General features: G+C 68.0%; 92 protein-coding genes and 1 tRNA gene (2 of these 93 running past the window's edge). 57 read left to right on the top strand and 36 right to left on the bottom strand.

The window, feature by feature from the left end; all coding sequences use genetic code 11:
* The 4 genes from IDM46_RS12835 to IDM46_RS12820 form a co-directional block, all read left to right on the top strand.
* Window positions 1–998, top strand: the 3' portion of a protein-coding gene (locus tag IDM46_RS12835; RefSeq protein ID WP_185115985.1) for an MMPL family transporter. It extends 1,330 nt beyond the left edge of the window; the window shows 998 of its 2,328 coding nt (coding positions 1,331–2,328); the start codon falls outside the window, past its left edge; its stop codon occupies window positions 996–998.
* Window positions 999–1,042: 44 nt separating this feature from the next.
* Window positions 1,043–1,444: a phosphotransferase gene (locus IDM46_RS12830; protein ID WP_185116103.1), complete on the top strand. Its 402-nt coding sequence runs from the start codon at window positions 1,043–1,045 to the stop codon at window positions 1,442–1,444.
* 7 nt (window positions 1,445–1,451) lie between these two features.
* Window positions 1,452–2,192, top strand: a complete 741-nt coding sequence (fabG, locus tag IDM46_RS12825; protein WP_185115984.1) for a 3-oxoacyl-ACP reductase FabG — start codon at window positions 1,452–1,454, stop codon at window positions 2,190–2,192.
* 96 nt (window positions 2,193–2,288) lie between these two features.
* A complete protein-coding gene (locus IDM46_RS12820) occupies window positions 2,289–2,765 on the top strand; it encodes a hypothetical protein (RefSeq protein ID WP_185115983.1) in 477 nt (158 codons plus the stop codon).
* A 51-nt stretch (window positions 2,766–2,816) separates the two neighbouring features.
* On the opposite strand, the gene IDM46_RS12815 is transcribed toward IDM46_RS12820, so the two are convergent.
* The 8 genes from IDM46_RS12815 to IDM46_RS12780 all read right to left on the bottom strand — a co-directional run bounded on the left by IDM46_RS12815 (window position 2,817) and on the right by IDM46_RS12780 (window position 13,607).
* A complete protein-coding gene (locus tag IDM46_RS12815) occupies window positions 2,817–4,088 on the bottom strand; it encodes a cation:proton antiporter (protein ID WP_185115982.1) in 1,272 nt (423 codons plus the stop codon).
* A gap of 21 nt (window positions 4,089–4,109) precedes the next feature.
* Window positions 4,110–5,729 (bottom strand): FAD-dependent oxidoreductase, encoded by a 1,620-nt coding sequence (locus IDM46_RS12810; protein ID WP_185115981.1) that lies wholly within the window; start codon window positions 5,727–5,729, stop codon window positions 4,110–4,112.
* Entirely contained in the window at window positions 5,729–6,562 is an 834-nt protein-coding gene (locus IDM46_RS12805) for a glycosyltransferase family 2 protein (RefSeq protein ID WP_185115980.1), read from the bottom strand. The genes IDM46_RS12810 and IDM46_RS12805 overlap by 1 nt, the downstream gene beginning before the upstream one ends.
* Window positions 6,555–7,340, bottom strand: coding sequence for a beta-ketoacyl synthase chain length factor (locus IDM46_RS12800; RefSeq protein ID WP_185115979.1), 786 nt, complete (start codon window positions 7,338–7,340; stop codon window positions 6,555–6,557). The genes IDM46_RS12805 and IDM46_RS12800 overlap by 8 nt, the downstream gene beginning before the upstream one ends.
* Window positions 7,337–8,533, bottom strand: a complete 1,197-nt coding sequence (locus IDM46_RS12795) for a beta-ketoacyl-[acyl-carrier-protein] synthase family protein (RefSeq protein ID WP_185116102.1) — start codon at window positions 8,531–8,533, stop codon at window positions 7,337–7,339. The genes IDM46_RS12800 and IDM46_RS12795 overlap by 4 nt, the downstream gene beginning before the upstream one ends.
* 130 nt (window positions 8,534–8,663) lie before the next feature.
* Window positions 8,664–10,457 (bottom strand): DUF885 domain-containing protein, encoded by a 1,794-nt coding sequence (locus tag IDM46_RS12790; protein ID WP_185115978.1) that lies wholly within the window; start codon window positions 10,455–10,457, stop codon window positions 8,664–8,666.
* A gap of 84 nt (window positions 10,458–10,541) precedes the next feature.
* Entirely contained in the window at window positions 10,542–12,797 is a 2,256-nt protein-coding gene (locus IDM46_RS12785; RefSeq protein WP_185116101.1) for a DPP IV N-terminal domain-containing protein, read from the bottom strand.
* 108 nt (window positions 12,798–12,905) lie between these two features.
* Entirely contained in the window at window positions 12,906–13,607 is a 702-nt protein-coding gene (locus tag IDM46_RS12780; RefSeq protein ID WP_185115977.1) for a glutathione binding-like protein, read from the bottom strand.
* 187 nt (window positions 13,608–13,794) lie between these two features.
* Here IDM46_RS12780 and IDM46_RS12775 point away from each other — a divergent pair, with 187 nt between their 5' ends.
* The 3 genes from IDM46_RS12775 to uvrD all read left to right on the top strand — a co-directional run bounded on the left by IDM46_RS12775 (window position 13,795) and on the right by uvrD (window position 19,743).
* Window positions 13,795–14,427: a TIGR00645 family protein gene (locus tag IDM46_RS12775; protein WP_185115976.1), complete on the top strand. Its 633-nt coding sequence runs from the start codon at window positions 13,795–13,797 to the stop codon at window positions 14,425–14,427.
* A gap of 126 nt (window positions 14,428–14,553) precedes the next feature.
* Entirely contained in the window at window positions 14,554–17,553 is a 3,000-nt protein-coding gene (locus tag IDM46_RS12770) for an EAL domain-containing protein (protein ID WP_185115975.1), read from the top strand.
* A gap of 9 nt (window positions 17,554–17,562) precedes the next feature.
* The gene (gene uvrD, locus IDM46_RS12765; protein ID WP_185115974.1) at window positions 17,563–19,743 is read left to right on the top strand and encodes a DNA helicase II; all 2,181 of its coding nucleotides are present in this window, start codon (window positions 17,563–17,565) and stop codon (window positions 19,741–19,743) included.
* A 30-nt stretch (window positions 19,744–19,773) separates the two neighbouring features.
* Here the strand turns inward: uvrD and IDM46_RS12760 are convergent, their stop codons facing one another.
* The 4 genes from IDM46_RS12760 to IDM46_RS12745 all read right to left on the bottom strand — a co-directional run bounded on the left by IDM46_RS12760 (window position 19,774) and on the right by IDM46_RS12745 (window position 21,733).
* The gene (locus IDM46_RS12760) at window positions 19,774–20,019 is read right to left on the bottom strand and encodes a hypothetical protein (protein ID WP_182824300.1); all 246 of its coding nucleotides are present in this window, start codon (window positions 20,017–20,019) and stop codon (window positions 19,774–19,776) included.
* Between the two features lie 81 nt (window positions 20,020–20,100).
* Window positions 20,101–20,673 carry a manganese efflux pump MntP family protein gene (locus IDM46_RS12755; protein WP_182824302.1) on the bottom strand — a complete coding sequence of 191 codons (573 nt, stop codon included), beginning with the start codon at window positions 20,671–20,673 and terminating at the stop codon, window positions 20,101–20,103.
* A gap of 86 nt (window positions 20,674–20,759) precedes the next feature.
* Window positions 20,760–21,458: a DUF502 domain-containing protein gene (locus IDM46_RS12750; protein WP_220486627.1), complete on the bottom strand. Its 699-nt coding sequence runs from the start codon at window positions 21,456–21,458 to the stop codon at window positions 20,760–20,762.
* A complete protein-coding gene (locus tag IDM46_RS12745) occupies window positions 21,449–21,733 on the bottom strand; it encodes a DUF2782 domain-containing protein (RefSeq protein ID WP_182824304.1) in 285 nt (94 codons plus the stop codon). Before IDM46_RS12745 ends, IDM46_RS12750 begins: the two co-directional genes overlap by 10 nt.
* A 71-nt stretch (window positions 21,734–21,804) precedes the next feature.
* Here IDM46_RS12745 and polA point away from each other — a divergent pair, with 71 nt between their 5' ends.
* The 3 genes from polA to IDM46_RS12730 all read left to right on the top strand — a co-directional run bounded on the left by polA (window position 21,805) and on the right by IDM46_RS12730 (window position 26,462).
* Window positions 21,805–24,564 (top strand): DNA polymerase I, encoded by a 2,760-nt coding sequence (gene polA, locus IDM46_RS12740; RefSeq protein ID WP_185115973.1) that lies wholly within the window; start codon window positions 21,805–21,807, stop codon window positions 24,562–24,564.
* Between the two features lie 289 nt (window positions 24,565–24,853).
* A complete protein-coding gene (gene glk / locus IDM46_RS12735; protein ID WP_185115972.1) occupies window positions 24,854–25,864 on the top strand; it encodes a glucokinase in 1,011 nt (336 codons plus the stop codon).
* A 112-nt stretch (window positions 25,865–25,976) separates the two neighbouring features.
* On the top strand, window positions 25,977–26,462 hold the full coding sequence (locus IDM46_RS12730) for a YetF domain-containing protein (RefSeq protein ID WP_182824311.1): 486 nt from the start codon (window positions 25,977–25,979) through the stop codon (window positions 26,460–26,462).
* Window positions 26,463–26,499: 37 nt separating this feature from the next.
* Here IDM46_RS12730 and hemF read toward each other — a convergent pair whose 3' ends face one another.
* Together hemF and IDM46_RS12720 are read right to left on the bottom strand one after the other, a co-directional pair.
* The gene (gene hemF / locus IDM46_RS12725) at window positions 26,500–27,432 is read right to left on the bottom strand and encodes an oxygen-dependent coproporphyrinogen oxidase (protein ID WP_185115971.1); all 933 of its coding nucleotides are present in this window, start codon (window positions 27,430–27,432) and stop codon (window positions 26,500–26,502) included.
* Window positions 27,433–27,463: 31 nt separating this feature from the next.
* Window positions 27,464–29,854 carry a S9 family peptidase gene (locus tag IDM46_RS12720; protein WP_185115970.1) on the bottom strand — a complete coding sequence of 797 codons (2,391 nt, stop codon included), beginning with the start codon at window positions 29,852–29,854 and terminating at the stop codon, window positions 27,464–27,466.
* Window positions 29,855–30,018: 164 nt separating this feature from the next.
* On the opposite strand from IDM46_RS12720, the gene IDM46_RS12715 reads away from it, so the two are divergent.
* The 4 genes from IDM46_RS12715 (at window position 30,019) to IDM46_RS12700 (ending at window position 36,128) form a co-directional block, all read left to right on the top strand.
* Complete coding sequence (locus IDM46_RS12715) at window positions 30,019–31,428, top strand: cytochrome ubiquinol oxidase subunit I (RefSeq protein ID WP_185115969.1); 1,410 nt, start codon at window positions 30,019–30,021, stop codon at window positions 31,426–31,428.
* Window positions 31,425–32,438, top strand: coding sequence for a cytochrome d ubiquinol oxidase subunit II (gene cydB / locus IDM46_RS12710; RefSeq protein WP_185115968.1), 1,014 nt, complete (start codon window positions 31,425–31,427; stop codon window positions 32,436–32,438). Before IDM46_RS12715 ends, cydB begins: the two co-directional genes overlap by 4 nt.
* A 137-nt stretch (window positions 32,439–32,575) precedes the next feature.
* A complete protein-coding gene (locus IDM46_RS12705; protein ID WP_182824321.1) occupies window positions 32,576–32,848 on the top strand; it encodes a YcgL domain-containing protein in 273 nt (90 codons plus the stop codon).
* Complete coding sequence (locus IDM46_RS12700; RefSeq protein WP_185115967.1) at window positions 32,841–36,128, top strand: ankyrin repeat domain-containing protein; 3,288 nt, start codon at window positions 32,841–32,843, stop codon at window positions 36,126–36,128. Before IDM46_RS12705 ends, IDM46_RS12700 begins: the two co-directional genes overlap by 8 nt.
* 30 nt (window positions 36,129–36,158) lie before the next feature.
* Here the strand turns inward: IDM46_RS12700 and IDM46_RS12695 are convergent, their stop codons facing one another.
* On the bottom strand, window positions 36,159–38,228 hold the full coding sequence (locus tag IDM46_RS12695) for a PQQ-dependent sugar dehydrogenase (protein WP_185115966.1): 2,070 nt from the start codon (window positions 38,226–38,228) through the stop codon (window positions 36,159–36,161).
* Window positions 38,229–38,379: 151 nt separating this feature from the next.
* On the opposite strand from IDM46_RS12695, the gene IDM46_RS12690 reads away from it, so the two are divergent.
* The gene (locus IDM46_RS12690) at window positions 38,380–39,225 is read left to right on the top strand and encodes a hypothetical protein (RefSeq protein ID WP_185115965.1); all 846 of its coding nucleotides are present in this window, start codon (window positions 38,380–38,382) and stop codon (window positions 39,223–39,225) included.
* A 111-nt stretch (window positions 39,226–39,336) separates the two neighbouring features.
* Here the strand turns inward: IDM46_RS12690 and rho are convergent, their stop codons facing one another.
* Window positions 39,337–41,160, bottom strand: a complete 1,824-nt coding sequence (rho, locus tag IDM46_RS12685) for a transcription termination factor Rho (protein WP_343203856.1) — start codon at window positions 41,158–41,160, stop codon at window positions 39,337–39,339.
* Between the two features lie 151 nt (window positions 41,161–41,311).
* A complete protein-coding gene (gene trxA, locus IDM46_RS12680) occupies window positions 41,312–41,638 on the bottom strand; it encodes a thioredoxin (RefSeq protein WP_182824331.1) in 327 nt (108 codons plus the stop codon).
* A gap of 200 nt (window positions 41,639–41,838) precedes the next feature.
* Here trxA and rhlB point away from each other — a divergent pair, with 200 nt between their 5' ends.
* The 7 genes from rhlB to rpoH all read left to right on the top strand — a co-directional run bounded on the left by rhlB (window position 41,839) and on the right by rpoH (window position 48,683).
* Complete coding sequence (rhlB, locus tag IDM46_RS12675) at window positions 41,839–43,674, top strand: ATP-dependent RNA helicase RhlB (RefSeq protein ID WP_185115964.1); 1,836 nt, start codon at window positions 41,839–41,841, stop codon at window positions 43,672–43,674.
* A gap of 104 nt (window positions 43,675–43,778) precedes the next feature.
* Window positions 43,779–44,468, top strand: a complete 690-nt coding sequence (locus IDM46_RS12670) for an ATP-binding cassette domain-containing protein (RefSeq protein ID WP_182824335.1) — start codon at window positions 43,779–43,781, stop codon at window positions 44,466–44,468.
* Entirely contained in the window at window positions 44,461–45,411 is a 951-nt protein-coding gene (gene ftsX, locus IDM46_RS12665) for a permease-like cell division protein FtsX (RefSeq protein WP_185115963.1), read from the top strand. Before IDM46_RS12670 ends, ftsX begins: the two co-directional genes overlap by 8 nt.
* Window positions 45,411–46,259, top strand: coding sequence for a response regulator (locus IDM46_RS12660; RefSeq protein WP_182824339.1), 849 nt, complete (start codon window positions 45,411–45,413; stop codon window positions 46,257–46,259). Before ftsX ends, IDM46_RS12660 begins: the two co-directional genes overlap by 1 nt.
* On the top strand, window positions 46,256–46,963 hold the full coding sequence (gene ung / locus IDM46_RS12655) for a uracil-DNA glycosylase (protein WP_185115962.1): 708 nt from the start codon (window positions 46,256–46,258) through the stop codon (window positions 46,961–46,963). Before IDM46_RS12660 ends, ung begins: the two co-directional genes overlap by 4 nt.
* Entirely contained in the window at window positions 46,960–47,652 is a 693-nt protein-coding gene (locus IDM46_RS12650; RefSeq protein ID WP_185115961.1) for a sulfotransferase family 2 domain-containing protein, read from the top strand. Before ung ends, IDM46_RS12650 begins: the two co-directional genes overlap by 4 nt.
* 152 nt (window positions 47,653–47,804) lie before the next feature.
* The gene (gene rpoH, locus IDM46_RS12645) at window positions 47,805–48,683 is read left to right on the top strand and encodes an RNA polymerase sigma factor RpoH (protein WP_185115960.1); all 879 of its coding nucleotides are present in this window, start codon (window positions 47,805–47,807) and stop codon (window positions 48,681–48,683) included.
* A gap of 49 nt (window positions 48,684–48,732) precedes the next feature.
* Here rpoH and zupT read toward each other — a convergent pair whose 3' ends face one another.
* On the bottom strand, window positions 48,733–49,539 hold the full coding sequence (gene zupT, locus IDM46_RS12640) for a zinc transporter ZupT (protein WP_185115959.1): 807 nt from the start codon (window positions 49,537–49,539) through the stop codon (window positions 48,733–48,735).
* 122 nt (window positions 49,540–49,661) lie between these two features.
* Between zupT and IDM46_RS12635 the strand changes: the two genes are divergently transcribed.
* Window positions 49,662–50,552 (top strand): NYN domain-containing protein, encoded by an 891-nt coding sequence (locus tag IDM46_RS12635; protein ID WP_185115958.1) that lies wholly within the window; start codon window positions 49,662–49,664, stop codon window positions 50,550–50,552.
* Between the two features lie 63 nt (window positions 50,553–50,615).
* Here the strand turns inward: IDM46_RS12635 and IDM46_RS12630 are convergent, their stop codons facing one another.
* Entirely contained in the window at window positions 50,616–52,823 is a 2,208-nt protein-coding gene (locus tag IDM46_RS12630; RefSeq protein WP_185115957.1) for a primosomal protein N', read from the bottom strand.
* 441 nt (window positions 52,824–53,264) lie between these two features.
* Here IDM46_RS12630 and IDM46_RS12625 point away from each other — a divergent pair, with 441 nt between their 5' ends.
* Window positions 53,265–54,254, top strand: coding sequence for a hypothetical protein (locus IDM46_RS12625; RefSeq protein ID WP_185115956.1), 990 nt, complete (start codon window positions 53,265–53,267; stop codon window positions 54,252–54,254).
* The gene (locus tag IDM46_RS12620) at window positions 54,241–54,885 is read left to right on the top strand and encodes a DUF3106 domain-containing protein (protein ID WP_185115955.1); all 645 of its coding nucleotides are present in this window, start codon (window positions 54,241–54,243) and stop codon (window positions 54,883–54,885) included. Before IDM46_RS12625 ends, IDM46_RS12620 begins: the two co-directional genes overlap by 14 nt.
* A gap of 7 nt (window positions 54,886–54,892) precedes the next feature.
* On the opposite strand, the gene IDM46_RS12615 is transcribed toward IDM46_RS12620, so the two are convergent.
* Window positions 54,893–56,083 carry a DUF3667 domain-containing protein gene (locus IDM46_RS12615; protein ID WP_185115954.1) on the bottom strand — a complete coding sequence of 397 codons (1,191 nt, stop codon included), beginning with the start codon at window positions 56,081–56,083 and terminating at the stop codon, window positions 54,893–54,895.
* A 116-nt stretch (window positions 56,084–56,199) separates the two neighbouring features.
* Between IDM46_RS12615 and IDM46_RS12610 the strand changes: the two genes are divergently transcribed.
* From IDM46_RS12610 to IDM46_RS12570, 9 genes are all read left to right on the top strand, one after another.
* Complete coding sequence (locus tag IDM46_RS12610) at window positions 56,200–57,576, top strand: MATE family efflux transporter (RefSeq protein ID WP_182824360.1); 1,377 nt, start codon at window positions 56,200–56,202, stop codon at window positions 57,574–57,576.
* A 63-nt stretch (window positions 57,577–57,639) separates the two neighbouring features.
* On the top strand, window positions 57,640–59,535 hold the full coding sequence (gene sppA, locus IDM46_RS12605; protein WP_185115953.1) for a signal peptide peptidase SppA: 1,896 nt from the start codon (window positions 57,640–57,642) through the stop codon (window positions 59,533–59,535).
* A gap of 5 nt (window positions 59,536–59,540) precedes the next feature.
* Entirely contained in the window at window positions 59,541–60,317 is a 777-nt protein-coding gene (locus IDM46_RS12600) for an SDR family oxidoreductase (RefSeq protein WP_182825250.1), read from the top strand.
* 152 nt (window positions 60,318–60,469) lie between these two features.
* Window positions 60,470–60,886 carry a DUF2170 family protein gene (locus tag IDM46_RS12595; protein WP_185115952.1) on the top strand — a complete coding sequence of 139 codons (417 nt, stop codon included), beginning with the start codon at window positions 60,470–60,472 and terminating at the stop codon, window positions 60,884–60,886.
* On the top strand, window positions 60,883–61,650 hold the full coding sequence (locus IDM46_RS12590) for a PspA/IM30 family protein (protein ID WP_185115951.1): 768 nt from the start codon (window positions 60,883–60,885) through the stop codon (window positions 61,648–61,650). Before IDM46_RS12595 ends, IDM46_RS12590 begins: the two co-directional genes overlap by 4 nt.
* Before the next feature lie 14 nt (window positions 61,651–61,664).
* The gene (locus IDM46_RS12585) at window positions 61,665–62,333 is read left to right on the top strand and encodes a DUF2491 family protein (protein WP_182825252.1); all 669 of its coding nucleotides are present in this window, start codon (window positions 61,665–61,667) and stop codon (window positions 62,331–62,333) included.
* A gap of 31 nt (window positions 62,334–62,364) precedes the next feature.
* The gene (locus IDM46_RS12580; protein ID WP_185115950.1) at window positions 62,365–62,772 is read left to right on the top strand and encodes a DUF350 domain-containing protein; all 408 of its coding nucleotides are present in this window, start codon (window positions 62,365–62,367) and stop codon (window positions 62,770–62,772) included.
* Window positions 62,773–62,782: 10 nt separating this feature from the next.
* Entirely contained in the window at window positions 62,783–63,331 is a 549-nt protein-coding gene (locus tag IDM46_RS12575; RefSeq protein WP_185115949.1) for a DUF1190 domain-containing protein, read from the top strand.
* Between the two features lies 1 nt (window position 63,332).
* Entirely contained in the window at window positions 63,333–64,541 is a 1,209-nt protein-coding gene (locus IDM46_RS12570; RefSeq protein ID WP_185115948.1) for a glutathionylspermidine synthase family protein, read from the top strand.
* Between the two features lie 47 nt (window positions 64,542–64,588).
* Here IDM46_RS12570 and IDM46_RS12565 read toward each other — a convergent pair whose 3' ends face one another.
* From IDM46_RS12565 to IDM46_RS12535, 7 genes are all read right to left on the bottom strand, one after another.
* On the bottom strand, window positions 64,589–65,263 hold the full coding sequence (locus tag IDM46_RS12565; RefSeq protein ID WP_185115947.1) for a DUF4124 domain-containing protein: 675 nt from the start codon (window positions 65,261–65,263) through the stop codon (window positions 64,589–64,591).
* Window positions 65,263–66,012, bottom strand: a complete 750-nt coding sequence (locus tag IDM46_RS12560) for a DUF4124 domain-containing protein (RefSeq protein ID WP_182824376.1) — start codon at window positions 66,010–66,012, stop codon at window positions 65,263–65,265. Before IDM46_RS12560 ends, IDM46_RS12565 begins: the two co-directional genes overlap by 1 nt.
* A gap of 108 nt (window positions 66,013–66,120) precedes the next feature.
* A complete protein-coding gene (locus tag IDM46_RS12555) occupies window positions 66,121–66,684 on the bottom strand; it encodes a Sua5/YciO/YrdC/YwlC family protein (RefSeq protein ID WP_185115946.1) in 564 nt (187 codons plus the stop codon).
* Between the two features lie 21 nt (window positions 66,685–66,705).
* Complete coding sequence (locus IDM46_RS12550) at window positions 66,706–69,276, bottom strand: DNA topoisomerase I (RefSeq protein ID WP_185115945.1); 2,571 nt, start codon at window positions 69,274–69,276, stop codon at window positions 66,706–66,708.
* Between the two features lie 168 nt (window positions 69,277–69,444).
* Complete coding sequence (locus tag IDM46_RS12545) at window positions 69,445–69,918, bottom strand: DUF494 family protein (protein WP_185115944.1); 474 nt, start codon at window positions 69,916–69,918, stop codon at window positions 69,445–69,447.
* A gap of 27 nt (window positions 69,919–69,945) precedes the next feature.
* On the bottom strand, window positions 69,946–71,094 hold the full coding sequence (gene dprA, locus IDM46_RS12540) for a DNA-processing protein DprA (protein ID WP_185115943.1): 1,149 nt from the start codon (window positions 71,092–71,094) through the stop codon (window positions 69,946–69,948).
* Between the two features lie 77 nt (window positions 71,095–71,171).
* Window positions 71,172–72,287 (bottom strand): LysM domain-containing protein, encoded by a 1,116-nt coding sequence (locus IDM46_RS12535; protein WP_182824385.1) that lies wholly within the window; start codon window positions 72,285–72,287, stop codon window positions 71,172–71,174.
* Window positions 72,288–72,478: 191 nt separating this feature from the next.
* On the opposite strand from IDM46_RS12535, the gene def reads away from it, so the two are divergent.
* From def to rsmB, 3 genes are read left to right on the top strand one after another with little or no spacing between them, the layout of a single operon-like run.
* Window positions 72,479–72,994, top strand: a complete 516-nt coding sequence (gene def, locus IDM46_RS12530; RefSeq protein WP_182824387.1) for a peptide deformylase — start codon at window positions 72,479–72,481, stop codon at window positions 72,992–72,994.
* A gap of 3 nt (window positions 72,995–72,997) precedes the next feature.
* A complete protein-coding gene (gene fmt, locus IDM46_RS12525; RefSeq protein WP_185115942.1) occupies window positions 72,998–73,915 on the top strand; it encodes a methionyl-tRNA formyltransferase in 918 nt (305 codons plus the stop codon).
* Complete coding sequence (rsmB, locus tag IDM46_RS12520; protein WP_182824391.1) at window positions 73,912–75,204, top strand: 16S rRNA (cytosine(967)-C(5))-methyltransferase RsmB; 1,293 nt, start codon at window positions 73,912–73,914, stop codon at window positions 75,202–75,204. Before fmt ends, rsmB begins: the two co-directional genes overlap by 4 nt.
* Before the next feature lie 23 nt (window positions 75,205–75,227).
* Here rsmB and IDM46_RS12515 read toward each other — a convergent pair whose 3' ends face one another.
* The gene (locus IDM46_RS12515) at window positions 75,228–76,001 is read right to left on the bottom strand and encodes an FkbM family methyltransferase (RefSeq protein WP_182824392.1); all 774 of its coding nucleotides are present in this window, start codon (window positions 75,999–76,001) and stop codon (window positions 75,228–75,230) included.
* A gap of 172 nt (window positions 76,002–76,173) precedes the next feature.
* Between IDM46_RS12515 and IDM46_RS12510 the strand changes: the two genes are divergently transcribed.
* From IDM46_RS12510 to IDM46_RS12500, 3 genes are read left to right on the top strand one after another with little or no spacing between them, the layout of a single operon-like run.
* Entirely contained in the window at window positions 76,174–76,941 is a 768-nt protein-coding gene (locus IDM46_RS12510; protein WP_182824394.1) for a glycosyltransferase family 25 protein, read from the top strand.
* A gap of 31 nt (window positions 76,942–76,972) precedes the next feature.
* Window positions 76,973–77,788, top strand: coding sequence for a glycosyltransferase family 2 protein (locus IDM46_RS12505; RefSeq protein WP_182824396.1), 816 nt, complete (start codon window positions 76,973–76,975; stop codon window positions 77,786–77,788).
* Window positions 77,789–77,824: 36 nt separating this feature from the next.
* Window positions 77,825–78,862: a CDP-glycerol glycerophosphotransferase family protein gene (locus IDM46_RS12500; protein WP_182824398.1), complete on the top strand. Its 1,038-nt coding sequence runs from the start codon at window positions 77,825–77,827 to the stop codon at window positions 78,860–78,862.
* Between the two features lie 4 nt (window positions 78,863–78,866).
* Here the strand turns inward: IDM46_RS12500 and IDM46_RS12495 are convergent, their stop codons facing one another.
* Genes IDM46_RS12495 through IDM46_RS12485 form a run of 3 tightly spaced genes read right to left on the bottom strand, consistent with a single transcriptional unit; the run spans window position 78,867 to window position 81,773 of the window.
* Window positions 78,867–80,354: a PH domain-containing protein gene (locus IDM46_RS12495; RefSeq protein ID WP_185115941.1), complete on the bottom strand. Its 1,488-nt coding sequence runs from the start codon at window positions 80,352–80,354 to the stop codon at window positions 78,867–78,869.
* On the bottom strand, window positions 80,341–80,856 hold the full coding sequence (locus IDM46_RS12490) for a PH domain-containing protein (protein WP_223877976.1): 516 nt from the start codon (window positions 80,854–80,856) through the stop codon (window positions 80,341–80,343). Before IDM46_RS12490 ends, IDM46_RS12495 begins: the two co-directional genes overlap by 14 nt.
* Window positions 80,853–81,773, bottom strand: coding sequence for a lauroyl acyltransferase (locus IDM46_RS12485; RefSeq protein ID WP_185115940.1), 921 nt, complete (start codon window positions 81,771–81,773; stop codon window positions 80,853–80,855). The genes IDM46_RS12490 and IDM46_RS12485 overlap by 4 nt, the downstream gene beginning before the upstream one ends.
* A gap of 47 nt (window positions 81,774–81,820) precedes the next feature.
* Between IDM46_RS12485 and dtd the strand changes: the two genes are divergently transcribed.
* The 14 genes from dtd to IDM46_RS12415 all read left to right on the top strand — a co-directional run bounded on the left by dtd (window position 81,821) and on the right by IDM46_RS12415 (window position 109,087).
* Entirely contained in the window at window positions 81,821–82,261 is a 441-nt protein-coding gene (dtd, locus tag IDM46_RS12480) for a D-aminoacyl-tRNA deacylase (protein WP_185115939.1), read from the top strand.
* 55 nt (window positions 82,262–82,316) lie between these two features.
* Window positions 82,317–84,185: an RNA polymerase sigma factor RpoD gene (gene rpoD, locus IDM46_RS12475; RefSeq protein WP_185115938.1), complete on the top strand. Its 1,869-nt coding sequence runs from the start codon at window positions 82,317–82,319 to the stop codon at window positions 84,183–84,185.
* A 117-nt stretch (window positions 84,186–84,302) separates the two neighbouring features.
* Window positions 84,303–85,691: an MBL fold metallo-hydrolase gene (locus tag IDM46_RS12470; RefSeq protein ID WP_185115937.1), complete on the top strand. Its 1,389-nt coding sequence runs from the start codon at window positions 84,303–84,305 to the stop codon at window positions 85,689–85,691.
* Between the two features lie 169 nt (window positions 85,692–85,860).
* Complete coding sequence (locus tag IDM46_RS12465; protein WP_182824411.1) at window positions 85,861–86,241, top strand: hypothetical protein; 381 nt, start codon at window positions 85,861–85,863, stop codon at window positions 86,239–86,241.
* Window positions 86,242–86,374: 133 nt separating this feature from the next.
* Window positions 86,375–86,450 (top strand) — tRNA-Ile (locus IDM46_RS12460).
* 178 nt (window positions 86,451–86,628) lie between these two features.
* The gene (locus IDM46_RS12455; protein WP_185115936.1) at window positions 86,629–87,840 is read left to right on the top strand and encodes an integrase arm-type DNA-binding domain-containing protein; all 1,212 of its coding nucleotides are present in this window, start codon (window positions 86,629–86,631) and stop codon (window positions 87,838–87,840) included.
* 243 nt (window positions 87,841–88,083) lie between these two features.
* On the top strand, window positions 88,084–89,298 hold the full coding sequence (locus tag IDM46_RS12450) for a patatin-like phospholipase family protein (protein WP_221441891.1): 1,215 nt from the start codon (window positions 88,084–88,086) through the stop codon (window positions 89,296–89,298).
* 49 nt (window positions 89,299–89,347) lie between these two features.
* Window positions 89,348–90,502, top strand: a complete 1,155-nt coding sequence (locus tag IDM46_RS12445; protein ID WP_185115934.1) for a caspase family protein — start codon at window positions 89,348–89,350, stop codon at window positions 90,500–90,502.
* Window positions 90,499–92,115 (top strand): hypothetical protein, encoded by a 1,617-nt coding sequence (locus IDM46_RS12440; RefSeq protein ID WP_185115933.1) that lies wholly within the window; start codon window positions 90,499–90,501, stop codon window positions 92,113–92,115. The genes IDM46_RS12445 and IDM46_RS12440 overlap by 4 nt, the downstream gene beginning before the upstream one ends.
* Window positions 92,108–93,190, top strand: a complete 1,083-nt coding sequence (locus tag IDM46_RS12435; protein ID WP_185115932.1) for an MBL fold metallo-hydrolase — start codon at window positions 92,108–92,110, stop codon at window positions 93,188–93,190. Before IDM46_RS12440 ends, IDM46_RS12435 begins: the two co-directional genes overlap by 8 nt.
* A 393-nt stretch (window positions 93,191–93,583) precedes the next feature.
* Window positions 93,584–94,063, top strand: coding sequence for an SLATT domain-containing protein (locus tag IDM46_RS12430; protein WP_185115931.1), 480 nt, complete (start codon window positions 93,584–93,586; stop codon window positions 94,061–94,063).
* Between the two features lie 1,097 nt (window positions 94,064–95,160).
* Window positions 95,161–95,415 carry a hypothetical protein gene (locus IDM46_RS12425; protein WP_185115930.1) on the top strand — a complete coding sequence of 85 codons (255 nt, stop codon included), beginning with the start codon at window positions 95,161–95,163 and terminating at the stop codon, window positions 95,413–95,415.
* Between the two features lie 77 nt (window positions 95,416–95,492).
* Window positions 95,493–102,854: a hypothetical protein gene (locus IDM46_RS12420; protein ID WP_185115929.1), complete on the top strand. Its 7,362-nt coding sequence runs from the start codon at window positions 95,493–95,495 to the stop codon at window positions 102,852–102,854.
* Window positions 102,851–109,087, top strand: a complete 6,237-nt coding sequence (locus tag IDM46_RS12415) for a hypothetical protein (RefSeq protein WP_185115928.1) — start codon at window positions 102,851–102,853, stop codon at window positions 109,085–109,087. The genes IDM46_RS12420 and IDM46_RS12415 overlap by 4 nt, the downstream gene beginning before the upstream one ends.
* 311 nt (window positions 109,088–109,398) lie before the next feature.
* Here the strand turns inward: IDM46_RS12415 and IDM46_RS12410 are convergent, their stop codons facing one another.
* The 5 genes from IDM46_RS12410 to IDM46_RS12390 all read right to left on the bottom strand — a co-directional run bounded on the left by IDM46_RS12410 (window position 109,399) and on the right by IDM46_RS12390 (window position 112,475).
* The gene (locus IDM46_RS12410; RefSeq protein ID WP_185115927.1) at window positions 109,399–109,782 is read right to left on the bottom strand and encodes a hypothetical protein; all 384 of its coding nucleotides are present in this window, start codon (window positions 109,780–109,782) and stop codon (window positions 109,399–109,401) included.
* A gap of 642 nt (window positions 109,783–110,424) precedes the next feature.
* Window positions 110,425–111,204, bottom strand: a complete 780-nt coding sequence (locus IDM46_RS12405) for a hypothetical protein (RefSeq protein ID WP_185115926.1) — start codon at window positions 111,202–111,204, stop codon at window positions 110,425–110,427.
* A 169-nt stretch (window positions 111,205–111,373) separates the two neighbouring features.
* Window positions 111,374–111,742, bottom strand: a complete 369-nt coding sequence (locus tag IDM46_RS12400; RefSeq protein WP_185115925.1) for a hypothetical protein — start codon at window positions 111,740–111,742, stop codon at window positions 111,374–111,376.
* On the bottom strand, window positions 111,739–112,182 hold the full coding sequence (locus tag IDM46_RS12395; RefSeq protein WP_185115924.1) for a hypothetical protein: 444 nt from the start codon (window positions 112,180–112,182) through the stop codon (window positions 111,739–111,741). The genes IDM46_RS12400 and IDM46_RS12395 overlap by 4 nt, the downstream gene beginning before the upstream one ends.
* Before the next feature lie 23 nt (window positions 112,183–112,205).
* Window positions 112,206–112,475: a hypothetical protein gene (locus IDM46_RS12390; RefSeq protein WP_185115923.1), complete on the bottom strand. Its 270-nt coding sequence runs from the start codon at window positions 112,473–112,475 to the stop codon at window positions 112,206–112,208.
* Window positions 112,476–112,566: 91 nt separating this feature from the next.
* On the opposite strand from IDM46_RS12390, the gene IDM46_RS12385 reads away from it, so the two are divergent.
* The 3 genes from IDM46_RS12385 to IDM46_RS12375 form a co-directional block, all read left to right on the top strand.
* Window positions 112,567–112,779, top strand: a complete 213-nt coding sequence (locus IDM46_RS12385; protein ID WP_191073337.1) for a hypothetical protein — start codon at window positions 112,567–112,569, stop codon at window positions 112,777–112,779.
* On the top strand, window positions 112,776–113,894 hold the full coding sequence (locus tag IDM46_RS12380; protein ID WP_185115922.1) for a hypothetical protein: 1,119 nt from the start codon (window positions 112,776–112,778) through the stop codon (window positions 113,892–113,894). Before IDM46_RS12385 ends, IDM46_RS12380 begins: the two co-directional genes overlap by 4 nt.
* Window positions 113,895–114,338: 444 nt before the next feature.
* Window positions 114,339–115,343, top strand: partial view of a tetratricopeptide repeat protein gene (locus IDM46_RS12375; RefSeq protein ID WP_185115921.1) — the start only. It continues 1,821 nt past the right edge of the window; the window shows 1,005 of its 2,826 coding nt (coding positions 1–1,005); it begins with the start codon at window positions 114,339–114,341; its stop codon lies off the right edge, out of view.

The raw sequence follows: 115,343 nt of genomic DNA, 5'->3' as shown, positions 1-115,343 counted from the left end.
TGACGCCGGTGCCCGATGACGCAATGGCGCTCGACACCCGGCTGCGCGACGAGCTCGGCGCACCCGACGTGCGCTACGTGCTGGTGTTGCGCGGCGCCGATGGCGATGCCGCGCTGGCCGCGGCCGAAGCCATCCACCCGCGGCTGGATGCGCTGGTGGCGTCGGGTGCGATCGACGGCTACGACAGCGCGGCGCGTTACCTGCCGTCCGCGGCCACGCAGCGCGCACGCCAGGCGCGCCTGCCGGACCCGCCCACGCTGCAGGCCGCGCTGGCGACCGCGCTGCGGGATTCGCCGTTCCGCGAGGACGCCTTTGCGCCGTTCCTGGCCGATGTCGAACACGCACGCACCGCGCCACCGCTGCGCGCCGCCGACCTGCGCGGTACGCCGTTGGCTGGCAGCGTGGACGGCCTGCTGCTGGAAGGCGAAGCCGGCGCCACGGCGCTGGTGTCGCTGAGCGGCCTGGCCGATCCGGCCGCCGTGGCGCGCGTGGCGGCCGACGCCGGCGGCGAGCTGCTCGACATGAAGGCCGCGTCCGAATCGCTGGTCGCCGAGTACCGCGGCCGCGTGCTGGCCGCGCTGGCGATCGCCGCGCTGCTGCTCGCGGCGACGGTGTGGATCGCGCTGCGCTCGCCCAGGCGCGTCATACGCGTGCTGCTGCCGATGGCGCTGACCACGCTGGTGGTGCTGGCGGTGCTGCGCGGTCTGGGCGTGGAACTCAACCTGTTCCACCTGGTGGCGCTGATCCTCGCCGCCGGCCTTGGCCTCGATTACGCGCTGTTCTTCGAGCATGCCGGTGACGACCGCGCCGACCAGCTGCGCACCCTGCACGCGGTGGTGGTGTGCAGCCTGATGACCCTGCTGGTGTTCAGCCTGCTGGCGCTGTCGTCGATCCCGGTGCTGCGCGCGATCGGCAGCACGGTCGCGCTCGGCGTGCTGTCCAACTTCGTGCTTGCGTTGCTGGTGTCGCGCCACGCGCCGGCGGAGGCGCGCCGGTGATCACGCGCCAGGAGATCCTCGCGCTCATCCCGCACCAGGGCGCCATGTGCCTGTGGGACGAAGTGCTCGACTTCGACGCCACCCGCATCCGCCTGCGCGCCGGCAACCACCGCGATCCCGCGCATCCGCTGCGCAGCGGCGACATGCTGCGCGCGGTGCACCTGTGCGAGTACGGCGCGCAGGCGATGGCGGTGCACGGCGGCCTGCGCGCGCGCGCATCCTGTGGCGATGCCGCGCGCGCCGGCATGCTGGTCGCGCTGCGCGGCGTGGAGCTCCACTGCGCCCGCATCGATCACCTGGCCGGCGCGCTGGAGTGCGAGGCCGAGCTGCTGATGGAAGGCGAGGCCAGCCAGCAGTACGCGTTCCGCATCCACCATGCCGGCGTGCTGCTGGCCGAGGGGCGCGCGGCGGTGATGCTCGCGGACGCCGCGGCGATGCCGCGATAATCCGCGCATGAACACATCCAACCACGCTCCACGTCGCGCGCTGGTCACCGGCGGCAGCGGCGACCTCGGCGGCGCGATCTGCCGGCAGCTGGCCGCGGCCGGCCTGCACGTGGTCGTGCACGGCAATGCCAACCTCGCGCGTGCGCAGGCGGTGGCGGATGCGATCCGAGAAGCAGGCGGCAGTGCCGACGCGGTCGCCTTCGACGTTGCCGACGGCGACGCCACGCGCGCCGCGATCGACGGCCTGCTCGCCGGCGGCCCCGTCCAGGTGCTGGTCAACAACGCCGGCATCCACGACGACGCACCGATGGCGGGCATGTCCGACGCGCAGTGGAAGCGCGTCATCGACGTCTCGCTGCACGGCTTCTTCCACGTCACCCAGCCGCTGCTGCTGCCCATGGCGCGGACGCGCTGGGGGCGCATCGTCAGCGTGTCGAGCGTCGCCGCGGTGCTCGGCAACCGTGGCCAGGCCAACTACGCCGCGGCCAAGGCCGCCCTGCATGGCGCGTCGAAATCGCTGGCGCGCGAGATGGCGTCGCGCAACATCACCGTCAACGTGGTCGCGCCGGGCGTGATCGCGGGACGCATGGCCGAGGCCGCGTTCGCGCCGGAGCTGGTAAAGCAGATGGTGCCCGCGGGACGTGCCGGTACCCCGGACGAAGTGGCGGCGGTGATCGCATTCCTGTGCTCGGAGGCGGCCAGCTACGTCACCGGCCAGGTGATCGGCGTCAACGGCGGCATGGGCTGAGCGACGGAGGCCGGCGACCGCATCCTGCGGCCCGCTGACGCAGGGTTCATCATCGCCGGCGGATGATTTCCATCCATCGCCCGCGCAGGTGCCGCCATGACCGCCACACACGCATTCCGCTTCGCCGCTGCCAGCGCCGTGTTGCTGCTGGCCGGCTGCGCGTCCTCGCACATCCTCACCGGCACGCCGCGCGCGCCGATCGATCCCGCCCAGGTCCGCGTGTACTACGGCGCGCCGCCGGTGGCGTTCGAGGAGGTCGCGATCCTGGAAACCAGCAGTGGGGCATTGACCTACGGCGAGCAGAACAAGACCAATGCGGTGCTGCGCAAGCTGCGCGAGGAGGCCGCATCGCTGGGCGCCAACGGCATCCTGTTCCAGGGCACCGCCGACGGCCATGGCGGCAGGGGCGTGAGCGTGGGCGCCGGCGGCGGGCGTTTCGGTGGCAGCAGCCACACCAGCGCCGGGATCGGAGTCAGCATCAGTCCGCGCCAGAAGCTGGGCCGCGGCGTGGCGATCTACGTGCCAAACCCGCCGCCGCTGCAGGCGCCGGTGGCACCGACCCCCGCGCCCTGACCAGCGCATCGTGACCAGCGCGCCCTGACCGGCGTGCGCTGACCGACGGGATCAGCCGGGGGTCGACCGGTCCGCCACCGGCACCGTGCCATCAGCGGCAATGGACGGGGCGCGCCGCCCCAGCGACAGGCTGAGCAGTGGCCCGGTCATGACGGTGGTCAGGATGGCCATGACCAGCAGCATGGTGAACAGGTCCGGGCCGATGATGCCGGCGTCGAGGCCGACCTTCATCACGATGAGTTCCATCAGCGCCCGCGCGTTCATCAGCGATCCCACCGCGAAGCTCTCGCGCCAGCCGTGGCCGGAAAGTCGCGCGCCGATCGCCCCGCCCAGCACCTTGCCGAGCACCGCGACTGCCAGGATCAGCGCCATCGCGCCGAGGCCCGCACCCACGAACGCGTCACGGGTGGTGTTGAGCCCGGCCAGGGCAAAGAAGATCGGCATCAGTACCACGATCGCCAGGTACTCCACGCGGTCGATCAGCGACCTCAGCAGGCGATCGTCTCGCGGCAGGCACGCACCGAACAGGAACGCGCCGAAGACCGCGTGCACGCCCAGCCATTCGGTGACCGCGGCGCAGGCGAAGGCGCCGATCAGCAGCGCCGCCAGCACCATCAGCGACGGCACGCCATCGGCGGCGTGGGTGCGCAGCAGCCAGCCGTACAGCGGACGCAGCACGCCGAACACCAGTACCGCCATCAGCGCCAGGCCAACCGTGGTGCGGATGAATCCGGCATAGCCGTCGCCGGCACCGACCATGGCCACCACCAGCGCCAGCATCACCCAGGCCAGCACGTCGGCGATCGCCGCGCCGCTCAGCGCCAGCCGACCGAGTGGCGTGTGGGTCATGGCGCGTTCCTTCAGGATGCGCGCCAGGATCGGGAAGGCGGTGATCGACATCGCCGCCGCCATGAACAGTGCGAAGGGGAAGAACCCGACGCCCGGCGGGGCGTAGGCGTGCAGCCAGGGCGCGGCGGCGAAGCCGAGCGCCATCGGTACCAGCACGCTGGCTACGCCTACAAGGCCCGCGGAACGCAGCTGCGCACGCACGCCATTGGGTGCGCGCAACTCCACGCCGACGATGAACATGAACAACACCAGCCCGAGCTCGGCGAGCGAGGACAGGCCCGGGAGCGACTCCCGCGCGAACACCACCGCGTGGATGTCAGGAAACCAGGCGCCGAACACGATCGGCCCCAGCAGCAGGCCGGCCGCCATCTCGCCGATCACCGGCGGCTGGCCCACATGGCGCAGCAGCAGGCCGCAGGCGCGCGCGGTGGCGAGGATGATCACGAGCTGCAGGAGCAGGGGGCTGTGGTGCATGGTGGTCCTGGGATGCGGAGATCAGGCGGCGCCGTACCAGGCGGGTGCGAGCAGCGTTTCGCCGGCGGGTGACGGCGCCAGCAGCGCCTGCAGGCCATGGTCGCCGATGCCGGGATGCGAGCGCCGCGCCTGCGCGAGGATCTCCGCGGCCAGCTCGCCCATGCGCTCGATGTTGGCGGCGATGCGCGCGTCGAACGCGGCGTCGTCGAGCTGGTCGCACAGGCTGCGGTTGAGTTCGCGGAACCAGTCGATCAGGTACTGGTCGAGCTGGCGTCCGGGGCCGGCCGTCGCCGCCGGGCCGTTGCGCTCGCCCCACTCGCGCAGCAGCGGCTGCAGCGCGGCGTTGAGCGCGCTGCAGCGCTCGAACAACGGGCGCAGCCGCGCATACATCGGGATGTCGGCGATGCGCCCGGCGAAGAACACCGGCGCCAGCAGCGCCCAGTAGAAGGTGTAGTCCCAGATCACCTTGACCGGCATCACCTGCTCGTCGCCGAACAGCGGGTACTGGTCCTGGTAGAGCGTCATGGTATTGGCATAGAACGAGAAATACAGCTGCTCGTACAGCTTGGCGTGCTGCATGAACGCATCGCCCGCGCGGTCGCGCACCACCAGGTCGGTGATGTAGCTGTTGGCGATGGCGATGAAGTCGCTGCCGGGCGAGTAGAACGGATCCAGGAACAGGCCCGCCTCGCCGGTCAGCGCCCAGCGCTCGCCGAACACCTGGCGGCAGCCGTGCGAGAAATGGCGCAGGAAGCGGAAGTCCATCAGCGCGTTGCCGGCCGCATCCAGCGAATCGGCGACGCGTGGCTGGTGGCGGCGCAGCCAGTCCATCGCCTTGGCGTGGGTGTCCATGCCGTCGAGCGGATGCATGCCGGCGTCGCAGACGATGCCCAGCGAGTGCGCGCCCGAGGCCAGCGGGATCAGCCAGAACCAGTAGCCCGGGCCGCACATGTGGTTGGTCGAGCGCCAGCGGTCGGGCGGCGTGCAACGCGCGCGCCATTCGGGATCGTCGGACCAGTCGTTCGGGTCGATGATGCCGTCCACGCGCCACCAGGCGGCGTTGGCGTCATGGCCGTTGGCTTCGGCCAGGCCCAGCTGGCGCTTGAGGATCGCCGCGCGGCCGCTGGCGTCGACCACCCAGCGCGCGTGCAGCGAGTGCGTGTCGCTGCCGGTGGTCCAGGTGATGCGGTGGTCGCCGTCGCCTTCGCCCAGTGCCACCGTGCGCACCATGGCGCCATCGCGGAAATCGACGCCCAGCGCGCCCGCGCGCTCGCCAAGCATGTTTTCGAAGCGGCCGCGGTCGATCTGCCAGGAGGGCGTCGGCAACAGCTGGCTGACGCCGATTTCGGTGCAGCGGTCGATGTCGCGGCGCCCGTCGGAGAAGAAGAACCGGAAGCCGAACTTGCGGATCTGCGCCGCGTCGAGGTGCTCGCGCAGGCCCAGGGTCTCGGCGAAATAGTGCGCGCCGATCTCCACGGTCGACTCGCCGACCTTGAACGCGGCCTCCGGCGCCGGGTGGCTGCGCCGTTCCAGCACCGTGACCGAAAGGCCTGGATCCGCCTGGCGCAGCTGCAGCGCGAGTGTCAGCCCGGCCAGCCCTCCGCCGAGGATGGCGACGTCGACACGCGCTGCATCAGCCATCAGTGACGGCCTCCGGTTGTGCCGGCGCCTTCGGGCGCCAGCGGGGGAAGGGGGTCGCCGGCCACGTCATCGATCACCGGCGGCTGGCGCCGGGTCCGTGCGTATCTTGCGAGGAGATCACCGGGCTCGAGCACCTGCCGCGCCACGTGCGAGGTGATCGCCCAGAGGTCGCGCACCAGGCGGAAATGGCTCTTGCGGAACGCGAGCGGTGCATCGGCGGCCGCATAGCGCGTCTCGATGGGCACCGCGACGACCCGGGCGCCGCTGCGCGCGGCCGACACCAGCATCTGCGCCTCGAACACGAAGCCTTCGCCTGGCACGTCGGGCAGGGTGAACACCGCGCGCGGGTACAGGCGCTGGCCGCTCTGGCTGTCGACCACGCGGAAGCCGCAGGCCCAGCCCAGGCCCCAGTCGCCGAAGTCGTTGCCGATGCGCCGGTGCAGCGGCTGCGCTGCGCGCTTGCGCAGCCGCGCCCCGACGATCACGCAGCCCGGGTGGCGGTTGGCGGCAGCGATCAGGCGCGGGATGTCGGCGGCGTCGTGCTGGCCGTCGCCATCCATGGTCAACACCGCCAGCGCGCCCTGGCGCGCGGCTTCGGCGAACCCCGCGCGCAGCGCCGCGCCCTTCCCCATGCGCCGCGCATGGCGCAGCACCGTGACCGGCAGGTCGGCGATGCGGTCCACCGTGCCGTCGTCGGAGCCGTCGTCGACCAGGATCACACGCGCGGCCTGCGCCAGCGCACCCTCCACCACCTCGCGGATGCGCAGCGCCTCGTTGAGCGCGGGCACCACGATCGCGACGTTGTCGCGGCCCAGCCGTGACGGATCAGCCATGCGCCAGCTCCACGCGCAGCACGCGCCCGCCGCCGGCGTCCAGCACCACCAGGTCGCCGCCGGTGGCCAGCGCATCAAACAGCGGCAGCATCGGCGCCATCGCATTGCCGGCACCGCGCTGCGCGAGCGCGCCGCGGCTCGCGGGCGCCGTGCCGTCGGTGAGGGTGGCGCGCAGGCGCGTGCCCGGTGCATCGCCGTTGTCGGTCGACAGCACCAGCGCGGCACCCAGCAGGCCTTCGCTGCGCGATACCTGGCCGAGCGGCCCGACATCGGAGGTGTCGTAGGCGACCAGCAGCACCGCCGGATCGCCGCACGCCAGCTGGGAAAGTGCTTCCAGCAGGCCCTGCGCGAAGCTGGCGCGGTAGGCGGTGAGCGCCGTGGCCGGGTGCAGGCAGCCGGCGCCGATGGTCCAGTAGCCCGCGGCCGCGTTGTGCACGGAATTGTGGAAGCGCGTGGGCGACAACGCGCGCGGGTCGCTGACCAGCGTCGCGCACATGTAGTCGGTGATGCCGAGGTCACCGTGGGTGGAGGTGAACACCGAGGGCAGGTCGGCGGGAGCGCGACCGGCGGCATCGCAGGCGGCCTGCGCCACATCGAGGGCCACGGCGACCGACGGTGGCGCGCGGCGACGCTCGTTGGGCGCCAGCAGCCGTGCGACCGGCTTTCCGCCTTCCGCGCCGAGCGTGCCGGTGGCGGCGTGGGTGACGGCATCGGCCCAGCTCGGCAGCCCGTCCAGCCAGAAGCCGATGCCCTCGATGCGCGCGACGAGCGTACTCATGCGCGGCCGAAGACCAGTGCGCTGTTGTTGCCGCCGAAGCCGAAGGAATTGTTCATGGCGTAGCGGATGGTCGTGTCCTCGGCATTGTCGAAGCGTATCTGCGCGCCGCAGGCCTCGTCATGCAGGGTGCTGTGCAGGATGCCGGGCAGCAGGCCGTGCTCGAGCGCGAGCAGCGCGAACACCGACTCGACGATGCCCGCGGCGCCGAGCGTGTGCCCGGTCCAGCCCTTGGTGGAACTGGCGTGCAGGCTGTCGGGGAACAGCGCCGCGACCGCGCGTGCCTCGATGGTGTCGTTGGCCGGCGTGGAGGTGCCGTGCAGGTTGAGGTAACCGACCTCGCGGGCGGCGATGCCCGCGCGCGCCAGCGCATCGCGCATCGCCAGGCTGGCGCCCAGGCCGTCGGGATGCGGCGACGACATGTGGTGGGCGTCGCTGGATTCGCCGTAGCCGCGCAGCTGCAGGCCGCCGTGGCCGGCGGTGGCGCGCTCGAGCAGGGCGAAGCCGCCGGCCTCGCCCAGCGACAGGCCGTCGCGGTCGCGGTCGAACGGCCGGCACGGCGCCGACGACACCAGGCCGAGTGCGTTGAAGCCGAACAGCACGCTGCCGCACAGGGTGTCCACGCCGCCGACCAGGGCGGCATCCACGACCCCGGCGTTGAGCAGGCGCGCCGCCTGCGCGAACACCTTGGCGCTCGACGAACAGGCGGTGGCCACGGTCACGCAGGGGCCGCGCAGGCCGGTGGCGACGCGCACGAAGTCGCCGGGCGAATGCGGGGTATGCACGATCGGGCGCGTGAGGTCGGGCGGAAAGCGCGCCACGCCGTCCGCGCCGGTTTCAAGCCGCGCGTAGCCGTCTTCGGTCGCGCCGATGCTGGCGGTCGACGTGCCGATGACCACCGCCACGCGCTCCGCGCCATGGCGCGTGCGCGCGGCCGCCACCGCGTCGAGCAGGCCGTCGGCCTGCAGCGCCATCCACGCCAGCCGGTTGTTGCGGCAGTCCCATTCCGCCAGGGCCTTGGGCAGCGGCGCGTCCTCGAGGCCGTCGACCCGACCGATCCACGTCGGCAGCGGGTCGCGGCCGAAGTCGTTGGGCCGCAGCCCGCTGCGCCGTCCGCGCAGCGCCGCTTCCTGCGCGGCGCGGCCACGGCCGAGCGCGGTGGTGGCGGTGTAGGCGGTGATGGCCAGCGCCGGGATGGGCGACAGGGACTGCGATGGCGACACGGCGGGGGCTCGCGGACGGAAAGTCGCCGAGTATATCCACGCGCCCTGCAACGGCAGTGCGCAGGGGGCCCGTCCCCCGCGGCGCGGGGGGCGGGGTTCAGGACTATTTGCCGGCGTGGGCGGGGATGAATTGGGTGCGCACCGCGTCCGCCAGCTGATCCGGCGGCAGCAGGCCCTGGTCGAGCAGGAAGTTGTTGAACGCCAGGCGGTCGAAGCGCTTGCCCAGCGCCAGTTCGGTCTCCATGCGCAGCTCGAGGATGCGCGTGTAGCCGTAGAAGTAGGCGCCGGCCTGGCCGGGGGAGTTGAAGGTGTAGCGGTCGATCTCCTGGCGGGCCATCGCCGGCGACAGCACCACGTCGTCGAGCAGCAGGCGGTTGGCGCGTTCGCGGTCGATCAGGCCGAGGTTGAGCATCGGGTCGAGCATCGCCCGCGCCGCACGCATCAGCCGGAACTGCAGGGCGATCAGCTGCCCGTCGATCGGCTCATGCGGCACCATCTCGGCTTCCGCGTACAGCGCCCAGCCTTCGACGTTGACGGAGTTGAACGCAAACAGCGTGCGCGCCAGCGAAATGCCGCGCTCGACCATCGCGGTGAACTGCAGCTCGTGCCCGGGGCGGCCCTCGTGCGCGCTCAGCGTCCAGGCGACAGATGGATAGTTGAAGTCGTCATAGGCGGCCTCGGGACCCAGCGCCGGGTTGCCCAGCGGCAGCACGAACGTGCCCTGCTGCCCGGTGTTGCCGACCAGCGGCGCCGGCCGGAAGTGCGGCGCCGGCTGCGCGGCGCTTTCCGCCGGCGTACCCAGGCGCATCTGCATCGGGCGGTTGGGCACGTCGACGATGCCGTGCTCGCGGATGATCGGGTCGATGGCGTCGATCGCCACGCGGTACTCGCGCTCCAGCGCATCGTTGGGGATCACGTCGCGCTTCAGGGCGCGGATCACCTCGCGGTAGTCGCTGGCCGCGATGCCCTTCTCCTTCGCCACCAGCGTTGCGAGCTGCTGCATCATCGCCCGCGTTTCCATGAACTCCAGCTGCGCGCGCTGCACCAGCACCAGCGGGTCGATGTCGATGCCGACCTGGCGCAGGCGCTCGGCGTAGAGCTCCGGCGGCAGCTTCGTCTCGGTGCGCGCCTTCGGCAGTACGTCGGCACGTACCCAGGCGGCATAGGCTTTCGACTGCGCGTCGAGCGCCGCCAGTGACTCGTCCACGCCGTCGATGCCGTACTCGGCGAACTGCGCGCGGATCCCGGCGGCGTAGGTATCGACGTTCTGCAGCGCCTGTTCGACCTCGAGCTTCGTGGGGCGCAGCAGCGACGCGTCGCCGGCGCGCTCCTCGTAGCGCTGGCGGGCCTGGACCATCACCGGGGTGCTGCCTGGGGCCAGGCCCACGTAACGCGCCAGGCGCTCGCGGGCGTGTGCCTGGCGCTCGGCGGGGACCTGCTTCGAGAGCAGGCCGTTGATGCCCTGGAACACCAGCTGCGGCGCGTCGGCGAACGGCAACACCATCCGCTCCTGCAGCGTGCTGCTGGCGATCGCTTCGTCCGCGGCGCGGATCATGATCGCCAGGTCCTGGCGGACGTTGGCGTCGCGCTCCAGTTCCAGGCGGCGCTGCAGTTCGGCGCGCGCGGTGGCGGTGGCGGCGCGGAAGCGCGCGCCGTTGTCGGGGCCGAGGTCCGCGGTGAGCGTATCCAGGCCGGGAATGCCGAAGAACGAGAAACCCTCGGGCGCGAACTTCGCCTGGGCGTCGATCAGCACCTGCGCATGCTCGTTGCTGCGCGTCACCCAGGCCGGCGTTGCCGCGGTCGCCTTGGCCGGCGCGGGCGCGGGCGCGGGTGCCTGGGCGTAGGCAGTGGCCGGCGCGGCCAGCGCGAGCATGATGGCGAGGGCGAGGGTCTTCATGGCGGCGTGGATCCGTGCTGGAGAAGCGGCGACGCTAACCCCCGCTGCCGCGACCCGCAACGGGCCGCAGGTCATGGGTCCGTGTCAGGGTGCGAGGCACTTGCCGAGGAAACGCTCGGCCAGCCGGTAGCGATGCAGCGCATCGGCACCGCGCAGGCCGTGCTTGGCGCCGGGGTAGGTCATCAGCTCGAAGCGCGTGCCGCGCTTCTGCAGCGCCGACATCAGGCCGGTGGCGTTGCTGAAGAGCACGTTGTCATCGGCCATGCCGTGCACCAGCAGCAGCGCGTCGTCGCGGATGCCATCGAGGTGGGTGAACACGCTGGCGTGGCGGTAGCCGTCGACGTTGGCGTCCGGCAGGTCCATGTAGCGCTCGGTGTAATGGGTGTCGTACAGCGCCCAGTCGGCCACCGGCGCGCCGGCAATGCCGCAGCGGAAGTCGTCGGGCGCCTGGCCCAGGAGCATCAGCGTCATGTAGCCGCCGTTCGACCAGCCGTGCACGCCGATGCGCGCGCCATCCACCCAGGGCTGTGCGCGCAGCCAGGCCACGCCGGCGCGCTGGTCGGCCACTTCCACCGTGCCCTGCCTGCCGTACAGCGCGCCGCCGAAGTCGCGCCCGCGCCGCGGCGTGCCGCGGTTGTCGAGCGAGAACACCACGTAGCCCTGCTGCGCGAGGTACTGGTTGAAGAACGCATCGGCGCGGCCCGGCCAGGCGTCGAGCACGGTCTGCGCGGCGGGGCCGCCGTACACGAACACCACCACCGGGTACTGCCGGGCCGGGTCGAAACCGGCGGGCTTGACCACGCTGTAGTGCAGCGGCGTGCGACCGTCGGCCGCGGTGAGCGTGCCGAATTCGGTGGCCAGGTGCGCGGCGCGGTACGGCGCGTACGCATGCGCGGGATCGGCGAGGTCGTTGTCGACCAGCGCGGCGACCAGGCTGCCGTCGGCGCGGTGCAGGTCCATGCGCGGCGGCGTGCGCGTGTTCGACCAGCTGTCGACGTAGACGCTGGCGTTGCGCGCGAAGCTGATGGCGTGCGTACCCGGCTGCGAGCCGAGCGCCACGATGTCGCCGCCCGCCAGCGGCACGGCATACAGCGCCGACTGCGTGGGCGACGCGCGCCCGGCGATGAAGTACGCCAGGCCCTTGTCCTCGTCGACTGCGGCCAGGCGGTCCACCGGCCAGTCGCCGCGGGTCAGCTGCTGCATCGACCGGCCGTCCTCGGACGCGATGTACAGGTGCTCGAAGCCGTCTCGCTCCGACGACCACAGGAAACGTCCGTCGCGCAGGAAGCGCAGGCTGTCGTGCAGCGGCACCCAGGTCTTTGCGGTCTCGGTGGCCAGGGTGCGCTGGCGGCCACTGGCGAGCGTGGTTTCCACCAGCTCCAGCCGGCGCTGGTTGCGCGACTGGCGCTGGAAGGTCAGGCGCTCGGGGTCGCGCCAGTCGACGCGCGCGAGGTAGATGTCGGGGTCGGCGCCGAGGTCGATGCGCAGCGGCGCATCCGTGCCCAGCCGCGCCACGAACAGTTCCACGCGCACGTTGGCGTCGCCGGCGGCGGGGTAGCGCTGCTCGACGACTTCAGTGCGGTCGGCGTAGACCTCGTAGCGCTTCTGCACGGGAACGGGCGATTCGTCGATGCGCGCGTAGGCGATCGCCGAGTCGTCGGGCGCCCACCAGTAGCCGGTGTGGCGCGCCATCTCCTCGTCGGCGACGAACTCGGCCACGCCGTTGCCGATGGTCGCGCTGCCGTCATGGGTCAGCTGCCGCTCGCGGCCGTCGGCGAGGTCGATCACCCACAGGTTGCGGCCGCGGACGAAGCTGACATGGCCGCCGAGCGGCGACACCTTCGGATCGGTGGCGAAGCCCCCGCCGCTGGTGAGCCGGCGCACGGCGTCGGCGCCATCCCTGGACAGGTCGTACAGGTACAGCTCGCCGCCGAGCGGGAACAGCAGCTGGCGGGCATCCGGCGCCCACTGGTAGTCGACGATGCCCGACAGCGCGGCGATGCGCTGGCGCTCGCGGCGCGCCTTCTCCTCGTCGCTGAGCACTTCGGTGCCGGGCAGCACCACCGCGGAATCGACCAGCAGCGCGGTCTCGCCGCTGGCGACGTCATAGGCCCACAGGTCGAGGCGGTTGCGGTCCGTGTCCTTGCCGCGCAGGAACGTCACCCGCGAGCCGTCCGGTGCCACCTGCGGCTTCAGCAGGGTCGGCCCGGATAGTGGTGCGTCGCTGGTGATCGCCTCGAGCGTCAGCCGCGAGGCGGTGGGCGTCGCGGCGGCGGGCGGGGCGGCATGGGCGTGGGCGAAGGTCAGGGTCATCAGGGCGGTGGCCAGCAGCAGGCGCATCGGGGGCGTCCGGGAAATCGTGGAGGTGGCCATCATGCCGCAAGCCCGCGCCCGCGCCCGCCCCGCCCGCAGGCGAGGCAAGCGGCGCGGCGCGGCGCGGGTGCATTGTCAGTCGCGGCGCGCGCCCTGGCCGAACAGCTGCGCCTTCGCCGCGTCCGACATCGGCTTGTCGAGGTCCGGATTCACCTGGGCCGCCAGCGCGTAGGCACGCTGCGTGGCCGGGCGCGCGGCTATCGCGGCCTGCCAGCGGCGCAACTCGGCGAACGGCGCGAGGTCGATCGGCGCGCTGGTGTAGGGCGCGATCCACGGATAGGCGGCCATGTCGGCGATCGTGTAGGCGTCGCCGGCGAGGAAGGCGCGCCCGGCCAGGCGCTTGTCGAGTACCGACAGCAGGCGCTCCACTTCGCGGGTGTAGCGGTCGATGGCGTACGGGATCTTTTCCGGCGCGTAGACATTGAAATGGCCGTACTGCCCGGTCATCGGGCCCAGCCCGGCCATCTGCCAGAACAGCCACTCCAGCGTGGCGGCGCGGCCACGCAGGTCGGTCGGGAGGAACTGGCCGGTTTTCTCCGCCAGGTACAGCAGGATCGCGCCCGACTCGAACACGCTGAGAGGCGCGCCACCGTCCGCAGGCGTGCTGTCCACGATCGCCGGCATCTTGTTGTTGGGCGAGAAGGCGAGGAACCCGGGCTCGAACTGCGCGCCCTTGCCGATGTCGACCGGTCGGATGCGGTACTCCAGCCCGGCCTCCTCGAGGAACAGGGTGACCTTGTGGCCGTTCGGTGTCGGCCAGTAGTGGAGGTCGATCATGCGGGGCTCCTCGCGGTGGGGGAGTCGAGTCTAGGCCGGCAGCCTTCGCCGTTGCGCGCAGGGCGCCGCAACGCTGCGTCATGCCGGCGCCGGCAAGCGCCCGCTGGCGGGGCGCGCGCCACGGCGCTTGGCAGCGCTGCCGGCCGGCCGCTACGCTTCGCCGGTTTTTCCCTCGCCAAGGATCCCGATGTCACGACCCCCAGCGCCCAGGCTCGGCCTGCTGCCCCACCTGATCTTCAGTTCGCGCTGGCTGCAGCTTCCGCTGTACCTGGGCCTGATCGCCGCGCAGTGCGTGTACGTGTTCCTGTTCGGCAAGGAGCTGCTGCACCTGATCCAGCTGACGCCGTCGCTGGGCGAGCAGGACATCATGCTGATCGTGCTCGGCCTGATCGACGTGGTGATGATCTCCAACCTGCTGGTGATGGTGATCGTGGGCGGCTACGAGACCTTCGTCTCGCGGCTGGGGCTGAAGGACCATCCGGACCAGCCGGAATGGCTGTCGCACGTGAATGCCAGCGTGCTCAAGGTGAAGCTGGCCATGGCGATCATCGGCATCTCGTCCATCCACCTGCTGAAGACGTTCATCGAAGCAGGCACGCTCGGCAGCGGGCTGCCGTACTGCATGTCGGCGGAGGGCATTGCCGCGGTGGCCGCCGCGGCTGCGGCGGGCCTGAAGGGCAAGGCCTGCACCAACGCCACCGAGATGGGCGTGCTGTGGCAGACCGTGATCCACTTCGCCTTCATCCTGTCGGCGATGGGCATCGCCTGGACCGACAAGCTGATGACGGGATCCGCCAGCCGCCGCGAGCACGCCCATTGATCGCGGGCTGAGGCCTGGGAACCCACCACCTCACGTTGACATCACCGCGTTCAGCATGACTTCATGGCATCCCTCCCCGCCGGCGCCCGGACCTTGAACGGACCTGAGTCTTGAACGGACCTGCGGGTGCCTGAGGCCATCGGGCTGGCCGACGCGCGCCAGCGTCGGGCGTGGCGGGTCGGCGGCGCCCTGATCCTGTGCGTACTGGTGGCCGCGGTGGCAGTGGCCTGGAACGACCTGCGCGTGCGCCGCGAAGCCGGCGAGCGCTACGTGCAGGCGCTGGTGGACAGCCATGCGCGACAGGTGGCCGGGAAGGTCGACAGCATCGAGCGTTCCTTCCGCGGCCTAGCCGATATCCTGGCCGGGATCCGCGAGGTGGCCCCGGACATCGCGCCCGGGTTGGCGCGCAAGACGATGGCCGACATCACCGCGGGCAATCCCCGCCTTCGCGACCTGGGCGTCGAGACCACAGCCCCGGCCTGGCTGCCGCCCGGCGCGCACGCCACGCGCCACCTGTATCTGGGTACGCCTGGCTCCGGTCCCGACGGCAGCTGGGCAATGCCTCTCGCCATGCTGATTGGAACATCACCAAGCCACGCGCTGTGGCTGCGTGCCAACCTCGACACCGAGTTGTTCAGCGAACTGCTGGGCGCGCACGAACTCGGCAAGGGGGGGGTGGCCTCCGTGCTGACGGCGGATGGCATGCTCATCGCCCGCTCCGACACGGGCACCCGGCACGCCGGCCTGGACGCCCGCCACTCGCCGGTGTTCCGTGCGGTGGCGGCGGGCAACCCGCGCGCGATCGAATCGCGGAGCCGGATGGATGGCATCCGCAGGATCGTCGCCCACCGCGCGGTCGAGGGACGGCCGCTGCTGGCCACCGTCGGCATGACGCCGAATGCGCTGTATGGCGGCTGGTGGACCTTCATCGCAACGCTGGCGCTGGGCATGCTGCTGCTGCTGGCGGCATTCCTGGTCGGGATACGCTTCCTGCGCCGCGCGGCACAGCGCGAGTCGCGGATGCGGCGCAGCATCGCCGCCAACGCGCATACCGTGGGCCACCTGCGCGAGCGTGTGCGCGATGCCGAGGCGCAGTACCGCTTCCTCTACCAGCAGCACCCGCTGCCGGCATTCGTCTACGACCGCGAAACACTGGTCATCCTCGAGGCCAACGACACCGCGCTGCAGCAGTACGGCTACTCCCGCGAGGCGATGCTCGGCATGAGCGTCGGGGCGCTGCTCGGCGAAGGCTCGGTGGACGACATCCGCGCGGAAATGCTTGCCTACCCGCATTCCAACGGGCGGCGCATCTGGGTGCAGCGCCGGGAGGATGCGAGCACCTTCAGCGCATTGGTGTTCGCCCGCGACCTGGCGTCGTTCGACGAGCGGCCGGCGCGGCTGGTGCTGTCGCTGGACGTCACCGACCGCCAGCGCGCCGAGGCCAACCTGCGTCTGCTGCGGCGCGCGGTCGAAGCGTCGGAGGAAGGCCTGTTCATCGTCGAGGGCGCGCGGCGCGTGCTGGTGTACGGCAATGCCACGTTCGAACGGCTGACCGGCGTCGAGGCCGCCCTCGAGCCTACGGCCGAAAGCGCGGCCCGCAGTGCCATCGCCGATGCCGGCGCGCGCCAAGAACTCCTGGTGGGACTGGAGCGGGCCGAAGATGTGCGGGTGGAAGTGGCGGGCGTTGACAGCCAGCAGCTGCCGCGCTGGATGCAGGTGCGCATGTCGCCGGTGTTCGACGACGAGGGCAAGGCCACGCATTTCGTCGGCGTGGTCACCGACATCACCGCACGCAGGCGCGCCGCCGAGGAACTGGTCTTCCGGGCCAGCCACGACACGCTGACCGGCCTGGCCAATCGCGACCGGCTGACCGCCGCCATCGACGCGGCGCTCGAAGATGGCGACGGGCTGGTGGCGGTCTGCCAGCTCGACCTGGATCGTTTCGAGCTGATCAACGACAGCCTGGGGCACGATGTCGGCGACGAACTGCTGGTGCTGGTGGCGCGCCGCCTGGAGCGCGCCGCGGGCACCGGTGCGCAGGTGGCGCGGCTGGGCGGCGACGAGTTCGGCATCCTGCTGAAGTACCGGGACAGCGGCGAGGTACCGGCGCGCGTGGAAGCGCTGCGCGCCGCGGTGGCTGCCACCAGCGAAGTGCGCGGCATCGCGCTGCACGTGACGCCCAGCCTTGGATATGCCTGCCACCCCGGCGATGGCGTAGATGGCACCACGCTGCTGCGCGCGGCCAGCCAGGCTGGTGCGCAGGCCAAGCGCCTGGGGCGCAACCGCAGCGTCGGCTACCGGCCGGACATGGACTCGCAGGCCGGCAACCGCCTTGCCCTCGTGCAGGCACTGCACCAGGCGCTCGAGCGCGACGAGTTCGAGCTCGTCTTCCAGCTGCAGTTCGGCGCCTACGGCACCCCGCACGGGATGGAGGCGCTGGTGCGCTGGCGTCACCCCGAGCGCGGGCTGCTGGGCCCCGACGCGTTCATGGCTGCCTGCGAGGACTCCGGGCTGGTGTTGCCGCTGGGCCGCTGGGTGCTGCGCGAAGCCGCGCGCTGCTGGCGCCGGCTCGAGGCCTGCGGCTGGGGCGCGCTGCGCATGGCGGTCAACATCTCGGCGCTGCAGTTCCAGGAGCGGCTGGTCGAGGATGTCGCCCAGGTGCTCGCCCAGTACCGGCTGCCGCGCGGCGCGCTCGAACTGGAACTGACCGAGAGCGTGCTGCTGGCCAGTCCCGATGGTGCCCGGCGCGACATGGAGGCGCTGAGCGCGCTCGGCGTGTCGCTGGCGATCGACGACTTCGGCACCGGGTACTCCAGCCTTGCCTACCTCAAGCACCTGCCGCTGCAGCGCCTGAAGCTGGACCGTTCATTCGTGCATGACCTCGGGCGCGATCCCGACAACGAGGCGATCTGCATCGCGGTCCTGCGCATGGCGCAGGGCCTCGGCCTCCGCGTGGTGGCCGAGGGCGTGGAAACCCGGCACCAGCACGACTGGCTGCTGCAGCGCGGCTGCGAGGAGTTCCAGGGCTTCCTGCTGGCGCGTCCGGCCGCCTTCGACGTCGTGCTGGAGCGGCTCGGCGATGCGCCGTCGACGCGGACCGCGGGGGAAGCGGCCGGCCTCGCGTAAAATGCGCCGATGGATGTCTCCCACCTGCTCGACGGCCTCAACGAGGCCCAGCGCGAGGCCGTTTCCGCGCCTCCCGGCCACTACCTGGTGCTTGCCGGTGCCGGGTCGGGCAAGACCCGCGTCCTCACCCATCGCATCGCCTGGCTGAACGAGGTCTACGCGGTGCCGGTACACGGCATCTTCGCGGTGACCTTCACCAACAAGGCGGCGGCCGAGATGCGCCACCGCACCGACGCGCTGCTGCGCCACGGCAGCCGCGGCCTGTGGATCGGCACCTTCCACGGCCTGGCGCACCGCCTGCTGCGCCTGCACTGGCAGGACGCCAAACTTCCCGAGGCGTTCCAGATCCTGGATTCCGACGACCAGCTGCGGCTGGTGAAGCGCGTGGTGCAGCAGCTGGAGCTGGACGAGGCGCGCTTCCCGCCGCGGCAGATCGCGTGGTGGATCAATGCGCAGAAGGACGAGGGCCGGCGCGCGGCGCACATCCAGGACGGCCAGGACGAATGGTCGTCGGTGATGCTCAAGGCCTACGCGCTCTACCAGGAGCGTTGCGACCGTGCCGGACTGGTGGATTTCGCCGAGATCCTGCTGCGTGCACACGAGCTGCTGCGCGACACCCCGGTGCTGCTGGCGCACTACCGCCAGCGCTTCGCGCACCTGCTGGTGGACGAGTTCCAGGACACCAATGCCATCCAGTACGGCTTCGTGCGGCTGCTGGCCGGCGAGGCCGGCCAGGTGTTCGTGGTCGGCGACGACGACCAGGCGATCTACGGCTGGCGCGGCGCCAAGGTCGAGAACGTGCAGCGCTTCCTGCAGGATTTCGACGGCGCGCAGACCATCCGCCTGGAGCAGAACTACCGTTCCACCGCCAGCATCCTCGACGCCGCCAACGCGGTGATCGCGCACAACCCGCAGCGCCTCGGCAAGCGCCTGTGGACGGAGAGCGGGCAGGGCGACCCGATCGACCTGTTCGCGGCCTACAACGAGATCGACGAGGCCGAATACATCGTCGGTCGCATCCGCGAGTGGGTGCGCGACGGCGGCAGCCACGGCGATTGCGCGGTGCTTTATCGCAGCAATGCGCAGTCGCGGATCATCGAGGAGAAGCTGCTCGCCGCGCAGCTGCCCTACCGCGTCTACGGCGGCGTGCGTTTCTTCGAGCGCGCCGAGGTCAAGGACACGCTGGCCTACCTGCGCCTGGTCGCCAACCACGCCGACGACGCGGCCTTTGAACGCGCGGTCAACACGCCGGTGCGCGGCATCGGTGGCCGCACCCTGGACGAGGTGCGCATGCGCGCGCGCCGCGACAGCGTGTCGCTGTGGGACGCTTCGGTGCGCGAGGCACAGGCGGGCGGGCTGGCCGGCCGCGCGCGCAACGCGCTGGCGGCCTTCCATGCGCTGATCGCCGCGATCGGCGGCGAACTTGGTGACCTGCCATTGAAGGACAAGATCGACCACGTGCTGCTGCGGTCGGGCCTGCGCGAGCACTATGCGCGCGAGTCCAAGGGCAGCCTCGACTCGCGCGTCGACAACCTGGACGAACTGGTGTCGGTGGCGTCGCGCTTCGTGCGCGGCGATGACGACGACAGCGCCGGGATGGACGACCTGGTCGCCTTCCTGGCCTACGCCGCGCTCGAGGCCGGCGAAGGCCAGGCCCAGGCCGGCGAGGACGGCGTGCAGCTGATGACCCTGCACAGCGCCAAGGGCCTGGAGTTTCCGCTGGTGTTCCTGGCCGGGCTGGAGGAAGGCCTGTTCCCGAACACGCGTTCCATCGAGGAAGCCGGGCGCCTGGAAGAGGAGCGGCGGCTGGCCTACGTGGGCATCACCCGCGCGCGCCAGAAGCTGGTGCTGAGCCATGCCGAAACGCGGCGCCTGCACGGCCAGGACATGTACGGCATGCCGTCGCGTTTCCTGCGCGAGATCCCGCCCACCCTGATCAACGACGTGCGGCCGAAGGTGCAGGTGCAGCGGCCGCGCTACACGCCCACGCCGCGGCGTGACCACGGCCATGCGCTGGTCGAGGACTCCGCGGGCCTGATGGTCGGGCAGAACGTCATGCATGCCAGCTTCGGCGGTGGCGTGGTGACCGACATCGAGGGCGCCGGCGCGCATGCGCGCGTGCAGGTCAACTTCGACGACGTCGGCAGCAAGTGGCTGGTGATGGCCTACGCCAAGCTGCAGCCGGCGTGAGCGGGGACCGCCAGTCGCGCGGCGCGCGCGTCAGTCGCGGATGACGAAATCCGGCGACTCGTCCAGCGAACCGTCGGCCAGCAGCACCGCATGGCGCGTGCCATGCCGGTCCACCACCACCGGGATGGGATCCTGGAACATCGGCCGGCGCACGAACTTCAGCGTCCAGCTGAAATGTTCGAGCGTCTCCAGTGCCTTCAATTGTGCCGGGGTGAGACCGGCGCGCAGCGCGGCAGGCTCGTTGGCCCGCGGCTTGCGTCGCTCGCGACCGTACATGCGATTCCTGGGACATGGTTGCCGCAAGTCTGTTGCCCGCGCCTTGTACGCGGCGTGAAGCGGACCTGTGCGTGACGCCGGTCACGCCACGGCGGTCATGTGCTCGTAGAGGATGAAGCAGCCGATCGCCACCAGCAGGATGCCGCCGCCGATCTCGGCGCGCTTGCCGGCCAGCGCGCCCAGCACCCGACCCAACAGGATGCCCAGGGTCACCATCACCAGCGTGGTCAGCCCGATCACCGCGGCCACCACCAGGATGTTGACGTCGAGGAAGGCGAGGCCCACGCCGACCGCCATCGCGTCGATGCTGGTGGCCAGGCCGGTGGCGGCGAGCGCCCAGAAGCGGTGGTGGTGCCCGGGTGATTCGGTGACGGCGTCATCGTCGCGCAGTCCCACGCGGATCATGCGCAGGCCCAGCAGCACCAGCAGCACGAACGCGATCCAGTGGTCCCAGGCACGCACGTAGGGCGCCGCCGCATTGCCCAGTGCCCATCCGAGCAGCGGCGTCAGGCCTTCGATGACGCCGAAGATCAGCCCGGCGCGCAGTGCATCGCGCAGCCGCGGCGTGCGCATCGCCGCGCCCTTGCCGACGGCGGCGGCAAACGCGTCGGTCGACATGGCGATGCCGAGCAGGAGGATCGAAAGTGGATGCATGCGGGGTCCAGGGTCGGGCGTGCGGACAACGGCACGCGGCGTGCCCGACCCGGAGGTCGCACCTGCGTGCCGATGGTCTCGCCAACCTACTCCCCGACGGAACGCGGAATTTTACCACGCGGGAGGGTGATGCCCATCGACAGGTACACGCTGGTCAGGGTGTCGATGCCGAAATCGGCCGGTTTCACCCACTCCGCTGGTACGTAGAGCAGCCCGCCGCCGACCGGGATGGGCGCGGTGGGCACCAGCACCGTCAGGTAGATGCGGCCGTCGATGTGCACGGGTTCCGGGTTGGGCAGCAGGCCGAGCACTGCCACGCCGTCGCCGCCGAAGAAACACCACACCGGACTCATCGCCGCGATGTCCGCCTCCTGGCGATCGCCGATCACCGACACGAAACGGTCGGCCAGCGCGTACACGCTGCCGACCAGCGGGATGCGGCGCATGGTGCCGTCGAGCAGCGCCTTCATCGGCGCCTTCAGGCGCGACTGCACCAGCAGGCCGAGCACGTAGATGGCGACCAGCACGAGCAAAGTGCCAAACAGGTAGGCCAGCAGGGGGTGCGCCGCGAACCAGTCGCCGAACACGGTGAACGAACGGCCGAACAGGCTGCTCGGGCCGATGAAGCGGTTGACGATGCCCACCGCCCAGCCCAGCAGCACCACGGTCAGCACCAGCGGCAGCACCGCCAGCAGGCCGGTCAGCCAGGTGCCCAGCAGCGGATTGAGGCGCTTGCCGTCAGGGAGCGCCGCGGGCGCCGCGCCGCCGGCTGTCTTCAGTTCCACTCGAACAGTTTGAAGTAGACCGGGGACACGCCGTCGCGCTCGTCGTCGACGATGCCGTCGCCGTTGCGGTCGAACAGGTAGTACGGCGCGCCGCGCGACGGGATGATCTTCAGCGCGCGCAGGCGGCCATCGACGCGGTACTCGGTGACCACGTCGCCATTGGATTCGGTGCGGGTGGCTTCGACGGCATCGGCCGGGATCCCGGTCACGGGATCGCCCATGCTGGCGCATGCGCCAAGGGCCAGGACAACGAGCAGGGTGGTCGCAAGGCGCATGGCAGATCTCCCGGGACAGGCCGTGATTATGCGCCAGCCCCGCCTCGCGGCGACCACGTAGAATCCGCGGCATGACGCGCCTGGTCCTGATCGACGGTTCCTCCTACCTCTACCGCGCCTTCCATGCGCTGCCGCCGCTGTCGAACGCCGAGGGCGAGCCGACCGGCGCGCTGTTCGGCGTGGTCAACATGCTGCGCACCACGCTGAAGGAAAAGCCGGATTTCGTGGCCTTCGTGGTCGACGCGCCCGGCAAGACGTTCCGCGACGACATCTTCCCGGCCTACAAGTCCAATCGTCCGCCGATGCCCGACGACCTGCGCCTGCAGTTGCAACCCATGTGCGAGATCGTCGAGGCGCTGGGCCTGCCGATCCTGCGCGTGCCGGGCGTGGAGGCCGACGACGTGATCGGCACCCTGGCGCTGGCGGCCGCCGCCGACGGCATCGACGTCACCATCTCCACCGGCGACAAGGACTTCGCACAACTGGTGCGCCCGGGCGTGGCGCTGGTCAACACCATGAGCGGCAGCCGCACCGATTCCGCCGAGGCGGTGATCGCCAGGTTCGGCGTGCGCCCCGACCAGATCGTCGACTTCCTGGCGCTGATGGGCGACGCGGTCGACAACATCCCAGGCATCGACAAGTGCGGGCCCAAGACCGCGGCCAAGTGGCTGGCGGCCTATGACTCGCTGGACGGCGTGATCGCCAATGCCGCCGAGGTCAAGGGCAAGATCGGCGACAACCTGCGCGAGGCATTGCCCCGGCTGCCGCTCAACCGCACCCTGGCCACCATCCGCACCGATCTCGAACTGGGCCTGGAACCCGACGCGCTGCGCCTGCGCGAGCCCGTCACCGACACCCTGCGCGTGCTCTACCAGCGCTACGGTTTCGTGCAGGCGTTGAAGGAGCTCGATGGCGGCAACGCCGCGGGTGTGGTGCCGGCGCGTGCCGGGTTCACGCGCCCCGGTGCCGGGTTCGTGGCGCCGAGCGCGCCGGCGGCGCCGACCGATCCTGCGCTCGCCGCACCCGGACGCTATGAAACAGTGCTCGAGTCCGCGCAGCTGCACGACTGGATCGCGCGCCTGCGCACCGCCGGCCTGTTCGCGCTCGACACCGAGACCGACGCGCTCGACGCCATGCGCGCCAACCTGGTCGGCATCAGCTTCTGCCTCGAGCCGGGCCACGCCGCCTACCTGCCGCTTGGCCACGACTACCCCGGCGCGCCTGCGCAGCTGCCACGCGCCGAAGCGCTCGATGCGCTCAGGCCCCTGCTGGAGGATCCGGCGGTGCGCAAGGTCGGCCAGAACGGCAAGTACGACCTGCACGTGCTGCGCCGCCACGGCGTGGCAGTCGGGGGCTACGCCGAAGACACGCTGCTTGAAAGCTTCGTGCTCGATTCCGGGCGCGCGCGCCACGACATGGATTCGCTGGCGCGGCGTGAACTCGGCTACCAGACCGTCGCCTACGAGGACGTCGCCGGCAAGGGCGCCAGGCAGATTCCGTTCTCGCAGGTGGCCATCGACGACGCCACGCGCTACGCGGCGGAAGATGCCGACATCACCCTGCGCCTGCACCGCGTGATGTCGGCGCGGCTGGCCGAGGAGCCGGGGCTGGCGGGCGTGTACCGCGACATCGAGATGCCGCTGGTGCCGGTGCTGGCGCGCATCGAGGCCAATGGCGTGCTGCTCGACGGCGACGAACTGCGCCGCCAGGGCGCGGGACTCGGCCGGCGCATGCTCGAATTGCAGCAGCGCGCCACCGAACTGGCCGGACGTACCTTCAACCTGGACTCGCCCAAGCAGGTCTGCGCGCTGCTCTACGACGAGCTGAAGCTGCCGACGCTGGTGAAGACGCCGAAAGGCCAGCCGTCGGCCAACGAAGAGGCGCTGGAGGCGATCGCCGACCTGCACGAGCTGCCGCGCGTGATCCTCGATTACCGCAGCCTGGCCAAGCTGCGCGGCACCTACACCGACAAGCTGCCGGACATGGTCAACCCCGACACCGGCCGCCTGCATACCTGCTACCAGCAGGCCGGCGCCGCCACCGGGCGGCTGGCGTCGAGCGATCCCAACCTGCAGAACATCCCGATCCGCACCGAGGACGGCCGCCGCATCCGTACCGCGTTCATCGCGCCTCCGGGCCGCAAGCTGGTGGCCTGCGACTACTCGCAGATCGAGCTGAGGATCATGGCGCACCTGTCGGAGGACGCCGGCCTGGTCGCGGCGTTCGAGGCCGGTGCCGACATCCACCGCGCGACCGCGGCGGAAGTGTTCGGTCGCACGCTGGAAGAAGTCACCGGCGACGAGCGCCGCGCCGCCAAGGCGATCAACTTCGGGCTGATGTACGGCATGGGCGCGTTCGGCCTGGCGCGCAACCTGGGCATCCCGCGCGGCGAGGCGCAGGACTACATCGCGCTGTATTTCTCGCGCTATCCGGGCGTGCGCGACTTCATGGAGCGAACCCGCGCGCAGGCGCGCGAACAGGGCTACGTGGAAACGGTGTCCGGCCGCCGCCTCTACCTCGAATACATCAGCCGCGGCACGCAGCCGCAGCGCGCGGGCGCCGAACGCGCCGCGATCAACGCGCCGATGCAGGGCACCGCGGCCGATATCATCAAGCGCGCGATGGTGTCGGTGGATGAATGGCTGTCGGGGCACGTCGATCGCGCGCGGATGATCCTGCAGGTGCACGATGAACTGGTGTTCGAATGCGATGCGGATTTCGTCGATACGCTGCTGCCGGCGGTAGTCCAGCGCATGATCGGCGCAGCGGCCCTGCGCGTGCCGCTGGTTGTCGACAGTGGCATCGGCGACAACTGGGAACAGGCGCATTGACGCATTCAGGATCAGTGGCTGACAGCCCGCTAAACGCCCGCTGAATCCAACAGAAAGTTAACGAAGTTCTTCACGAACTATCAATGTGCGCGGTGGTCATATAGCCCGTGACAGATGCAAGGTCTGTCACTGATCACTCCCTCCCCTGGAGCTGATCAACCCCGGAACGACGGCTTCTCCCCGAGCCCCGTTCTCCAGCCCCGCCGGCCCCCCCTGCCTGCGGGGCTTTTTATTGCCCGCGATCCGGGATTCGTATGCAAGTACATTGGAGCCCGTGACGAGCCCGCCCTTGACCAACACCCTCGCGCTGATCGCCGATATCGGCGGCACCAACGCGCGCTTCGCGCTGTGCGACCCCGACGAACCGGTACCGCGCCTGCTGCAGTCGCAGTCGCTGCGCACGGCGGGGTTCGCCAGCCTGCAGCACGCGGCCGAGCATTATCTTGCCGGCCTGGGTGCGCGCCCGCGGCGCGCCGCGATCGCGCTGGCCTGTCCGGTCGACGGCGACGAGATCCGCCTGACAAACCGCGCCTGGTCGTTCAACCGGCACGAGTTGCGCGCCTCGCTCGGACTGGAGGAGCTGCGCCTGATCAACGATTTCGGTGCAGTCGCGCGCGCGGTGCCGGTGCTGTCGCCCAGCGGGCGCGTCGCGCTTTACGGGCAGGGGCACGACATCGCGCGCGGTCCGGTTTCCGTGCTCGGGCCGGGCACCGGTTTCGGCGTCGGCCTGCTGGTGGGTGACGCCACGCGAGGCTGGCATGCGGTGGAGACCGAGGGCGGACATGTCAGCTTCGCGCCGCTCGGCGAGGAGGAGCGCGCCCTGGCCGACTGGGCAGTTGCGCGGCACGGGCGCGTGTCCTGGGAGCGGCTGCTCTCGGGCAACGGCCTGGCCGCGATCGATGCGGTGCTGCGCCAGCGCGATGGCGAGGGCACTGCGGGCGTGACAGACCTGCTGGCCACTCCGGATTCGCCGCTGCGCGATCCCGCAGACATCGTGGCGGCAGCGCTGGATGGGCACGACGTGGCGTCGCGCCGCGCGCTGGCACGCTTCTGCGCAATCCTGGGCAGTGTCGCCGGCGACCTCGCCCTCGTGCATGGCGCGCGCGCCGTGGTGATCGCCGGGGGCATCGTGCCGCGCTTCATTCCATTCCTGCGCGCCAGCGCATTCCGCGAGCGCTTCCTGGCCAAGGGCCGGTTTGCCGCGTACCTGGAGCCGGTGTCCATCCAGGTCGCGACCCACCCCAATCCGGGGCTGCTCGGCGCCGCGATGGCGCTGCGCGAGCCGGTCGGCGACCACTGAGCCGCTGGGGTCCGACGCTCGCCCGGGAGGCCTGCGCCGCGCGCGTGCGTGAACGCGGCTCCTTCACGGCGCGCTGGAGACACTCAAGCCCCGTACGAAGAGTGCAGTGGCCATGCCCGACATGTTCGAACTCGCGATGCCCTGGTGGGAGTTCGTGCTGCGCGCAGTGGTGGTCTATTTCATCCTGCTGGCGATGCTGCGCATGTCGGGCAAGCGCACGGTCGGCCAGTTCACGCCGTTCGACCTGGTGGTCGTGGTGCTGCTGGGCTCGGCGGTGCAGAACTCGCTGATCGGGGAGGATTTCTCGCTGCCCGGCGGATTGCTGCTGGCCGCCACGCTGATCGCCTGCAACTGGGTGGTGGGCTTCGCGAGCGCGCGCAGCCGGCGGGTGGAAAAGCTGGTCGAAGGCAGTCCGGTGCTGCTGGCGCGCGACGGGGTGATGTTCGAACCCGTGCTGCGGGCACAGAACATCAGCCGCAAGGACATCGAGGAGGCCCTGCGCGACAGCGGCCTGCCCGACATCACCGGCGCCGCCCTGGTGACCCTCGAAGTCGACGGCACCATCACGGTGGTCCCGCGCAGCGACGGTTCGCGCTGAGCAGGCGCGAGAGCCTTATTGCCACGGATTTGCGCCCTCAGCCCGGGTCCGCCAGCCAGTCACGAGGGAGGAGGTAGTCGGCCAGGCGCGCTTCCGGGCTGCCAGGCTCGGGCTGGTAGCCGTATTCCCAGCGTGCCAGCGGTGGCAGGCTCATCAGGATCGATTCGCTGCGGCCACCCGACTGCAGGCCGAAGTGGGTGCCGCGGTCCCAGACGAGGTTGAACTCGACGTAGCGGCCGCGGCGGTAGAGCTGGAATTCGCGTTCGCGCTCGCCCCAGGGCATCGCCTTGCGGCGCTCCACGATCGGTAGCCAGGCGTCGAGGAAACCATCGCCGACCGCGCGCGTGTAGGCGAAGTCGCGCTCGAAGTCGTCGGCCAGGTCGTCGAAGAACAGCCCGCCGACGCCGCGCGTCTCGTCGCGGTGCTTCAGGAAGAAGTACTCGTCGCACCAGCGCTTGTGCGCCGCGTAGCGCGCCTCGCCGCCGAACGGCTCGCACAGCGCGCGCGCGGTGCGGTGCCAGTGCAGCACGTCGTCGTCGAAGGGATAGAAGGGCGTGAGGTCGAAGCCGCCGCCGAACCACGAGGCCACGGTGGCGCCATCGCGCTCGGCGCGGAAATGGCGGACGTTGGCATGGGTGGTCGGCAGGTAGGGATTGCGCGGGTGGAACACCAGCGACACGCCGACCGCGCGCCACGAGGCGCCGGCGAGCTCCGGCCGGTTGGCGGTGGCCGACGGCGGCAGGCGGGTGCCGGAGACGTCCGAGAAGCCGATGCCGGCCTGCTCGAACACCGCGCCGTCGCGCAGGATGCGGGTGCGCCCGCCGCCGGACAGGCCGCCGTCGGCGCTGTCGTCGGGCCGTGTCCATGCGTCCTCATGGAACCGGGCGGCGCCGTCGGCGCCTTCCATGGCCGCGCAGATGCGGTCCTGCAGGTCGGTCAGGTAGCCGCGGACGCGGTCGAAATCGTTCATGGCGCCATTGTAAGCCGCCGTGCCGGCGCCCTCAGGGCGCCTTGAGCGTGCGGTTGAACAACTCGAGGATGCGCCGGTACTCGTCGTACCAGGAGTCGGCATGCACGAACCCGTGCCGCTCCAGCGGATAGCTCGCCAGCTCCCACTTGTCCTTGCGCAGCTCGATCAGGCGCTGCGCCAGCATCACCGAGTCCTTGTAGAACACGTTGTCGTCGATCATGCCGTGCGCGATCAGCAGGTGGTCCTGCAGGCCTTCGGCGTACTCCAGCGGCGACGACTTCGCGTAGGCGCCCGGATCGAGCGCCGGCGTGTTGAGGATGTTCGCGGTGTACGCGTGGTTGTACTGCGACCAGTCGCTCACCGGGCGCAGCGCCGCGCCGGCCTTGAACGTGCCCGGCTCGCGGAACAGCGCCATGAACGTCAGGAACCCGCCGTAGCTGCCGCCGTAGATGCCGACTCGTTCGCGGTCTGCCTGCTTGTGCGCGACCAGCCAGTCGATGCCGTCGAGATGGTCCTCGAGTTCCGGATGGCCCATCTGCCGGTAGATCGCCGTGCGCCAGTCGCGGCCGTAGCCTTCGGAGGCGCGGAAATCCAGGTCCAGCACGATGTAGCCCTGCTGCACCAGCAGGTTGTGGAACATCTGTTCGCGGAAGTAGTTCGGATAGCGGTCGCTGACGTTCTGCAGGTAGCCGGCGCCGTGTACGAACATCACCACCGGGTACTTGCGACCCGGCTCCATCGTGGCGGGGCCGTAGTACTTGCCCCAGACAGTGCCGGCGCGGTGCTTCGACGGGACCTGCACGTATTCGGGCTGCAGCCAGTCGAAGCGCTTGAATTCCGCCGAGCGGGTGTCGGTGAGCTGGCGCGCGCTGCCGCCCGCGGCGTCCACCACCGACAGCTGCGGCGGCAGATAGCTGCGCGAATGACGCACCAGTACGTGGCTGCCGTCCGGCGAGGCGACGAAATCCTCCACGCCGTCGAGCGCGGTGATCTCGCGCACCGAGCCGCCGGCGGCGTCGACCTGGCAGACCTCGTAGTCACCCGGACGCGCGCGGTTGCAGAGGAACAGGAAGCTGCGGCCGTCGGCGGACAGCACCGGCATCGACGCCTCCCAGCGCCCCGAGGTCAGCGCCCTGGCACGGCCGCCGGACGCGCGATAGAGGTGTGACCAGCCCGACTCCTCGGACAGGAACCACAGGTCGCCGCCGTCGGGCATCCAGCCGAAGTCGTTGAAGCCCCAGTTGATCCAGGCTTCGTCGGTCAGCCGGTGCACCGGCAGCAGGCGCGCCTGCGCCAGGTCGACGGTGGCCAGCCAGCGGTCCTTGTTGTCCACCGCATGCAGCATCAGCGCCAGGCCGCGACTGTCGTCGCTCCAGCGCGCGCCGTCGGCGATGCCGTCGGGTCCGCCGGCCTCGAGGCGCAGCGCGCGGTTGCCCTTCAGCGGGTCCTGGCCCGCGGTCTTGCGCAGCGCGGCCAGCGGGTCGGCGCCGATGCCGGGCAGGCTGTCGGTCTTCAGCTCGCGCACCTGGCCATCGGCCACGGACACCAGCCACAGCGACTGCGGCGCGGGGTCGCCGCGGCCGACGCGGGTGCGCACGTCCTCGAACTCCTCGTAGCCGGATTCGGTGACGTACTGCGGCATCTTGCCCTTCTGCCCCGACTCGGCCCCCTTGGCCTGGGTGACCGCCAGCAGCCAGCGGCCGTCCGGCGACAGCGCGCTGCCCTGGATCTCGACGTCCTTGCCCAGGTAAGCCGGGGCCGGCGCGCGCGTGGGGTCGACGCGGCGCCAGGCGTCGGACTGTTCGCGCATTTCGTCGCGGCGCGCGCGTTCCACGCGCAGCGTCTCGATATAGCGCAGCTGGCGCTCGCGGAGTTCGTCGGCCTTGGGCGCGGTGCCCGGGGCGTCCTCGGCCTTGAGGGTCGCCGCCTGGCCGACGCCGGTCGCGGCGCTCCAGCGGAACCAGTCATTGCCGCTGCGCCACACCAGCGCGCCGTCGCGCGCCCACTGCAGCTGCGATTCCAGCGCCTCGCTGCGGGTCAGCTGCTGCAGCGCGCCACCGCGCAGGTCGCGGACGAAGACGTCGCCGTTGCGCACGAACGCCATGCGCGTGCGCGCGGCATCGTAAAGCGGGGCGAGCGCGTCGATCCCGCCGCGCGCGGCGCCATCGACCAGCGTCGCCGCGCCTCCGTCGATGGGCTGGGCGTATGTGTCGCGGACGTTGCTGCCGATGCGCTTGGCGCTGTAGTAGGCGGTGTCGCCGTCCCATGACCACCACATCCGCTCGACCGGCTGGCCGATCCAGTCGGGGTCGGCCATCACCTGGTGCAGGTCGAGCACCTGCGCGGGTTGCGCCAGGGCGAGGCCAGCCGGAACCGCGGCGAGCAGCAGCGACAGAAGCGGAGCGACGGAGCGATGGCGCATGGTGCGGGGACCCCTGGAACGGTGACGCGCCAGCGTATCAGCCAGCCGCGCCATGCCTGAGGGCCGGTGGTCATGGTGGTGTTCACATGGCCTGAACCGCGCTCGCGCCGGTTCGGCGCACAATCGGCGGCGGCGATGCGCCCGTCCGCATCGCGGAGAACGGCGTGGAGGCCCTGCTGCTGTCGCGGATCCAGTTCGGCTTCGTGATCTCGTTCCACATCCTGTTCCCGGCCTTCACCATCGGCCTGGCGCACTGGTTGGCGTTCCTCGAGTGGCGCTGGCTGCGCACCCGCGACACGATGTGGCGCGACCTGTACTTCTTCTGGCTCAGGATCTTCGCGATCTCGTTCGGGATGGGCGTGGTCAGCGGCATCGTGATGAGCTTCCAGTTCGGCACCAACTGGGCCGTGCTCTCCGAGCGCGCCGGCGCCATTCTCGGTCCGCTGTTGGCCTACGAGGTGCTGACGGCGTTTTTCCTCGAGGCCAGCTTCCTCGGCGTGATGCTGTTCGGCTGGAAGCGGGTGTCACCCAGGCTGCATTTCTTCGCGACCTGCATGGTGGCGCTGGGCACGCTGTTTTCGACCTTCTGGATCCTTGCCGCCAACAGCTGGATGCAGACGCCGCAGGGCCACGAGATCGTCGACGGCATGTTCCAGCCGGTCGACTGGCTGGCAATCATCTTCAACCCCTCGTTTCCGTACCGGCTGGCGCACATGGTGCTGGCGGCGTTCATCACCACGTGCTTCGTGATCGGCGGGGTGAGCGCCTGGTACCTGCGGCGCGGCGTGCACGAGGCGGAAGGACGGCGCATGCTGACATTGGCGGTGGCGTTCGCCGCGATCGCGCTGCCGCTGCAGGTGCTGGTCGGCGACCTGCACGGCCTCAACGTCGGCGAGCACCAGCCGGTGAAGCTGGCGGCGATGGAGGGCCACTGGGAGGCGGGCGAGCCCGGCGCGGGCGTGCCGCTGGTGCTGTTCGCCTGGCCCGATGCCGCCGCGGAGCGCAACCGCTACGAGCTTGCGGTGCCACGGCTGGGCAGCCTGATCCTCACCCACAGCTGGGACGGCGAGATCCAGCCCTTGAAGGCGGTGCCGGCCAGCGAACGGCCACCGGTGCTGCCGGTGTTCTGGGGCTTCCGGATCATGGTCGGGCTGGGCCTCGCGATGCTGGCGCTTGCGCTGGCCTCGGCGTTCGTCTGGTGGCGCGGGCGCCTGTTCGCTTCGCGCTGGCTGCTCGATGGCTGGCGGCTGCTCAGCCCGGCCGGGTTCATCGCCTTGCTGGCGGGCTGGTACGTGGTGGAGATCGGCCGCCAGCCGTACGTGATCTATGGCCTGTTGCGCACCAGCGAGGCGGTCAGCCCCAACATCGAGGCGGCGGCGGTGATGGCATCGCTGGCGACGTACGCCGTCGCGTACGCGGTGATCTTCGGCGCCGGCATCTGGTACCTGCTGGGCCTGGTGCGCAAGGGGCCGCAGCCGTTCGAGGACGCGCCCGATACCGAAGGTGGCGACAAGACGCCGGCGCGGCCGCTGTCGGTCGGCGACGACGACGATGCCGCGAAGGTGGGGCCATGAGCATGGAGACCTGGCTGCCGGTGGTCTGGTTCGGCGTGATCGGCTTCGGCGTGCTGATGTACGTGCTGCTCGACGGCTTCGTGCTGGGCCTGGGCATCCTCGCGCCGTTCGCCGAGGACAGCGACCAGCTCGACCACATGATGAACACCGCGGCGCCGATCTGGGACGGCAACGAGACCTGGCTCGTGCTCGGCGGCACCGCGCTGCTGGCGGCGTTCCCGAAGGCCTACGCGGTGGTGCTGTCGGCGCTGTACGTGCCGGTGCTGCTGATGCTGATCGCGCTGATCTTCCGCGGCGTGGCGTTCGAGTTCCGCTTCAAGGCGCGGCGCGCGAAGCGCTTCTGGGGCGGAGCGTTCGCCGTCGGCTCGATGGTGGCGGCCTTTTCGCAGGGCGTGATCCTCGGCGCGCTGGTCGAAGGCATGCCGCTGGAGGCGGGCAAGTACGTCGGCGGCATCTTCGACTGGTTCAGCCCGTTCTCGATGCTGACCGGCGCCGCGGTGCTGTTCGGCTACGCGCTGCTCGGCGCGTGCTGGCTGGTCCTCAAGACCGCCGGGCGGCTGCAGCTGGTGGCGCGCACGCTGGCGCGGCCGCTGGTGCTGGTGGTCGCGGTGTTCATGGGCCTGGTGAGCGCCTGGCTGCCGTTCCTCGATTCGCAGGTCATGGCGCGCTGGTTCGCCGACGGCAACTTCTGGTGGCTGGCGCCGGTGCCGCTGCTGGCGCTGGCCAACGTGTTCGCGCTGTGGCGCGCAACGATGCACGAGGGGCGCGACGTGCGGCCGTTCCTGCTGTCGCTGAGCTTCTTCCTGCTGGGCTTCATCGGCCTGGTGCTGGGCATCTGGCCGAACATCGTGCCGCCGTCGCTGAGCATCTGGGAGGCCGCGTCGCCGCCGTCGTCGCAGCTGTTCGTGCTCGGCGGGCTGGTGGTGCTGCTGCCGGTGATCCTCGGCTACACGGCGTGGTCGTATTCGGTGTTCCGCGGCAAGATCGAGGCCAACGCCGGCTACCACTGAACCTGCGCCGTCGCCGGGCACTCCGGTTCGCGGCTGCGGCGGGCTTCGCGGCACGGTTGCTTTATGCTGCAGGCTTCCGCCCCGGTGCGTCGATGCGCGATCTCCGCCGTCGGCACCAACCGACCGCAGACCCGTCGATGCACGCCTACGTCTACAAGAGCCTTCGCAAGGCCGACACCTATGTCTATCTCGCCGAGCGGGAGGAGTTCGAACGCCTCCCCGAATCGCTGCGCGCCGAACTGGGCGAGCTGCAGTTCGTCCTCGAGGTGGCGCTCGAACCCGGGCGCAGGCTTGCGATCGAGGACGCCGCGGTGGTCCGCGGCAACCTGGCCCTGCGTGGTTTCCACCTGCAGATGCCGCCGCGCGCCGCGCTGGATCCGATGACCGAGGATTGGGGCACCGATGCCTGAGTCGCCGCGCCCGCTGCCGCGCGCCGGCCTGCTGCTCGCCGCCGGCCTCCTGTCCACCGCCGCCACGGCGGTCGCGGCGATTGCCGTGCCCGCGGCGTGGCTGGCTCAGCCGCTGCTCGCGCTGGGCGTGCGCCAGTGGCGCGGCGCGCACGCGGCGCTGGATCCGGCCGCCCTGCGCCGTGACCTGCTCGCCCTGTTGCTGCTCTGGGCGCTGGCCTCCGGCGCCACCGCGCTGCTGGTCGGCTGGCCGTTGTCGGCGCTGCTGGCCAGTGGCGGCGCGTCGCTGGGCGCCGCGCTGGCACTGAGCGCGACGGCGGGCCTCGGGGTCATCGCGCTGTGGCGGCTGTGGCCGCTGTGGCATGCCGCCGAACGCGACGGCGGCGGCACGCTCGCCGCGCACTGGCGCACGCTGGACGACCGCGACGGCTCGAGCTGGCGCGGACTGCGGGTGGCGCTGGCGATCGCCGCCATCCTCGCCATCGGCCTGGCCCTGGGCTGGCCGGGCCTGGTGGCCGGCAACGCACGCTGGCTGCTGGCCGCGCTGGCCGCCGTGGCCTGGCCGGCGCTGCACTGGGCGCTGCAGCGCGCGGCCGCCCCGGACACGGTCGCGCTGGACGTGGTGGACATGCCCGAGCCGCATGGCACGGCCGCCGACCTTGATGACGGCGCGGATGATCCGGTGGCCGCGCTGTATGCCGCGGCCCGCAGCGGCCGCGTCGAGCGTGCGCTGGCGCTGCTCGAAGCCGGCTGCGATCCACGTGCGCTGCCGCCGGCCGACGAGCGCGACCAGCGCTCGCTGCCAGTGCTCGCCGCCGTGCTGCCCGACCTGCGCCTGCTGCGCGCGCTGATCGCCGGCGGCGTGGAACTCAACGCCGCCCACGCCGGCATCACCCCGCTGCTCGCCGCCACCCGCGACAGCTGGCACGGCCGGCCGGATGCGGTCACCACCCTGCTGGCCAACGGCGCCGATCCCCGCGCCGTCGACCGCGACGGCAACACCCCGCTGCACCATGCCGCGCGCAGTTCCGATCCGGGCGTGGCCGCACTGCTGCGCGACGCCGCCGCCGAAGTCGACGTGCTCAACAACGACGGCGTCACTCCGCTTGGCATCGCCTGCGCCAGCGGCAACTGGCGCCTGGCGCGCTTCCTGCTCGAGCGTGGCGCCAGGCCCGAGCCGGCCGGGGGCACTCCGGCGCTGCTCGCCGCCGCCGGTGGCGAGGACGACGACGTCGCCGGCGTCACCCTGCTGCTCAAGCACAAGGCCAAGGTGGACGCGCGCGATGCCGGTGGCCGGAGCGCGCTGCACGAGGCCGCGCTCGCCGGACACGCCGATATCGTCGCCGCGCTGCTCGAGGCCCACGCCAGCATCGACGCCCGTGATGGCGAAGGCCGCACGCCACTGCTCGACGCCGCGCGCGGCGGCGGCAGCGCCGCCTTCGAACTGCTGGCCACGCGCGGGGACGTGCACGCCATCGACGGCGCGGGACGCAACGCACTGCATCTGGCCTGCCTCGCCGAAACGGCGTCGCCGGCGCTGGTGAAGCGGCTGCTGGACCTCGGCGTGGCCACCGACGTCGTCGACGGCGGCGGCAAGCGCGCCATCGACCACGCCGCGGCCGCCGGCCGCTGGGCGCTGGTGGCGGCGGTGGATCCCGCCCACCCGCTGCCGGCCAGCGTGTTCGGCGATGATCCCGACGATCCCGCAGCGCCCGTCGACCGCGCTCCGCGCGTGGTGCTGCGCGGCCAGTTGCGCGAAGCGCGCTACGACCAGCTTGAGCCGCTGTTGCAGTTGGTCACCCCGGCGGAGCTCGGCGAGCTGCTCGTGGACGACGACGCCCCGCTTTCGGTGGAACGCATCGACTGGCTGCTGGCGCATGGCGCCGACCCCGATGTGCGCGTGGACGGCGGCGACACCGTGGCGATGCGCCTGCTGGCGCGCGGTCCCGACGCACTGCCGGCGCTGCAGGCCCTGCTGCGCGGCGGCGCCTCGGTGGCGGGCGCCGGTGGCCTGGCGCGATTCCTTGGCGCGTGCGCGCGCAGCGACCAGGCCGGCCGCGGCCTGGAGCAGTTCGCGCTGGAACTCGTCGACCAGGGCGTCGACGTGTTCGCGCCGTCGCCCGAGGGCGACCATGCCCCGGCGCTCGCGGTGCGCCTGGGGTGGATGCGCATGCTGGAGCGCCTGGTCACCGCCGGCATCGACCTCGACCTGCGCGACGCGCATGGCATGACCGCGTTGCACATCGCCGCCGCGCTGGCGCGCGAGCCGGCGCTGAAGCTGCTGGTGAAGGGCGGGGCCTCGCCTGAAATCCGCGCCGCCGACGGGCAGACGCCGCTCGGTGTCGCGCTGTCGGCGGGCCGGCGCGATCTCGCCGACTGGCTCGACTGGCGCGGCTGGCCGCTGCCCGGCCGCCCGCTGCGCGCCGGCGACCTCCCGGCGGCCGCCATGGTCGGCGACCACGACGCGGTGCGCCGCCTGCTCGACCTCGGCTTCGCGGTCGACACCGCCGACGCGCAGGGCTGCACCGCGCTGCTGCGGGCCGCCGGCGGCGGCCACGCCGCCACCCTAGAACTGCTGCTGCAACGCGGCGCCGACCCGCAGCGCGCGGCGCACACCGGCGCCACGCCGCTGTCGGCCGCGGTCAGCATGCGCCACGCCGAGATCGTCGAACGCCTGCTCGACGCCCGGGTCAGCCTCGAGCAGCGCCTGCCTGGCGAGGTCACCGTGCTGATGCTGGCCTCGGCGCTGGGCCTGCCAGACATCTGTGCACGCCTGTTGTCGGCCGGAGCCAACGTCCAGGCGTCCGACGCGCAGGGACTCACGCCGCTGCACTGCGCGGCGCTGTTCGGGTTCACCGCCCGCGACCGGCCGCGGCTCCTGGCGCTGCTCGACACCCTGCTGCTGGCCGGCGCCGAGCCCGGTGCGCGCGCCGCGGGTGGCGTGACGCCACTGCTGCTGCTGCTCGGTGCCCGCGCCGAGCCCGGGACCGCCTGCGACGAGGACGTGGTGCTGCCCGCCGTCGACCGCCTGCTCGATGAAGATGCCGAACTGGATGCCCACGACCCGCGTGGCTTCGGGCCGCTGCACCTGGCCGCGCTGCACGGCCTGTTGCGCATGGCCCACCACCTGCTGCGCGCCGGCTGCGATCCCGACCTGCGCGATGCCCTCAACCGCACGCCGCGCGAGATCGCGGTGATGCGGGGTTTCGTGGACGTGGCCGCGGAGTTCGCGCCACCGACCACCGGTGTGTCGATGGCGCGGTTCCTGCGGGAGCCGCGCTGATCCAGCCGGCTCCCGCGTCGTGCGCCGTGCTCAGCGCGCGGCGCGTGCCGGGGCCGGCGCGAAGAACCAGACCTGGTGGTCGCTGCCGTCGCAGGTGTACATCTGCACGCGGCGGCGCACCTTGCGCGACTGGTCCATGCACAGGCCGCCGATGCCGCGCAGCTCGTTGGCGGCGGTCGTGGCGAAGCGCTGCGCCGGCTGGCCGTTGCAGGCACTGAGTCGCAGCTGCACCGCGCCCGGCCGCGTGTCGCCGTTGGGCACGTCCACGCAGCCGCCGGTGGCCGGGTTGAGCAGCGAGCCGTCGGCGCGCAGCACCCAGCGCTGCGCCCCGCTGCCGTTGCAGGGCCAGGCGGCCAGCTTCGTGCCGCCGGCGAGGCTGGTGCCGGGTGCGTGCAGGCACTGGCTGGACAGCGTGGTGACCTGCGACGGCGGCGTGTCGCCCGCGCCCACGATGCGGTAGACCGTGCCGGTGAGGCTGGCGACGTACAGCTCGCCGAACACGTCCTCGCCGAACGCCACAGGCTGCCCCACCGCGCCCGCCGGGATCGGGCTCTCCACCACCGGCTGGCCGTTGGCGAATGTCACGGTGCGGATCGCGGTGTTGCAGTAGTCGGTGAAGAAATAGCGCCCGGCGAGCGCCGGCGATGCGCCGCCGCGATACACGCGCCCCCCGGTGATCGAGCAGTTGCCGGCCGAGTGCGAGGTGGTGACCAGCGGCGTGAAGTAGGCGCCGGTGCATCCGGCGGTGTTGTAGGGCTGGTCGCCCTCGTAGCACCGCCAGCCGAAGTTCAGCCCGGCGGCGGTGCCGGCCGGCACGAAGTTGATCTCCTCGCGCGCACTCTGGCCGACGTCGGCGATCCACAGGTTGCCGGTGACCGCGTCGAAGGCGATGCGCCAGGGGTTGCGCAGGCCCAGGGCGAAGATCTCGTCGCAGCCCGCGCCACCGTCGCCATCGGTGTACGCGTTGCCCGGCGGAATGCCGTAATGGTTGCCCGCCACCAGGTTGCAGTCGGGTGTGCCGCCGCCGCCGTCCACGTCGATGCGCAGCAGCTTGCCGAGCGGCCGCCCGGGATTCTGCGCGTTGTTCTGCGGGTCGCCGCCGCTGCCACCGTCGCCGGACGCGATGTACAGGTAGCCGTCGGGTCCGAACTGCAGGTCGCCGCCGTTGTGGTTGCTGTACGGCTGCTCGAACTCCATCAGCACCAGTTCGGAGGCGGGGTCGGCGACGTTGCCATTGGCGCCCACCGTGAAACGCGAGATGCGCGTGCGGTCCAGCGTGCCGGTGGGCGGGTCGAAGATGTAGTTGACGTAGAACCAGCCGTTGCTGGCGTAGTCGGGATGGAAGGCGAGGCCGAGCAGGCCCTGCTCGTTGCCGGCATCGTCGACGCGCGCGGTGATGTCGAGGAACGGCGTGGGCAGCAGCATGCCGTTGTCGATCACGCGGATGCGGCCCGGCTGCTCGGCCACGAACAGCCGCGCGTCGCCGGCATGGGTGATCACCACCGGCTGCGAGAGGCCGGTGGCGAAGATCGCGAGCGAGGCCTGGGCCGGCGGCGGCGGTTGCGGCGGCGGTGGCTCGGCGCTGCCGTTCTGCACCGTGACGCTGAACTGCCGGGTGCCGATGCCGTCGCCGAGCAGGTTCAACTGGCCGTTGCTCGAGTTGCCGGCGGCGTACAGGGTGACCGGGCCGTTCCAGGCCGGCGCCCGCCAGCGGAAGCTGAAGCTGACCGCGCCCGCGCTGAACGCCTTGGGCTGGGTGTGCGAAAGTTCGGCGCCAACCACGTGCACGTCGCTGCCGACCGCCTCGAAGCTGCCGGCGGCGCCCGTGGACGACACGCCGACGCCGCCGGTGACACCCGGGCCGCCGGCGATCGTCACCGTGTACTCGGCGACCGTGTTGGCATCCAGGGTCTGCGGGCCGCTGACCGTCACCGTGGGCGTCGCCGCGGCGGGCGCGTGGCATGCGGTGCAGGTGGCGCCGTTGTTGGTGCCGGGGTTGCCGGAGAAACCGTCGCGGCCGAAGCGGCTGGCGTCGGCGGTGCCGGCCCAGGCAAGCAGGACGGCGGCGAGGATGGATGCGCGGAACAGTCCCTGGGACATGCGGTACCCCGATGGTCGATCCCCTGTGTGGCCGAGTATCGCGCATCGGGGCGGACATCCGTCAACGTGCCCGGGGCCGATTGGCGCGCTCCACCGGCAGGCGATACTCTCGGCGCCAAGCCGGGCGTCGCCCGCCCGTGCAAGGTAAGCCGTGATCAAGCAATGGATGGCGTTGGGCGTGTGGTTGGCGTTGCTGGTGCTGGCGTCGAATGCGCCTGCGCAGACACGTGCCGCGATGCTGAAACAGGCGGAGGCCTCGATGCTGCTCACCGGTCGCATCGACGTGGCCGTGGATGGCACCGTCACGGCCTATTCGATCGACCGACAGGACGAGGTGCCGGAAGCCGTTCGCACTCATGTCGCCCGCAACGTCCCGCGTTGGCAGGTCCAACCGGCGACAAGCGACGGCGTCCCGATCGCCTCCTCGACGCGCTTCAGCATGCGGCTGGTCACTCGCCGTCACGATGGCGGGAACTACAAGATCAACATCGTCGGCGTTCATATCGACGACGAGCTGCCGTCAGGCGAACGCTTGACTGCGCCCAACATGGCGCCCCCGGTTTATCCGAGGCAGATCCTCGAGCTCGGCGGCACGGGTGTCGTCTACGTGCTGGCGAAAGTCGGCCTGGACGGACGGGTCGTGGACACGCATGTCGAGAGATTCAACCTGACGGTGCTCGCCAGGGGGCCGCTGGCGGGCCGCATCCGCGACGCGCTGTCGAAGGCCGCGTTGACGGCCGTGTCCGGTTGGTCGTTCCGCTTGCCTGAAGGCGCTTCGGAGGCGGGTCGCGACTACGTCGTGATCCGCATGCCCATCGAGTTCACGACCGGCGGGGAGCATGGCTACGGAGCATGGAAGGCCTACATTCCGGGCGAACACAGCCGGCCGGCGTGGGCGTACGGTGACGACGGCAACGATGCGCTCGCGCCGCAGCGCGCGACCTTGGCCGGCAGTGGGCTGCGCCTGGCATCCGCGCTGGAGCCCGAGGGCAGCTGAGTCGGCAGGACCTGCGGGGAAGGCATGTGTCCGGCCCGCGACGGCAGCGCAACCCGCAACGAAAAGGCCCCGCCATTGGCGGGGCCTTCCTCGGATTGCGTGGCGCGGGCCTCAGCGCTTCATCGAAGAGAAGAACTCGTCGTTGGACTTGGTGGTCTTCATCTTGTCGAGCAGGAACTCCATCGCCGCGATCTCGTCCATCGGGTGCAGCAGCTTGCGCAGGATCCAGATCTTCTGCAGCAGCTCCGGCTCGATGAGGTAGTCCTCGCGACGCGTGCCCGACTGGTTGACGTTGATCGCCGGGTACACGCGCTTCTCGGTGATGCGGCGGTCCAGGTGCACTTCGGAGTTGCCGGTGCCCTTGAACTCCTCGTAGATGACCTTGTCCATCGCGCTGCCGGTGTCGACGAGCGCGGTGGCGATGATGGTCAGCGAGCCGCCTTCCTCGACGTTGCGCGCGGCGCCGAAGAAGCGCTTCGGGCGGTGCAGCGCGTTGGCGTCGACACCACCGGTCAGCACCTTGCCCGAGCTCGGCACCACGTTGTTGTACGCACGCGCTAGGCGGGTGATCGAGTCGAGCAGGATCACCACGTCCTTCTTGTGCTCGACCAGGCGCTTGGCGCGCTCGATCACCATCTCGGCGACCTGCACGTGGCGCGCGGCCGGCTCGTCGAAGGTCGAGCTGATCACTTCGCCGCGCACGCTGCGCTGCATCTCGGTCACTTCCTCGGGCCGCTCGTCGATGAGCAGCACGATCATGTGCACGTCCGGATGGTTGTACGTGATCGCGCTGGCGATCTGCTGCATCATCATCGTCTTGCCGGCCTTCGGCGGCGACACGATCAGCGCGCGCTGGCCCTTGCCCTGTGGGGCCATCAGGTCGAGGATGCGGCCGGCGATGTCCTCGCTGCTGCCATCGCCGCGCTCGAGCTTGAACTTCTTGCGCGGGAACAGCGGCGTCAGGTTCTCGAACAGCACCTTGTTCTTCGACGCTTCCAGCGGCTCGCCGTTGATGGTGTCGACCACGTTCAGCGCGAAGTAGCGCTCGCCGTCCTTGGGCCAGCGGATGCGGCCACTCAGGTGGTCACCGGTGCGCAGGTTGAAGCGGCGGATCTGGCTGGGCGAGATGTAGGTGTCGTCCGGGCCGGCCAGGTAGCTGGCTTCGGCCGCGCGCAGGAAGCCGAAGCCGTCGGGCAGGATTTCCAGTACGCCGTCGGCGACGACGCCTTCGCCGTGGCGGGTCAGCACCTTCAGCAGGTTGAAGATCACATCCTGCTTGCGCGCGCGCGCCACGCCTTCGGAGATGTTCAGCTGCTCGGCGATGTCGAGCAGCTTCTGCGCCGGCATGCGCTTGAGGTCGGAGAGCGAGTATTGCGGGAAGCCTTCCGGGATGTTTGGCGGCGGCAGGCGGTTGGCCTGGTCGTTGCCGTTGTCCTGGGGCAGGCCGTCGTCGCGCTGGCGCGGACGGTCGCGGCGGTTGCGGTTGCGGTCGCGGCGGTTGCCCTGGCCCTGGCCCTGGCCTTGGCCTTGGCCCTGGCCGTGCTGGCGGTTGCCACCGTCCTGGCCCTGGTCGTCGTCGTCATGGCCGCCCTGACCCTGGCCGCCCTGGTTCTGGCCCTGGTTCTGCCCCTGGCCCTGGCTCTGGTTCTGGCCCTGGTGCTGGTGCTGGTTCTGCCCCTGGTTCTGCCCGCCTTGCCGTCCCTGGCCACCATCGGCGCTGGCAGGCTGCGGAGATGCGGGTGCGGGCGCCTGCGGCGGCATCGGCAGCGACGGCTGGCTGACGCCGACGGCCTGCGGCGGCGCCTCGGCGCGCGGTGCAGCCTGCGTCGCGGAGGTATCGGAAGAGGGGGAGTCGCCGGCCGTGGCCTTGGCGACGCGCGGCTTGCGCACGCGCTTCACGGCGCTGTCGCCGGAATCGGATGGAATGTCGGACAAGTGGGAATCCTCGCTTGCTGCGAGCGCGCCCGGGACGGGCGGCGTGAGTTGATGAGATGGGTCTTGCAGATGGGTGCGGCGCCTGTCTCGCGCCGGTGCGTTACCGAAACTAGCACCCCCGCGCCACGACGGCAAGCGGGGGTGCGGTGCCTCAGAGGGCCTTTTCGATCATCTGCGCAAGTTGCGGCTTGCCGACCGCGCCGATCTGGGTGTCCTGCACCTGGCCACCCTTGAACAGCAGCAGCATGGGGATGGACCGCACGTGGTACTTCATCGCCGTGGCACGGTTCTGGTCGATGTCGATCTTCACGACCTTCGCCCGGCCCGCATAGGTGTCGGCCAGCTCGTCGAGGGCCGGGGCGATCATCTTGCATGGGCCGCACCAGGGCGCCCAGAAGTCGACCAGCACCGGCTCGTCGGAGGCGAGGACGGTGGCGTCGAAATCGGCGTCGCTGGCATGGATGACGTGGTCGCTCACTGCTTTCTCCTGCATGGGGGGTGGCCGCGGGCCGGCCGGATCACGGCGATGGCGGCGGCGTTTGTGGTGCTAGACTGGGGCGATCCGCGGCCAGAACAAGGGCCGCCCCGGGGCCGGGTACCCGCTCCGGTTCATCGAGGGCAGTCTGCTTGGCTGCCGCCTTCCACGCAAGCGCGCGCGCCGCGCAGACTCCCTGACGAATGTCCGACAAGCCACTTACCGACCTCACCTTCTCCTCCTTCGACCTGCACCCGTCGCTGCTTGCCGGCCTCGAGACCGCGGGCTTCACGCGCCTCACGCCCATCCAGGCGCTGACCCTTCCGGTCGCGCTGCCCGGGGGTGATGTCGCCGGCCAGGCCCAGACCGGCACGGGCAAGACCCTGGCGTTCCTGGTGGCGGTGATGAACCGGCTGCTGACGCGACCGGCGCTCGCCGACCGCAAGCCTGAAGACCCGCGCGCGCTGATCCTGGCGCCGACCCGCGAGCTGGCCATCCAGATCCACAAGGACGCGCTGAAGTTCGGTCCCGAGATGGGGCTGAAGTTCGCCCTGGTCTATGGCGGCGTCGACTACGACAAGCAGCGCCAGATCCTGCAGGAAGGCGTGGACGTCATCATCGCCACCCCCGGCCGCCTGATCGACTACGTCAAGCAGCACAAGGTGGTGTCGCTGCACGCCTGCGAGGTCTGCGTGCTGGACGAGGCCGACCGCATGTTCGACCTCGGCTTCATCAAGGACATCCGCTTCCTGCTGCGCCGCATGCCGGTGCGCACCGAGCGCCAGACCCTGCTGTTCTCGGCCACGCTGAGCCATCGCGTGCTGGAGCTGGCCTACGAACACATGAACGAGCCGCAGAAGCTGGTCGTGGAGTCGGAGTTCATCACCGCCGCGCAGGTGCGCCAGAAGCTCTACTACCCGTCCGACGAAGAGAAGCTGCCGCTGCTGCTGGGCCTGCTGTCGCGTTCGGAAGGCGCGCGCACCCTGGTGTTCGTGAACACCAAGGCGTTCGTGGAACGCGTCGCGCGCGCGCTGGAGCGCGCCGGCTACCGCGTCGGCGTGCTGTCGGGCGACGTGCCGCAGAAGAAGCGCGAGAGCCTGCTGAAGAAGTTCCAGGGCGGCCAGCTCGAGATCCTGGTCGCCACCGATGTCGCCGCCCGCGGCCTGCACATCGATGGCGTGAAGTACGTCTACAACTACGACCTGCCGTTCGACGCCGAGGACTACGTGCACCGCATCGGCCGCACCGCGCGCCTGGGCGAGGAGGGCGACGCGATCAGCTTCGCCTGCGAGCGCTATGCGATCGGCCTGCCGGACATCGAGGCCTTCATCGAGCAGAAGATCCCGTCGGAACCGGTGACCGTCGAGCTGATGACGCCGGTGCCGCGCAAGCCGCGCGAAGGCGTGGAGCTCGAGCCCGAAGAAGGCGAGAGCGTCAGCGAGATCTTCCGCGAAGCGCGCGAGCAGCGCGCCGCCGAGGATGCGCGACGTGGCGGAGGCCGCAGCGGCGGGCCCGGCGCCGGTGGCCCCGGTCGTGGCCGTGCCGGCCCGCGTGCCGACGGCGAGCGCGGCCCGCGTCCGCCGCGTCCGCCGCGCGCGGCACCTGCAGTACCCGCCGCGACGACCATGGAGGCGTCTGCGATTGGCTCGCCTGATGTCGTCGCAGCCGCGCCCGCCGCAGCCGCGCCCGCCGCGACAGGATCAGCCGCACCGGCCGTGGACGCGACAGCGTCCGCGGCGCTGCCAGCCGCCGAGGGCGAGCGCGCGCCGCGCAAGCGTCGTCGCCGTCGTGGTGGCCGCCGTGTCGAAGGTGCCGAGGGCGTCGAGGGCGTCGCCGGGCAGGGCGGCCAGGCGCAGGCCCAGCCGTCCACGCATGCCGGAGCGAAACCGTCGCAGCCGCGCGCGCCGCGCCCGAAACCGGAGTCGCCGTCACACGCCGCGCGTCCGCAGTCGACCGCAACGGAGCCTTCATCGCTGCTGGGCCGCATCGGCCTCGGGCTGAAGAAGCTGGTCACGCGCGCGCCGCGCTCGCAGCACTGAGTACCGCGATGCGGTCGGGAATGGATGCCCGCGCGCACGCGGGTGCTTTGCGGGTACGACAGCGGCCATAATCGCTGGGCACCTCTTCCCGGAACCGCGACACGATGCCCGTCCTGCGCTTCGACAGCGTCTGCAAGCAATACCCCGGTGGCCACGTCGCGCTCGAGGACGTGAGCTTCGCCGTGGATGCCGGCGAGATGCTGTTCGTGACCGGCCATTCCGGCGCCGGCAAGAGCACCCTGCTGCGCCTGATCCATCTCTCGGAGCGGCCCAGCCGCGGCGCGGTGGTGTTCGGCGAGCGCAACCTGCTCAAGGTGCGTGGCGGCCGGGTGGCGCTGCATCGGCGCGAAGTCGGCGTGGTCTACCAGGACCACCGCCTGCTGGGCGATCGCAGCGTGCACGACAACGTCGCCCTGCCGCTGGTGCTGCGTGGCATGCGCCGCGGCGACATCGGCCGGCGCGTGCGTTCGGTGCTGGAACGCCTCGGCCTGGGTGCGCGCGGCACGGCGCTGCCGGGCCAGCTGTCGGCGGGTGAGCAGCAGCGCGTCGGCATCGCGCGCGCCATGGTCGCCGAGCCGCGGCTGCTGGTGGCCGACGAACCCACCGGCAACCTCGATCCCACCCTGGCCGCGGAGATCATGACGCTGTTCGCGTCGCTCCCGGAGCGCGGCACCAGCGTGCTGGTCGCCAGCCACGACCTCGGCCTGGTGAAGCGCATGAAGAAGCGCGTGCTGGTGCTCGACCATGGCCGGCTGGCCGACGACATCGCGCCGGAGGACCTGGCCGATGAGTGAGCCCATCGCCAGGCCCAGGCCGGAACGCGCGCGCTCCCGCATCGGCACGTGGTTCGACCACCATGCCTACAGTTTCGTCGCCAGCCTCGGCCGCATCTTCCGCCGGCCGTGGTCCACCGCGCTCACCATCGGCGTGATGGCGGTGGCGCTGGCGCTGCCGCTCGGGCTGTGGCTGGTGCTGGGCAACGTCGAGCGCTTCGCCGGCGACGTGCAGCAGTCGCGTCAGCTCAGCGTGTTCCTGAAACAGGACGTGACGCCCGACGCGGTCGCGGCGCTGGCCGATGCGCTGCGCGGCCGCGCCGATGTCGGCGACGTGGCACACCGTACGCCGGCCCAGGGCCTCGAGGAGTTGCGCGCGCGCGGCGGCCTGGGCCAGGCGATCGACGCGCTTGGCGAAAATCCGCTGCCGCACGTGCTGGTGGTCACCCCGGCCGGTGACGAGGCCATGCTCGCCGATTCCCTGCGCACCCTCCCCGAGGCCGACCTGGTGCAGCACGATGCCGGCTGGCGCCAGCGCCTGGACGGCTGGCTGCGCTTCGGTGGCCGCGTGGCCTGGGTGCTGGCCGCCCTGCTCGGCACGGGGGCGTTGCTGGTGGTCGGCAACACCGTGCGCCTGGACATCCAGTCGCGTCGCGACGAACTCGGTGTCCTGCAGCTGCTCGGCGCCAGCGACGGCTTCATCCGCCGCCCGTTCCTGTACCTCGGCGCGTGGTACGGCCTGGCGGCCGGCGCGCTGGCGCTGGCGCTGCTGACGGCGGCCGGTGCCGCGCTGCGCCTGCCACTCGCCGACCTGGCGGCGAGCTATGGCAGCGGGTTCGGGCTGGTCGGCTTCACTGCGCGCCAGGCGCTGGTGGTGCTGGCCGGAACGACCGCGCTCGGCTGGCTTGGCGCGGGCGCCGTCACCGGCCATTTCCTGCGCCAGACGCGCCCCACCGACACGTGATGGACGCGTCGCACGACATCCGCCATCTGGCCGCAGGCGCCCAGCGCGTGATGGTGGTGGACGGCTCCCGCCTGGTGCGCAAGCTGATCGGCGACGTGCTCCGCAGCGAACTGGTCGACGTGGACGTGGTGGCCTGCGCCGGCCTTGCCGATGCGCGCGCCGCGCTGGCGGCGGCGCCCATCGACCTCGCCACCACCTCCCTGGTGCTGCCCGATGGTGACGGCCAGCAGTTGGCCGAGCTCGTGCGCGCCGCGGCGGGCCAGCGCTACGTGCCGGTGATCGTGGTGTCCGGCAATGCCCAGGCGCACCTCGAGGGGCGGCATTTCAGCGACGACGTCACCGATTACTTCGACAAGTCGCACGGCCACCACGCGCTGGCGGAGTTCATCCGCGGCTACGTGCAGCCGCAGCCGATCCCGGGCGCGCGCGTGCTCTACGTCGAGGACAGCCGCACCGTGGCGCTGGCCACCTCGCGCATGCTCAAGGCGCAGCAGATGGAGGTCGTGCACGTGGTGAGCGCCGAGGCCGCGATCGACTGGCTGCGCGCGCGCCGCGACGCCGGCGACGGCCCGGGCGCCGACCTCGTGCTCACCGACGTCTACCTGAAGGGCGAGCTGAGCGGCCACGACGTGGTGCATGCGGTGCGCCGCGAGCTGGGCTGGTCCAAGCGCAAGCTGCCGGTGCTGGTGATGACCGGCGACGCCAATCCCGACAACCAGACCGCGCTGCTGCGCGACGGCGCCAACGACCTGGTGCTCAAGCCCATCGAGGAGCGCCTGCTGGTGACCAAGGCCCTGTTCCAGCTGCGCCTGGCGCGCACGCCGGAATCCACGGTATTCGGCGCATGATCGACGGACGCGGGCGTCTCGCTCCCTCCTGGAAGGCGCACATCGGTGACTACCTGGAACGCGACGACATGCAGGCGCTGGCCGACTTCCTGCGCACGCGCAAGGGCGCCGGTGTCCAGGTGTTCCCGCCCGCGGCCGAGATCCTTGCCGCCTTCGACGCCACGCCCTTCGAGGACGTGCGCGTGGTGATCCTGGGCCAGGACCCGTATCCCGGCGCGGGCCAGGCACACGGGCTGTGCTTCTCGGTGCGTCCGGGCGTGTCGGTGCCGCGGTCGCTGCTCAACGTCTACAAGGAAATCCAGCGCGACCTGGGTATCCGCCCTCCGGACCATGGCTGCCTGCTGCCCTGGGCGCGGCGCGGCGTGCTGCTGCTCAATTCGGTGCTCACGGTCGAGGCCGGCTGCGCCGGTTCGCACCAGCGCAAGGGTTGGGAAGGCTTCACCGACCACGTGGTCGACGTGCTCAACCGCGAGCGCGAAGGCCTGGTGTTCATGCTCTGGGGGGCCTATGCGCAGGCCAAGGGCAAGGTCATCGATGGGTCGCGCCACCGGGTGCTCCGGGCCACCCATCCGTCGCCGCTGTCGGCGCACCGGGGCTTCCTCGGCTGCGGCCACTTCTCGGCGGCCAACCGCTACCTCGTCTCACGTGGCGGCACGGCCCAGGACTGGTCGTTGCCGCCGTGCCAGGAGACCGCCATCGCATGACGTCCGCGCCGCTGCTGATATCGCTGCACATGCCGAAAACCGCGGGCACCAGCCTGGCGCAGACCCTGCGCGTGGCGTTCCCGGACCCCGGCGCCTGCCAGACCGAATATGTCGACCAGCCGATGCAGTACTCGCGCTGGTGCCGCCGCTTGCGCGCACTGCGCGCCGGACTGGCCGGCCGGGGGGCACTGCCGGACAACCTGACCTGCGTGCACGGCCATTTCCTGCCGGTGAAGTTCCGCATCGCGGCCGGCGCGCGCGCGGTGCGCTACGTCACCTGGCTTCGCGAACCGGTGGACCGGCTGGCCTCGCACTACCACTACTGGATCCGCGACTACGACGGGCTTGACCCCCGCCAGCCGCTGCGCAACCGGGTGCTGCGCGAACGCTGGTCGTTCGAGCGCTTCGCCCTCGGCGCCGAACTGCGCGACCTGTACCACGAGTACCTCTGGCGATTCGATCCGGCCGGCTTCGACTTCATCGGCATCACCGAGCGTTACGACGAGGACCTGCAGCAGATGGCGCGGCGGTTCCTGGGCGGTACCGCGGTGCCCGCATCGGCGCTGGTGAACCCGCTGCGTGGCGAGTCCGGATACGCGATAAGTCCGGGCCTCCGCCGCCGCATCGAGGCCTACCACGCCCGTGACTTGGCGCTGTACCGCCGGGTCCTGGCCGGGCGCCGCCTCTGAGCCTGGGCACGCGGGAGGCTCAGCGGGGCCGGTGAAGCCTGCATCGGTGGACACGATCAATTAGATTTACGTCCATTCATACGCTGAATGGAACAGTAGGGAACTCCTGCCGCGATCAGCAGTCGTATCCGGCCACTGCTAAGATCACTGCCATGACTGCAATCACAGCGACCGCTCTTGTCCCCAACAGCCTCCCGATCCCCAGCGCCCTGGGTTCGCTCGAGGCCTACATCGGCGCCGTCCACCAGATCCCCGTCCTCACGGTCGAGGACGAGCAGGCGCTGGCCCACCGTTTCCGCGACCAGGAAGACCTGGATGCCGCGCGCGAGCTGGTGCATTCGCACCTGCGCTTCGTGGTGCACGTGGCGCGTGGCTACAACGGCTACGGCCTGCCGCTCGGCGACCTGATCCAGGAGGGCAACATCGGCCTGATGAAGGCCGTGAAGCGCTTCGACCCCGAGGTCGGCGTGCGCCTGGTGTCGTTCGCGGTGCACTGGATCCGTGCCGAGATGCACGAGTACATCATCAAGAACTGGCGCATCGTCAAGGTCGCCACCACCAAGGCGCAGCGCAAGCTGTTCTTCAACCTGCGCAAGAGCAAGAAGCGCCTGGGCTGGTTGAACGCCGAGGAAGTGCGCATCGTGGCCGAGAACCTCAACGTCTCCGAGCGCGAGGTGCTGGAGATGGAGTCGCGCCTGTCCGGCCGCGACGTCGCCTTCGATGCGCCCTCCGACGACGACGACGACGACCATGCGCCGCCGTCCCCGGCCGCCTACCTCACCGCGCGCGAGGATGATCCGTCGCAGGCGTATGAGCGCCAGGACAGCGAGGACAACCAGCTCGCCCTGCTGCGCGAGGGCCTGGGCCGGCTGGACGCGCGTTCGCGCGACATCATCAAGCGCCGCTGGCTGGATGACGACAGCAAGGTCACCCTGCAGGAACTGGCCGACGAGTACGGCGTGTCGGCCGAGCGCATCCGCCAGGTGGAGGCCAACGCGCTGAAGAAGATGAAGGCGCTGTTCGCGGCCTGATCCGCGCGTTCGGCAGTCGTCGTGCATGAGGCCCGCGCAAGCGGGCCTCTCACCATTTGAACAGCACCAGGCTCAGCGCCAGCACCGCCATGCCGGCGACCAGGCCGTACACGGTCTCGTGGCCTTTCGAATAGCGCTTCGCCGCGGGCAGAAGTTCGTCCAGCGCCAGGAACACCATCACGCCGGCGATGATGCCGAACACGCTGCCGAAGACCGCATCCGACAGCCACGGCCGCAACAGCGCATAGCCGATGATGGCGCCGAGCGGCTCGGCCAGGCCCGACAGCAGGCAGGCGCCGAAGGCGTAGCCCTTGTTGTTGGTGGCGAAGTACACCGGCACCGCGATCGCGATGCCCTCGGGCACGTTGTGGATGGCGATCGCGAACGCCAGCGGCAGGCCCACGCCGGGGTTTTCGAGGGTGGCGAAGAACGTCGCCAGGCCCTCCGGGAAGTTGTGAGCGGTGATCGCCAATGCGGTCAGCAGGCCGACGCGCTTGATGTAAGCGGCGTTGTGCTCGCGGAAGAACGGATCGTCGACCTCGAGCCGCTCGTGCGGGTTGGGCACCAGGTGGTCGACCAGCATGATCAGGCCCACGCCGGCGAGGAAGGCGAAGGTGCCGTAGGAGTAGCCCAGGCGGTCGCCGTAGCTCTGGCTGAAGGACCACACCGCCTTGTTGAGGATTTCCGACAGCGAGACGAAGACCATCGCGCCACCGGCAAACGCCAGGCCGAACGCCAGCAGCCGGGCGTTGGGCCTCTTCTGCGCGAACACGAACAGGCTGCCCAGTCCGGTCGCAAGGCCCGCACCCGTGGTGACCGCCAGCGCGATGAGCAGGTTGGCGGTGGGGATTTCCATGGGTGCTGGATCCTGGGCGGTCGCGCCATCCTAGCCGAAGCCCCCGCACGCGGATACGCGGGCATCGCGGCGCGTCGGGCATCATGCGCCATCGCGCCGGGCGCGCTCCAGGGACAACCGACATGGCCGAACACGAGAAGCGCATCGCGGTGCTGATCGACGCCGACAACGCGCCGGCGGCGAAGATCGACGCCATCCTCGCCGAAGTGGCGCGCCATGGCGTGGCCAACGTCCGCCGCGCGTATGGCAACTGGAAGAGCCAGCACCTCGTCAGCTGGGAGAAGTGCCTGCACACCTACGCGATCCGCCCGATCCAGCAGTTCGCCTACACCACGGGCAAGAACGCGTCCGACATGGCGATGGTGATCGACGCCATGGACCTGCTGTACGCCGGCAACCTCGACGGCTTCGCGATCGTGTCGTCGGACGCCGACTTCACGCCGCTGGTGATGCGCCTGCGCAATGACGGCGTGGCGGTGTACGGCTTCGGCCAGGAGAAGACGCCGGAGCCCTTCGTCAAGGCGTGCTCGACCTTCCTCTACCTGGAAAAACTCGGCACGCCGGATGAGGACAGCGGCGACGCCCGCCCGGCGCCGTCGCCGGCGCAGCTGCAGCACGATGCCGACCTGGTGCGCCTGCTGCGCGGCGCGGTCGACGCCACCCAGGGCGAGGACGGCTGGTCGAAGCTGGGGGCGGTCGGCAGCCATGTCGGCAACCAGGGCTCGTTCGATTCGCGCAACCACGGGTATCGCAAGCTGAGCGACCTGATCGAGGCGATCGGCCTGTTCGAGGTGCGCCGCCAGGGACAGGTGATCGAGGTGCGCAACCGCAGCGGGCACGGCGGCCGCCGCGGCGCATCGAAGACGGTAGCAAGCGCCGGGGTGGCCGTGTCCGAAGCCAGGACGGAGCGCGCCACCAGCGCGCCGGCCAAGACGGCCAAGGCCACAAAGGCCGCCAAGACCACCAAGGCCAGCGTCCGGCCGGGCCGGGGTCAGCCTGGAGCCAAGGGCTAGAGCCAAGGGCAACTCTCGCGAAGCGGGGAAGATGCGCGAAGGAGGGCAGGCAAACTTCCGGGTTCAATAAAGGTCGACGGGATCCACGTCGAGCGACCAGCGTACGCGGCGCGCTTCGGGCAGCGCGTGCAACGCGGCCACGCCGCGATCGAGGAGCTGTTGCAGCGCGCCGCGTGACGGCGACGACAGCAGCAGCTGCGCGCGCTGCATGCCGGCACGGCGCGGCATCGGCGCCGGCATCGGCCCGAGCAGGGCGATGCGGGTATCGTCGCCGGCGGCCTCGGCCAACAGCGTGCGCGCGGCTTCGAGGAACGCCGCGGGCGCGGCCACATGGGCGGCCTCGGCACGCAGCAGGGCGAGGTGCGTGAACGGCGGGAAGCCCGCGGCCTCGCGTTGGCCGAGCTCGGCATCGGCGAACGCGCGGTAGCCACCGTGCACCAGCACCTGCAGCAGCGGGTGTTCGGGGTGATGCGTCTGCAGCAGCACTTCGCCGGCGCGCTGCGCCCGCCCGGCGCGGCCGGAGACCTGCACCAGCAGCTGGGCGAGCTTCTCGCTGGCGCGGAAATCGGCCGAAAACAGGCCTTCGTCGATGCCGACCACGCACACCAGGGTGAGGTGCGGCAGGTCGTGGCCCTTGGCCAGCATCTGCGTGCCCACCAGCACGCCAGGCGTGTCGCCGAGCTTCGCGAGCTGCTGCTCCAGGCCGTCGCGGCGGCGGGTACTGGCGCTGTCGATGCGCAGCACGGGCACGTCGGCGAAGCGTTCGACCAGCAGCTCCTCGATGCGCTCGGTGCCCACGCCCTGCGGCTGCAGGGCCAGTCCGGCGCAGTCCGGGCAGGCCAGCGGCACCGGCTGGCGCGCGCCGCAGTGGTGGCACTGCAGGCGCCGGCCGGCGCCGTGCACGGTCATCGCGCTGCCATGCTCGGGCGTGCTGCAACGGCGGCAGCGCGCGCTCCAGCCACAGTCGTGGCACAGCAGCACCGGCGCATAGCCGCGACGGTTCTTGAACACCAGCACCTGGCCGCCGGCATCGAGCGCGTTGCGCGCGGCCTGCAGCAGCTCCGCGGACAGCCCGGCCTGCAGCGGCCGCTTGCGCACGTCGACCACGCGCACCCGCGGCGGGCGTGCGTTGCCGGCGCGGCTGGCCAGGCGCAGGTGCGCGTAGCGGCCGGCGCGCACGTTGTGCAGGGTTTCCAGCGATGGCGTGGCGCTGCCCAGCAGCACCGGCACGTCAAGCGCCTTGCCACGCACGAGCGCGAAATCGCGCGCGTGGTAGCGGATGCCGTCCTGCTGCTTGTAGCTGCCGTCGTGCTCCTCGTCGACCACGATCAGGCCGGCCTCGGGTAGCGGCACGAACACCGCCGACCGCGTGCCCACGATCACCCGCGCCTCGCCGCGCCAGGCGGCCGCCCAGGTGCGCGCGCGCTCGCCGTCGGACAGGCCGGAGTGCAGCGCGTGCACCGGCACGCCCAGGCCGGCGCGGAAGCGCGCCAGCATCTGCGGGGTCAGGCCGATCTCCGGCACCAGCACCAGCGCCTGCCGGCCGCGCGCCAGGCAGCGTTCGGCGATCGCCTGCAGGTAGACCTCGGTCTTGCCGCTGCCGGTGATGCCCTCCAGCAGCACCGGCACGAAGCCGTCGGCCTCGCGCAGGGTGTCCAGCGCCGCGGCCTGCTCGGCGTTGGGGGTGTGTGCGGCGACCGTCGCCGGCACCCGGGTGGCGGCCGCCACCGCGAGGCGTTCGGCCAGGCCGCGCTTCTCCAGGCTGCGCGCCGCGGGGCGCCAGCCGTCCACGGCGTCGTCCAGCAGGTCCTCGGCGACCGGCCCGGCGCGCAGGCGCTCCGCCACCAGGCGCGGCCGGCTGCCACGCCGCAGCCCGTCGAGGGCCGCGTCGCCGGCCGGTGTCAGCTGCCAGGCCCAGGCGTGCGTCGCCGGCAGCGCCTCGCCGTGGCGCAGCGGCGCCGGCAGGGCGGTCGCCAGCACTTCGCCGAGCGGTGCGTGCACGTAGCGCGCCAACCAGCGCGCCGAGGCCAGCAGTTCGCCTTGGAACAGGGGATCATCATCGATCCACGCGAGCGCCTCCCGCAGCGCCGGCGCGTCCGGCTCCGCGGGCCCGGTGGCAGCCACCACGCCGACCAGCTCGCGTGGCCCGAACGGCACGCGGATCCGGCGCCCGACATCACCCGCCGAGACCGGGCCACCCGCCGGCGCGCGGTAGTCGAACAGGCGCGGCAGCGGCAGGGGCAGGGCGATGCGCAGGACGTCGTCGGGCATCGCGACAGTCTAGCGATCCGCCCCCGGGGGAGACCGTTGGCTGCTTGCGACCCACTGTTGTCACGTAATTGACCTTTCGGTCGCAAGCCTCGGATGTCCAAGGCTTTTCTGCTTATCCACACGATCTGTGGATAACCCTGTGCATGCAAGTCGAAGTGGGGCGTCGAAAGCCCGTGAACGCGGCATTAAGCGGGGGTTGGCGCATTTTTCACCATTCCCCCAAAAGGCATGCCAATCAACAACTTGGTCGTGAAACATGGCTCCGGAAATTACTGCCGGTTGACGGCGGGCCGCTGTTGTGACGTTCCCGTGACCGCTGTGCACAACCTCCATCGGGGCAAAACGCTGCAGGACAGCGGTGGAACGTGAATTGTGCGCTTCGTCAAGGGTCTGGGGTGCCCGTGGCATCGGTATGATGCGGCCAGCCATGCAGCGAGTCCGATGACAGCACGCCCCCCGCACGACGCCGCCGCGGTACCCCCCGCACTGACCGCCTTCCTGCGCGGCGTTGAACGCCGCGGCGCGGTATTCGCGCACCTTCTGGCAGGCTCGCAGGCGTCCGGCGACGCCGCCCTGGCGGCCACCATGGAGGTGTTCCGCGCCGAGGCCGGCCGTACCGCGTTCGGGGACTGGCCGCGGCGGTTCTGGTCGCAGTTGCTGGCGCAGCCGACGCTGCGCCAGCCTCCCGCCGAGCCCGCCTGGGAGCCCGGATTCGAGTGGCTCGCGCAGCTGGGCCACGGGCCGCGCGCCGCCCTGCTGCTGCGCCTGGTGGCGGGCCTGGCGGAATCCGACGCCGCCGCCGTGCTTGGCATCGCCCGCGGGACCTACCGGCTGGGCCTTCAGCGTGCCCTGCCGCACAACGCCGACGGCAGCGCCGACCTGGCCGCGTGGCAGGCGCTGGGCGCGGCCGCGCAGGGCATGTTGCGAGGCCTGCCGCCGGATCGCCTGGCGCACCTCGCGCACGTGCGCGAGGAGGCGATCGCCGCCCCCGCCGCGGGTGCCAGGCGACGGGTGGAGTTGGAAGTGCCGGCCGGGCCACGCCACCGCGCCGCGCTGTGGGGCATCGCGCTGCTGACCCTGCTCGCATTCGCGGCCACCTTCTGGCCGGGGTTCGGCGGCGGCGGATTCGCCGGCGGCGACGGGCCCGAGGGCATCCAGGTCGAGGCGCTGCCCGCCGCGGCAGCGCCCGCGGCCCGTTATCCCGACGCCGACGCCCTCGCCCTGCACCCCGATCTCCGCCTGCTGCTCGACGCCGGCAGCGCCGGTCCCGAGGCCATCGACCCCGCCTTCCATGCCTGGTTCGCCGCGCAGCACGCAGCCGCCAACACCGCCGACGGCTCCCCGGGCGCGCCAGCCCGCACCGTGGGGGGCGTCCAGGGCCAGATGGTCGAACCCGACCTGCACAGCGAGACCGACGATGCGTCGCTGTAGCGCCTGGGCCGCGCTGGTCGTGGCGCTGTGCCTGCCGCCGGCCCCGGCCGTCGCCCAGGCCCCGCCGCAGGCAGCCGAGGTCCGGGACGCGATTGCGGCGCTCCCGGCCCAGCGCCGCGCCGAAGTGACCGCGCTGCAGCGCCGCCTCGACGCGCTCTCGCCGGCCGAGCGCAGCGCGCTCCAGGCGCGTCGCGACGCCTGGGACGCGCTGCCGCCCGCCGAGCAGGGCGCACGGCGCGAGCGCTGGCTGGCCTGGCAGGCGCTGCCGGTTGCCGAACGGCGCCAACTCCGCGATGCGGCGCAGGCCTTTTCCGCGCTCGACGCCGACACCCGCGCCGCCTGGCGCGCCCGCTTCGACGCGCTCGACGGGAGCGAGCGCCGTGGCTGGCTGCTTGGCCCGGCATTGGGAGCCGATTACGCCCGCCTGCATCCTTTGATCGCACAGGTGCCGGGCCACGAACGCGCGCCGCTGCTGGCGGCCTTGCGGGCACTGCCCGCCCAGGCGCGCGACGACCTGGCGGTGCTCGCCGTGCGCACGCCGCCGCAGGCGCGCGAGGAACTGCGGATCGCGCTGCTGGCCACGCCGCCGGCCAGCCGTGCCGCGTGGCTGCGCCGCCAGGTCGCCCCCTGAGGGCGCGCTACACCCGCACCAGGCCGGCGATGGCGACGAACGCCGCGGCGAACGACAGCAGCACGCTGTACGAAATGCCCAGCACGCTGAACTTGAACAGCGTCGCGATCCAGCCCTGCCCGTAGATCCGTTTCTGCATCAGCAGGAGATAAAGCGGCATCCACGCCCACAACGCGCCTTCCACCACCAGGAACGCCGTGTGGCCCGCGCCCGGCTGCGGCGCCAGCCGGCGCTCCAGCGCCGCGACCACCAGCACCAGCAGCAGCGCCAGGCACAGGAAGGCATGGCTGTGCAGGGCGATGATGAGGTGTTCCATGTACAGCCGGTGCCTGAACAGGTAGGCCAGCTTCAGCATCAGCGCGAACACCGGCAGCAGCAGCATGAGCGCCGTGGGCGCCGCGCCCAGCGCCGCGTCCTTGAAGAGGTCGGGCTCGGCACGCACGCGGGCGATGTTGCGCTTCGCGCGGCCGGCCTGGACGTTGAGCCAGTCGTTGGCGAATCCCGGCAGCCAGGCCAGCTGCAGGCGGTTGTGCACCGGGTCCCAGGGCTCGCCGTCGAACCACAGGGCCGGACCTTCCTCGTCAACCTGCGGTGGCGGCGGCGGGGTGCCGTCGCGCTTGGCCTGGCGCAGCGCCGTGATGCGGTCGCCTGCGGCCTTCCCGATCGCGACTTCCAGCGCGACCAGGGCCGGGTCGGGACCGACCGCCGGTTGTTTGCCGCGGCGCGCCTCGCGCGCCTCGAGCAGCGCCGCGTCGCGCCGCGTGCGCACCTCGTCCACCGTCATCGCCTGCGCGACGGCGTCCGCCTGCGGGGTATCGGTTTCGATGATCACCGCATCGCCGAAACTCAGCAGCAGTTGCGCCACGAAGAACGTGACGATGGCGAGGAAGAAGAACAGCCGCACCGGGCTGACGTAGCGCACGCGGCGGCCCGCGAAGTACTCGATGCTCAGGTGCCCCGGGCGCGCGAACAGCGGCCACAGCGTGCGTGGCGTGCGCGAATCGAGGTCGAAGACGCTGTCGAGGAAGTCGCCGACCAGGCTGCTGAAATGGCGCACCAGCCCGGTGACCGGTTGCCCGCAGGCGTGGCAGTGCGGGCCGAGCAGGGGCGTGCCGCAGTTGCCGCAGGTCGCGCCGGGTACCGGTGCGGCAGGCCGCGGCGCGGACTGGACGGACGTGTCGTTGCCGGCGTCGGTCATGGACTTCCCTCGTCTGGCACTAAGATAGCGACCCGCCGCGACCCGGCGCCAGCACCCGGCCCGTCGCGCCGCGGGCGGCGCACCCCCGCGTCGCCCTCCCTTGGGTCCCTGTACGCATGTCAACGCCATCGCCCGTGCATTTCCGCCACGAAGTGCGCAGCACGGCCGTGCTGGCGCTGCCGCTCGTCGCCGGACACCTGTCGACCGGGCTGATCGGCCTGGTGGACAGCGTGATCGCCGGTCACCACGGCACCACCACGCTTGCCGCGGTGTCGGTGGGCACGGCGATGTTCTGGTTGCCGATGATGGTGCCGATGGGCACGCTGATGGCCGTGCCGGCGCTGGTGTCGCAGCTCGACGGCGCCGGGCGGCGCGACGAGATCGCCGCGCTGTTCCGGCAGGCGATGTGGCTGGCGCTGGCCCTGGGCGTGCTGCTGTTCGCGTTCCTGAGCGTCGCCACCCTGGCGCTGGAGCCGATGGGCATCGACCCGGCGATCCGCCCGGGCGCGCGCGATTTCATGCACGGCATCCGCTGGGGCATCCCGGCGCTGACGCTCTACTACGCCATGCGCTACCTGAGCGATGGCCTGCACTGGACCCTGCCGACCATGCTGCTCGGCTTCGGCGGGCTGCTGTTGCTGCTGCCGCTGGGCTATGCGCTGGCGTTCGGCGCGTTCGGCATGCCGGAGATGGGCGCCGGCGGCCTGGGCCTGGCGTCGGCGATCATGATGTGGGCGCAGGCGCTGGCATTCGTCGTGTACCTGGCGCGCGCGCGGCGGTTCGCATCGCTGGGGCTGTTCGCGCGCTTCGATCCGCCGCGCCGGGCGCCGATCACCACCCTGCTGCGCACCGGCCTTCCGATCGGCGTGACCGTGGCCATGGAGGGCGGGTTGTTCATCGTCACCGCGCTGCTGATCGGCCGGATCGGCCAGCTCGAGGCCGCCGCCCACCAGATCGCCATCAATGTCGCCAGCCTGTGCTTCATGATTCCGTTCGGCGTGGCCGAGGCGACTACCGTACGCGTCGGCCATGCCGTTGGCGCCGGCCGCGGCCGCGACGGGGTGCGCCGCGCGGCATTCGCCGGCATGGTGCTGGTGCTCGCCACGCAGGGATTTTCGGCGCTGCTGCTGTTCCTCGGCCACGACATGGTCGCCGCGCTGTACACGCGGGACGCCGCCGTCGCCGGCCTGGCCGGATCGCTGCTGCTGTTCGCGGCCTGCTTCCAGTTCCCGGACGGCGTGCAGGTGCTGTCCGCGGGCGCGCTGCGCGGCCTGCGCGATACCCGCGTGCCGATGTTCCTGGCGGCGTTCGCCTACTGGGGCGTGGGCATGCCGCTGGGCGCCGGCCTGGGCCTCGGCCTGGGCATGGGGCCGCGCGGCATGTGGATCGGGCTGATCGCCGGCCTGCTGGTCGCCGCGGTGCTCATGGCCGCGCGCTTCCTGCGCACATCCGGGCGGATCGCGGCGTCCGGCCCAGTGACCGATGGCGGGTGACGACGGCCATCGGCAGCGGTGATACTGGCCGCAGCCACTTCCAACGCCTTTGCAGAGCACGCCATGTCAGCAACACACGCCACCACCCCTCGCCGCCGCGGGCCGATCACCCGCGTCGTCGCGGGTGCCTGGAACGCCCTCGATTTTTCCCGCCGGCTGGTGTTCAACCTGCTGTTCCTGCTGCTGGTGATCGTGGTGCTGTTCGCGCTGGCGACGGCCGAGCGCGCGCATCCGCTGCTTGACCGCACCACCCTGGTGATCGCGCCGGAGGGCGCGCTGGTCGAACAGTTCAGCGTCGATCCCGTCACCCGCAGCCTCGGCAGGATGACCGGGCAGGACACCGCCGAAGTCCGCCTGCGCGACCTGCTGCTCGCGCTGGAGTCGGCCAAGGACGACAAGCGCATCGAGCGCGTGCTGCTGCGCACCGACCGCATGGCGTTCTCCGGCTACGCCTCGCTGCGCGAGGTGGCCGCTGCCGTCACCGAGCTGCGCGCCGCAGGCAAGCAGGTCGTCGCCTTCGGCGAGTACTTCGACCAGGCGCAGTACCTGCTGGCCGCGCAGGCCGACGAGGTCTACATGGATCCGCAGGGCGGCATGGTGCTCGAGGGCCTCGGCCGCTACCGGCAGTACTACCGCGAAGGCCTGCAGGACAAGCTCGGCGTCGACATCCACCTGTTCAAGGTCGGCGAGTTCAAGTCCGCCGCCGAACCCTACGTGCGTGATGACGCCTCGCCCGAATCCAAGCAGGCCGACCTGTTCTGGATGAACGATATCTGGCAGCGCTTCCTCGGCGACGTGGCGCGTGCGCGCAAGCTCGACGCGGCCACGCTCGCGGCCGGCATCGACACCATGCCGGCCGGCATCGAAGCCGTCGGCGGCGACCTTGCCCGCTATGCGGTCGAGCAGAAGCTCGTCGACGGCCTGAAGACGGTCGAAGAGCTGCAGCTGCTGCTCGCCGAACGCGGCGTGGCCGACGAGGACAGCGACAGCGGCGTGCGCGAAATCACCATGGACGCCTACCTCAAGCACGTCACCAGCCCGCTGGCCGATGCCGACGCGCGGCCGCAGGTCGCGGTGGTGGTGGCCGAAGGCCAGATCATGGGTGGCCAGCAGAAGCCGGGCACCGTGGGCGGCGAATCGACGTCGTCGCTGCTGCGCGCGGCGCGCGACGACGAGAAGGTCAAGGCGGTGGTGCTGCGCGTGGACTCGCCGGGCGGCGAAGTCTTCGCCTCCGAGCAGATCCGTCGCGAGGTGGTCGCGCTCAAGGCCGCCGGCAAGCCGGTCGTGGTGTCGATGGGTGACCTGGCCGCGTCCGGCGGCTACTGGATCAGCATGGATGCCGACCGCATCTACGCCGACGAATCCACCATCACCGGCTCGATCGGCATCTTCGGCATGTTCCCGAGCATCCCGCGCACGCTCGAGAAGATCGGGGTGCACACCGACGGCGTCGGCACCACGCGTTTCGCCGGGGCGTTCGATCCCACGCGGCCGCTGCAGCCCGAAGTGGGGCAGGTGATCCAGAGCGTGATCGACAAGGGCTATCGCGAGTTCACCGGCAAGGTCGCCAGCGCGCGCAACCGGACGGTCGAGGCGATCGATGCCGTTGCCCGCGGCCGCGTGTGGAGCGGTGCACAGGCGAAGGAGCGCGGGCTGGTGGACGAATTCGGCGGCCTGCGCACCGCGGTCGCCGACGCCGCCAGGCGCGCCGAACTCGGCGATGCCGGCAAGTGGCGCCTGCGCTACGTCGAAAAGCCGCTGTCGCCGTTCGAGAGCTTCGTGAGCGGATTCGCGAGCAGCCGCGCCGGGCAGTCGCTGCTTGGCCGCAGCGAGTTCGTGCATGGGCTGCTGGCCAAGGCGCTGCCGCAGGCCGAACAGGAACTGCGTTTCGTCGAGCAGACCCTGTCCCGCGGCGGCAATCCGGTGAAGGCGGTCGTGCACTGCTTCTGCATGCCGTGAGCGGCATGCACGGCACGCGCTGGCGGCTCGACGGACAGCTCGCCCTGGTCACCGGCGGCAGCGCCGGCATCGGCCGTGCGATCGCGGCCGAGCTGCTCGGCTTTGGTGCGCGCGTGCTGATCGCCGCGCGCGACGGCGACGCGCTCGAAGCCGCGCGCGACGAACTTGCCGACGAGTATCCCGATGGCGAGGTCCGCGCCTTCATCGCCAACGTCGCCGACGACGAACAGCGCCGCGAGCTGCTTGACTGGGTGGAGGACCAGGGCGAAGGCCTCAACATCCTGGTCAACAACGCCGGCGGCAACCTCGGCAAGCCCGCCGTGGACTACACCGAGGACGAGTGGCGCGAGATCTTCGAGGTCAACCTGTTCAGCGCGTTTGAACTCTCGCGCTACGCGCATCCGCTGCTCGCGCAGCACGCGGCCAGCAGCATCGTCAACGTCGGCAGCGTCTCGGGGGCCACCCACGTCCGCACCGGCGCGCCCTACGGCATGAGCAAGGCCGCGATGCACCAGATGACGCGCAACCTCGCCTGCGAATGGGCGGAGGACGGCATCCGCGTGAACTGCGTGGCGCCCTGGTACATCCGCACGCGCCGCACGTCGTCCAGCCTGTCCGACCCCGACTACCTCGACGAGGTGCTGATGCGCACGCCGATGGGGCGCATCGGCGAGCCCGAGGAGGTCGCAGCGGCGGTGGCGTTCCTGTGCCTGCCGGCATCGGGCTACGTCACCGGCGAATGCATCGCGGTGGATGGCGGGTTCCTGCGCTACGGATTCTGACGTCGCCGAGGCGGGCGCGACGCCGCGCCGCGCACGATCCGGGGCATCGCGACGGACCTGGGCCGAACGTGAACGCGACACGCTGCGTTCTCCTGCGGAGCCGGGGCGGGTTGCTCCATACTTGCGCCTGCCCCCATCGCACAGGACCGTCCATGTCGCACTGGACCCGCGAACAGCTCCACCAGATCCTTACCGAGGCGTTCGGCGCCGAGCGCGTCGCCACCCTCGACGACACCGAGACCACGCTGCAGGTCGTGCTGGCCGATGCCGGCGACCTCGAGGTGACCCTGGTCGCCAGCGAACACCAGGTGTACTGCTCGACCCCGCTGGTCACCGGCGCGCAGGTGCGCGACCGCGCCGCGTTCAACGACGCCTGCATGCGCCTGAACCCGATCAACCCGCTGTCCAATCTGGGCCTGGCCACGGTCGACGGCCAGGACGTCTACGTCGTGTTCGGCGAGCTGTCGGCGGACTCCACCGCCGAGCAGATCGTCCACGAGATCCGCACCCTGGGCGTCAACGCCATCGACGCCATCGAAACCCTGCAGACGTACCTGGTGACCGCATGAGCATCCTCGCCAAGATTTTCACCCTGTTCCGCGGCACGGCCAACGAGGCCGGCCAGGCCGTGGTCGACAAGAACGCCATCCGCATCCTCGACCAGGAACTGCGCGACAGCACCTCGGAGCTCGCGAAATCGAAGCAGGAGTTGACCAAGGTGATGGCGCAGCGCCAGCTGGCCGCCAACCGCGGCAGCGCGCTGCTCGACAAGCGCCGCGAATACGAAGGCTACGTGCAGGGCGCGCTGGCCAAGGGCGACGAGGGCCTTGCCCGCGAGGTCGCGACCAAGCTGTCCGACGTCGAACGCGACCTGCAGGCCGAAGCCGAAAACGTGCAGAGCCTCGACAGCAGCATCGGTTCGCTGAAGACCGCGATCCGCAGCACCGAGACCCAGCTGACGCGCCTGAAGCAGCAGATCGACACCGTCAAGGCGACCGAGGCCGTGCAGCGCGCGCAGTCGGCGGTGTCGGCGCGGCATTCCGGCGCCAACAGCAAGATCGGCACCGCGCTGGACTCGCTCGAACGCATCAAGCAGCGCCAGGAAGAGCAGGGCGCGCGCTTCGAGGCCGCCCACCAGCTGGAGCAGGAAACCGGCGACGGCGACCTGAAGTCGCGCCTGGCGCAGGCCGGGCTGGTGCACGACGCGTCCAACGTCGACGGCATCCTCGAGCGCTTCCGCAAGCCGCAGGACGCCATCGTGCTCGACGGACCGGCCTCGGCCGACGCGCAGAAACTGCTGGCCGCCGAGTCGCTGTTCGACAAGCGCAAATAGGTCGCGTCGTGGGCTTGCTCGACAGGCTGCTTGGACGCCGCCCGGCCGCGCCGGCAACGGCGTTGCCCGGCCCGGGCGAGCTCGCGCATGCGCCGCCGCTCGGCCTGCGCGTCGGTGGCCGCCTGCAGTTCGACCGCACCATGTACGGCGTCGCGCCGGGCGTCATGACCGAAGAGCTGCCCGGCGGCTACCAGGGCGTGCCCTGCTACGGCCACATCGACCTCGGCGACGGCTACGCGCTGCACCGCTTCTACCTCGACGACGATGCGTTCCTGCAGGTCAGCACCGTCGGCGGCGACGTCGACGGCATCCAGGGCTTCGTCTTCCACGAGACGGTGAACCCGCCGGACAAGGCCGCCTTCCAGCGCTTCGTGATGGACCACGCGCACCTCGGCGCGGCCGGCATCGACTACGCCGGCCACCGCTGGATGCGCGCCACCGAAACCACCGCCGGCGACGCGCGCATCCCGGCGATGGTCTACGACGAGGTGCTGTACCGCCACCATCCGCCGCGCCACGACGACGACCTCACCCACTACGCGATGCTCTACAGCCGCGACGTGCCGGAACTGTCGCGTCGGGAACTGCTGCTGGTCTCCGCCGAGGATTCCGGCCCGTCCGACTTCAGCATCACCTATTCGGTCGGCGTGGAACTCACCATCGCCGACCTCGACATCACCTGAGGCGCCGCGGCGCCGACCACAAGGATCCACGATGCAACAGGCCATCACCCTCGACAGCTTCGTCGCCTTCCTCACCTATTTCGGCGCCGGCCTCGGCGTGCTGTTCGTCGCCGCCGCGATCGTGCTGCTGGTGACCCCGCACAGCGAGATCAAGCTGATCCGCGCCGGCAACACCGCGGCCGCCATCGCCTTCGGCGGCAGCCTGGTGGGCCTGGCGCTGCCGGTGCATTCCGCGATCAGCCATTCGGTCAGCCTGCTCGACGCGCTGATCTGGGGCCTGGTGGCCGCGGTCGTGCAGGTGCTGGCGTTCCTGGTTGCCCGCATCGCCAGCGGCACGCTGTCGAAGCAGATCGACGACAACGTGGTCTCCGCCGGCATCTTCAGCGCCGCCATCGCGATCAGCATGGGCCTGGTCAACGCCGCCGCGATCACGCCGTGAGGAACCTGCAATGAAGAAGCGATCCAGCAACCTCCGGCTCACGCTGATGGCGGTGGCGATGCCCATCGGGCTGGCGGCCTGCGAGTCCGAGCCCACCGGCGTGGTGCTCAATTCCATCGACGACTGCCGCTCGCAGCAGGTCGACGTGGCGCAATGCGAAACCGCGTACCGCGACGCCGTGGCCAAGCATGCGCAGGTCGCGCCGCGCTACGAGGACGCGATGCAGTGCGAAAGCGACTTCGGCAGCTGCCAGCCGGTGCGCGAGGAAGGGCGCACGTACTACTCGCCGCCGATGGGCGGGTTCCTGCTCGGCTATGCGCTGGCGGGCGGCTTCAGCAACACCGGCGCGCGCCAGGTGGCGGGCGGCGCGCCGCTGTACCGCGACTACCGCGGCGGTGGCTACAGGAATGCCGGTGGCGATGCCGTGAGCCGCCAGACGGGGCCGGTCACCGGCAAGCGCGGCAGCATCGCCACGCCGGCGCGCGCGATCACCGTGTCGCGGGCCGGCTTCGGCTCGCGGGCGGCGGCGCGCGGCACGTTCGGCTCGCGCGGAAGCTGACGTGCGGCGCATCGCGATCGCGCCGCGCGCGGACTGGAAGCAGCAGGCCGAATCGCTCGGTTTCCGCTTCCACACCATCGATGGCGCGCCGTACTGGGACGAGTCGGCGTACTACGCCTTCAGACTGCGCCAGGTCGAGGACGACATCGAGCAGCCCAGCCAGCAGATCCACGACATGGCGATGGCGCTGGTCGACGAGGTTGTCGGCAGCGAGGAGTTGCTGGCGAAGCTGCACGTGCCGCCGCTGTACTGGGACTGGATCGCGTCGTCGTGGCGCAACGGCGACCCGCATCTTTATGGTCGCATCGACCTTGCCTACGACGGCCGCGGCCCGGCGAAACTTTACGAGTTGAACTACGACACGCCGACGTCGCTGTACGAGTCGGCGTACTTCCAGTGGCTGTGGCTGGAGCAGCAGCTCGCGTCGGGCGCACTGCCGGCCGGCAGCGACCAGTACAACGGCATCCAGGAGGTGCTGTGCGAAACCTTCGCGACGCTCGCGCTGCAGCAGCGTATCGGCGCGCGCGTGCACTTCGCCGCGGTGCGCGAGTCGGAGGAAGACCAGGCCACCGTGCTGTACATGCGCGACTGCGCCCACCAGGCGGGCATCGACACCGCGCTGGTCGCGGTCGAGGACATCGGCATCAGCGCCGACGGCTGGTTCACCGATGCCGACGACAACGTGATCCAGACGCTGTTCAAGCTCTACCCGCTCGAGTTCATGATGGAAGAGGAGTTCGGGCCGAGCCTGGTCGCCAACACCATGCAGCTGCTGGAGCCGCCGTGGAAGGCGATCCTCAGCAACAAGGGCGTGCTGCCGCTGCTGTGGGAGCGCCACCGCGGGCATCCCAACCTGCTCGAGGCGCGCTTCGAGACCGTGCAGGGCGAGGTGCCGCCGCCGGGCTTCGTGCGCAAGCCGCTGTTCTCGCGCGAAGGCGCGAATATCGACATCGTGACTGGAGACGGGGCGCGCATCAGCACGCCCGGCCCGTACGCGGACGGCCCGGGCATCATCCAGGCCTACCATCCGCTGCCGTGCTTCGACGGCAACTATCCGCTGGTCGGCAGCTGGATCGTGGCCGACCGCGCCTGCGGGGTCGGCGTGCGCGAGGACGCGACCCTGGTCACCCAGGACACCTCGCGCTTCGTGCCGCATGCGATCGTCGAGGACCCGGACGGGCGGGCGGCAGCGGGCGTGATCGAAGCCTGATCCAGCGCGCCATCACCGGGCGCGCGGCGCCTGCCCCGCGAATGCCATCAGCCGGCAGGCACGCCGCAGCTGGTGTCGGCGAGGATGGTCGCCACGCGGGAGAATTCCTGCTGCAGGGGTCGCCGGTCGTCGCCGCGCGCGTAACGCCACGACGACTCGATCTCGCGCCCGCGCTGGCGCCAGCCGTCGCAGGCGGCGCCGTCCGGAATGCGCTCGCACTGGTCGTAGGTCATCTCGCAGGCCGCACCCGCGCCGCGGTTCGGGTCGCCGTCATGGCCGACGGTCTGCAGGCGCACGCAGCGCGGCTTGGGTTCGGCGGCTTCGCTGATGTAACTGTCGTTGTCCGGCGTGTTGCAGCGGTAGATCGGCGGCGGCGGCAGGCGGTCGGCGTCGGCGATCGCCGCCGGCGCGGGCAGGGTCGGGCGCGGCTGCGCCGGCGGCGCGGTCGCGGTCGCGGCGGCCGTGGCGGCCTCCGCGCGGGTGGGTGGGGGCACCGGTTCGGCGCGCGGCACATAGGTCGGCATCGCCGGCGGTGGCTGCACCACCGTGCGCTCCTGGCGGCTGCCCTTGGGGCAGGGTTCGTCGTTCTGCACGGTGAGCGCGCCGCTGGCGTCGGTGCAGCGGTAGATCACGACCTGCGGCGTGGCGGACGTGGCCGGCAGTGCGGCGAAGAAGGCAAGCAGTGCCGCCAGGCCCAGGCGGCAGCGGGTGGTTCGAGGCATCAATACGTCCTGCAGTCGCGGTCGATGCGGGCATTCACCCCGCGCTCTTCAAGCCGCAGGGTATCGCGCTCGCGCTGCTGCGCGTTGAAGAAGCGGCGGCGGATGTCGTCGCGACGGTCGCGCAGGCGGTCGCAGGCTTCGGCTTCCGGCAGCACATGGCACTGGTCGCGCTCCCAGGTGCCGGCGCCACCGCCGGGCCATGCGTGGGCGTCGTGCGGCGGCGGTGGCCGCGGACCGGGGCTGCCCGGATCCGGGCGCGGCGGGTCGTGCGGAATGCTGATCCGGCTGACGGGGGGTGCGCTGAGGCCGTTGCCCGCCGGCGTGGTCGCGCCGCGACGGCCGACATCGCCGCGTCCACCGATCGCCACGGGCCAGCCCTGAGTCCACAACGGGATCCAGCGCGGGTCGCCGTCCCCGCTCTCGCTTTCGTAGGTGCTGCCGTCGGGGCGCACGCATTCGTAAAGCGGTTGCGGCGGTTGCGACACCACGTAGCGCACCACCGGCGAGGCGGCGGGCACCGGTGCCGGCGTGCCCGGGGCCGCCGCAGGCCGCGCGCCGTCCACCGGTCGCGCCATGCTGCGCGTTTCCTGGCGCTGGCCATCGCGGCAGGGCACGTTGCCGATGCTCACCTGGCCGCGGGCGTCCACGCAGCGGTAGATGGTGACCTCGTCCTGCGCCGGCAATGGCGCAACGGCGAAGCCGGCGAGCAGGCCCAGGATGGCGGCGGCAAAGGGGGCGGCGCGGTCCATGGCCCCATCCTGCGCCCGTGCCGGGGCCGTTGGAAGGAGGTGGTCGCCGCCATGCCGCGATGGTTCAGCCAGCGCGCGCGTCGCGGCGCCCGACCGGCCCTGCGGAGCTCAGTCGCGCAGGCCGGTACCGCTGCAGGCGTCGCGGATCGGGGTCGGGCGGTCCAGCCCGCCGGTGTCGCCGTCGAGCACGGCGTCCACGGCGGCGAACAGGGTGGGGTCGCCCTCGGCCCGCGTGCGCGGGGCCGGGGCACCGCCCGGGTTGGCGCTGGTCGAGACCAGCGCGCCGCCAAAGGCGCGGCACAGCGCGGCGACCTGCGGATGGGCGCTGACGCGCACGGCGACGCCGTCATGGTCGCCGGTGATCCAGCGCGGCACGCGGCGGGCGGCGGGCACCACCCAGGTATGCGGGCCGGGCCAGGAGGCGAGCACCGCGTCGCGGCGCGCGCCCGGCAACGCCTGCCAGTCGACCAGGCCGTCGAGCTGGGCCGCTTCGGCGGCGACCAGGATCAGGCCCTTGCCGACCGCGCGCTGCTTGAGCGCCAGCAGCCGCAGCACGGCGGCTTCATTGAAGGGATCGCAGCCCAGGCCCCAGACCGCCTCGGTCGGGCAGGCGACGATGCCACCGCGACGGAGGGCGTCGGTGGCCCGCTGCAACTGGACGCGGTCGTTCATCGGCGCCTCCGGCACCCGGGGTCAGAACGGCGCGTCGTCGCCGACGGCCGCCGCGGTCCGGGCGGCGGTCTTCGCGGCGGGTGCCTTCGCGGTCGCGGCTTTCCTGGTGGCGGCCTTCTTCGCCGGTGCCTTCTTCGCGGCGGTCTTGCCCGCGGCCGCCTTCTTCGCCGTCGCCTTTTTCGCTGCCGGCTTCTTCGCAGGTGCCTTCTTCGCCGGCGCCTTGGTGGCGGCGGCCTTCTTCGCGGCCTTCTTGGCAGGTGCCTTCTTGGCGGCGGTCTTCTTGCCGAAGCCCTTGCGCATCGGCTTGCCGGTTTCTTCCATCAGTTGCACGACTTCATCGAAGGTCAGCGAGGCGGGCTCGCGGTCCTTCGGGATCTTGCCGTTGAGCTTGCCGTCGCTCAGGTACGGCCCGTAACGGCCGTTGAGCACCTGGATGTCACTGCCTTCGAACTGCTTGATGATGCGGTTGCGGGCGATCTCTTCCTTCTCTTCGATCAGGAACACCGCGTGCGCGAGGTCGATCGTGTACGGATCGTCCTCCTTCTTCAGCGATGCGTAGACGCTGCCGCGCTTGGCGAAGGGGCCGAAGCGGCCGACGCCGACGCTGACTTCCTCGCCCTTGTCCTCGCCCAGGGTGCGCGGCAGGCGGAACAGGTCGATGGCGTCCGCGAGCGTGATGGTGTGCATGCTCTGGCCGGGGCGCAGCGAGGCGAAGCGCGGCTTCTCCTCCTCGTCCTCGGCGGTGCTGCCGATGGCGGCATACGGCCCGTAACGGCCCAGGCGCACGCTGACCGGCTTGCCGGACTTGGGATCCGTGCCAAGTTCGCGGGCGCCGGTGGCCTGGCTGCGGTCGACGCTCTCGGTCTTCTCGTCCACCAACTCCTTGAACGGGCCCCAGAACTTCTCCATCAGCGGCACCCACTCTTCCTCGCCGCGGCTGACCGCGTCGAGCTCGTCCTCGAGCTTGGCGGTGAAGTCGTAGTCGACGTAGCGGGTGAAATGCCCGCTGAGGAAGTTGGACACCGCGCGGCCCACGTCGCTGGGGCGGAAGGCGCGGCCTTCCATCTCCACGTACTTGCGGAACTGCAGGGTCTGGATGATCGAGGCGTAGGTCGACGGGCGGCCGATGCCGTACTCCTCCAGCGTCTTCACCAGCGACGCTTCGGTAAAGCGCGGCGGCGGCTGGGTGAAGTGCTGGTCGGCGTGGATGCGGTCGACCGGGACGCGGTCGCCGAGCTTCATCGCCGGCAGCTTGCGGCCTTCGTCCTCGTCGTCCTTGCCCTTGCTGTCCTTGCCTTCCTCGTAGACGGCCAGGAACCCGGGGTCGACGACGGTGGTGCCGCTGGCGCGGAAGCCGTGCTCGCTGCCGGCGGCGAGATCGACCGACACGGTGTTGAGGATCGCCGGCACCATCTGCGAGGCCACCGCACGCTTCCAGATGAGTTCGTACAGGCGGCGCTCGTCGTCGGTCAGGAAACGCGCGACCTGCGCGGGGGTGCGCAGCGCGGAAGTCGGGCGCACGGCCTCATGGGCCTCCTGCGCGTTCTTCGACTTGGTCAGGTAGACGTTGGGCTTGTCGGGCAGCGCCCCGGTGCCGAAGTCGCGCGCGATCACGTCGCGGATCTCGCCCAGTGCCTCGGCCGACAGGCTGACCGAGTCGGTACGCATGTAGCTGATCAGGCCGACCGCGCCCTCATCGCCGATCGCCACGCCCTCGTAGAGCTTCTGCGCCACCTGCATGGTGCGGCGGGTGGTGAAGCCGAGCTTGCGCGAGGCTTCCTGCTGCAGCGTGGAGGTGGTGAACGGCGGCGCCGGGCGGCGCTTGCGCTCCTTGCTGGCGACGTCGGTGACGTGCAGCGCGCCCTGCGCGGCGGCCACGATGCGCCGGCGCGCGTCCTCGGCGGTGTCACCCTCGGTGATGGTGAACTGCTCGAACTTCTTGCCGTCGAGCCTGGTGAGCTTGGCGGAGAAGGCCTGGGTGGGGTGCGCGCACTCGGCCTCGATGGTCCAGTACTCGCGGGCGACGAAGGCTTCGATCTCTTCCTCGCGCTCCACGATCATGCGCAGCGCCGGCGACTGCACGCGTCCGGCGGAGAGCCCGCGCTGCACCTTGCGCCACAGCACCGGCGACAGGTTGAAGCCGACCAGGTAGTCGAGCGCGCGCCGCGCCTGCTGCGCGTCGACCAGGTCGCCGGCGATCGCGCGCGGCTTGAGCATGGCTTCCTTGATGGCCCGCGGGGTGATCTCGGTGAACACCACGCGGTGCAGCTCCTTGCCCTCGAGCAGGCCGCGTTCGCGCAGGATCTCGGCGATGTGCCAGCTGATGGCCTCGCCCTCGCGGTCCGGGTCGGTGGCGAGGTAGATGCCTTCGGCGGACTTGGCCGCCTTGGCGATCGCCTCGACGTGCTTCTCGTTCTTCTCGATCAGGTCGTAGCGCATCCGGAACCCGTCCGCCGGATCGACCGCGCCCTCCTTGGGCACCAGGTCGCGCACGTGGCCGTAGCTGGCCAGGACGGTGAAGTCCTTGCCGAGGTACTTGTTGATCGTCTTGGCCTTCGCGGGCGACTCGACGATAAGGAGATGCTTGGCCATCGCGGGGGTGGTTTCCGGGTGCGGCGCGGGCGCCGCGACTAGCGGTTGAGGGGAGGCGTAGAACACAACGCCCGCGGCGCGGGCCACGGGCGTTGGGATTGCGGTCTCTTTCTAGTGGATGCCGGGCAGGGCGCGGCTGTCAAGCCGGATCCCGCGGCCAGGCCGGGCTCAGTGCACGGTTTCAGGCTCATCCACGAACATCTGGGTTTCCATCCACGCATAGGCGGCTTCGGACCCGGGCTGGTTGAACAGCACCATCAGGACCACCCATTTCAGGTCGTCCAGGTCCAGCTCGTCCTGGTCCAGGGCCATGGCGCGGTCCACGACCAGCTCGCGCTGGTCGGCGTCGACCACGCCGTGCTGCTCCAGGAACAGCAGGAAGCCGCGGCATTCGACATCCAGCTTGTCGAGTTCGCGCGGGGCGTACATGCGGGTGGGGCCGTTGGCGCGGACGACAGGCGACACGGGGCGTTGCGCGGCGAGCGCGTCGAGCCAATCAAAGGCCTTGCTGGTCTCGGCGGGGCTGAATCCGGCCTGGAGCAGGCCGCTCTGGAGGGAGTCACGGTCACGGATGAGATCCGCGTCTTCGGTGAAATAGTGCTCGAAGAGATAGAGCAGGACGTCCAGGATGCTTTCTTTCATTACCCCCGGCCTGCGCCCGCGGGCGCGTTACTGACAAGACTTTCGGGAATACCGTCCGTGTTCGACCGTGACGCGACCCTCAAGCTCCATGAGCAGCAGCATGGAGGACAGGTCCGCGGCCGTCAATCCGGTGCGCAGGCCCAGTTCATCCATACCGGTTGGGTCGTGACCCAGTGCCTGCCACAAGCGGTGGTGTTGATGGCTGGCGGGCGGGTCGTGTCCGGTCGGCGCCTCGCTGGCGCTCCCGGCCCCTGACATGGGGCTGGCCAGGCGACCGCGCAAGGCGTCACCGAGCACGGTGGCCAGCGGAGCCAGCGCGCCGACGACTTCGGCGGGGGTTTCGACCAGCGCGGCACCCTCGCGGATCAGGCGGTGGCATCCGCGCGCCATGGGGTTGTGGATCGAGCCCGGCAGGGCGAACACCTCGCGGCCACACTCCGCCGCCAGCCGCGCGGTGATCAGCGCCCCGGAGCGCCATGCCGCCTCCACCACCAGCGTGCCCAGCGTCAGGCCGGCCAGGATGCGGTTGCGCGCCGGAAACGCGCCCTTGTTCGGCGTGCTGCCCGGCGCGTGCTCGCTGATCACCGCGCCCGAGGCGGCGATGCGGCCGTACAGCGCGGTGTTGCGGCGCGGGTAGGGGTCGTCGATGGCCGTGCCGAGCACGGCCAGGGTGCGGCCGTCCGCCGCGGCCAGCGCGCCGAGGTGTGCGGCGGTGTCGATGCCGGCGGCCAGGCCGCTGGCCACGGCCAGCCCCGACGTCGCCATGGCGCGCGCGAAGTCGGAGGCATTCTTCAGCCCACCCGCGGTGGCCGTGCGGCTGCCCACCACGGCGACGCCCGGATGCCAGGCCAGCAGCGGATCACCGGCGACGAACAGGGCCAGCGGCGGGCTGGCCACGCGCCGCAGCAGTGCCGGATAGTCGGGGTCGTGCCAGCCGACCACATGGTGCATGGGCATGGCCAGCCAGGCCTGCGCGAGCGCCACCTGGCCGCTGTCGGCACGCCCGGCAAGCACGGCGCGCTGCTCCCGATCGAGGCCGGCAGCGCGCCACGCGTCAGGCCCCGCGGCGAGCGCGGCGGCCGGGTCGCCATGCGCGTCCAGCAGCGCGCGCCGCGGTGCGCTGGCGCCGCCGGCCACGACCAGGCGCAGCAGTGCGGTGGAAGCATCGGGATCCATGGCACCAGCGTGGCGCGCAAACAACGACGGCGCCCTCGGGCGCCGTCGCGTGGACCGGTCGGGGAAACCCCCCGCCGTCAGTGCGTCGCGTCGGGGTGCTTCAGGTGGTAGCCGACGCGGCTCGGCTTGATGCTGTCCATCACCAGCCCGTAGCTCACGCGGTCGAAGGTGCGGAACACCATCACGTGGCCGGAGAACTCGTCGGGCAGGCGCACCTTGTTCTCGAAGAACACGGTGTCCTCGTCGCGGTCCAGGCCCTTGTGCACGCGGTCGATGGTGTTGGTGCCTTCGCGCCAGATCGAGAACACGGTGCCGTTGTCGACGCCCTCGCGGGCGCCGACCGACAGCGCCACCACGTCGCGCGGACCGCCCGAGGTCAGCATGTCGGTGACCGCGAGCACGCGCGCCTTGCCATACGCGGTCTGCTGCGCAGGCGGGTGCGGGAAGAACTGCAGGTCGTAGGGCTGCACGTCGACCGGCACCAGGCGGTCGCCGATGCGGACCTCGCGGCCCTCCTCGTCGAGCAGCAGGGTGCTGGCCTGGATGCCGTCCACCTCGCCGCGGGTCACGGTGCCGGCGGTCACCCGCATCAGCTCGTGGCCCAGCACTTCCTGGCCCTTGTCGGGCATCACCACGTTGGCCCAGTAGCGGCCCCAGTCGACCTGGTGGCGGCCGGTCGCGTCGAGGTCGTCACGGCCGAAGGTGTCGCAGCACAGGCCCGCGCGCAGCAGGTGCGTATAGCGAACGGTCGGGCGCAGCACGGTGTAGCGGGCACCCGGGCTGGCACCGGCCAGGCCCTTCACGTAGGCCACCTGGCCACGCGAGGCGCGCAGGCGGTCTTCCTCGAGGCCGACCACGTAGGGCATGTGGTCGAAGCCGTCGACGATGCGCAGGTCCTTGAGGAACGGCTCGACCTCGGACAGCGGGATGGCGTTGATAGGCGCGCCTTCGGTCCGCGGGCCGGCGGTGAGGCCGACGCGGTTGAGGTACGCCAGGCTGATCACGTCACCCGGATAGATGAGGTGCGGATTGCGGATCTGCGGATTGGCCTGCCAGATCTCCGGCCACAGCCAGGGCTTCTGCAGGAACTGCCCCGCGATGTCCCAGAGCGTGTCACCACGCTGCACGACATACGTGTCCGGGTGGTCGCCACGCAGCCCCTGGGCTGCCGCGAACGTGGTCACTGTGAGCATCGCTACCGCAATACCCGTGCGTAGCGCGTTCGAAAGGCGCTGAAGCTTGCCGGCCATCTACCTGTCCCCTTGGAGATTTCCCCATATAGCGCGGGCACTATAGACCACAGGTGCCAACCCGGCGCAAGCCTGCCGGCGTTACAATGATCGACCGTGCCGCACGGTTGTGACGGCTGCCACCCTTTACCGCCATGTCCCTGATCCCGATCCTCGAACTCCCGCATCCGCACCTGCGCAAGGTCGCCGCCGACGTCGGCGCGGACCGCACCGGCGACGCCGCATTCCAGCGCCTGCTCGACGACATGTTCGAGACCATGTATGCCGCGCCGGGCATCGGCCTGGCATCCACGCAGGTCGACGTGCACGAGCGTTTCATGATCGTCGATGTCACCGATGGCCACGAACAGCCGCTGGTGTTCATCAATCCGGTGATCCGCAAGCGCTCGGCGGAACTGCGCGTGCACCAGGAAGGCTGCCTGTCGATCCCGGGCATCTTCGCCGATGTCACGCGCGCCGACGGCATCGAAGTGGAAGCGCTCGACCGCCATGGCAAGCCGTTCGTGCTGGCGGTCGACGGCCTGCTCGCGACCTGCGTGCAGCACGAGGTCGACCACCTCGACGGCAAGCTGTTCATCGACCACCTCTCGCCGCTCAAGCGCGAACGCGCGCTGAAGAAGTACGACAAGCTCCGCCGGCAGGGCGACTGAGCCGTGCGCATCGTTTTCGCCGGCACCCCGGCCTTCGCGGTGCCCGCGCTGCGCGCGGCCTGCGCCCGCGGCGAGGTGGTGGCGGTGTACACGCAGCCCGACCGGCCCGCCGGTCGCGGCCGCGGCGTGCAGGCCTCGCCGGTCAAGCGCGAGGCGCTGGAGCGCGGGATACCCGTGCTGCAGCCGGATTCGCTGAGAAACCTGCTGGCGCGCGACACGCTGCGCGCGCTGAAGCCCGATCTCATGGTCGTCGTCGCCTACGGCCTGCTGCTGCCGCAGAAGATCCTCGACATCCCGGCGCTCGGCTGCTGGAACGTGCACGCCTCGCTGCTGCCACGCTGGCGCGGCGCGGCGCCGATCCAGCGTGCGATCGAAGCCGGCGACGCCGAGACCGGTGTGTGCCTGATGCAGATGGAGAAGGGCCTCGACACCGGTCCGGTGCTGCTGTCGCAGACGCTGGACATCGGCGAGGACGAGACCGGTGGTCAGCTGCACGATCGCCTGTCCGGACTCGGCGCGCAGGTGCTGTCCGACGGACTCGGCCTGCTGCGCGCCGGCATGCGCCCGGTGGCGCAGCCGCAGCCCGTCGCCGGCGTCACCTATGCGCACAAGCTCGACAAGGCCGAGGCGCGCCTCGACTGGTCTCAGCCGGCGGACGTGCTGGCGCGCAAGGTGCGTGCGTTCAACCCCTGGCCGATGGCCGAGGCCACGCTGGCCGGCGAGCGCCTGCGCATCCACGGCGCGGTCGCGCTCGCGCTGGAGCACGGCGTCGCCCCCGGCCGCGTGCTCGCCGCCGGCCGTGACGGCATCGATGTCTCCTGCGGCGACGGCGCGCTGCGCATCCGCGTGCTGCAGCGCGAAGGCGGCCGCGCGATCACCGCCGCCGATTTCCTCAACGCCCGCCGCGACCTCGCGCCATGAGCGGTGCCGAGCCGCGCGCCAGCGCCGCGCGCGTGCTCGACGCGGTCCTCAACCGTGGCCGCTCGCTGAAGACGGAGCTCGCCCGGGCCCTGCCCCCGCTGCCGGACACCCGCGACCGCGCCCTGGTGGAAGCGATCTGCTTCGCCGCGCTGCGCCAGCACGCGCGCGCCGATGCCGCGCTGGCGGCCTGGATCCCCAAGCCGCTGGGCCAGCGCGACGGTGACCTGCGCGCACTGCTGCACGCCGGCTTCGCGCAGCTCGATCCGCTTGGCCTGGCGCCGCACGCCGCGCTCGCCGCCACGGTGGATGCCGCGCGCCTCATCGGCCGCGCGCACCAGGCCAGGCTGGTCAACGCCCTGCTGCGCCGCGCGCAGCGCGAAGGCCTGCCGGCGGTGGCCGCGGATGCGGCCTGGCCGGCATGGCTGCGCGACCAGGTACGCGGCGACTGGCCGGCCGATGCCGACGCGATCTTCGCCGCCAGCGCGCTGCCCGCGCCCACCTGGCTGCGGGTCAACCGCCAGCGCGGCGACCGCGACACCAGCCTGGCCCGCCTGCGCGAAGCCGGCATCGACGCCGCCGCGGTGGACGGCATGCCCGACGCGCTGCGCATCGAAGGGTCGCTGCCGGTGGCCATGCTGCCCGGCTTCGCCGAGGGCGTGCTGTCGGTGCAGGACGGCGCCGCGCAGCGGGTCGCCGACGTGCTCGCACCCGCCGCAGGTGCACGCGTGCTCGACGCCTGCGTGGCGCCCGGCGGCAAGTCCGCGCAGCTGATGGAGCGCGACCCGGGCCTGCGCCTGGTCGCCCTCGACATCGACCCCGCGCGCCTCGGCAAGGTCCGCGAAGGCTGGGCGCGCATCGGCGTCGGCGCCGGTGCCGAACTGCGCGCCGCCGATGCCTGCGACACCGCCAGCTGGTGGGACGGCACGCCGTTCGACGCCGTGCTGCTCGATGCCCCGTGTTCGGCGACCGGCATCGTCCGCCGGCAACCGGACGTGTTGCTGCATCGCCGCCCCGAAGACCTGGCTTCGCTGATCGCCTTGCAGTGGCGATTGCTGGACGCGTGCTGGAAGGTGCTGAAGCCCGGCGGCGTGCTGGTGTACGCGACCTGTTCGATCCTGAAGGACGAAAACGAACGACAGGTCGCGGCCTTTCTCGCCCGCACCCCCGATGCGCACGCGGACCCGCTCGACGATCGCCATGGCCATGCCGCCGGTCCCGGGCGGCAACGCCTGCCGGGCGAACAGGGCATGGATGGCTTCTTCTACGCCCGGTTGACGGGCGCCGGCTGAATTCGGCGCGTGGCAGGCTAACGTCAGTCGAGACGCGTTATCGGGAAGCCGCACCTGGACAGATAGACGTTTTCCCCCTGGCTCCATTCGTGGTCGAATCCGTTCGAGCCAGCGTAGAAGCTGCGATTGCAGCCTGGCTTCATGCGCTCATGGAGCTCCACGATGATCGAGTCGACCGAGTCGATCCACGCGGAAGTGTCGGAGAAGACTTCCTTTTCCGCGCCTTCGATGTCCACCTTCAGGATGTTCACTCTCTCGAGGCCGTAATCCTCGATGATCCTGTCGACGGTCATGGCCTTGACCGCGTGGCAGACGTTGCCCGGCGATTCACCGGACGACTGCTTCCCGTCGGTCATGAAGCCCCATTTTCCGAGTCCCGGATCCACCAGGTTTATTTCCTCGTTCCTGTTCCACAGCGCGGCCTGGAGGGGAATGATGTTCGGATAGGAGGATGTGTTTTCCTTCAGGAGCTCGAAATTGCTCTCCTCGGGTTCGATGGCGATGATCTTCGCGTCAGGGTACTTGTTCGCGAAATAAACCGATGCCAGGCCTATGTTGGCGCCCGCGTCGATGATTACCTCGGGCGCCCTTTCCGTATGGAAGGCGTATTCCTGGTCGATGAAGACCTGCCGGTACGTCGGCACGTCCGACGAGGGGATGCGCAGCAGAATCGGGTGCCTGAGGTGGCTCTTCTTCAGCTCCAGCTTCACGACCGAGTTCGTGGCGCCGGCTCGTGCGGCAGCCAGGATTCCCGGAAGCCCCGCGGCCGTGAGATACGTTCTGATTTTCCGCAGCATGGTGTTTCCTGTCGTGGTCTTCCTTTCATGCGCTTGGCCGGGATGCGCGGTCACGCATGGTGCGGGTATGCTGCATGCCCGTGGCCGATCCGCCTGGCTTGTACGCGCACATTCAGTGGTGCCGAATGTATAACAAGTGGAGCGATTCCCTGGCATTCGAGTGCCGTCATTGGTGCAGGACGCACGCTGCGTGACGGATTTGGCGCTGCATGTGGTCAATTTGCCGCGCTCGACCGAGCGCCGCGCATCGATGCAAGCGCAGGCTGCCGCGCTGGGATTGTCGCTGACGTTCTTCGAGGCCGTGGATGGCGGCGCTTCCCATCCCCTGTTCGCGCGGGTTCATGCCGGCAAGCGGCAGGCCCGCAAGGGCAGGCCGTTCCGGCCGGGCGAAATAGGCTGCTGGGCCAGCCATTACCTGCTCTGGCAACAGTGCGTCGCAAGCGGAAAGCCGATGATCGTTCTCGAAGACGACATCCTTCTGGACCCGCGCTTTCCGGAACTGCTGCATGCCTTGCCTCTGGTACCCGCGGAGGTCGGGTATTTCCGCCTGCACGCGGCCAACCGGGCCAGCGTGCCCTGGCGACGCTTCGGGGGCTTCGTCCTGCATCGCTACTGGCGCAGCCCGATGTGCACGTTGGGCTACTACCTGACCCCGGCGGCGGCGGAGCGATTCCTGCGCCATGCCACTGAGTGGGTACTGCCGGTCGACGATTACATGGACCTGGCGTGGCTGCACGGCGTGGAGTGCCTGGGCCTCAAGCCCGGCGTGGTGTCCGGCGGCAACGCATTCGATTCGACCATCCGGGTCGATGGCAGGAAAAAGGCCGGCGTGAGCGTGACCGGGTGGGTGACGCGCGAGGCCTACCGCGCCTGGCTGAGCCTGCGCTGGTTCCTGCACAACCTGCCTGCGCGCCTGCGCCGGAGCGCACCGCCGGACTGAGGCCGGCGCGGGAGTGATCTAGAATGGCGGCATGTCTGTGCTGCCGCTTTCCCTCGTCGTCATCACCCACAACGAATCGGCCAACATCGCCCGTTGCCTGGACAGCGTGCCGTTCGCGGCCGAGAAGGTGGTCATCGACAGCGGCAGCGACGACGACACGGTGGCCATCGCGCGCGCCCACGGCGCACGCGTGGTGCACCAGGAGTGGCTGGGCTTCGGCGCGCAGCGCAACTTCGCCACTACCCAGGCCACCCATCCGTGGATCCTGGTCCTCGACGCCGACGAATACCTCAGCCCGGAACTGGCCGCAGAGCTCGCTGAAAGCCTGCCCGCGGTGATCGCGGGCGACGCCGCGGTCGGCATCCTGCGCCGTCGCACCCTGTACATGGGCGCGCCGATGCGCTGGTACCGGCCGATGGTCGGCGAGCGCCTGGCGCGGCTGTACCACCGTGAGCGCGCGCGCTGGAGCGACGCGCGCGTGCATGAATCGCTGCGCTGGGATGGCCGCGTCGAAACCTTCGCCGCGCCGTTCGAGCACCTGCACAACCCGACCCTGCCGCACAAGCAGCTGAAGGTGCTGCGCTACGCCGAACTGAAGTGCCGCGACTGGCTGGAGCGAGGTCGGCCGGCGCGCGTGTGGATGGCGCCGCTGGTGTACGTCGCATCCTTCGCCAAGGAAGCGCTGCTGCGGCTCGCGCTGCTCGACGGCTGGCGCGGCCTGGTGGTGGCGCACACCGCCGCGAGCTACGCGGTCTACAAGCGCATCCGCTACTACGAGATGGTGCGCAATCCCGATTCCGTCGAGCAGGCGCGCGCGGTGCTGCAGCGCCACGGCCTCGACCGCTAGCCTGCCGCCAGGCACCGCATCCAGGACCCGACTCCGATGACCGAGCCGCGCCACTACCTGCTGTATGGCTCCGAGCGCTACGCGCTGGCGATCCTGCGCCCGCTGCAGGACGCCATCCGCGCCCGCGGCGACCATGCCGCCTGGTTCTTCGACGGGCCGGGGGCCGAGGACCTGGTGGACGGCGAGGTGTTGCTCGACGTCGCCGGCGTGCGGTGCTGGCGGCCCGAGGCGGTGTTCACGCCCGGCAACCACCTGCCGCACTTCTTTCCCGGCGTGAAGGTGGAAGTGTTCCACGGCTTCGACGCCGGCAAGCCGCGGCATATCTACATCCGCGGGTTCTTCGACCTGTACTGCACCACGGGCCCGCGCGATACCGCGAGCTTCCAGGCGCTGGCCGATGCGCAGGGCCACTTCAGCGTCGCCGAGACCGGCTGGACCAAGATCGATCCGTTCATGCGCGCGATCGCTGGCGCGCTGCCGCCGGTGCGCGAGGTGCCGGTGATCCTGTACCACTCGACGTTCTCGCCATCGTGGAGCGCGGCCGAAACGCTGTACGAGGAAGTCAGGCGCCTGTCGCGCGACGGCCGCTGGTGCTGGATCGTCACCTTCCATCCCAAGATGCCGGCGGAGACGGTGGCGAAGTTCAAGGCGCTGCAGAACCAGCACCTCACGTTTGCCGAGAACGACAACATCCTCGAGCTGTTTCCTCAGGTCGACATGATGTGTTCCGACACCTCGTCCGCGCTCAGCGAGTTCCTGCTTACCGGCAAGCCGGTGGTGACGTTCAGGAACCGCCGTCCCGGGCCGCAGCTGATCGACATCGACGACGTGGCCGACTTCGAGCCGGCGATCGAGCGCGCGCTGTCGCGGCCGCCGGAGCTGATGGCGGCGATCCGTGAATTCGCCGACGCCATCCACCCCTATCGCGACGGCCGCAGCAGCGAACGCGTGCTGGCGGCGGTGGATGCCTTCATCGCGCGCGGCGGGCGCAACCGCAGGCCCAAGCCGCGCAACTGGTGGCGCAAGTTCAAGCTGCGCCGGCGCATCGGCTACTGGGGTCCGGCCCGCTGGTAAGCAGTCACCAGCGCAGCGGCCGCCGCGCGACCTCGCGCGCCAGGCGCGCGTGCAGCGCGCGTGCTTCGGCCAGCGGCACCAGGCGCAGGCGCAGCGGGGGCGACATGGCGCCGGCGCCGGCCGTATCCAGCCACAGCGTGGCCATGCCGAAGCGGCGGTCCAGCGGCGACTGGCGCAGCTCCAGCGCCTGCAGCTTGTCGATCTCGGCAAAGCGCCAGTGGCGCGACCACCAGCCTTCGCGCACCGCCACCAGGCGCGCGTCGCAGGCGTAGCCGGCGCGGCGTGCGTGCTGGCGCGCGGCGTACACCGCCCACGGCGCCCAGGCCAGGGCCACCAGCCCCCACGGGCCGAAGCGCCAGTACGCGACGGCCGCGGCCACGGCCGCCAGCAGCACGCCGGGCAGCATGAGGCGCTGCCAGGCGCGCGGGTGCAGCGGCTGCCAGGCCGCCGGCGGCCAGGCGATGCCGGGCAGCACGTCGCGCACCAGTGCATCGCAGGCGTCGGGCGTCGCGATGGGCGCCAGTTCGCGCAGGCTGCGCTGCTCGCCTTCCTGCTGCTGGCCGGCCGCGGTGTCCACCTGCAGCGCGCGCCGCCGCAGCAACCGGTGCGGCAGGCCTTCACGCAGTGTCCAGGCCTGGATGCGGCGGCGCGAGGCGCTGGTGCGGATGCGCGTCAGAAGCCCCCGTTCCACCGTCAGCCGGCGGCCATGCACCTGCAGCGTGAAGCCGTGGAACTGCAGCACCGCCAGCAGCACCGACAGGAGCCGCAGCACCACCAGCGCCAGCAGCACGATGCCCGCGACCGCGGCGGCCTGGCCGGCCCAGCCAATGGTCAGGTGGCTGGCGTAGCCGAAGGCGCGTTCGCCGGCGTCCTGCACCAGGCGCGTCATGGCGCGGTCCGGGAATGCCTGCCAGGCCAGCGCGAACGCGCCCGCCACCACCACCATGCCGCGGTTGCTGGCCAGGCCCAGGCGCACCACCTCGGCGGTCGGCAGCGCCAGCAGCAGCGTGGCATCGGCGGAGGCCTCAGCCTGCGCCGTGCCGCCCACATGCGACGCCGCGCCGCGATCGCGGATCAGGCGCTCCAGCGCCAACGCCTCGTCCAGGCGCAGCACGCGCATCTCGGCCTCGGCCTTGCCGCCGGCCGCCGATTCCAGGCGCACCTCGGCCACGCCGAACATGCGGTGCAGCAGCGACTGGTGCAGGGCGACGTTGTGGATGCGCGCAAATGGGATCTGCCGCACCTTGCGTTCCAGCAGCCCTTCGCGCACCACCAGGCGGTCATCGTCGACGCGGTAGCGGTAGGTGAAGTACTGCCAGAGCGAGGCCAGCGCCAGCGCCGCCACGCCGATCAGCGGCCACAGCGCGTTGCCGTCGCCTCGGCCCACGAACACCAGCGCCAGCAGCGGGATGATGAACTGCTTGAGCTGCTGCACCAGCACGAACAGCCACGACCAGGGATGCAGGCGGCGCTCGGCCTCAGGCGTCGACATCGCCAGCGCCTGCGAAATGTCCGTCGTCGTCGTCGACCTGCTGCGCGAGGCGGTCGCGCAGGCGCTCGGCGTCCGCGGCATCCAGGCCCTGCACCGCGACCGCGCTGTCGCGGGTGCCGGCGGTGTGCACCACCAGCGTCGACAGTCCGAAGCGCCGCTCCAGCGGACCGCGCTTCAGGTCGACGTGCTGCACGCGCGTGCGCGGCACCCGGGTTTCGGCGTGCCACAGGCGCCCGCGCCGCCAGCCGAAGCCGGTGTCGTCGAGCAGCCAGCGCGCGTGGCGGAACTGGCGGTGCGCCAGCCACAGCCCGAAGCCGGGGAGCAGCACCAGGCTGGCCAGCGCCAGGCCCAGGGCAAGCCACTGCGTGTCGCGCAGCAGCACGCCGATGGGGATCAGCGAACCCAGCGCCAGCAGCCCGAAGCCGAGGCCATTGCCGAGCATGAACAGGGTGCGCGCACGGCGGGGCAGGGGCTGCCAGCCGTCGTCATCGGGGGTGGTCATCGCCGGCCATGCTCCAGGTCGCGGTAGGGATTGCCTTCGCCGCTGCCGGGCGGGCGCAGGGTGAAGCGCTTGTAGGTCCACTGGTATTGCGCCGGCGCGCGGCGCGCCATGTGCTCCACTCCGGCATTGAGCGCCGCCACCGAGGCCTCGATGTCGGCGCCGGAGAGCGCCGCCGACGCCGCGTCGAAACGCAGTGCGAAGCCCAGGTCGTCGTCGATGCGCTCGCAGCTCGCGAACAGCACGGTCGCCCCGCTGCGCTCGGCGAGCCGCGAGACCAGGGTCATGGTGAGCGCCTGGATGCCGAAGAACGGCGCGAACACGCCATCGCCGGCCTTCGGCTGCTGGTCCGGCAGGATGCCGACCACGCCGCCGGCCTTCAGCACCTTGAACAGCTGGCGGATGCCCGGGCCTTCGGCGCGGACCTGGGTGACCTGGTCGGCGTCGGCGCGCACCCGGCGCAGGAAGGCCTCGCCGACCGCGGACTCCGGCGCCTTGTACAGGATCGCAAGCGGCGTGCGCGCGGCCAGCCACTGGTTCAGCAACTCCCAGTTGCCGTGGTGCGGCGCCACCACGATCACCCCGCGGCCCGCCGCCAAAGCGTCCTCGAACAGCTCCACGCCGGACTGCTCGCGGATCAGCGCCAGGTTCTCGGCGTGCGGGCGCGTCCACAGGCGCAGGGTCTCGAAGGCCTGGCGGCCGGTGGTGCGGATCACCTCGGCGTGCAGCGCGGCGCGCTCGGCGGCCGGCATGTCCGGGTACGCCAGCTCCAGGTTGCGCAGCGCCACAACGCTCTCGCGCACGCCCGCGGCGCGTACCAGCCGGCCCAGGCCATCGCCCAGCGCGCGTTGCAGCGGCCACGGCAGGCGGCCGATCATGGTCGCCAGGGCGTGCAGGAGGCTTGCGAGGAACTCGGTCATGGCGCGAGTCTAGCCGGCCGCGTTCACATCCCCGAGGCCCGCCCGCCATGCTTCTGCTCCTGCAACGCGTCAGCGAGGCCCGCGTGGAGGTGGAGGGCGAGACGGTCGGTTCCATCGGCCCCGGGCTGCTGGTGCTGGCTGGCATCGAACCCGGCGACGGCGCCGCAGAAGTGGCGCGCATGGCGCCGCGCCTGCTCGCCTACCGGGTGTTCGCCGACGCCGAGGGGCGCATGAACCGCTCGCTGGCCGACACCGGGGGCGGGCTGTTGCTGGTCAGCCAGTTCACCCTGGCGGCCGACACCCGATCCGGGCTGCGGCCCGGCTTCAGCACGGCCGCCCCGCCGGCCCAGGCTGAACGGATCTTCGCCGAACTTGTGTCCGCTTTACGGGCATTGCACGCGCCGGGGGTGGAAATTGGCCGTTTCGGGTCCCATATGACGGTGAGTCTGGTCAATGATGGTCCAGTCACCCTGCTGCTGCGCACCTGAGCCCGCGCCTCGGCTGGTATAATTACGGGTTCATTTTGTTAATGGTGCGCGCCACATGGCGAACGAGCGTCCAGCCCCGCAGTCCGATATCAAGCTCCTGATCAGCAAGGGTCTGGAGCAGGGCTATCTGACCTACGCCGAAGTCAACGATCACCTGCCCGACGACATGGTCGATCCGGAGCAGATCGAAGACATCATCGGCATGATCAACAGCATGGGTATCCAGGTGCATGAAACCACCCCGGATGCCGAGACATTGCTGTTGGCCGGTGAATCGAGCGGCGGCCGCGAAGTCGACGATACCGCCGCCGAAGAAGCCGCGGCCACGCTGACCGCGCTCGACGGTGAAGGCGGCCGCACCACCGACCCGGTGCGCATGTACATGCGCGAGATGGGCACGGTGGAGCTGCTGACCCGCGAGGGCGAGATCGCCATCGCCAAGCGCATCGAGGAGGGCCTGAACCAGATGCTGGCCTCGCTGGCCAGTTTCCCGTGGTCGGTGCAGCTGCTGCTCGAGGACTACGAGCTGCACAAGGGCGGCAAGAAGCGCCTCGCCGAGATCGTGGTCGGCTTCACCGACGGCCTCGACGATCCGCCGCCGCCTGCGCCCGCGCCTGTCGTGGTTGAAGCCGCCGTGTCCGCCGACGGCGATGCCGAAGTCGAAGAGGACGATGCCGCCGACGAGACCGAGGACGAGCCCGCGCCCACCGGCCCGGACCCGCTCGAGGTCGCGCGCCGCATGGAAGAACTGGCCACGCTGTACGGCAAGTTCCAGCGCTCGGTCGCCAAGAACGGCGCCACCGGCAAGCCGGTGATCAAGCTGCGCGAGGAGATGGCCGCCATCTTCACCAGCTTCAAGCTGCCGCTGCCGATCACCGACACCCTGGTGCGCAAGCTGCGCGAGGTGGTGGGTGAGATCAAGGACCACGAGCGCCGCATCCTCGACCTGTCCACCCGCGTCGCCAAGATGCCGCGCAAGGACTTCATCCGTGCGTGGGACGGCAACCAGACCAACCTCGAGTGGGTCGACGAGGTGCTCAAGCGCAAGCAGAAGTGGTCCAGCGGCATGCGCGAGGTCAAGGACCAGGTGATCGCCGCCCAGGAAGCCACCATCGCCATCGAGAAGGCGATGATGGTGACGCTTGGCGACCTGCGCGAGATCAACCGCGCCATGGCCTATGGCGAGGCCAAGGCCCGCAAGGCCAAGAAGGAAATGGTCGAGGCCAACCTGCGCCTGGTGATCTCCATCGCCAAGAAGTACACCAACCGCGGCCTGCAGTTCCTCGACCTCATCCAGGAAGGCAACATCGGCCTGATGAAGGCCGTGGACAAGTTCGAATACCGTCGCGGCTACAAGTTCTCCACGTACGCCACCTGGTGGATCCGCCAGGCCATCACCCGCTCGATCGCCGACCAGGCGCGCACCATCCGCATCCCGGTGCACATGATCGAGACGATCAACAAGTTGAACCGCATCTCCCGCCAGATGCTCCAGCAGTTCGGCCGCGAGGCCACGCCGGAGGAGTTGGCAAAGGAGATGGACATGCCCGAGGACAAGATCCGCAAGGTCATGAAGATCGCCAAGGAGCCGATCTCCATGGAGACGCCGATCGGCGACGACGAGGACTCGCACCTGGGCGATTTCATCGAGGACACCAACGTGGAGTCCCCGATCGAGAACACGGTCAACATCAACCTGTCGGAAACGGTCCGCGACGTGCTCGCCGGCCTGACCCCGCGGGAAGCCAAGGTGCTGCGCATGCGCTTCGGCATCGACATGAACACCGACCACACCCTCGAGGAAGTCGGCAAGCAGTTCGATGTCACCCGCGAGCGCATCCGCCAGATAGAGGCCAAGGCGCTGCGCAAGCTGCGGCACCCGAGCCGCTCGGAGCAGCTGCGGAGCTTCCTCGACATCGAGTGAGCCGCGGCCATGTGATGAAGGGAAGGCGCACTCCGGTGCGCCTTTCTCTTGTCCGGAAGATGGTCGGGTGCAACGACCGGCTCGACACCGGGTTGGCGGACGCGCTAGCGTGACCCGATGGACATCAGCTTCCACGGTGCCGCCGGCGGCGTTACCGGTTCGTGCCACCTGCTCCGCATCGGCGGACGCCAGCTGCTGCTCGACTGCGGCATGTTCCAGGGCCGGCAGGAGGAAGAAGCCCACAACCACGATCCGTTTCCCTTCGACGCCGCCACGCTCGACGCCGTCGTCCTGAGCCACGCCCACATCGACCACAGCGGGCGCCTGCCCATCCTGGTGCGCCGCGGCTATCGCGGCCCGATCCACGCCACCCCGGCCACCATCGACCTCGCGCGCGTGCTGCTGCGCGATGCCGCCCACCTGCAGGAAGCCGACGCCGAGCGCGACAACCGCCGCCGCCAGCGCCAGGGCAAGGCGCTGGTGAAACCGCTGTTCACCCGCGACGACGCCGAAGCCACGCTGCGGCTGTTCACGCCACTCGAGTTCGACACCCCCACCGACCTCCTGCCCGGCGTGCGCGCCACGCTGATCCCCGCCGGGCACATCCTCGGTGCCGCCAGCGTCGTCCTCGACCTGGAAGAAGCCGGCCGCCGCCGGCGGCTCGCCTTCAGCGGCGACATCGGCCAGGACGACAGCTGCATGCTGCCGCCGCCGCGCCCGCCCGATCGCGCCGACCTGGTGCTGCTGGAGAGCACCTACGGCGACCGCAACCACCGTGCCCGCGCCGATACCCATCGCGAGATCGCCGAGGTGCTGGAAAGCGCCTGGCAAGCCGGCGGCAACCTGCTGATCCCGGCGTTTGCCATCGGCCGCACCCAGGAACTGCTGACGCTCTTCGCCCTGCACCGCGAGGAGTGGAACCTCGATCGCTGGCTCCTGTTCGTCGACAGCCCGATGGCCATCCAGGCCACCGCCGCGCACGTGCGCCATTCCGAACTGTTCAACGACGAGGCGGGCGCGCTGTTCGCCGGCCGCGATCTGCGCCAGCTGCTGCCCAACCTGCGCGAGACCGCCAGCACCGAAGAGTCGATGCGCCTCAACACCATCCGCCGCGGCGCGCTGATCATCGCCGGCAGCGGCATGTGCACCGGTGGCCGCATCCTGCACCACTTCCGCTACAACCTCTGGCGCCGCGAGTGCCGGGTGATGATCGTCGGCTACCAGGGCGAAGGCACGCTCGGCCGCAAGCTGGTCGATGGCGCCAGCGAAGTGCGCATCCACGGCGAGGACATCCGCGTCGCCGCCGGCATCCACACCGTCGGCGGCCTGTCCGCGCACGCCGGCCAGGACGAACTGGCCGCGTGGTACGGCGCCATCGAAGGCCGCCCGCCGCTGGTGCTGGTGCACGGCGAGGCGCGTGGCCGCGATGGGCTGGCTGCGCGGGTGCAGGCCGACTTCGGTGTTCACGCGCGACTGCCCGTGTATGGCGAGCGCATGGCGCTCTAGCATCCGCGCCGCGGCCGCGCGCTTGCCGGCAGACGGTCTTTCCAGCCGCCTCGCCACGTGAGCCGGTTCTGAATGGAGTCCCGAGTCGCGGGCCATCTTCGCGCCAAGCCGACATGTGCACAGACATGGTGCGTCCCACGGCGCAACAAGGCGCCAGACAGGAGATCCCATGAACAGCACCGCCAAGACACTGCTCGCCCTCGGCTTCGCCACCGCGCTGGCCGCCTGCAGCAACCCCGACCAGGCCGCCAACTCGGCCCAAGATGCCGCCGAGTCGGCAAGCGAGGCGCACCAGGCCGCGCAGAACGCGTCGGCCACCGGCGACATGGCCGCCACCTCGTCCGCCCAGGCTGCGGCCGGCGCCGCTGACGCCGCCGCCGATGCCGCCGCCCATATCGCTGGGCAGGTGGACACCGGTGACGAGCTGACGCGTCGCGACGACCTCGCCGACGCCGCCGAGAAGGCCGCCGACGCGGCCGAGCAGGCGCAGGACGCGGCCGAAGAGGCGACCGCTGCGGCCGACGGCAAGAACAACACCGACGGTAACTGATCCAGTCGCGGAAACGACTCCCGCGGCGGCTCGACCGCCGCGGGATCGGATCGCGCAGCCGTGCCCTGTCCTCGTCGTCAGGTCGCGGCTGCGCGATTTTTGCCTGAGCGGTGCCCGCTACAATCGTCGCCGCGGGCCTATAGCTCAATGGTCAGAGCAGAGGACTCATAATCCTTTGGTTCCAGGTTCGAGTCCTGGTGGGCCCACCAAAATCAAGTCCAAGGACGTCCAGCAACGTCCATGAAACCCACAAAAAACCCCGCATATTGCGGGGTTTTATGTCCGTACTAGTCCAGGCACCTCCACTGGAATCCAGCGCATATGTGAGTCAGACTGTGAGTCACGGACCGGCATCGGGGCGGTCTGACTCACAAATGGCTGACTCACATGCTGACCGACACCAAGTTGCGCTCGTTGAAGCCCCGCGATAGTGCCTATCGCGTCGCTGATACGAACGGCCTATGCATTGAGGTTCGCTCGACGGGCGCGAAGGTGTGGCGCTATCGCTACCGTTACGCGGGCAAGGCGAGCATCGTCACCATGGCGGAATACCCGGCAATGGCGCTGAGTGAGGCGCGGGTGAAGCGTGACAAGCTGCGCGCCCTGGTGAAGGGTGGTGCCAATCCGGCGCAGGTCGCGCGAATTGACCGCGCAGCAATCGTCGAGCGATCTGAAACCACATTTTCCGCGATCGCCTCCGAACTTTTGGCGAAGCGGGCGAAGGAGGGTTTGAGTCCCGGATCAGTCAAGCGTGAACGCCGCCTCTTCGAGAAGGACTTAGCGAGCATCGGGGACATGCCGGTCACGGATATAACTGCGCCAGTGTTGCTGGCTGCGTTGCGCAAGCTGGAGCGGCGGGGGGTTGTTGAGACAGCGCACCGCGCGCGGTCGCTGGCCGGGCGCGTATTTCGCTATGCAATCGCAACTGGGCGGGCTAAGAGCAATCCTGCCGATAGTTTGGTTGGCGCCCTGGAGCAGCCGCAGACCAAGCACTTCGCAAGTGTGACTGAGCCCGAAAAGATCGCAGAACTACTGCGCGCGCTGTATGCCTATCGGGGCGCAGTCGTGACGCAGGCGGCTCTGAGGCTCGCTCCCATGCTGTTCGTGCGTCCTGGCGAGCTTCGCCGTGCGACGTGGGCAGATATAAATTTGGATACAGCAGAATGGCGCTTTATTGCGAGCAAGACGGGCACCGCACACATTGTGCCGCTACCGAACCAGGCGATTGAGATATTGCGGGAACTGCACCCGATGACTAAACGAAGCGAATATGTCTTCCCTGGCGTGCGCAGTGCGTCGCGGCCCATGAGCGAAAACACGGTCAACGCAGCTTTACGGAACTCAGGTTTCGACGGAAATACGATCGTCGGTCACGGATTCAGAGCGATGGCTCGCACCGTTCTGGATGAGGTTCTTGGCTTCAGGCCTGACTTTATCGAACACCAGCTTGCGCATGCTGTTCGGGATCCCTTGGGGAGGGCGTACAACCGGACTGCGCACTTGTCTGAGCGTAAGAAGATGATGCAGGCGTGGGCAGACTACCTGGACGGACTACGGCTCAAGGCCAACGTTCTGCCACTGCGTCGTCGCGCTGGCTAGCCAAAACCTGTCACCTGCGCCTGCAAGCGGCTTTCCATCAAGCTCCTTCACCGGCGCTGAGTTTCTTGACTGCCTATAAAGAAAGAAGACGTACCCTACCAGTAGGAGGGATTCTAGGGGTCCGGTGCGTCTAAGATGGGATCCGATGCGAGGATAGCTCTACTGGGCCGACCAGCGTGGCCGGGCTGGCGATACCCTCGCGTTGTGCCCGTAGAGAGTTACTCCAATAGCCAAGGAGGGATTGTGTCTATTGCCGAGCTCCTGGCTGAATCGGCCGGGCCTGGTGCTGACACGCCCAAGCAGGGTGTGGCTATCGCACTTTCGGGTGGTGGTTACCGGGCCATGCTGTTCCACACTGGTGTGCTGTGGCGGCTGGGACAGCTGGGATTCTTCCAAGACAAGCCACTGGAACATAACGTGGCCGGCGTAACCAGCCAGGTGGGCCGTTTAGAGCGCATCTCTAGCGTGTCGGGTGGTTCAATCACCGCGGCCGTCTTGGCGCTGGCGCTCGAGCGGCTGGAACATACGAGTGCAGCGGCATTCGACGGAGCATTCAAAGAGCACGTGGTTGGTCCAGTGCGCCAGCTTGCTGGAAAGAATCTGGCTGGAACAAAGCCTAGTGGTGCTTTCCAGGTCATCAAAGATATTGTCATGCCCGGGCGGGTCAGTGAGCACATCTCTGCTGCCTACCGACGCGAGCTGTTTGGTGATAAAACGTTGCAAGATTTGCCAGACCGTGTGCGCTTCGTCATCAATGCCTCCAATTTGCAATCCGGCGCACTTTGGCGATTCTCCAAGCCATTCATGCGGGACTGGAAGGTAGGGGAGGTGCCTAATCCAAGGGTTTCTCTTGCCGACGCGGTGGCTGCCTCTTCTGCATTTCCGCCTGTACTGGCGCCCGCTCTGCTGTCCCTCAAAGAGTCTGACTACTCACCCAATAGCGGGGATCCAAGGCAGGGGTTGCAACGTGCACCCTTTACTACGAATCCGACGCTCGCAGATGGTGGTGTTTACGACAATTTGGGCCTTGAGACCTGCTTCAAGCGCTACAAAACGCTTTTCGTTAGTAATGCTGGAAAGCCGTTTTCGCCAGAGCCTACTGTCAAGAGCAACTGGGTGTCGATCGGGAGAAGATGCCTGGATGTTGTCGATACGCAAGTACTCAACCTGCGAAAAAGATTGCTTATGCAGGCGCTAGTTAGCGGCGAGCGCACCGGCGCTTTCTGGGATATCGAACATGATATCGGGGTTCATCAGTGCGCAGGCGCCTTGCCATGCCCGCAGAACAAGACCGCGTTGCTCGCCCAGGTCCCCACGGATCTTGCTCACAAGGATGGTGCGCTTCAGGAGTGCTTGATCAACTGGGGATATGCGGTCACTGATGCGGCAGTCCGGACCTGGTTCAACAAGACATTACTTGCCCCTGGCGGATTTCCCTATCCCATTGGCGTCGGATGAAAGAGAAGCTATGCCCGCGCTTGACAGCTTCAGCGAAGGATGAAAAGCAATGACCGTCTTAATAGATGACAACTCGAACGAGCCGGGAACGCACGCCATCGTCATAGGCGTAGGGGATTACCCCTGTTTGAAAGGGGGCAGCAATCCAAATCCATTCGCGCACCACATGAACATGGGGCAGCTCTCCTCGCCAGTGAAATCGGTTGAGCAGATGACTGAATGGATTCGGCACCAGATGGACAATAACGAAAAACCACTTCGATCACTGGGAGTGCTCTGTTCGGCGCCTGACCCGCTCCAGATGACACAAGAAAATGGCAACGTGGTGAATATAGAGAGGGCCTCCCTGGCTAACGTCGAGAATGCCATCGTGGCCTGGAAGAATCGTGCAGATAGGCACGAGGGCAATATCGCCATGTTCTACTTCTGCGGACACGGGCTGTCATTCAGCGACAGCGAGATGAGCCTGCTCATGGAGGATTTTGGATCTAATGAGCACTCGCCCATGAGACATGCGGTTGACCTCGACAAGCTCAAGATTGGCCTGGGGCAACACTGCAAAGCGCTGAACCAGATTTTTTTCATAGACGCGTGTCGCAACACGCCAACGCCGGATTTTCTGGACCAGTACGGCAACAGCAGCAGTGGCGAGCAGATCATTGCGGGCGGAGTCGCCCGAAATACTCGGGACAAGATCCGGGCTGTGTTCTATGCGACCAGTCTTGGCGCCGCCGCTTACGGTCAGAAGGGGAGGTCCTCGTTGTTTACTCAAGGCTTGTTGCGGGCATTCAAGGGAAGTGCCAGCCGAGGAGTTGGTAATGGGTGGGAGATCGTGATCGAAGCGATCGCAGAAGCAGTAAACAAGTGCGTCCAGAGCCTCTCGTATGAGGGAGCACTTCAATACTGTCAGTCACGCGAGGCAAACAAGCCGCTGACCTTGCATCGACTGCAGGGGAAACCAGAGGTCGTTGTCAAAGTGGTTACTAACGATCGGACATTGCTTCCAGAGGCGGTCTTCCAGTATGAGTCGTTGCCTCTCCCCCCGGCACTGACAGAAACGCGCAGCCAGCCAGTGCAGGCTCCATGGTGGCTACATCTCCCGGAAGGGCTGTACGCGTTCGCAGCAGTATCACAATCGACCCAACAATCAATAGGCCGCTTTGAACGCCATATCGCCCCGCCGGGTCAGGAGGTAGCAATATGATGACCGATGACAAGCTGCCTTATCTGGATGTGTCCGTAGGCGCAAGCTTCCTGAAGCCGAGCGGAAAGGCCAACAGCGCGGTAGTGGAGGTCGTGCCCCTGGGTGAGCGAAATCCCTTGGAAAGTTCCATGCGCTTTGTGATCGGGTTGAACGACTCGCATCGTCTTTCGGTGAACCCAGGCGCTTACACGGTTCGGCTATTTCTTCCCAATGGAAACGTGATGGCAGAATCGGTCCAAATCGAAAGGGAAGATGAAAAGGTCGAATTCACGCTCTCGGGATCGCCAAGGGAGAAACTCCCCAGCGAATCTTTTCTAGGTGTGGTTCAACGTCTACCCTCTGAAGGACGGGCTGATACCTATAAGACACTCCGGGAGCAGATACAGAAAAGCATCGAAGTACAATCCGCATCGCTACTGTCTGAATCTGCAGGAGCAATTCCTGAGACCACAACCACTACAACACCGACTCCAACACCGATTACGACTCCTGCTCCCATAGCCACTCCTACACCTACACCAGAGGCGTTGAGAGAGAGTGTTCAGCAACTTCGCCAGGTGGAAAGCGATGTCAGGGCTACGGCGCAGTCGATCGCTCGCCTGACCGACGGTGATGCCTTCCTGCGGGTCAGGGGATGCCGTTGGACGTCACACAGGCACCCCTCCACCCTGTCAGATTCAGCGCCTCTGCCGGGGCTCAACCAGCAGCTCTATTCGGCGCGAGACTTCGATATGGCCCTGGAGTGGCTAGGCCAACCCGATCCAGGGACCAGTCCGTTAGGAATGGTTCTGCTGGACTCCGGCGGAGCGCGCTTGTATTCGGCTAACCCGCTCCAGCCTACCGTGATGCAGCCGAATTTTCAGCGGTGCTTTGCCACTGTGGTAGACCCTACCGGTGACGCTCATATTCTCGTGCTTCCGGAAGGCTGGAGGAGCCTTTCCCACGATGGCCACGACATAGCTACTGTCTCTGTCGTGGTGAGTGCGTCTTTTGACAAGGTAATGATGGAAGAATCGGATCCGAGCGAACGAGCCCGGTGGAAGTGCTCGGTGGTGGTCGACGACGTAGATGCAAGTGCATACCTGGGCTTTCTCTATAACGGTCAGATACAAGCAGCTTCTCTGATATTGAAGGAAGCAGAAAGCTTTCTGTATGAGAAAGATGCTAATCCTATTGCAGCGGCAGCCGGTGCTTATGGTCTGTTGGCTTACACGTCAGAAGATGAAGAGGCGAGTAACTCGCCATGGCGGTACTGGATACAGAATCTCTATGGGCGTTCACCGGGCTTGCCGGATTCGGCCATTGCGATGGCTCAGATGTATTGGAGATTTGGCCTTCCCGGCTCCGACGGTGCAGAAGACATTGATGTGGAAGTACTGCGCGACTACGCCACTGAGGCGGTCCATCGAGGCATACCCTATTTTTCTATGGGCGTAACACTTCTGAGCGACATACTTCTTGCTTTGTCGCAAGACGATGAAAGCAACGAGCGTACTGGGCCACGAGTGGATCTGACCAAGCAGCACTTGAATAGTGTGCGCAAGTTGAACCGGCTGGTTGTTCAGGGTGAGTTCTTCACCATTCTCAGATTCGAGACAAAAAGCCATGGCTGACATCTTCAGAATCCTGGTCTTTCCGGCCCAGCGCGGCGATGCGTTGCTGGTTGAATACGGAGACGAGGACGCGCCCTATCGGATCCTCATCGATGGCGGAATCAAGGGCACGGCAAGGGACTTTCTTACCTCTTGGCTGGAAAAACTTGGTGACGATGTCCGAATCGATGTTCTAGTGGTCACCCATATCGATCTGGATCATATACAGGGCGTATTGGCCCTGGTCCAAGCCCTTCCACAGAACATCACCATTGGACGTGTCCTGTTCAATGGTGAGCAGCATCTGCCCGTTGAGGTTTACGGTGTTGCAGAAGCGCTTCAGCTGGCTGATGAGCTGACCGCCCGGCATGCGGATGCGTGGGAGCTGGGAATGGCTGGACGTGCGGTCTGCCTGGACTCCGACGAAGAACCGTACGACATCGACTTGCCGGGCGAGATGACGGCAAAAATCCTGTCGCCGAGTATCGAGAAGATGACTGCCCTTGCGGAGGATTGGAAGGGCGCATTGGAAAGCCTGGGCGCGACTGACGAACAGCTGGAAAAGATTGCCGATCAGGAGGATGAGGAGGATCTTGATGGTTTCGAACGACTGGGAGCGGAAGAGCTTGACGTGGAAGCGCTGGCTGCGACGAAGTTCACCGAAGATGATGCCGCACCGAATGGAGCAAGCATTGCCTTTGTGCTGGAGTACCAAGGCAAACGCGCGCTGATGTTGGGTGATGCCCATCCAAGCTTAGTTCTGCAGAGCTTGAAGAAGGTGTGCAATGATCCTCTCTACCTGGATTGCGTGAAGCTTTCCCATCATGGGAGCAGACGCAATACCAACATCGAGCTTGTGGAGCATCTAGTTTCGTCCCGTTGGATCGTGAGCTCCAATGGAGCAAGCACTCGGCACCCGAACCTCGAATCGATCGCCCGATTACTGCGCCACAGCCCAGGGCCGAAAAAATGGATCTACTTCAACTATCGGACTATCCATAACAAAATGTGGGACGCATTGGATCTGAAGACCCAGTATCAGTACGAAACCTTCTATGGCGATGGACAAGAGCCTGTCATCGTTGATTTGCTCTAATCAACGACAGCGTGCGCCACTGAGCGTTGGGCTCGGCAAAGGATTTTGGCATTGATGAGAGCGCAACTAGGGATTTGTCAGCGTGCAGGTTTTCGGTAGGTCGGGAACAGGTCGCTTGTTATAAGCAAGAGCGCAGCCTACGCGGATAAGCGTGGTGACTACACGATTCCAGTTCCTAGGGCGCGTGCATCTGGTGAGTCGATTGTTGATCTAAAGCTGGAGCAGAGTGGCGCACTCGCTGGCCTCAGATTAGGAAGCAAATCTGGATTTGCGGGCGAGGGCAACGCACTCGCTGCTATAGCGGATCATTTTCTGCCTTCTGACCTTCAGGTGGCCGAGTGCTCCCGGAGACGCCGTTTATATAGCTTGGCTATCCAACGAATGGCAGTCCGGATGGAATTGTTCGAAAAGTGGCTAAAGGGAGTGCGCTTGGCGCATATTGCGCATTCCAAAGCTGCCGCGAATGACGCTAGGCGGCACAAGGCCTTCGGCATCCCCGTGGTGATCGTTACGACGATCGTGGGCACAGCGGTGTTCTCGAGCTTGGGCGAGCCTCCCGAACGAGGATGGACGATTGTCGCAGGCGTGCTCAGCGTCGCCGCCGCAATCCTCTCTGGCCTCCAAACGTTTCTGGGCTATGCCGCTAGCGCAGAGCGGCATCGCGTAAGCGCACTCAAGTACGGCACGCTGCGGAGAGAGCTGGAGCAGTTCCTCGAAGACCCCCCGCAGATACCTGGGGCGTTGACGCAATTTGCCGACGAGTTCCGCTCGCGCTGGGACGCTGTGGATGAGCTCGCCCCTCCGCTGCCGCAGAAAATGTACCGAAAGGCAGAGCAGCAACTAGAGAATTCCCTTCAACGGCGTGCTCCATAGACCGATGCGTCGACCTAATCCCGTGCTAGTGGTGGCCGCCATTCCGGACACCTGGATGAGTCGGAATTGGTGCTGTGTGACGCTGCAGACGGAGCGCCGCGCAGGTTCTACCCGCGCTGACCGCTGGCGTCCCGGAGCTCTGGCGCCGAAGTTTCGTCTTCCGCACGGGCGTTCCCACTGCCGCTGGCCAGGACAGATCAGGAGGAGCTCGAGAGACGAATCAAGGTCGACAGGTACCCTTTGCTTGAGCCGGCCGTACTAGCGAAGTCCTACTAGCCATTCCAGTCAACGCATCGGGCCTTGCGCCAAAATTCGCGATGCGCCCATGCCAGCCGTCCGCCGACTTACAGGGTCCTGTTCTGGGATGCAGACCAGGCCCGAAAGGAATCGGGGCAGGGTAGGGGGCGCTTCCGACCTATTCTGTTGAAAAACTCGCTCGCTCCGAAATCGCTTCGAATGGTTGCCATGACAGCTAGATATCCACAAGCTTCGATCTCTAATTCGCTCTGAAACCGTTTTGTTCTTGGGCTCGCTAGAACCAGTGAGGAGTTCTTCAACAGAATAGATCCTAAGCGGACATCGATGGCCTGCACTTGCAATTGCCGAGGCCTTGGAAGTGCTGGTCTGACCTGCATAGACCATTCAATCGTTCGCTTTTCAAGAGAGATAACGTTCTCCGGTTCCTCTCGATCCTTCTGAAACTAAGATAATTTAGTTTTTCATGTCCGATAGCAATGGATTGCCGCGTTGTAAGGAACGTGATCCTGACCCAGAAGGCGGGTGCTATGTCGCGTAGGACAGATGAGGCGAGTGCCAGTCTTAGCGTAATCGAGCTGGTTGTCTTCGTGTGGAAGCGTATATCAACGGGTGCAGGAAGCGCCCTCGCTCCAAAGCGGATCTTGCGTCCAAGACCGATGATCGAGATGGAGTCGGATGCGCCGCCTCGCCCTTACTCAAGTAAATGGCTCTTTAGAACGCTCTACGCGCCTCATGCGTCTCGTGTGCGCCGACAGCCTCCAATCACCCAAATCGAGTAAATTCCTGTGGAGGATCGCAGACTGAAACTCACCGCTTACGCCGGAAACTACGATGCCATTGTGGACATCAAGGATGATCCCGGTCCTCTGAACACCTGGATCAGTCGATCCGCTGGGGCTTGGGGATCCAGCCAAGGCACATTTACCAACGCGACGAACACGGGTCACGCAAAAGGCTGCGGCGCGATCGACTGCTGGACACTGTACAACTTCGATTTCGACGTCAACGTCGTCGGCGACACCGGTGACGGCGCCAATGCGGACCCTACAGGTGACTTTCCGGTAGGTGAACTGACCTGGGAAGTGATTGGGTGACACCGAAACATCCCTGCTCGTCGTAGCGCTAACCCCAGCGAGCCTGACCTCGTTGTAACAAGCCCAAAGGCGGCCCCATGAGTACGCGGTTCCTGGCGTTTCGTGCGTTTGGCAAGTTCCAGTGGCCGCCCGTTGGTGCCGGACCTCACGAGCAAGAGCGCGAAGGGGTTGTCGAGGTTCACTATGTCCAGGTACCCAACTCGTTGCGATACGCGGCGTGCGTTCGTTGGGTACCTCGGACGCTGTTCACAGGCGGTGAACCGATTCCTTGGGTGCCCTTTGAGACGCCTTACGCGGCGCTTGAGTCGCTCCACACTATCTCGGACCTGCCCGCGCGGTTCGCGCCGGAAAACATCGCAATTGCTTTCCGATTCGGCGGCCACGATACCAGCGTTGCGAAGGGAGTGCGGCTGCAATTCGCGGGCGCAAACGTGTTCGATCAGTATTCGGCAGTGGCGTCGCGGCCGCAGGGGCCTCCACGGCTAGTATTGCGTATGCCGCTTCTGGCGAAGTTTCGGCGCAAGGGTAAAGATTATCGCAGCACGGTGAAGATCGGGCAGCCCGGCAACGCGAATTGCCGTTTTGATGTTGCTGTCGCGCTTAGAACGCCACTCGATGACGATCAGGCCAACGACGAGCAAGCGTTCGCCGCGTTCTCCGCGCTCTACGGGGCAACGCGCTCAGCACCTAATGCAAGCGAACAAAACTTCGGGCTTGAACTAGAAACGCTGTGCTTCGGCGCGGTCAGCAAAGAGATCGCTAGTCCGACGACCGTCGGTGAGCCGTCGGCGATCCTGGGTCAATTTACGTTGTCTCATAGTCGCGCCCACGGTGTGCAAACCTGGATTGATTCTGCTTTCTGGCCAACCAAGAAATTGCTTCTCGACACGGTACTGCCAGCACTAGGCTTCGATACGAAAGGCGCTTCACGATCTCACTTCAGCACGCTCGATGCGGACAACAAGCCAGCCGCCCTGCACGGATTTCCCAGCTTAACGATCGCCGCCACCGGGGGCAGCGCGGCCGGTGTACCCGCGTTTGAAATCACTCAGCGTGCGGCTCTGGACGCGCTCGGTGAGTGGACGCCGGACAAAGGAGACATTCGTGTCGGCGTGGTTCGAAGGGGCGCCAACGACGAACGCTTGACGGTCGAGGTGCGCTCACCGGCACCTACGCTGGGTTGGATGCCATTCGAGACCGTATTGCATATATCGACCGCGCTCTCCGGGCGCGTCGACAATGTTTGGGCACCGGGGCACACGTCGGTTGACGTCCAGTCCAGTGTGGGCGGTCGACAGCGGCTCGAAGACCTCGACAAGACCAGCGCTTTGGCGCCCACGTCGCGCGATCGGGCCCACACGTTCGCGAGGCTGCTCGGTAGTTCATTGGGGGGCATGGCGCTCGCGCGCGTTGATCTGCTCCATCTTCAGCCAGCCCATCCGGTCAGCTCGCTCCCCGAACTCAGCGCGTTCAGGAAGAGAGATGAGGCATTTGTTGCATTGGTCACACGGAGCCGGTGCGAACTTGGGAAACTGCAAGGGATTAGCTCCAAGCGAGAGGCGTACCGGCTTACCCTGCAAGACGTCTCCATAAAGCGCCTCTCGCTGCTCCCGGGACTCGAGTTTCGATGCAAGGCGCGTTGGCCGAGCCTAATCGACGAGCACGCTTCTGGTGTCAAAGGCGATGTGGCCGTAAGCCTGCGGTACGACGCGGGCGTATTGGCCCAAGAGAGTTTCTGCTTCGGCTTCACGATTCACGAGTATCAGGAGGCTGGCGCCCCGCCGAAGCGCCACCGAGCCGCCATCGGCGGCTTCGTGTTCGAGAGCGCTGGCGCAGGCGAAGTCCCATTGCTTTCCACCGCAGACGAAGGTCGCGCGACTTACATTCGGGTGCGTGTGAGGCCACCCATCATGTGGCAGGGCACCTCGCTGCCCACCGTTGAAGTTCAAGCTAAGCTCACGCTGTCGTTCGATCGCGTCGATGTCGACGGTCTCGACACTGAGCGTTTCGCGCCATCCGACTCGAAAGGTCGGCTGCTCATCCAGGAACAGCAGGGGGTAGCCGGCCGTTACTCTCTGGTGCTCGAGGAGACGGTGCAGTCAACCGAAGAACGTCGCCTGCAGGCCACGCTACAGGAGCAGGTCGAGTCTTCCACCCAAGACACCAGCACGGTTGTTCTTTCTACCGAGCCGCTGGCGTTCTTTCGCGCGCACATGCCGCCGCTGGAGGCACGGGGGGGTCAAGACACCGTCCATGTGGCTGCCTATGACAGCCACCGTGGCACCTGGCAAACCCGCCTGGTCCGCCCTGTCTATCACTACACGCTTCCGCCGCAGTCGATCGGCGAGAGCATGGACAAGCCCAGTCGCCTGGAAATTCATGACTACACCGCGCCCGCCGCGGGCGAGCCGGCGGAGTTCATTCGCCCGATGTCGCCACTAGAGACGGCTAGCAGTTTGCCCAAGCGCCGCGCAGTCGAGTTCCGACTGACACCTCCGACGGAACTATGGGTACGCCCGTCGGATGTGGAGCGCAATTTCGCGACTCCGGAGTGGGCGGCGGCGACGCTGTTCCGCCAACGCGGGGAACTGGGCCTCGGCGTCGCGCTTGAGGCGTTACGTACCGAGTTCCTCTACGGCCTCTCTGTCTCTGTTGAGCCTGCGCGGGAATCTGGGCCCGCCCGTCGAGCCCGCGTCGCGGAGATTGAGACGCTGCTGGGTCGTCCGGTTGCCTGGAAGGGCGTGAACACAGATGACGAGTACGAGGACCGCTGGGACGCCAAGATGCGGGCATACCGCCGCCGCCTGGAGCGCCTGGAACTTTGGGCCGACGATCCGATGTCCGTGATTCCGTTCGCGCCAGCGCGTTTCCGGGAGAGCACGCGATTTGCGCTACGCACCTCGGCGCTACATCGCCCCGCCGTCGCCGAACTGGATCCACCCAGCGCCGCAGTGGCGTCTCCCACCCAGGTCATCCCTGCCCTGTCGCCCCGGCTTCACAGCACGGGACTGCGCGGAGGTGCGCTGTGGTCGTTCGAGTCGCGCAACGTCCTCAACATGCTACTGCTCAATCCTGTCTCCGAGGGCGGAACGCTGGAGGGCATCGCGCTCGGGGTCTTGGGCGGCGATGCCGATCAGACTGCCGCGTTCTGCAATCGTCGCGTTCGCATCATCAGCGAAACGCGCGGCGGCTTCGTCCAACGATTGCAGGTTGAGGTGATCGGCCGCATCGCCGTTTGGTGGAACCGCGCCAAGCACGTTATCGTGTACGAGCGTACCTGTAATCCAAGTGCTCAGTTCACGCCGCTGGAAGTGCTGGGTGATCGCACGCGTCGCCCCGTACTTCGCAAAGTCCGAGAGTACGTCGAGCTGCTCCAGCCGGAGCGCCGTTATCCCGATGCTCCCGGCGCGGCGGGATTCCACGCCTGCTTCGTCCGCGCGTTGCGATTCAACCAGAAGCAGATCGCGGTTGACAGCATGTGGGGTGAGGACCTTGATGACGCCGGCAATGCGAATGCCGCGATCGGATGGATCGTCCCTCTCTGGAACCGATATGCGGCGCGTGTCCGGCCACAAGTGTACGCCCGACCCGACATTGTCTTTGTATCCGCGGCCGAGGGCGCATCGGGCGAAGAATCGCCGCAAGAATGCCTTAACCCGGAGAACCTATACTTCTTCGCCGACACGACACCCGATGCCACCGATGACACGGACGCGTGGATGACGCGTCTGCGGATCGATTACCCGAATCTGCCTCTGCCTTGTCACGGGTGGCCGTCGCGTCCCGCGGGCCCTTCTGATGCTGCGTCGACCGAGCCCACCAGCGCGGCCGACGCCACGCCGCCCGGCCATGCGCGTTACACTTGGCGCCTGGCTCCCCCGGCCATTCGAACACCCGTCAATGAGCACCGCGGAGAGAAGCCGCTATACGCGGCGATCGAGACCATCACGTTCTCGCGGGCGGGACGCCCGGCGTCGGCGCCGCCGGCCAACTCGCTCGCATCGGAGGCGCTCACAACCGCGCTTAACCTGAAGCTAGTGGGCGCCCTTAAGCTGCCGCTCAAGGCCGATTGGGACAGTCCCGCACGCGCGGACGATCCGCCTGAAATGCGCCTGGCCAGGGCGGCCCTTGCCGCGGTAAAACTGCCGACGAGTCTGCCTACCGACGATCAGAAGCAACCTATCAAAGACGCCATGGGTGCGCTCAAGACCGCGTTCGATGTGCTCCGCGCGCAAGGCGGTGCCCTCGAGCAAAGCGTCGCTGTCCACAAAGACCACCAGTCGGGGCTGATCAGCCAGGAACTGAAGGACGCCTATCCGCTTTCCGACTGCAATCAACTCACGAAGCGCCTTACGGCTGGATTCGATGCCAAGCGCCTCGCGCTCAGTCAGCAGTTGCAGGCTTGGGACGCAAAGGTTGCCGATCAGCTGGATCGCGCGGTCGGAGACGAGAGTTTCAAGCCGAACTTCTGGATGGACCGTGCGCTGTTCAAAGCACACATACATGAGCTCTTAGAAGAGGAGCTTCACAGCGTGTTCGCGTCGACCACCATCGAGCTGGGCTCGGCGCGACGTGGTGTGGAAGCCATCCGTTCCGCCATTGCGGACGTATCGACCAGTCTCGAAGTGGGGCTGGATCGTGTCCGCGCGGACGTGGAAGCTCTGAACCTCTCGATCGACCGGGATAAGCCGTGGTCCGCGGCCCGGCGGCGGGACTTCGAGGAGCGAGTAGCCGTTGTGGTACAGCGCGCCCAGCGTGCGCTTGAGGCTGCCATCGCCGATGGCACTGCTCGCATTGCGGCCGAAGCGGACCCCCTCACCGAGTACGTCGGCGTCATCATCGGTCGGGCGTTGACCGAGATCTCGTCGAACGAGAGCCCTGTGGTGGCACGACTGGACCGGGCCAAGGAGGGGGTAACCCGCATTAGCACTCGGCTCACCCAGCAATCCAAGGTTGCGGAGAAGGTGCTTTCGAAAGTGGTCGCCCAGCTCATCGCGCATCGCGATGCGACGGGAAACCAGACAGAGAAAGATGCATGTCAGGCGCTACTTGATGTCGCCCAACCGCTGCAAACCGACCTCACCTCGTTGAGCGCGGCCTGGGCGACGATCGAGCAGGACCTGAAACAGGACGCTACGGAGTTCGGGCAGTCAGTCAAGCTGGCGGCGGCTCACGCCAGGCAAACCACGGCCACGGCAGGTCAGGGCCTCATCGACTTCATCGATTCCCTGGAAGCGCACGCAGCGACTCTTCCTGCGCCATTGCTTGCCGACATTCGCGCAAGCCTTGAAGCCGTTCCTGTCTGGATATCGGACACTGTGTCCGCGCTTCTCGCGGAGACGGAGCGCGCCACCAACTGGGTGGATGCCTCACTTGAGACCATGCGTCGCGAACTATGGGAACTTGCCGCGGCGGCAGACGGCAAGCTCGAAAAAGTGTGCGCGCTGCTTGAGGACCGACTCAAGGTAGTCACAGACGGATTGAGCAAGGCCGAGGGCGAACTGAGCCCTGATGCGCTCACCGCGCACGTACTTGAGCGCATCAAGGGCGTCGTCGATCCGATCATCGATGCTATTGATCCTGCGGTGTTCGGCGCGAGTGTGCTCGATGTGGCGACCGCCGCTGAGCTGCGCAGTGTGTCGACCAAGTTACTCGAGCAGAGCTTGGTACTGATCAATCAGGGCAGCACCCTAGTCTCTGAACTCGCGAGCCACGTCGAGAATGCCTGCGCCTCGATCACTTACCGTTTCGAGTCGTTCTCCAAGGAGACGGCAGCCGAGTTCGTGAACAGTTTCCCGAATTTCGCTGAGCGATTCAACGAATGGATGGCTGATGCGGACGACGTCATGCAGAACGTCGAGAAGTGGAGACGTCTTCGGGATGGATTCGATTCGTTCGACAACGATGCGCGCAAGGTCGTACGACAACTGGTCGCCAGCGGCGACATGGCGGCCCGCTACGGCGAACGCGTGATCGACGCGGTTGCCGGTATCACCAACGGCGGGGTTCTCTCTGTTCCGGGAAACATACTTCGCGCCTTGGCCGCTGCAGGCACGCCGCCGGAGCTGCCAAATCTGGAATTCGCCAAGGAGCGCCTAGCCTACTACTACGGACTCGTCGACGGTGCGGTCGACACCACCCCGGTTGAGGCTTGGTTTGGTCGTCTCGGAGACGACCTCAAAGCAATCGGCCTCAGTCTTCCGTTTGACCGGATCGGCAATCAACTTGAGCCGATCGATCTGTCGCAGTTCGACATCGGACGAATCCTTCGTAGCTGCGGTGGCGTGAAGCTGGATCGCCTGTTCAAGGGCTGCAAGCTGCCACAAAGCGCGACGGACGCCATCCGCATATCCCATGACTTCGACCGAAAGAACTATCGCGCCTGGTTCCAGATCGAAGTGGATGCGCCGCTCGAGGGCAGGAATGCCCTTTTCTCGTTCGGTCCCTTCTCCCTTGATGCCGTCAACGCTCGGGCCAAGGCCTTCCTGCGGGTAGAGGCCTCGAAGAACACAGAAGAAGTCTCCCGCCAGGCACGGTCAAGCTTCGAGACCGATTTCGAGATGGTCGTCGGTGGCCAGGTCATGGTGACACTGCGCGAAGTGGCGGTCCGCTATGACGACAGCGGAAGCTTGAGGGTCGACTTCGATCCGAAGAAGATCGAGCTCAATTCGGCGCTGCAGTTCGTCCAGAACACGCTGGGCAGCATCATTCCCGACGAAGTGGGCGGCCTGAAGGTTCTAAAGCAGAACGGCCTGCCGGTGGGCTTAGAGCACGTCTTTTCTATGCCACCGACCAGCCTGATGTTCGGCACCAGCGGCGTGCAGAACATTCAAATCTCCAACCACTTCCAGCTCATCGCATACCCCGACTTCCTCATTGCAAACCGCTTCGCGCTGTCCCGCCCGGATCTGCCATTCTTCTTCACCATCTTCATCATCGGTGGTACGGGGTGGATCACCGTCGACGTTGAATATCGGCCTTTCGGCAATGGTCTCCTCGTCGAAGTCGATGCCGGCGCGGGTGGTTCGGCTTCGATCGCGTTCGCCTTCGCCGGCGTCACCGGGTCTGTGGCCATCAGCATTAGCGTGGCGCTGACATACCGCAAGCTCATTGGCCAGTCGGGTGGCGGTCTGACCGTCTCGATGTGCGTGCTCGTCGTGGGCGTCGTGGATGTCCTGCGCATCGCAACCGCATACATCACGATACTTCTGCGTTTGTCCTACAAGGACAACGGCGACATCGATGCTCGCGGTAGTTTCAGCATTACGATTCGCATCTCTCGTTTCTTCAAGATCTCGGCCGGTGGCCAAGCCCGATACGCCATGACGGGGGGGAAGAAGCAGACGTCCAGCGAGAGCAATGTCGACGCCGAGATCACCGACGAGTCTTTGAAGAAGGCTTCGAAGCTCATCAAGGGCCAAGGAGGGACTGCGCCGTGACCGATACGATACTCTGCATTACGGACGAGGAAGCGCCCTGCTTTCAGAAACGGAGTCAACGCGGCTTTGCCATCCGTCTGTCGTTCGAAACCGATCGAGTAGACGAAGTCGATGCGCAACAGGCATTTAACGCGTTCCTGCTGCGGCTGGAAGCCATTCGGTTTGCCGTCTACCAACTTCAAAATGGGATCTTTCACAATGTTGCGGCTCAGACCCAGGGCGAGGCCTTCTGCCGCGACTCCGCCGACGCGCTGATAGGTTGGCTGCCGAGCCAGAAGCCGACTGCTGCACGGTCGTTCTTCTACACGCCCTCGCAGCAGTACGAGCAAACCAAGACGGCCGACCTGCTCGATGCCCGGGACGTGATAATGGGCGTTGCCGGGTTCGTCGCACCGTTGCCGCAGAAGCTGCATCTGGCCTGTGTAATCCACGTTGATCGCGTGCTGCTCCTGCCGGACCCAGACGCGCCTGTTGTGGTTCTTCCGCACTTCGACCAGGAGGCGCCAGCGAGTCTACCCGTCGCGCCAGTCGTGCCGGGGGAGTACTTCTTGATCTCCGAGGCGGGCGTGCTTTGCCGATCAATCGTCTCTCGACCTGCCGAAGCGCCCTCCACGGACATCAGCCTGGACGAAGGGTTTGCTCCCGCTGACGGGTCCAGTCAAGAGGCCCACACCGCCATGGCGCGCGTCGAGCAGCGGGCAGGATCGTTGGTGACAGGATTCTTGGCCGCCAATGAAGTTGCCATGCCAGTGACCGACGATATCGGGTCTGGCCTGAATGCACCGAGCGAGGCCGAACAACGCGCGCAGGTGCGACGGCGAGCGTGGCGCGCCATCACGGCGCTTGCCGCGGCGTTCGACACGCTGCTGATTGCACTGCGAATGCCTGGGGCTCCGAGGCGTGATGGCGCTTTGCTCGCCGGGTTGCTCACGCATCTCAACGTCACCGTTGGCGAAGCGTGGGGTAAGCCACTGTCGAATCGTCAGCTCAGGGATGCGCTTCGTGAGGCGATCGCGGCACTCCCCGCTCTGAGCACGTTGCCGACAGACGCGGCAAAGCGAAGCACGCTCGTTAGTGTCCTCCGTCACCTAGCTGGTCTCCCCGGGCAGCCTGCTTCTCTCGATGACTCGACAGACTGGCTTATGTGGCTCCTGCACGGCTACATCCACGCCGACAATGGCGACGTGTGGAAGGACGTTGCCGGTCGTGCTGGTATCATCGGCAGTGACGACGCTACCGATCGGCCGTTGACGTGGCAAGACCGTTGGGATCGGCAGGATCGCGAACTGGACCGCCAGATCGCGGCGTTTTATTCGGGTGTCACCAGCGAAAGTGGGCTCGAAGCCGCCGCGCTGCGCATCTTTAGATGGCCCGACGTCGCGCACACGTTCTGCACGCAGATCGGTGGACCGCAGCCGCCGGTCGAGCTCGTGCAGGCCTATGAAGCAGCGCTCAGCGCGTGGGAGCGCGAGTTTGCCGCCGTCGCCGACGGTGCATCGGCGGCCCGGCAAGCGGTGGGGACGCTAGTCTGCGATCGCCTCACTACCGCGGTACGATTCCGTGACAAACCGACAGAACTGTTGAGGCAGAACTTCAGAGATCTGAACTTCTGGGCACGGCGCTTCAATAGCGCTGCGCTTCCGGCCCCCGGCACGGCGCTTCCGTTTCCTGAGCTGTTCGCGAGCCTGATCCATCCGGTTCCGGAGCCGGCGTCCTTCTTTGGAGCCATCGCGGGCGCTAGCCCCCTCCCGGACGACTGGCTCGATGCCAACGAATGGCTTGGAATGCAGCCGGCTATCGCGGAGGCGTGCGCGCGCATGACCGAGAGCTGCACGGATGAACTTTTCCCTCCTGCGGATCGTCGGTTCCGGCCGGACGAAATGCCGGTTCCCATCGCGCTGCAGGTGACGCTGGACGCCGCCGCCGATGACGACGACACGCAGGTCGACGAATTCGCCGCTGCCTTCAGCGGCGTCGGGGTTTTGCTACGACGTCAGGACGGTGCTGCGGTGGGCTCGGGGTGGTCCTACGCAACGATGGCTGAGCTGCTCGCTGATCCTGCTCCCGCATGGATGGCTCAGGCGCGCGGTATCCAAGCGCTTCCCACCACCGTCTGCAATGGGCGGCGATCGTTGTTCGTCAGTTACAAGGGGTTGCCCTTCGCTACGGCGGCGTACTCGGAGGCGTTACCGGAGGAGGGGGGCGACCCGGCGCCGACGTTTTGCACTACCGACTACCCGGAAGATGTGGCTGCGATTGGCGCACCGTTGCCTCCACTCGCCTACGGCTCCTTGATCGAAGTTGCCGCGTATGTGGTCGGTCGCGCTAGTTCTTTGCCGCTGCGATTGCAGGATGGTAAACCGTGGGTGCCCTGCAGGGTACCGACGCTACCTGCGGTCGCGGGCTGGAGTGAGACCAACCCGTACTCGCGCACCACGGCCATCGGCGGAACAGCCATCGCCGATGTTTCGACTACACCCAGGATCGGCACGGCACCCGAAGAGGTCAGCCCGTTCCTCGCCCAATCACCACGCCTGGCGGTCAGCGGGATCGCCATCACAGACGTGTTTCGAAGCAGCGACGGAGGCGGAGCGATTGCGTTCCCGCCTCTTGGAAGCCCTGCGACCGTTCTATCCCTGACAGACATTCGACAGTTCCGAGCTGCCGATAGCGCTCAAACGTTACAGATCGCTCCGCTACAGCAGGCGACCGCTACACATGAGTTTCCAGCGGCACACGATACCTACGTTACGTTTGCGGGCGCCTCTGTGGCGAGGCTTCGAATCACCCTTAATCGAACCGCACAGGACGCCGCAACGCTCGAGTTCCATGACGGTCACGCATCGTTGGGCACGCTCAATGTGGTGCCGTCCCAACCGTCAATGTGGCTGAGGCTGCGGTGTGTCGGCAGCGGCTTGGGTGAGTCGGTCAGTTTGGGCGACCCATCCGCAGAAACGCGCTCGTCCGCGGCTACCGGGCGCTCTGTCCCTGAAAACCTGCTGCTGTTGGCCTCGCACCAGCCAACTGTCTGGAATGCGCCGTTCAATGAAGCCACGTCCGTTAAGATCCAGACACCGCGCACTAGGTACGAAGACTGGGATCATTGGACCAATCACCCTGAGCTGAGGAAACGGGTGTTTGGCGCGTCCCCGGTCGATCAGAAGAAGGGCGACACCTTCTGTCGTCTGCTTCGCGCAGCCTCGATTGAGCGACTGAAAGATCGCCAGCTCAATGCTCTGCTGGACCAGCTTCCCGACCCCGCCGTCGCGGGGCTCCGGATTGACGTGGTTCCGTTGGATGGCTTGCGCGAAGAGCCTGCCAGCCTGCAACGCACGCTGCGTGCCGTTACCGTCGACGTTGGTCTACCGAGCTTGGGAGAACTCTTTAACCGCCATCCCGGGATCTGGGACAAGATCAAGAAAAACCAAGCAAAGGCTTGCCTCGTTGCACTGGCTCAGGTGCTGGATTGGGACCTGTCGATGGACACCTCCAAGGACGGTGCCATTAGCTTGGACGCATCCGCAAAGAACCTGACACTCCCCGAAGGAATCGGGGTGCGCGTGGCGACGTATCCCATCGTGCTCCCGGACTTTTTCGCGCAGCGCGCTGGCGGCGCACCATTCATATCACCCAAGCTACTTCAGTTTGCAGTAGGCCAGCTCCCGCAAGCACACTCGTTTTCGAACGGCTATTGCTTCGCGGGGGCCACGTTGCAGATCGAGACCATGCTCGGGTCACTGCAGGCTGGGGCAGCCGCAAACCGACCTCTGTGGCAGCTCACCCGAGATGACTGGGCCGAGCTTGCGTTCCGAACCATTCGACACGATGCGGTTGCTTCTGCTCGCCAGTACGTGTTGGTCGCCGCCCCCGCTGCGCCAGCATGGCAGTGGCGACAGCTGGGAAGCATCGGCGTGTTGACCCAACGCTGGCGCTTCACGGGCCGACCGATCGAGAACTGGTTCAGGCCAGCTCTTGCCGCCAAGCAATCTCAAAGCGGGGATCACCGCATAACGACCTCTGTCGAGGTGCAGGGAAGTGAGGTCTATGACTTCGAAGCCCACGCGTTTGGAGATCGTGATGAAACGGATGCCGATCTTGCGAGCGTACGGCTTGTGCCGGACTTCATGCCAACGCTGCTGGCAAGTCAAACTTGGGATCATCCTAGTGCCACCATGTTTCGGCATCGGTTCGAGCTCAGATCGCGCTACATCGGCGCGCTTCGACGGCCGACGGACGGGCGTTGTGAAGCCTGGAGTCCCAACGCCACTGACCCCAAGGCCTGGCTGCGAGTCGTCATGCTCGGCGAACGCAGTCGAATCACGCTGACGCGCCCGCAGCTTCGTGCGCTCATGCCGCTCACAGCGTCGACGGACTCGATCCAGGACAAGACGCCACCTTTGCTGGCTCTGTTGCAGGAAAGTCCCTATGCGTTCGGTGGGCTGGCCGACCGCCTAGTGGCGGAAATCCAGTCTGGCGTCGGCTACGCTCTCCAGACCAATGGTGCCGTTGGGCCGAACGATGTCCGGCGCGAGGTGGGCCCGGATCCTCGTCTGAGTTATCGCGCTACGCCGGAAGACGATGCTGCACGGTTGTGCTTGGAGGTCGACGGCCCGCTTGGATTGAGCTACGAGCCTGAACTGCGCGCCGCGGCATTTCCCCATGCGGCGCTCATGCTGCACCCGCGCCGGCTCGCCGCCGTGAACCGGCTTGAGAGCGCGAACATCCAGGAACACCTACTCAGCGTCGGAATGCGCAGGTATCTCGATCCCGATTGGCTCGTGCCCGAGCCTCCACTTGGCGATCGCTCGCCATTCCGTCAAACCTGGGTCGCCGAGTTCTCTGCAGCCGACGGTGTGGCCCTAACGATCACGCCGACCGGATCGAACGACGGTCGAGTCGTGCTCGTGAAAGATGTACCAAGCAGTGCAGACGTTGTCGTGCGCATACGGCATTGGGCAGTCGACGCCACGAGCCAGGTTGACACCGATTTAGTTCTGGCCGTTGTCCCTCGCGGGGCCACGCTGTCTCTCATTCACGCGCCACTGGACGAACGCCGCGCTGCGGTTGGTATCCTTATAAAGCGAGCCAAAAAGGCCGATATCTTGCTTGCAAGTCTGGAGTGGTCGCTACCTACAGACGTTCCCACTGCAACGTTGGCGCTCGTTAACGGGAATCAGATCATTGCACGACGCGCGACGAGCGCAAGCGGCGCGACGCCTACATACTGGGCACGCACGCAGCGCAACTTCGACACTCTCACCCACTACGACGATTCCAACTTGACGCGCGTGGCTGATGTTCCCGTCGGTACGCTGGAAGCCGTGCTCACCGAATACAGCGTGTCGTTTGCGCGCAAGGGCGTTGCCGGCATTCCCTGGATGCGCGCCAAGCAGGGAGGGCAGCCTTTCCCCGTGCACACCCAAAGGCACCTTGCTGTCGTGCTGATGCGAACGCAAACACGGTTCGGCCGTCAACTGACAGTTCCTACCGGGACGTACATGGCCTGTAGCCGCCATGTACGCGTGTCAGCAGCCGATTTGGCGGGTGTTACCGGCGTTCAAGTGCTCGAGCTAGAGATGCCGGCGCGCATTCTCGGCTTCATCCCCGGCGCCCAGGACGCATCCTACGTACCCACGGACTTTCAGCAAGCGTACTTTGACTTGGTGAGTGTCGGCGCCGTGCCGGCGACTATGCCACCGTCCTTGTTCTTCTTTGCGCGATTCATTGGCGCCCAAGCGAGTCTTCGCACCCTGTCGGAGCTCACAATGCGGATCCGTCGCAATGAAGAATCTGCGGGACAGACGATTCGAGTCTCTCGCGACATCAATGGCATCGAGCTCGCCGCTATGACGATCAGCGCTAATTGGAATGGTGCGGCTTACGTCTTCGAGGCTTCGTTTATCACTGCAAAGGGCGACATCCAGAAAGCCATCACTACCCCAAGCGAAGACACGTGGGTCCCGACAGCAGAAGGCACCCAAGGCCTCTGGCTCGCACTCGAGACGCCTCCCGCCTCTGAGCTGTGGCTCGAGGTTTCCATGTTGGCATCGCAGTACAGTGCTGCATCCGCGGAGCACGGCTACCTTGGAAAGATCGATTTCGACTGGTTCTTCGGGCGTGGCGTCGAACAGGCACTCATCGCGACACGTGAAGCTTCCATGCGTGCAACCGTCGAAGCCCAGGCACGTCTCGTTGCCGCTAGTCCGGAAATTCCAGTGCAACCGGCAGGTTGATTCGTGGATGCGACATGAATGGTGATCCCAATACATTCGCCATACGAAACGGAAAGCGTGTGCTGGTTTCGCGATCCTGCGCTCCTCTTGCCCGTACATTGAGCCCACTTTCCATTCGAGTTGCCGCTACCGAACCATTGCAACCTTGTAACGGTAATCCGCAGCGGGCCGCATTCGACTCACGATCCACCGATTAAGCAACCTCGACGTTTCATCAAGGGCCAACGCCGCAGAACTCACGCGAAGCATTGACCGCTGCTCCCCACACTCGCTTGGCGTAATGAATTGACTTGATGACGCATCGCTTGGAGCTACCTACCTCTGTCGTGCAACTTTCCATCGAAGCTTAGCCACACTCCATCGCTGAGGTAAACGTCCTCGTTTGAGTCGTTGCCCGACAATGTTAAATAGACCTCCCGCATGTCATTTATTACTTCGTGGCTGGCTGGATCAGATGTGTCAAATATCTGGAAAAACGAATCAAGAACAGCATGAAGCTCGTCAAGGTCTTCCTGCTCATTACCTGGCGAAAAGGTTATTGCGCATATGCGAATGAAGACCCTACCGAAACTATCGTCTTCGCGTGAAGGCGGGATTCGTATCCTTGCGCCGAGCTGCAATGCAGCTGATACAAGCCTAATCCTGTCGCCGCATACCTGGTAGCTGTCGTCGTCCTCGCTAGCGGTGGCTGTCATCAAGTGGTAGGTAGGTTCATTCCCAACAATCCGCAAGTAGCTGGTTCTGCCTCTCGTGACGATATAGCTCTCTTGACCACGAAAGCCACGTTTGTTGGATTTGTCAATCCTTATTTCGCGCGCCATTTGTCCCCCCCCAAAATGAGCTACTGAGTCTGAGTTTAGCCGCGCTGATGCTTTGAGCGGACGATGCGAACTGCGAGTTCCCTAGACACCGCAGAGCAGCGAGGCTGGCGCGGCGTGAACGAATTGGTAGCACGGGAGTTAGATGGTCCGTGGCTGCGATGCATTCGCAGGCGGCCCCGGCGTCATGTGCTGTTAAGCCCTAAGAATTCACAACATTCGTCTGCAAATGTAATGACTTCAGTTGACTCTGCGTACCGTCGAATCGGTCCGGTAGTACCGGATCTGTGCAGGACCATCCAGCAGGAATGAAACCGATCCTCTACTAAATAGGCGCGACCGAACGGTGTGGCAAGGCCAGTAGACAAGATCGCTTCTCCGGTCTCGCTTGGCAATATTCCGATAAAGTACGAAACATCCAGTTCGCTGCCGATCTGATCGAACGCGTCGGTCACGTAGGTAGCTATCGCCTCCAAGAATGCAGATCCGGCCCTACGTGACTCCGTGTTGCTGAGGTTCTCAGCGAGCACTACAGCAGGCCTTGCAGGGCAAGAATCCGAGCGCTGCAAGCAGTTCGTCCGATAGCAGGCCTTCGGGCATCTTGAGCTCAATGTGGTGGAAGTTGAAGACCAGCATCTTGATCGCCTTCTTGAACTTCAGCAGCTCTATAAATCCCTGCTTTCGCGCCACGTCGAGCGCCGGATCCTTCGTAAGCGAGTAGAGCTGCTTGGGTGGCGCGTAAAGGTATCCGCCGAGCCCATTGGACTTGGCGTATTCCCGCAGTCCGTCAGCTTCCCGGTGAACCTCTTCTAGCAACTCAGCCTCGCTGCGGTCCTGGACGCTCTCGGGACCTTCTTGCGAGTTGTATGAGACCTCCTTAGGGCTGATCGATACGCGGAACTGGCTGCCGACATGCGCCCAGAAGATATCGATCGGCTTATCCTTGTACTGAGGCCACTCCCTCTCGCAAAATTCCTGGAACTCGCTCAACTTGTCTGGACCGAGCTGCTCTATCTCAGGTGGCGTCTCAAAGTTCTCGAACCTCGCTCTCAGGAATTCACACTCCTGCTTCGTGTGGTAGCGCGGCGTGTTCACCTTCATCACGTACTGAGGGACGAAATAGCGCTCCCGCCGGTCCAAGCCCGCCCGGATCGCATCCGCGTCAATCTTCACCCCGCTGTCGGCCCATTGCTTGACGACTCCCAGCGTCGTCTTGTGCCGATACATGATTACGATTTCGTCGTTGTTGAGGACATCGCGAAGGGAGAAACGACTAAGGCCTGCGATCGCTTCGCTCACGTCCGGTTTGCTTCCAATCGACCGAGCGAGACGATCCAGCGATCTGAAATAGTTGTACTTTGATACGTAGTGCATACATATCACCCCCTGGTGAAATCGATGAGTCCGCACGAGCCGTGTTCAGATCCTGAGCGGACCCGGATCATGGGCTTCGCAGCGAGCGACGTGCCTACTCACCCTCCTGAAATACGCTTCGGATGCGACGAAGCCTCGCATCGTCATACTTGATCGCTCCGGCCCCGACCAGCAAATCGAGCGCAGAGTCAGGCTGAGCCCCGTTGCTCGCTTCCTCCACGATGATCGGTTCGTTGTCAACGCTGCCGAGCAGGCTTTCCGCCAACTGCTGCGATATCCCGTCCGTAAAGCGCGTTAGGAGCGCTTTGTGTTCGGGTTGCCAAAAGGCGACATTGAGCGCCTGGATCATCGCGGCGGTTCTATGGGAGATACGCAGGCTTAGGGTCTCGAAGTCGCTACTGTTCGACTCGACGCTTGACGCGCTAAGAGATGCGTACAGCTCAGAAGCATGCTTCTTTTTCATCCGTTAGCCCTCGAGAACCGCTCCGCGATGGTTCGGTACTCGTCGCTGAGACCGCCCAACCGCTTTCTGTCGGGCAATTCGATCGCGTAGTAGTGATCGAGCTTAGGGTTCACGCCCTCGAAGAGCATGTCCGACCAGCTACCTTTGCTCATGTATTCGGTACCCCCGATGGCGTCGGCTTGTTTGGCCACCAAGGCGGCACAGTCTGGGTCGTCTTTCGCTAGATCTTGAATCATCGCCACGATCACGGACTCGATCATCGAGTTCAGGATCTGTGACCGTGGCGTACCCGACTGCCGCGAGATGCTGTCAAGGATCCGCAAGTCCGAAGTGCGGATCTTGACGTTCAACTTCGGCATGGGGATTTCCTTCGCCGACTGGTAGACCTCCACCAGGGACGGACCTTCTGCGAACTTCTCGCGATTGATTTCGTATGGCATGGCTTGATGTTCCTGTTGAGCGGTCAACCCCGCTTGAACTTCTTGTGGCGATGGAACGCTGTGATGAGGGTCTCGCCCTGATGAGCAATGCCGGTGCCACCACTGGCGCGCATTTTTTCCAGCTCGCGTATCTCCTGCTTGCGCCTTTGGATCTCCCGGTCGATTTCCTTCTTCCCGAGCAGCGTCATATCGCCTCGGCCATTGGACGCTCCATGGTCAAGAACCAGGTCGACCATGGCGTTGCTGATGCAGCGTTGCTGGCTTCGAGCCTGAAAGTGGTGGGTTGCGTTCATTTCCCCGCTCCTGGTTAACTTGGAACCAACGATACAGGTCCGAAACGGATTAGTCAACAGGTCCGTAGAAGATTTGAGGGGAGGGCCTTACATGCTCGGCATGCCCGTTTCCTCGCCGGAAGCGGTAAGCAGCCGCTTGGAATCCACCGCCTCCCGCCATAGACTGGCTGTGGCGCCCGCCGTGCTTGCACACGAGCAAAAACAGGTCTTATCCCTAGATCGATTCGACTTCTGGCCCGGCTGCCGGGGATTTAAACGTGTGCGCCTGACCCGGATCGGCTTGGCCATCGAGGGCGAGTCATGACCATCAAAGAACAGGCTTACCGTGCGCACGCGTTTCTCCAGGCACGTGGCGTCACGTCACTTAAGCGCAGCCACGTGCACGAGTTGCTTGGAGCAGCTGTGGGCTATGCCACCTATGCCGCGTTCCAGCACGACGCGACCTGGTGCGACGTGCCGTTTAGCCTCACCGGTATCACGCTAGACCTAGACGCCCTGCAGGCCCGCTGCGGGGAGGTCGGCCTTTCCGCCGATGAGGGCGCGCGAGTTGTAGAGGGGTTCTCAAAATTTATGCACGAGGCCGGTACCGCACCGGTGCGGTTCGATGCGCTAATCGCGGCGGTAGACGGCCGCGAAGATGACCCCGACTGGCATGAGTGGGTATGGACGCAGGTAGTCGAGCCCAACGTTGGGGCCTTTTGCCTCCCCGTCACGCACCCGCGGCTGCTCCAAGAAGGCTTGGAGGCGGCGGGCCAGCGCGGGGCGCCGGCCGCACACTTGGCCATCGCGAAGCTGCTCGAGTCCGAGGCGATGCTGTTTGGCGACGAAGAAGAAAGAATGAGGAGGCAAGTAAAGCGCGAGGGCACTTGGACGAGCGCGTTCGTAAGCTTTGCGGAAATCGAGGCCAACGGGCTGCGCGTGGAAGAAAAGCACCGCCACCACTTATTGTCCGCGGCCCGAGGCGGTGACATCCGCGCGCTAATGGAAACGGCCGAACGGTATGGCGACCCTGCGGTTCTCCAACGAGCACCGTCCGCTGACATGGATCCAATGTGCATGGTCGAGATTGCTGGCGAGCACGGGGATGGAGAAAAGGAACGCTATTGGCTCACGGTCGCCGCGCAGGAAGGCGACATCGACGCAATGCGCGAGTTGATCCTCGACCATGGCGAGCCAGACGAGCAGGCGTGGGCGTGGATGCACCTGTCCCGTCTGCTAGGGCAAGACCTGAGTCAGAGCCGGCACCAAGCCATCCACGAGGACGGGACGCCCTACGACGATGACATTGGGGGACCTGCCTACGTTGTTGGCGACGATGGCATCGACTTGGATCCGCTTCACACCAACGCCGATGCCGCCGCGCGCCAGGTGGCCGGGCAGCTCTTCGCTCGGATCAACACCTGGAGCGATCGCATCTGATGGGAGGTCTGATCTAAACACCATGGGCGCCGGCGAATGCCGGCGTTCCGCCAGAGCAGTTGCAGAATGGTAACGATGAGCAGGCGCCGTCCGCTTCCGACCCTAGCCGACATCACATGGGAGGCCGGTCCGCTCGAGTATGGCCCGTGAGTTCGGCATGGCCGAGTAGCCGTGGGTACCCGCGTATGAGGCCCGGAGGGTCACGACCAAGGCGGATTTCAGAAGCAGTTCCGTCGCGCATCTGAGCGGAACCATGCAGTCAACTCACGGTGAGCGGTCCAGTTCTTCTCAGCGGATAGGTACGTCTCTGCGCTAGTCTGGAACGGATGCTCCTCCATGGCGCCAATGCCGTCGTCTGAATGGACGTCGAAGGGCCCTATCAGACAGTGCGCTAAACCTACCGGACCTTAGCGGTATCGATCGACCTGACCAGATCGAAGTAGCATGCTGGATCAGTATCCCGATGCGAGCCCGCAGATGCCATTTGAGTCCATCAAGCAACGAATCACTAAAGGCCTCATGGAGGAGATCGGTGCTTTTGACCCCGTGGGCTTGGAGATCGTCGGGCACAAGTTGATCGAATTGCTTGAGAACAAGCGACTTGTCCACCACGGCATCAATAGCGACTACAGGTTCTCCGGCTATACGGTGGATTCGTTCGACGACGGCTCGACACTGATCGGACAGTACAGCACTACGAAGAACTACTTCGAGAACGAAGGTGCCGCGACAGCCCCGATTTTTTCAAAGATCCGGGACGACATTGATGCAGCTAAGGCGCACCGCACGCCGAGCGACAGTACTAAGATTTACCTAATGTCCACACAGCAGGAGCAGGCGTCGTTCCGCTCTCGCTTCAATCTCACGGACGCTCACGCCGAGCTAGGCGACAGGCTGGTGATACTCGACGCACGTGAACTTGCCAAGTTGGTTTACGACTTCTCAGTGGAGCGGCCTGAGGCTGCGGCGTTTTTCCGGCAGTTCTTCCCTCGATTTGATGAGGCGCTCGACCAGTATGAGTACTACGGGCGTTTGCCGGCTCAGTGCGAGAACCACCACTCCAACCAAGCCGCCATCGCTGCGCTACAGGATCATTTTGATTCCGGTCACTCCATTGCAGTCCTCCACGGGGTAAGCGGCTCAGGAAAGACACAGGTGGCGGTCGACTTCGTATTGAACGAGTCTGAAGGCTTCGACAATTACATCTGGCTAGCTGCGGGAGACTGGCACCCGGATACCCCCCTATCTGCAGTGACCCGAATGCGCGGAGGCAGGCCACTCAACGTCGTCGGCAATTTCAACGCAATCAAGACGATTCTCGTGATCGACCGCATTGACCAGACCATTGACGAGTCGGCATTCGCCCAGTTGCAGCCGGGGTTCGACAAAGGGGGCGTCGTGATGGTGACTTCGCAGGTCGCTGCCACGGGATCGGCATCGCACGTACCT

The organism is Luteimonas sp. MC1825 (assembly GCF_014764385.1).
In the GTDB taxonomy this organism is placed as follows: Bacteria; Pseudomonadota; Gammaproteobacteria; order Xanthomonadales; family Xanthomonadaceae; genus Luteimonas.
Note: the sequence above shows the minus strand (reverse complement) of the source record. Positions and strands in the feature narration are given on the sequence as shown.

Bases quoted from the DNA above. Each gene is read 5' to 3' on its own strand.
- IDM46_RS12830 (WP_185116103.1), top strand. From the start codon at position 1,043: ATGTGCCTGTGGGACGAAGTGCTCGACTTCGACGCCACCCGCATCCGC.
- fabG (WP_185115984.1), top strand. From the start codon at position 1,452: ATGAACACATCCAACCACGCTCCACGTCGCGCGCTGGTCACCGGCGGC.
- IDM46_RS12820 (WP_185115983.1), top strand. From the start codon at position 2,289: ATGACCGCCACACACGCATTCCGCTTCGCCGCTGCCAGCGCCGTGTTG.
- IDM46_RS12815 (WP_185115982.1), bottom strand. From the start codon at position 4,088: ATGCACCACAGCCCCCTGCTCCTGCAGCTCGTGATCATCCTCGCCACC.
- IDM46_RS12810 (WP_185115981.1), bottom strand. From the start codon at position 5,729: ATGGCTGATGCAGCGCGTGTCGACGTCGCCATCCTCGGCGGAGGGCTG.
- IDM46_RS12805 (WP_185115980.1), bottom strand. From the start codon at position 6,562: ATGGCTGATCCGTCACGGCTGGGCCGCGACAACGTCGCGATCGTGGTG.
- IDM46_RS12800 (WP_185115979.1), bottom strand. From the start codon at position 7,340: ATGAGTACGCTCGTCGCGCGCATCGAGGGCATCGGCTTCTGGCTGGAC.
- IDM46_RS12790 (WP_185115978.1), bottom strand. From the start codon at position 10,457: ATGAAGACCCTCGCCCTCGCCATCATGCTCGCGCTGGCCGCGCCGGCC.
- IDM46_RS12785 (WP_185116101.1), bottom strand. From the start codon at position 12,797: ATGCGCCTGCTGCTGGCCACCGCCCTGATGACCCTGACCTTCGCCCAC.
- IDM46_RS12780 (WP_185115977.1), bottom strand. From the start codon at position 13,607: ATGATCGACCTCCACTACTGGCCGACACCGAACGGCCACAAGGTCACC.
- IDM46_RS12775 (WP_185115976.1), top strand. From the start codon at position 13,795: ATGTCACGACCCCCAGCGCCCAGGCTCGGCCTGCTGCCCCACCTGATC.
- uvrD (WP_185115974.1), top strand. From the start codon at position 17,563: ATGGATGTCTCCCACCTGCTCGACGGCCTCAACGAGGCCCAGCGCGAG.
- IDM46_RS12760 (WP_182824300.1), bottom strand. From the start codon at position 20,019: ATGTACGGTCGCGAGCGACGCAAGCCGCGGGCCAACGAGCCTGCCGCG.
- IDM46_RS12755 (WP_182824302.1), bottom strand. From the start codon at position 20,673: ATGCATCCACTTTCGATCCTCCTGCTCGGCATCGCCATGTCGACCGAC.
- IDM46_RS12745 (WP_182824304.1), bottom strand. From the start codon at position 21,733: ATGCGCCTTGCGACCACCCTGCTCGTTGTCCTGGCCCTTGGCGCATGC.
- polA (WP_185115973.1), top strand. From the start codon at position 21,805: ATGACGCGCCTGGTCCTGATCGACGGTTCCTCCTACCTCTACCGCGCC.
- IDM46_RS12730 (WP_182824311.1), top strand. From the start codon at position 25,977: ATGCCCGACATGTTCGAACTCGCGATGCCCTGGTGGGAGTTCGTGCTG.
- hemF (WP_185115971.1), bottom strand. From the start codon at position 27,432: ATGAACGATTTCGACCGCGTCCGCGGCTACCTGACCGACCTGCAGGAC.
- IDM46_RS12720 (WP_185115970.1), bottom strand. From the start codon at position 29,854: ATGCGCCATCGCTCCGTCGCTCCGCTTCTGTCGCTGCTGCTCGCCGCG.
- cydB (WP_185115968.1), top strand. From the start codon at position 31,425: ATGAGCATGGAGACCTGGCTGCCGGTGGTCTGGTTCGGCGTGATCGGC.
- IDM46_RS12705 (WP_182824321.1), top strand. From the start codon at position 32,576: ATGCACGCCTACGTCTACAAGAGCCTTCGCAAGGCCGACACCTATGTC.
- IDM46_RS12700 (WP_185115967.1), top strand. From the start codon at position 32,841: ATGCCTGAGTCGCCGCGCCCGCTGCCGCGCGCCGGCCTGCTGCTCGCC.
- IDM46_RS12695 (WP_185115966.1), bottom strand. From the start codon at position 38,228: ATGTCCCAGGGACTGTTCCGCGCATCCATCCTCGCCGCCGTCCTGCTT.
- rhlB (WP_185115964.1), top strand. From the start codon at position 41,839: ATGTCCGACAAGCCACTTACCGACCTCACCTTCTCCTCCTTCGACCTG.
- IDM46_RS12670 (WP_182824335.1), top strand. From the start codon at position 43,779: ATGCCCGTCCTGCGCTTCGACAGCGTCTGCAAGCAATACCCCGGTGGC.
- ftsX (WP_185115963.1), top strand. From the start codon at position 44,461: ATGAGTGAGCCCATCGCCAGGCCCAGGCCGGAACGCGCGCGCTCCCGC.
- IDM46_RS12660 (WP_182824339.1), top strand. From the start codon at position 45,411: ATGGACGCGTCGCACGACATCCGCCATCTGGCCGCAGGCGCCCAGCGC.
- ung (WP_185115962.1), top strand. From the start codon at position 46,256: ATGATCGACGGACGCGGGCGTCTCGCTCCCTCCTGGAAGGCGCACATC.
- IDM46_RS12650 (WP_185115961.1), top strand. From the start codon at position 46,960: ATGACGTCCGCGCCGCTGCTGATATCGCTGCACATGCCGAAAACCGCG.
- rpoH (WP_185115960.1), top strand. From the start codon at position 47,805: ATGACTGCAATCACAGCGACCGCTCTTGTCCCCAACAGCCTCCCGATC.
- zupT (WP_185115959.1), bottom strand. From the start codon at position 49,539: ATGGAAATCCCCACCGCCAACCTGCTCATCGCGCTGGCGGTCACCACG.
- IDM46_RS12635 (WP_185115958.1), top strand. From the start codon at position 49,662: ATGGCCGAACACGAGAAGCGCATCGCGGTGCTGATCGACGCCGACAAC.
- IDM46_RS12630 (WP_185115957.1), bottom strand. From the start codon at position 52,823: ATGCCCGACGACGTCCTGCGCATCGCCCTGCCCCTGCCGCTGCCGCGC.
- IDM46_RS12625 (WP_185115956.1), top strand. From the start codon at position 53,265: ATGACAGCACGCCCCCCGCACGACGCCGCCGCGGTACCCCCCGCACTG.
- IDM46_RS12620 (WP_185115955.1), top strand. From the start codon at position 54,241: ATGCGTCGCTGTAGCGCCTGGGCCGCGCTGGTCGTGGCGCTGTGCCTG.
- IDM46_RS12615 (WP_185115954.1), bottom strand. From the start codon at position 56,083: ATGACCGACGCCGGCAACGACACGTCCGTCCAGTCCGCGCCGCGGCCT.
- IDM46_RS12610 (WP_182824360.1), top strand. From the start codon at position 56,200: ATGTCAACGCCATCGCCCGTGCATTTCCGCCACGAAGTGCGCAGCACG.
- sppA (WP_185115953.1), top strand. From the start codon at position 57,640: ATGTCAGCAACACACGCCACCACCCCTCGCCGCCGCGGGCCGATCACC.
- IDM46_RS12600 (WP_182825250.1), top strand. From the start codon at position 59,541: ATGCACGGCACGCGCTGGCGGCTCGACGGACAGCTCGCCCTGGTCACC.
- IDM46_RS12595 (WP_185115952.1), top strand. From the start codon at position 60,470: ATGTCGCACTGGACCCGCGAACAGCTCCACCAGATCCTTACCGAGGCG.
- IDM46_RS12590 (WP_185115951.1), top strand. From the start codon at position 60,883: ATGAGCATCCTCGCCAAGATTTTCACCCTGTTCCGCGGCACGGCCAAC.
- IDM46_RS12580 (WP_185115950.1), top strand. From the start codon at position 62,365: ATGCAACAGGCCATCACCCTCGACAGCTTCGTCGCCTTCCTCACCTAT.
- IDM46_RS12575 (WP_185115949.1), top strand. From the start codon at position 62,783: ATGAAGAAGCGATCCAGCAACCTCCGGCTCACGCTGATGGCGGTGGCG.
- IDM46_RS12565 (WP_185115947.1), bottom strand. From the start codon at position 65,263: ATGCCTCGAACCACCCGCTGCCGCCTGGGCCTGGCGGCACTGCTTGCC.
- IDM46_RS12560 (WP_182824376.1), bottom strand. From the start codon at position 66,012: ATGGACCGCGCCGCCCCCTTTGCCGCCGCCATCCTGGGCCTGCTCGCC.
- IDM46_RS12555 (WP_185115946.1), bottom strand. From the start codon at position 66,684: ATGAACGACCGCGTCCAGTTGCAGCGGGCCACCGACGCCCTCCGTCGC.
- IDM46_RS12550 (WP_185115945.1), bottom strand. From the start codon at position 69,276: ATGGCCAAGCATCTCCTTATCGTCGAGTCGCCCGCGAAGGCCAAGACG.
- IDM46_RS12545 (WP_185115944.1), bottom strand. From the start codon at position 69,918: ATGAAAGAAAGCATCCTGGACGTCCTGCTCTATCTCTTCGAGCACTAT.
- dprA (WP_185115943.1), bottom strand. From the start codon at position 71,094: ATGGATCCCGATGCTTCCACCGCACTGCTGCGCCTGGTCGTGGCCGGC.
- IDM46_RS12535 (WP_182824385.1), bottom strand. From the start codon at position 72,287: ATGCTCACAGTGACCACGTTCGCGGCAGCCCAGGGGCTGCGTGGCGAC.
- def (WP_182824387.1), top strand. From the start codon at position 72,479: ATGTCCCTGATCCCGATCCTCGAACTCCCGCATCCGCACCTGCGCAAG.
- rsmB (WP_182824391.1), top strand. From the start codon at position 73,912: ATGAGCGGTGCCGAGCCGCGCGCCAGCGCCGCGCGCGTGCTCGACGCG.
- IDM46_RS12515 (WP_182824392.1), bottom strand. From the start codon at position 76,001: ATGCTGCGGAAAATCAGAACGTATCTCACGGCCGCGGGGCTTCCGGGA.
- IDM46_RS12505 (WP_182824396.1), top strand. From the start codon at position 76,973: ATGTCTGTGCTGCCGCTTTCCCTCGTCGTCATCACCCACAACGAATCG.
- IDM46_RS12500 (WP_182824398.1), top strand. From the start codon at position 77,825: ATGACCGAGCCGCGCCACTACCTGCTGTATGGCTCCGAGCGCTACGCG.
- IDM46_RS12495 (WP_185115941.1), bottom strand. From the start codon at position 80,354: ATGTCGACGCCTGAGGCCGAGCGCCGCCTGCATCCCTGGTCGTGGCTG.
- IDM46_RS12490 (WP_223877976.1), bottom strand. From the start codon at position 80,856: ATGACCACCCCCGATGACGACGGCTGGCAGCCCCTGCCCCGCCGTGCG.
- IDM46_RS12485 (WP_185115940.1), bottom strand. From the start codon at position 81,773: ATGACCGAGTTCCTCGCAAGCCTCCTGCACGCCCTGGCGACCATGATC.
- dtd (WP_185115939.1), top strand. From the start codon at position 81,821: ATGCTTCTGCTCCTGCAACGCGTCAGCGAGGCCCGCGTGGAGGTGGAG.
- rpoD (WP_185115938.1), top strand. From the start codon at position 82,317: ATGGCGAACGAGCGTCCAGCCCCGCAGTCCGATATCAAGCTCCTGATC.
- IDM46_RS12470 (WP_185115937.1), top strand. From the start codon at position 84,303: ATGGACATCAGCTTCCACGGTGCCGCCGGCGGCGTTACCGGTTCGTGC.
- IDM46_RS12465 (WP_182824411.1), top strand. From the start codon at position 85,861: ATGAACAGCACCGCCAAGACACTGCTCGCCCTCGGCTTCGCCACCGCG.
- IDM46_RS12455 (WP_185115936.1), top strand. From the start codon at position 86,629: ATGCTGACCGACACCAAGTTGCGCTCGTTGAAGCCCCGCGATAGTGCC.
- IDM46_RS12445 (WP_185115934.1), top strand. From the start codon at position 89,348: ATGACCGTCTTAATAGATGACAACTCGAACGAGCCGGGAACGCACGCC.
- IDM46_RS12440 (WP_185115933.1), top strand. From the start codon at position 90,499: ATGATGACCGATGACAAGCTGCCTTATCTGGATGTGTCCGTAGGCGCA.
- IDM46_RS12435 (WP_185115932.1), top strand. From the start codon at position 92,108: ATGGCTGACATCTTCAGAATCCTGGTCTTTCCGGCCCAGCGCGGCGAT.
- IDM46_RS12430 (WP_185115931.1), top strand. From the start codon at position 93,584: ATGGAATTGTTCGAAAAGTGGCTAAAGGGAGTGCGCTTGGCGCATATT.
- IDM46_RS12420 (WP_185115929.1), top strand. From the start codon at position 95,493: ATGAGTACGCGGTTCCTGGCGTTTCGTGCGTTTGGCAAGTTCCAGTGG.
- IDM46_RS12410 (WP_185115927.1), bottom strand. From the start codon at position 109,782: ATGACAGCCACCGCTAGCGAGGACGACGACAGCTACCAGGTATGCGGC.
- IDM46_RS12400 (WP_185115925.1), bottom strand. From the start codon at position 111,742: ATGAAAAAGAAGCATGCTTCTGAGCTGTACGCATCTCTTAGCGCGTCA.
- IDM46_RS12395 (WP_185115924.1), bottom strand. From the start codon at position 112,182: ATGCCATACGAAATCAATCGCGAGAAGTTCGCAGAAGGTCCGTCCCTG.
- IDM46_RS12390 (WP_185115923.1), bottom strand. From the start codon at position 112,475: ATGAACGCAACCCACCACTTTCAGGCTCGAAGCCAGCAACGCTGCATC.
- IDM46_RS12385 (WP_191073337.1), top strand. From the start codon at position 112,567: ATGCTCGGCATGCCCGTTTCCTCGCCGGAAGCGGTAAGCAGCCGCTTG.
- IDM46_RS12380 (WP_185115922.1), top strand. From the start codon at position 112,776: ATGACCATCAAAGAACAGGCTTACCGTGCGCACGCGTTTCTCCAGGCA.